The organism is Ottowia sp. (assembly GCF_035325765.1).
In the GTDB taxonomy this organism is placed as follows: domain Bacteria; phylum Pseudomonadota; class Gammaproteobacteria; order Burkholderiales; family Burkholderiaceae_C; genus Ottowia.
This window is the reverse complement of sequence record NZ_DAOKZG010000004.1, coordinates 1-113601: the sequence shown is the minus strand read 5'-3', so window position 1 is coordinate 113601 and position 113601 is coordinate 1. Positions and strand designations below refer to the sequence as shown.

The 113601-nt window shown below is 69.4% G+C and carries 102 protein-coding genes and 1 tRNA gene (1 of these 103 only partly in view); 61 read left to right on the top strand and 42 right to left on the bottom strand.

Translation table 11 applies throughout. The features are described 5' to 3' along the window. The 3 genes from lysA to PKA16_RS03005 form a co-directional block, all read right to left on the bottom strand. On the bottom strand, positions 1 to 380 hold the 5' end (the start) of the coding sequence (gene lysA / locus PKA16_RS03015) for a diaminopimelate decarboxylase (protein WP_324400254.1). 919 nt of this gene lie to the left of the window's left edge; the window shows 380 of its 1299 coding nt (coding positions 1-380); its start codon is at positions 378 to 380; its stop codon lies beyond the left edge, outside the window. After that, complete coding sequence (locus PKA16_RS03010) at positions 377 to 607, bottom strand: lipoprotein (protein ID WP_324400252.1); 231 nt, start codon at positions 605 to 607, stop codon at positions 377 to 379. Before PKA16_RS03010 ends, lysA begins: the two co-directional genes overlap by 4 nt. A 293-nt stretch (positions 608 to 900) precedes the next feature. Continuing rightward, the gene (locus PKA16_RS03005) at positions 901 to 3171 is read right to left on the bottom strand and encodes a penicillin-binding protein 1A (protein ID WP_324400325.1); all 2271 of its coding nucleotides are present in this window, start codon (positions 3169 to 3171) and stop codon (positions 901 to 903) included. A 473-nt stretch (positions 3172 to 3644) separates the two neighbouring features. Between PKA16_RS03005 and PKA16_RS03000 the strand changes: the two genes are divergently transcribed. From PKA16_RS03000 to PKA16_RS02945, 12 genes are all read left to right on the top strand, one after another. Continuing rightward, the gene (locus PKA16_RS03000; protein ID WP_324400250.1) at positions 3645 to 4715 is read left to right on the top strand and encodes a pilus assembly protein PilM; all 1071 of its coding nucleotides are present in this window, start codon (positions 3645 to 3647) and stop codon (positions 4713 to 4715) included. After that, entirely contained in the window at positions 4712 to 5335 is a 624-nt protein-coding gene (locus PKA16_RS02995; RefSeq protein WP_324400248.1) for a PilN domain-containing protein, read from the top strand. The genes PKA16_RS03000 and PKA16_RS02995 overlap by 4 nt, the downstream gene beginning before the upstream one ends. 67 nt (positions 5336 to 5402) lie before the next feature. Then, positions 5403 to 6059 (top strand): type 4a pilus biogenesis protein PilO, encoded by a 657-nt coding sequence (locus tag PKA16_RS02990; RefSeq protein ID WP_324400323.1) that lies wholly within the window; start codon positions 5403 to 5405, stop codon positions 6057 to 6059. Next, on the top strand, positions 6056 to 6601 hold the full coding sequence (locus PKA16_RS02985) for a pilus assembly protein PilP (protein WP_324400246.1): 546 nt from the start codon (positions 6056 to 6058) through the stop codon (positions 6599 to 6601). Before PKA16_RS02990 ends, PKA16_RS02985 begins: the two co-directional genes overlap by 4 nt. Beyond that, entirely contained in the window at positions 6598 to 8724 is a 2127-nt protein-coding gene (locus PKA16_RS02980; RefSeq protein ID WP_324400244.1) for a type IV pilus secretin PilQ, read from the top strand. The genes PKA16_RS02985 and PKA16_RS02980 overlap by 4 nt, the downstream gene beginning before the upstream one ends. Before the next feature lie 205 nt (positions 8725 to 8929). Beyond that, positions 8930 to 9460 (top strand): shikimate kinase, encoded by a 531-nt coding sequence (locus tag PKA16_RS02975; protein WP_324400242.1) that lies wholly within the window; start codon positions 8930 to 8932, stop codon positions 9458 to 9460. Positions 9461 to 9562: 102 nt separating this feature from the next. Then, positions 9563 to 10675 (top strand): 3-dehydroquinate synthase, encoded by a 1113-nt coding sequence (gene aroB, locus PKA16_RS02970; protein WP_324400240.1) that lies wholly within the window; start codon positions 9563 to 9565, stop codon positions 10673 to 10675. 368 nt (positions 10676 to 11043) lie between these two features. Continuing rightward, the gene (locus tag PKA16_RS02965; RefSeq protein ID WP_324400238.1) at positions 11044 to 12186 is read left to right on the top strand and encodes a deoxyguanosinetriphosphate triphosphohydrolase; all 1143 of its coding nucleotides are present in this window, start codon (positions 11044 to 11046) and stop codon (positions 12184 to 12186) included. After that, on the top strand, positions 12183 to 13397 hold the full coding sequence (locus tag PKA16_RS02960; RefSeq protein WP_324400236.1) for an MFS transporter: 1215 nt from the start codon (positions 12183 to 12185) through the stop codon (positions 13395 to 13397). The genes PKA16_RS02965 and PKA16_RS02960 overlap by 4 nt, the downstream gene beginning before the upstream one ends. A gap of 30 nt (positions 13398 to 13427) precedes the next feature. Next, positions 13428 to 14000, top strand: a complete 573-nt coding sequence (locus PKA16_RS02955) for a DUF1415 domain-containing protein (protein ID WP_324400234.1) — start codon at positions 13428 to 13430, stop codon at positions 13998 to 14000. Next, positions 13997 to 14926, top strand: a complete 930-nt coding sequence (locus PKA16_RS02950; RefSeq protein ID WP_324400232.1) for an SAM-dependent methyltransferase — start codon at positions 13997 to 13999, stop codon at positions 14924 to 14926. The genes PKA16_RS02955 and PKA16_RS02950 overlap by 4 nt, the downstream gene beginning before the upstream one ends. A 52-nt stretch (positions 14927 to 14978) precedes the next feature. Continuing rightward, positions 14979 to 17702 carry a UPF0149 family protein gene (locus PKA16_RS02945; RefSeq protein WP_324400231.1) on the top strand — a complete coding sequence of 908 codons (2724 nt, stop codon included), beginning with the start codon at positions 14979 to 14981 and terminating at the stop codon, positions 17700 to 17702. A gap of 347 nt (positions 17703 to 18049) precedes the next feature. Here PKA16_RS02945 and prmC read toward each other — a convergent pair whose 3' ends face one another. The 9 genes from prmC to hemA all read right to left on the bottom strand — a co-directional run bounded on the left by prmC (position 18050) and on the right by hemA (position 28681). Next, positions 18050 to 18898 (bottom strand): peptide chain release factor N(5)-glutamine methyltransferase, encoded by an 849-nt coding sequence (gene prmC, locus PKA16_RS02940; RefSeq protein WP_324400229.1) that lies wholly within the window; start codon positions 18896 to 18898, stop codon positions 18050 to 18052. Positions 18899 to 18952: 54 nt separating this feature from the next. Continuing rightward, positions 18953 to 20035, bottom strand: coding sequence for a peptide chain release factor 1 (gene prfA / locus PKA16_RS02935; protein WP_324400227.1), 1083 nt, complete (start codon positions 20033 to 20035; stop codon positions 18953 to 18955). Positions 20036 to 20104: 69 nt separating this feature from the next. Continuing rightward, positions 20105 to 20539, bottom strand: a complete 435-nt coding sequence (locus PKA16_RS02930; protein ID WP_324400225.1) for a type IV pilin protein — start codon at positions 20537 to 20539, stop codon at positions 20105 to 20107. 15 nt (positions 20540 to 20554) lie between these two features. Further along, positions 20555 to 24154 carry a PilC/PilY family type IV pilus protein gene (locus tag PKA16_RS02925; RefSeq protein WP_324400223.1) on the bottom strand — a complete coding sequence of 1200 codons (3600 nt, stop codon included), beginning with the start codon at positions 24152 to 24154 and terminating at the stop codon, positions 20555 to 20557. A 75-nt stretch (positions 24155 to 24229) separates the two neighbouring features. After that, positions 24230 to 24997, bottom strand: a complete 768-nt coding sequence (locus PKA16_RS02920; RefSeq protein WP_324400221.1) for a pilus assembly protein — start codon at positions 24995 to 24997, stop codon at positions 24230 to 24232. 125 nt (positions 24998 to 25122) lie between these two features. Further along, positions 25123 to 25992, bottom strand: a complete 870-nt coding sequence (locus PKA16_RS02915) for a PilW family protein (RefSeq protein WP_324400321.1) — start codon at positions 25990 to 25992, stop codon at positions 25123 to 25125. Positions 25993 to 26057: 65 nt separating this feature from the next. Further along, the gene (gene pilV, locus PKA16_RS02910) at positions 26058 to 26681 is read right to left on the bottom strand and encodes a type IV pilus modification protein PilV (RefSeq protein ID WP_324400219.1); all 624 of its coding nucleotides are present in this window, start codon (positions 26679 to 26681) and stop codon (positions 26058 to 26060) included. Between the two features lie 11 nt (positions 26682 to 26692). Then, positions 26693 to 27268 carry a GspH/FimT family pseudopilin gene (locus PKA16_RS02905; protein ID WP_324400319.1) on the bottom strand — a complete coding sequence of 192 codons (576 nt, stop codon included), beginning with the start codon at positions 27266 to 27268 and terminating at the stop codon, positions 26693 to 26695. Between the two features lie 138 nt (positions 27269 to 27406). Further along, positions 27407 to 28681, bottom strand: coding sequence for a glutamyl-tRNA reductase (hemA, locus tag PKA16_RS02900; RefSeq protein ID WP_324400217.1), 1275 nt, complete (start codon positions 28679 to 28681; stop codon positions 27407 to 27409). A gap of 72 nt (positions 28682 to 28753) precedes the next feature. Here hemA and PKA16_RS02895 point away from each other — a divergent pair, with 72 nt between their 5' ends. Further along, positions 28754 to 29026, top strand: coding sequence for a hypothetical protein (locus PKA16_RS02895; RefSeq protein ID WP_324400215.1), 273 nt, complete (start codon positions 28754 to 28756; stop codon positions 29024 to 29026). A gap of 17 nt (positions 29027 to 29043) precedes the next feature. Here the strand turns inward: PKA16_RS02895 and ugpQ are convergent, their stop codons facing one another. The 5 genes from ugpQ to ugpB all read right to left on the bottom strand — a co-directional run bounded on the left by ugpQ (position 29044) and on the right by ugpB (position 34837). After that, positions 29044 to 29784 (bottom strand): glycerophosphodiester phosphodiesterase, encoded by a 741-nt coding sequence (gene ugpQ, locus PKA16_RS02890; protein ID WP_324400213.1) that lies wholly within the window; start codon positions 29782 to 29784, stop codon positions 29044 to 29046. A gap of 144 nt (positions 29785 to 29928) precedes the next feature. Beyond that, positions 29929 to 30951, bottom strand: a complete 1023-nt coding sequence (gene ugpC / locus PKA16_RS02885; RefSeq protein WP_324400211.1) for a sn-glycerol-3-phosphate ABC transporter ATP-binding protein UgpC — start codon at positions 30949 to 30951, stop codon at positions 29929 to 29931. Between the two features lie 167 nt (positions 30952 to 31118). Further along, a complete protein-coding gene (gene ugpE / locus PKA16_RS02880) occupies positions 31119 to 31970 on the bottom strand; it encodes a sn-glycerol-3-phosphate ABC transporter permease UgpE (protein ID WP_324400210.1) in 852 nt (283 codons plus the stop codon). Between the two features lie 618 nt (positions 31971 to 32588). Further along, positions 32589 to 33470: a sn-glycerol-3-phosphate ABC transporter permease UgpA gene (gene ugpA / locus PKA16_RS02875; protein ID WP_324400208.1), complete on the bottom strand. Its 882-nt coding sequence runs from the start codon at positions 33468 to 33470 to the stop codon at positions 32589 to 32591. A 53-nt stretch (positions 33471 to 33523) separates the two neighbouring features. Further along, positions 33524 to 34837 (bottom strand): sn-glycerol-3-phosphate ABC transporter substrate-binding protein UgpB, encoded by a 1314-nt coding sequence (ugpB, locus tag PKA16_RS02870; protein WP_324400207.1) that lies wholly within the window; start codon positions 34835 to 34837, stop codon positions 33524 to 33526. A 256-nt stretch (positions 34838 to 35093) separates the two neighbouring features. Here ugpB and serA point away from each other — a divergent pair, with 256 nt between their 5' ends. The 20 genes from serA to PKA16_RS02770 all read left to right on the top strand — a co-directional run bounded on the left by serA (position 35094) and on the right by PKA16_RS02770 (position 60689). Continuing rightward, a complete protein-coding gene (gene serA / locus PKA16_RS02865) occupies positions 35094 to 36323 on the top strand; it encodes a phosphoglycerate dehydrogenase (protein ID WP_324400205.1) in 1230 nt (409 codons plus the stop codon). Positions 36324 to 37128: 805 nt separating this feature from the next. Then, positions 37129 to 39030, top strand: coding sequence for a phage tail sheath subtilisin-like domain-containing protein (locus PKA16_RS02860; protein WP_324400203.1), 1902 nt, complete (start codon positions 37129 to 37131; stop codon positions 39028 to 39030). A gap of 38 nt (positions 39031 to 39068) precedes the next feature. After that, positions 39069 to 39593 carry a phage tail protein gene (locus PKA16_RS02855; protein ID WP_324400201.1) on the top strand — a complete coding sequence of 175 codons (525 nt, stop codon included), beginning with the start codon at positions 39069 to 39071 and terminating at the stop codon, positions 39591 to 39593. Between the two features lie 22 nt (positions 39594 to 39615). Then, positions 39616 to 40368, top strand: a complete 753-nt coding sequence (locus PKA16_RS02850; RefSeq protein ID WP_324400199.1) for a hypothetical protein — start codon at positions 39616 to 39618, stop codon at positions 40366 to 40368. Next, positions 40368 to 41141 (top strand): hypothetical protein, encoded by a 774-nt coding sequence (locus PKA16_RS02845; protein ID WP_324400197.1) that lies wholly within the window; start codon positions 40368 to 40370, stop codon positions 41139 to 41141. The genes PKA16_RS02850 and PKA16_RS02845 overlap by 1 nt, the downstream gene beginning before the upstream one ends. After that, complete coding sequence (locus tag PKA16_RS02840) at positions 41138 to 42484, top strand: DUF4255 domain-containing protein (RefSeq protein WP_324400195.1); 1347 nt, start codon at positions 41138 to 41140, stop codon at positions 42482 to 42484. Before PKA16_RS02845 ends, PKA16_RS02840 begins: the two co-directional genes overlap by 4 nt. Next, positions 42484 to 44463 (top strand): ATP-binding protein, encoded by a 1980-nt coding sequence (locus tag PKA16_RS02835; protein WP_324400193.1) that lies wholly within the window; start codon positions 42484 to 42486, stop codon positions 44461 to 44463. The genes PKA16_RS02840 and PKA16_RS02835 overlap by 1 nt, the downstream gene beginning before the upstream one ends. Beyond that, positions 44460 to 44687: a hypothetical protein gene (locus PKA16_RS02830; protein WP_324400191.1), complete on the top strand. Its 228-nt coding sequence runs from the start codon at positions 44460 to 44462 to the stop codon at positions 44685 to 44687. The genes PKA16_RS02835 and PKA16_RS02830 overlap by 4 nt, the downstream gene beginning before the upstream one ends. Then, the gene (locus PKA16_RS02825; protein ID WP_324400189.1) at positions 44684 to 46198 is read left to right on the top strand and encodes a DUF4157 domain-containing protein; all 1515 of its coding nucleotides are present in this window, start codon (positions 44684 to 44686) and stop codon (positions 46196 to 46198) included. Before PKA16_RS02830 ends, PKA16_RS02825 begins: the two co-directional genes overlap by 4 nt. Further along, complete coding sequence (locus PKA16_RS02820) at positions 46195 to 46854, top strand: hypothetical protein (protein ID WP_324400187.1); 660 nt, start codon at positions 46195 to 46197, stop codon at positions 46852 to 46854. The genes PKA16_RS02825 and PKA16_RS02820 overlap by 4 nt, the downstream gene beginning before the upstream one ends. Before the next feature lie 13 nt (positions 46855 to 46867). Continuing rightward, complete coding sequence (locus PKA16_RS02815) at positions 46868 to 47218, top strand: Base plate wedge protein 53 (RefSeq protein ID WP_324400186.1); 351 nt, start codon at positions 46868 to 46870, stop codon at positions 47216 to 47218. Positions 47219 to 47229: 11 nt separating this feature from the next. Next, positions 47230 to 48363 carry a hypothetical protein gene (locus PKA16_RS02810; RefSeq protein WP_324400184.1) on the top strand — a complete coding sequence of 378 codons (1134 nt, stop codon included), beginning with the start codon at positions 47230 to 47232 and terminating at the stop codon, positions 48361 to 48363. Then, positions 48360 to 48872: a phage baseplate assembly protein V gene (locus tag PKA16_RS02805; RefSeq protein WP_324400182.1), complete on the top strand. Its 513-nt coding sequence runs from the start codon at positions 48360 to 48362 to the stop codon at positions 48870 to 48872. Before PKA16_RS02810 ends, PKA16_RS02805 begins: the two co-directional genes overlap by 4 nt. 10 nt (positions 48873 to 48882) lie before the next feature. Then, positions 48883 to 49200, top strand: a complete 318-nt coding sequence (locus PKA16_RS02800) for a hypothetical protein (protein ID WP_324400180.1) — start codon at positions 48883 to 48885, stop codon at positions 49198 to 49200. 21 nt (positions 49201 to 49221) lie between these two features. Then, the gene (locus PKA16_RS02795; RefSeq protein ID WP_324400178.1) at positions 49222 to 49593 is read left to right on the top strand and encodes a GPW/gp25 family protein; all 372 of its coding nucleotides are present in this window, start codon (positions 49222 to 49224) and stop codon (positions 49591 to 49593) included. Beyond that, positions 49590 to 52142, top strand: coding sequence for a putative baseplate assembly protein (locus PKA16_RS02790; protein WP_324400176.1), 2553 nt, complete (start codon positions 49590 to 49592; stop codon positions 52140 to 52142). The genes PKA16_RS02795 and PKA16_RS02790 overlap by 4 nt, the downstream gene beginning before the upstream one ends. Beyond that, positions 52139 to 54787 (top strand): putative baseplate assembly protein, encoded by a 2649-nt coding sequence (locus PKA16_RS02785; protein ID WP_324400174.1) that lies wholly within the window; start codon positions 52139 to 52141, stop codon positions 54785 to 54787. Before PKA16_RS02790 ends, PKA16_RS02785 begins: the two co-directional genes overlap by 4 nt. Next, positions 54784 to 56904 (top strand): hypothetical protein, encoded by a 2121-nt coding sequence (locus PKA16_RS02780; RefSeq protein WP_324400172.1) that lies wholly within the window; start codon positions 54784 to 54786, stop codon positions 56902 to 56904. Before PKA16_RS02785 ends, PKA16_RS02780 begins: the two co-directional genes overlap by 4 nt. Before the next feature lie 22 nt (positions 56905 to 56926). Then, on the top strand, positions 56927 to 60163 hold the full coding sequence (locus PKA16_RS02775; RefSeq protein WP_324400170.1) for a DUF6519 domain-containing protein: 3237 nt from the start codon (positions 56927 to 56929) through the stop codon (positions 60161 to 60163). A 16-nt stretch (positions 60164 to 60179) separates the two neighbouring features. After that, positions 60180 to 60689: a hypothetical protein gene (locus tag PKA16_RS02770; protein ID WP_324400168.1), complete on the top strand. Its 510-nt coding sequence runs from the start codon at positions 60180 to 60182 to the stop codon at positions 60687 to 60689. 377 nt (positions 60690 to 61066) lie between these two features. On the opposite strand, the gene PKA16_RS02765 is transcribed toward PKA16_RS02770, so the two are convergent. Then, complete coding sequence (locus PKA16_RS02765; RefSeq protein ID WP_324400166.1) at positions 61067 to 62185, bottom strand: AI-2E family transporter; 1119 nt, start codon at positions 62183 to 62185, stop codon at positions 61067 to 61069. A gap of 141 nt (positions 62186 to 62326) precedes the next feature. Here PKA16_RS02765 and PKA16_RS02760 point away from each other — a divergent pair, with 141 nt between their 5' ends. The 16 genes from PKA16_RS02760 to PKA16_RS02685 all read left to right on the top strand — a co-directional run bounded on the left by PKA16_RS02760 (position 62327) and on the right by PKA16_RS02685 (position 76501). After that, positions 62327 to 62749, top strand: coding sequence for a DUF971 domain-containing protein (locus PKA16_RS02760; protein WP_324400164.1), 423 nt, complete (start codon positions 62327 to 62329; stop codon positions 62747 to 62749). Positions 62750 to 62867: 118 nt separating this feature from the next. After that, positions 62868 to 63602 (top strand): bifunctional demethylmenaquinone methyltransferase/2-methoxy-6-polyprenyl-1,4-benzoquinol methylase UbiE, encoded by a 735-nt coding sequence (ubiE, locus tag PKA16_RS02755; RefSeq protein WP_324400162.1) that lies wholly within the window; start codon positions 62868 to 62870, stop codon positions 63600 to 63602. A gap of 71 nt (positions 63603 to 63673) precedes the next feature. Then, positions 63674 to 64636, top strand: coding sequence for a Tim44-like domain-containing protein (locus tag PKA16_RS02750; protein WP_324400160.1), 963 nt, complete (start codon positions 63674 to 63676; stop codon positions 64634 to 64636). 518 nt (positions 64637 to 65154) lie between these two features. Then, positions 65155 to 65697, top strand: coding sequence for a hypothetical protein (locus tag PKA16_RS02745; protein WP_324400158.1), 543 nt, complete (start codon positions 65155 to 65157; stop codon positions 65695 to 65697). Then, positions 65694 to 67262 (top strand): ubiquinone biosynthesis regulatory protein kinase UbiB, encoded by a 1569-nt coding sequence (gene ubiB, locus PKA16_RS02740; protein WP_324400156.1) that lies wholly within the window; start codon positions 65694 to 65696, stop codon positions 67260 to 67262. Before PKA16_RS02745 ends, ubiB begins: the two co-directional genes overlap by 4 nt. A gap of 188 nt (positions 67263 to 67450) precedes the next feature. Beyond that, positions 67451 to 68899, top strand: a complete 1449-nt coding sequence (locus PKA16_RS02735; RefSeq protein ID WP_324400154.1) for a sodium:solute symporter family protein — start codon at positions 67451 to 67453, stop codon at positions 68897 to 68899. Between the two features lie 286 nt (positions 68900 to 69185). Next, entirely contained in the window at positions 69186 to 69539 is a 354-nt protein-coding gene (locus PKA16_RS02730; protein ID WP_324400152.1) for an FmdB family zinc ribbon protein, read from the top strand. Between the two features lie 20 nt (positions 69540 to 69559). Further along, positions 69560 to 70255, top strand: a complete 696-nt coding sequence (locus tag PKA16_RS02725; RefSeq protein ID WP_324400150.1) for a DUF502 domain-containing protein — start codon at positions 69560 to 69562, stop codon at positions 70253 to 70255. A gap of 22 nt (positions 70256 to 70277) precedes the next feature. After that, positions 70278 to 72074, top strand: coding sequence for an aspartate--tRNA ligase (gene aspS / locus PKA16_RS02720; protein WP_324400149.1), 1797 nt, complete (start codon positions 70278 to 70280; stop codon positions 72072 to 72074). 58 nt (positions 72075 to 72132) lie between these two features. Continuing rightward, on the top strand, positions 72133 to 72462 hold the full coding sequence (locus PKA16_RS02715; RefSeq protein ID WP_324400147.1) for a DUF883 family protein: 330 nt from the start codon (positions 72133 to 72135) through the stop codon (positions 72460 to 72462). A gap of 14 nt (positions 72463 to 72476) precedes the next feature. Then, complete coding sequence (locus PKA16_RS02710; RefSeq protein WP_324400145.1) at positions 72477 to 72851, top strand: phage holin family protein; 375 nt, start codon at positions 72477 to 72479, stop codon at positions 72849 to 72851. Continuing rightward, on the top strand, positions 72848 to 73174 hold the full coding sequence (locus PKA16_RS02705; protein ID WP_324400143.1) for a YqjK family protein: 327 nt from the start codon (positions 72848 to 72850) through the stop codon (positions 73172 to 73174). The genes PKA16_RS02710 and PKA16_RS02705 overlap by 4 nt, the downstream gene beginning before the upstream one ends. Before the next feature lie 516 nt (positions 73175 to 73690). Then, positions 73691 to 74155, top strand: a complete 465-nt coding sequence (gene nudB, locus PKA16_RS02700; RefSeq protein WP_324400141.1) for a dihydroneopterin triphosphate diphosphatase — start codon at positions 73691 to 73693, stop codon at positions 74153 to 74155. Then, positions 74152 to 74985 carry an endonuclease/exonuclease/phosphatase family protein gene (locus PKA16_RS02695; protein ID WP_324400139.1) on the top strand — a complete coding sequence of 278 codons (834 nt, stop codon included), beginning with the start codon at positions 74152 to 74154 and terminating at the stop codon, positions 74983 to 74985. Before nudB ends, PKA16_RS02695 begins: the two co-directional genes overlap by 4 nt. Before the next feature lie 365 nt (positions 74986 to 75350). Then, positions 75351 to 76076, top strand: a complete 726-nt coding sequence (gene folE / locus PKA16_RS02690; RefSeq protein ID WP_324400317.1) for a GTP cyclohydrolase I — start codon at positions 75351 to 75353, stop codon at positions 76074 to 76076. Positions 76077 to 76078: 2 nt separating this feature from the next. Further along, positions 76079 to 76501, top strand: coding sequence for a BLUF domain-containing protein (locus PKA16_RS02685; protein ID WP_324400136.1), 423 nt, complete (start codon positions 76079 to 76081; stop codon positions 76499 to 76501). Positions 76502 to 76701: 200 nt separating this feature from the next. Here PKA16_RS02685 and PKA16_RS02680 read toward each other — a convergent pair whose 3' ends face one another. Beyond that, positions 76702 to 78372 (bottom strand): SulP family inorganic anion transporter, encoded by a 1671-nt coding sequence (locus tag PKA16_RS02680; protein WP_324400135.1) that lies wholly within the window; start codon positions 78370 to 78372, stop codon positions 76702 to 76704. A gap of 78 nt (positions 78373 to 78450) precedes the next feature. Here PKA16_RS02680 and PKA16_RS02675 point away from each other — a divergent pair, with 78 nt between their 5' ends. Further along, entirely contained in the window at positions 78451 to 79107 is a 657-nt protein-coding gene (locus tag PKA16_RS02675; protein ID WP_324400133.1) for a DUF4124 domain-containing protein, read from the top strand. Between the two features lie 332 nt (positions 79108 to 79439). Here the strand turns inward: PKA16_RS02675 and moeB are convergent, their stop codons facing one another. From moeB to gpmA, 3 genes are all read right to left on the bottom strand, one after another. Continuing rightward, positions 79440 to 80204 (bottom strand): molybdopterin-synthase adenylyltransferase MoeB, encoded by a 765-nt coding sequence (moeB, locus tag PKA16_RS02670; RefSeq protein ID WP_324400131.1) that lies wholly within the window; start codon positions 80202 to 80204, stop codon positions 79440 to 79442. Positions 80205 to 80232: 28 nt separating this feature from the next. Continuing rightward, positions 80233 to 81666 carry a S41 family peptidase gene (locus tag PKA16_RS02665; protein ID WP_324400129.1) on the bottom strand — a complete coding sequence of 478 codons (1434 nt, stop codon included), beginning with the start codon at positions 81664 to 81666 and terminating at the stop codon, positions 80233 to 80235. Positions 81667 to 81778: 112 nt separating this feature from the next. Then, complete coding sequence (gene gpmA / locus PKA16_RS02660; RefSeq protein WP_324400127.1) at positions 81779 to 82522, bottom strand: 2,3-diphosphoglycerate-dependent phosphoglycerate mutase; 744 nt, start codon at positions 82520 to 82522, stop codon at positions 81779 to 81781. A gap of 141 nt (positions 82523 to 82663) precedes the next feature. On the opposite strand from gpmA, the gene PKA16_RS02655 reads away from it, so the two are divergent. From PKA16_RS02655 to PKA16_RS02640, 4 genes are all read left to right on the top strand, one after another. Further along, positions 82664 to 83104 (top strand): rhodanese-like domain-containing protein, encoded by a 441-nt coding sequence (locus tag PKA16_RS02655; RefSeq protein WP_324400125.1) that lies wholly within the window; start codon positions 82664 to 82666, stop codon positions 83102 to 83104. Between the two features lie 16 nt (positions 83105 to 83120). After that, positions 83121 to 83378 carry a glutaredoxin 3 gene (grxC, locus tag PKA16_RS02650; protein ID WP_324400123.1) on the top strand — a complete coding sequence of 86 codons (258 nt, stop codon included), beginning with the start codon at positions 83121 to 83123 and terminating at the stop codon, positions 83376 to 83378. Between the two features lie 303 nt (positions 83379 to 83681). Next, positions 83682 to 84131: a protein-export chaperone SecB gene (gene secB, locus PKA16_RS02645; RefSeq protein WP_324400121.1), complete on the top strand. Its 450-nt coding sequence runs from the start codon at positions 83682 to 83684 to the stop codon at positions 84129 to 84131. A 53-nt stretch (positions 84132 to 84184) separates the two neighbouring features. Beyond that, positions 84185 to 85210 (top strand): NAD(P)H-dependent glycerol-3-phosphate dehydrogenase, encoded by a 1026-nt coding sequence (locus tag PKA16_RS02640; RefSeq protein ID WP_324400119.1) that lies wholly within the window; start codon positions 84185 to 84187, stop codon positions 85208 to 85210. A gap of 819 nt (positions 85211 to 86029) precedes the next feature. Here PKA16_RS02640 and panC read toward each other — a convergent pair. The 3 genes from panC to PKA16_RS02625 all read right to left on the bottom strand — a co-directional run bounded on the left by panC (position 86030) and on the right by PKA16_RS02625 (position 88342). Next, on the bottom strand, positions 86030 to 86887 hold the full coding sequence (panC, locus tag PKA16_RS02635; protein WP_324400117.1) for a pantoate--beta-alanine ligase: 858 nt from the start codon (positions 86885 to 86887) through the stop codon (positions 86030 to 86032). Positions 86888 to 87180: 293 nt separating this feature from the next. Then, entirely contained in the window at positions 87181 to 87972 is a 792-nt protein-coding gene (locus PKA16_RS02630; protein ID WP_324400315.1) for a ScpA family protein, read from the bottom strand. A gap of 139 nt (positions 87973 to 88111) precedes the next feature. Then, positions 88112 to 88342, bottom strand: a complete 231-nt coding sequence (locus PKA16_RS02625; RefSeq protein WP_324400115.1) for a DUF3460 family protein — start codon at positions 88340 to 88342, stop codon at positions 88112 to 88114. A gap of 104 nt (positions 88343 to 88446) precedes the next feature. Here PKA16_RS02625 and PKA16_RS02620 point away from each other — a divergent pair, with 104 nt between their 5' ends. The 3 genes from PKA16_RS02620 to PKA16_RS02610 all read left to right on the top strand — a co-directional run bounded on the left by PKA16_RS02620 (position 88447) and on the right by PKA16_RS02610 (position 91319). Then, positions 88447 to 88962, top strand: a complete 516-nt coding sequence (locus PKA16_RS02620; RefSeq protein WP_324400113.1) for an outer membrane protein assembly factor BamE — start codon at positions 88447 to 88449, stop codon at positions 88960 to 88962. Between the two features lie 290 nt (positions 88963 to 89252). Continuing rightward, on the top strand, positions 89253 to 89855 hold the full coding sequence (locus tag PKA16_RS02615) for an acyloxyacyl hydrolase (RefSeq protein WP_324400111.1): 603 nt from the start codon (positions 89253 to 89255) through the stop codon (positions 89853 to 89855). Positions 89856 to 89999: 144 nt separating this feature from the next. Then, entirely contained in the window at positions 90000 to 91319 is a 1320-nt protein-coding gene (locus tag PKA16_RS02610) for a DUF4010 domain-containing protein (protein ID WP_324400109.1), read from the top strand. 23 nt (positions 91320 to 91342) lie between these two features. Here PKA16_RS02610 and PKA16_RS02605 read toward each other — a convergent pair whose 3' ends face one another. From PKA16_RS02605 to PKA16_RS02590, 4 genes are all read right to left on the bottom strand, one after another. Next, positions 91343 to 91753, bottom strand: a complete 411-nt coding sequence (locus PKA16_RS02605; RefSeq protein ID WP_324400107.1) for an EF-hand domain-containing protein — start codon at positions 91751 to 91753, stop codon at positions 91343 to 91345. Next, positions 91750 to 92694 carry a 5'-nucleotidase gene (locus PKA16_RS02600; RefSeq protein ID WP_324400105.1) on the bottom strand — a complete coding sequence of 315 codons (945 nt, stop codon included), beginning with the start codon at positions 92692 to 92694 and terminating at the stop codon, positions 91750 to 91752. Before PKA16_RS02600 ends, PKA16_RS02605 begins: the two co-directional genes overlap by 4 nt. A gap of 181 nt (positions 92695 to 92875) precedes the next feature. Continuing rightward, positions 92876 to 94093 carry a type II secretion system inner membrane protein GspF gene (gene gspF, locus PKA16_RS02595; RefSeq protein WP_324400103.1) on the bottom strand — a complete coding sequence of 406 codons (1218 nt, stop codon included), beginning with the start codon at positions 94091 to 94093 and terminating at the stop codon, positions 92876 to 92878. A gap of 38 nt (positions 94094 to 94131) precedes the next feature. Beyond that, positions 94132 to 94206, bottom strand: a tRNA-Arg gene (locus tag PKA16_RS02590). Between the two features lie 132 nt (positions 94207 to 94338). On the opposite strand from PKA16_RS02590, the gene PKA16_RS02585 reads away from it, so the two are divergent. After that, entirely contained in the window at positions 94339 to 94845 is a 507-nt protein-coding gene (locus PKA16_RS02585; RefSeq protein WP_324400101.1) for an SRPBCC family protein, read from the top strand. 280 nt (positions 94846 to 95125) lie between these two features. On the opposite strand, the gene PKA16_RS02580 is transcribed toward PKA16_RS02585, so the two are convergent. The 6 genes from PKA16_RS02580 to PKA16_RS02555 form a co-directional block, all read right to left on the bottom strand. Beyond that, entirely contained in the window at positions 95126 to 99184 is a 4059-nt protein-coding gene (locus PKA16_RS02580) for a translocation/assembly module TamB domain-containing protein (RefSeq protein WP_324400099.1), read from the bottom strand. Continuing rightward, entirely contained in the window at positions 99184 to 101073 is a 1890-nt protein-coding gene (locus PKA16_RS02575; RefSeq protein WP_324400098.1) for a BamA/TamA family outer membrane protein, read from the bottom strand. Before PKA16_RS02575 ends, PKA16_RS02580 begins: the two co-directional genes overlap by 1 nt. Before the next feature lie 302 nt (positions 101074 to 101375). Then, positions 101376 to 102563, bottom strand: a complete 1188-nt coding sequence (locus tag PKA16_RS02570) for a VWA domain-containing protein (protein WP_324400096.1) — start codon at positions 102561 to 102563, stop codon at positions 101376 to 101378. A gap of 21 nt (positions 102564 to 102584) precedes the next feature. Next, positions 102585 to 103184: a GNAT family protein gene (locus PKA16_RS02565; RefSeq protein WP_324400094.1), complete on the bottom strand. Its 600-nt coding sequence runs from the start codon at positions 103182 to 103184 to the stop codon at positions 102585 to 102587. Between the two features lie 2 nt (positions 103185 to 103186). Further along, complete coding sequence (locus tag PKA16_RS02560) at positions 103187 to 103414, bottom strand: hypothetical protein (RefSeq protein WP_324400092.1); 228 nt, start codon at positions 103412 to 103414, stop codon at positions 103187 to 103189. A gap of 6 nt (positions 103415 to 103420) precedes the next feature. Further along, positions 103421 to 104263 (bottom strand): MoxR family ATPase, encoded by an 843-nt coding sequence (locus PKA16_RS02555; protein WP_324400091.1) that lies wholly within the window; start codon positions 104261 to 104263, stop codon positions 103421 to 103423. A 109-nt stretch (positions 104264 to 104372) separates the two neighbouring features. Here PKA16_RS02555 and PKA16_RS02550 point away from each other — a divergent pair, with 109 nt between their 5' ends. Beyond that, the gene (locus tag PKA16_RS02550) at positions 104373 to 105038 is read left to right on the top strand and encodes a c-type cytochrome (RefSeq protein WP_324400089.1); all 666 of its coding nucleotides are present in this window, start codon (positions 104373 to 104375) and stop codon (positions 105036 to 105038) included. Positions 105039 to 105441: 403 nt separating this feature from the next. On the opposite strand, the gene PKA16_RS02545 is transcribed toward PKA16_RS02550, so the two are convergent. The 5 genes from PKA16_RS02545 to PKA16_RS02525 form a co-directional block, all read right to left on the bottom strand. Beyond that, positions 105442 to 105873, bottom strand: a complete 432-nt coding sequence (locus PKA16_RS02545) for a DUF1841 family protein (protein ID WP_324400087.1) — start codon at positions 105871 to 105873, stop codon at positions 105442 to 105444. A 161-nt stretch (positions 105874 to 106034) separates the two neighbouring features. Further along, positions 106035 to 107126, bottom strand: a complete 1092-nt coding sequence (locus PKA16_RS02540) for a VWA domain-containing protein (protein WP_324400085.1) — start codon at positions 107124 to 107126, stop codon at positions 106035 to 106037. Between the two features lie 94 nt (positions 107127 to 107220). Next, positions 107221 to 108177, bottom strand: a complete 957-nt coding sequence (locus PKA16_RS02535; protein ID WP_324400083.1) for a DUF58 domain-containing protein — start codon at positions 108175 to 108177, stop codon at positions 107221 to 107223. A 263-nt stretch (positions 108178 to 108440) separates the two neighbouring features. Then, a complete protein-coding gene (locus tag PKA16_RS02530; protein ID WP_324400081.1) occupies positions 108441 to 109460 on the bottom strand; it encodes a MoxR family ATPase in 1020 nt (339 codons plus the stop codon). Between the two features lie 20 nt (positions 109461 to 109480). After that, complete coding sequence (locus PKA16_RS02525; protein WP_324400079.1) at positions 109481 to 110407, bottom strand: trypsin-like peptidase domain-containing protein; 927 nt, start codon at positions 110405 to 110407, stop codon at positions 109481 to 109483. Positions 110408 to 110484: 77 nt separating this feature from the next. Here PKA16_RS02525 and PKA16_RS02520 point away from each other — a divergent pair, with 77 nt between their 5' ends. Next, a complete protein-coding gene (locus tag PKA16_RS02520; RefSeq protein WP_324400077.1) occupies positions 110485 to 110730 on the top strand; it encodes a hypothetical protein in 246 nt (81 codons plus the stop codon). Between the two features lie 20 nt (positions 110731 to 110750). Beyond that, positions 110751 to 111602: a TatD family hydrolase gene (locus PKA16_RS02515; protein ID WP_324400075.1), complete on the top strand. Its 852-nt coding sequence runs from the start codon at positions 110751 to 110753 to the stop codon at positions 111600 to 111602. A 106-nt stretch (positions 111603 to 111708) separates the two neighbouring features. Here the strand turns inward: PKA16_RS02515 and PKA16_RS02510 are convergent, their stop codons facing one another. Together PKA16_RS02510 and PKA16_RS02505 are read right to left on the bottom strand one after the other, a co-directional pair. Beyond that, positions 111709 to 112662: an alpha/beta hydrolase gene (locus tag PKA16_RS02510; protein ID WP_324400073.1), complete on the bottom strand. Its 954-nt coding sequence runs from the start codon at positions 112660 to 112662 to the stop codon at positions 111709 to 111711. Between the two features lie 184 nt (positions 112663 to 112846). Further along, on the bottom strand, positions 112847 to 113601 hold a 755-nt coding region (locus PKA16_RS02505), incomplete at its 5' end, for an alpha-hydroxy acid oxidase (RefSeq protein ID WP_324400071.1).

Here is a 113601-nt window from a genome sequence, read left to right as displayed (position 1 = left end):
CGCATTTCGGCCGGTGTCTTGCCGATGCCGGAAAACACGATCTTGCCCGCCACGCCGCCCGCCGCCAGCACGCGCTCGAGTTCGCCGCCCGACACGATGTCGAAGCCGCAGCCGGCTTCGCCCAGCAGCTTGAGGATCGCGAGCGAGGAGTTGGCCTTGACCGCATAGCAGATCAGGGCATCGCGTCCGGCCAGGCCGCGCTGGTAGGCTGCCAGGGCCGCCAGGATGGCGGCACGCGAATAAACGAACAGCGGCGTGCCGTGGGTCGTGGCGAGCTGGTCGAGCGCCACGCCCTCCAGCTGCAGCTCGCCGCCTTGCCAGGCCAGGAAGGGCGCGCCAGGCAGGCGGGCGCGCGGAGGGTCGACGGTTTGTGGCTTCATTCAGCGTCCGGCAGGTCGGGCAGGGGCGGCGGGGCCGCGGGCGGCTGGCTCGTCGGCGTGGCGGGCGCGGCGGTGGCGCCGCCAAACACCGTTTGCGGCAGGGTGGCGCGCTGGGCTGCCGCCGGGGTGTTCGGGATGTACAGCGCCCCCTTCTGTCCGCAGGCCGTCAGCAACAGGATGGCAGCCAGCCCCGGTGCGGCAAGGCGCGGAATTCGGAGCAGCAGCATGAGGAAAATTCTAAGGCAACGCCGAGCAGGTCACCGTGATGATGCGCGCCGTGCATGGGGATGGCATGCAAGGCACGGCTCGAGTGCGGCGCGGGGTGATCGTGCGGCACCAACTTGCCGCGCCAACCGGAATTCGACCTGCAGCGACGCAGCAACCCGGACATGCCCTCGCCTGGCATCCCATCGGTTCGTCGGTCTCCGCGTCGTGTGCCACAACGGCTCTGCAAGGGCCGAGGCTCGGTCGTTTCCGGGTGCCGGCGGCCGGATCCCCGGATCACGGGGGAGCGGCCTTGTCAATCCTTGAACAGGTCCAGGATGCGATTGCGTTCGGTGGACGGCGCCGACGGTGCAAGGCCGCCCAGGCCTTCCCGTTCGAGCGGGTCGGGCTCGAGGCCGGCGCCGTCGAGGTTGCGGATGCCTTCGCCGCGTGCGGTCTCGTCGTAGACCCAGTCGTCGCCGAGTCGCGTCACGCCGGCCGGCGGGGTCAGCTGGGCGACGGGCACGCCCTTGAGCGCGGTCTGCATGAAGTTGATCCAGATCGGCAGGGCCAGGCCGCCGCCGGTCTCGCGGCTGCCCAGGTTGCGCGGCGTGTCATAGCCGATCCAGACCGAGGCCACCAGGGTCGGCTGGTAACCGGTGAACCAGGCATCCATGGAGTCGTTGGTGGTGCCGGTCTTGCCGCCCAGGTCCGGGCGCTTGAGCGTGCCCTGGGCGCGCGCCGCAGTGCCGCTGCGCGCCACTTCCTGCAGCATGGTGTTCATGATGAAGGCATTGCGTGCGTCGATCGCACGGCTGGCCTGCGCCGGCGCGGCGGGCTGGGTCTCGACCAGCACCTTGCCGGACTGGTCGGCGATGCGGGTGATCAGGTAGGGACTGACCCGATAGCCGCCGTTGGCGAACACGCCGAAGCCGGCCGCCATCTGCATCGGCGTCACCGAACCGGCGCCCAGCGCCATCGTGAGGTAGGGCGGGTGCTTGTCGGCGTCGAAGCCGAAGCGCGCCACCCAGTCCTGGGCCACCTGCGGCGTGATCGACTGCAGCACGCGGATCGAGATCATGTTGCGCGAACGCGCCAGGCCGCGTTTCAGCGTCATGGGGCCTTCGAAGCCGCCTTCGTAGTTCTTCGGCTCCCAGGGCTGGCCGCCGGTGACGCTGCTGTCGAAGAACAGCGGCGTGTCGTTGACGATGGTGACCGGCGAGAAACCCTGTTCCAGGGCCGCCGAGTAGATGAACGGCTTGAAACCCGAGCCCGGTTGGCGCCAGGCCTGGGTGACGTGGTTGAACTTGTTCTTGGCGAAATCAAAGCCGCCCACCAGGGCCTTGACCGCGCCGTTGCGCGGATCCAGCGCGACCAGCGCGCCTTCGACTTCCGGCAGCTGGGCCGTCTCCCAAGTGCCGGCATCCGTCTCGACCACGCGGATCACGGCGCCCGGGCGCACCTGGATCGCCGGCGCCGCGCGCGCCGCCAGCCCCGATTGCGCTGCCAGCAGGCCCTTGCCTGTGATCTCGATGGTCTCGCGGTTGTCGCGCTGCGCGACGATCTTGCGCGGACTGGCCTCCAGCACCACGGCCGCCTTCAGCTCGCCCATCTCGGGCGCCGCCGCCAGTGCGTCGTCGATGGCTTCGGCGCGGGCCGCCGCGTCCTTGGGCAGTTCGACGTATTTCTCCGGGCCCCGGTAGACCTGGCGGCGCTCGTAGTCGAGGATGCCCCGGCGCAGCGCGGCATAGGCCGCGGCCTGGTCAGCGGCCTGGATCGAGGTATACACGTTCAGTCCGCGCGTATAGGCCTCGTCGCCGTACTGGGCATGCACCAGCTGGCGCACCATCTCGGCCACGTACTCGGCATGCACGCCGTTGGATTCACCGGCCGGCCGGATGTGGAGCTCCTCGGTCTTGGCCTGCGCCGCCTGCTCGGCGCTGATGAAGCCGTTCTCGGCCATGCGATCGATGATGTAGAGCTGGCGCGAGCGCGCGCGCGCGAAGTTGGCGATCGGGTTGGCGGTGGACGGAAACTTCGGGATGCCGGCCAGCATCGCGGCCTCGGCCACCGAGAGCTGCTTGAGCGGCTTGCCGAAATAGGTTTCCGACGCGGCCGCGAAGCCGTAGGCACGGTTGCCCAGGAAGATCTGATTCATGTAGATCTCGAGGATCTGATCCTTGCTCAGCAGGTGCTCGAGCTTGAACGTCAGCAGCATCTCGTAGATCTTGCGCGTGTAGGTCTTCTCCGACGAGAGGTAGACGTTGCGCGCCACCTGCATGGTGATGGTGGAAGCGCCCTGGCTCTTTTCGCGCCCGAGGTTGGCCAGCGCCGCGCGCAGCACGCCCAGGTAATCGATGCCGCCGTGCTCGTAGAAGCGGGCGTCCTCCACCGCCAGCACGGCGTCCTTCATGACCTGGGGAATCTGCGCGATCGGCGTCAGGTTGCGTCGCTCCTCACCGAATTCGCCGATCAGGCGCCCTTCGGCCGTGTAGACGCGCAGCGGCAGCTTGGGCCGGTAGTTGGACAGCTCCGAAACATCGGGCAGGTTCGGGTAGGCGATCGCCAGCGCCATCAGGACGGCCATGGCCAGGGCGGCTGCGCCAGCCAGGGCCAGGCCGCCTGTCCACGCCACGGTCCTGACAAGCAGGAGCGCCCAGCGTGGGGGGCGCGATGGCTGCCGCTTCTTGCGGCGGGAGTCGGTCGAAGAGGGCATCTTGGGTTGGAGTCGGGGCCGGACGGCACGCGGGCGCGCGGGGCAGCGCCATCCGGCATCGTGCGGCGTTCCCGGCGCGCGCACGCCACGATCACAGACGCGCGCTGGTCCGGTGCGGCATTGTCGCGTGGATGCGGCCGGGGCAGGTGTAGCTCTGAGGTTGCGTGCGTATCCAGTTGCCAGGAAGTGTCATTCCGGGCTTATTCGTCGGTTTTTGACAACGCGCAACTCGAAATCCTGTGCACTTTTCCTTTTTTGATCTCAAAGCTTGCTGGTAGCATTCCGAGCACTTCTTAAGTGTGTTCTACTTGTGCAATAGAAAGTAACAGGATACGGTCTTCATCATGGGCTCGTTGTTCGATCGTCAGCCCGCCCCGATGGTGGGGCTGGACGTCAGTCCATCCAGCGTCAAGCTGGTGGAACTGACCAAGGACCGCTCCGGTGCATTGACACTGGAACGCTGCGCCATCGAGCCGATCGAGCGCGGCTGGATCACCGACGGCAACATCGAGAACTTCGATGAAATCGTCGAGGCGGCGCGCCGCCTGATCAAGCGCAGCGGCACCAAGGCCAGGGAGGTGGCGATGGCGCTGCCGACCTCGGTCGTGATCAGCAAGAAGATCATTTTACCGGGTGGCCTGTCCGAGCGTGAAATGGAAGTGCAGGTCGAGTCCGAGGCCAACCAGTACATCCCCTTCTCGCTGGACGAGGTGAGCCTTGACTTCTGCATCATCGGGCCGAGCAGCAGTTCGGTCGGCGACGTCGAGGTGATGCTTGCCGCCTCTCGCAAGGAGAAGGTCGAGGATCGCCAGGGGCTGGCGGAGGCGATCGGCCTGGCGCCCGTCATCATGGACGTCGAATCCTACGCCTCGCGCCTGGCGGCCAGCCGCGTGATCGAGCGCATGCCGGGCAGCGCCATGGACGCGGTGATCGCGCTGTTCGAGATCGGTGGCGTGTCGTCCACGCTGCAGGTGTTGCGGGGTGAGGAACTCCTGTATGAGCGCGAACAGGGCTTCGGCGGCGCCCAGCTGACCCAGATGCTGGTGCGCCAGTACGGCTTCACGCTGGAGGAGGCCGAGGCCAAGAAGCGCGCGGGCGAACTGCCGGAGGACTACGCCGAGGTGGTGCTGGCGCCCTTCGTCGAGCAACTGGCGCAGGAAGTCGAGCGGGCGCTCAAGTTCTTCTTCACCAGCACGCCGCACAACCGGATCGACTACATCCTGCTGGCCGGCGGCAGCGCCACCCTGCACGGCCTGACCGAGGCGATCACGGACCACACGTCCTATCCGTGCCAGGTCATCAACCCCTTTGACGGCATGGTCATTGGCCGTGGCGTGCGCGAGAAACGGCTGCTGCGCGAGGCACCGTCCTATCTCACCGCGTGCGGGCTGGCCATGCGGAGGTTTCTGCGATGATTCTGATCAACCTGCTGCCGCACCGAGAGATGGCGCGCCAGCGCGCGCGCCAGCTGTTCCACGTGTCGCTGGTGGCCTCGCTGGTGGTCGGCGCGCTGATTGCCGGGGGCGTCTACGTCTGGTATCAGAACGAGATCGAGCAGCAGCAAGGCCGCAACGCCTTCCTGACCGCCGAGATCGGCAAGCTCGACCAGCAGATCAAGGAGGTCGCCAGCCTGCAGGAGGAAATCGCGGCCCTGAAGGCGCGCCAGGAGGCGGTGGAGAACCTGCAGGCCGACCGCAACATGCCGGTGCACCTGCTCAACGAGGCGGTCAGCCAGCTGCCCGACGGGCTCTACCTGGACAAGATCAAGCAGGAAGGCCAGAACGTCCTGATCGAGGGCCTGGCGCAATCCAACGAACGCGTCTCGGAGCTGCTGCGCAACCTCTCGCGCAACAGCGAGTGGATGGCCAAGCCTGAACTGATCGAGATCGTGGCCAAGAACATCACGCTGACGCAGCGCGAGCAGCGCCGCGTCTACAACTTCAAGGTCCGGGTGCAACTGCTGCGGGCCAGCGACGTCAAGTCGGCGGCGCCCGAGCAGCCTGCCGGCGCGCGCCCGGCCAACGTCCCTGCCTGATCGGAGTGCCGGCATCATGGCTCGCAAATCCAAATCCTCTGCTGCAAGCGTCGACGTCAAGGTGGCCATGGGCCGGCTGTCGGCGCAGTTCCAGGGCCTCGACACGCGGGACCCGTCAAGCTGGCCGGCGCTGCCGCGCTACCTGCTGCTGCTGCTGGTCGCGGCCCTGGTGCTGGTCGGCTTGTGGTTTGCCTGGCTGAAGGGCGTGGACGAGGAACTCGAGGGCGTGCGCACGCGCGAGGTCCAGTTGCGCGCGGACTATCGCGATCGCCTGCAGAAGGCGATCAGCCTGGAGGCCCTCAAGCGCCAGCGCGCCCAGGTGCTGCAGTACGTGACGCTGCTGGAAAAGCAGTTGCCGAACAAGGCCGAGATGGACGCGCTGCTGTCCGACATCAACCAGGCCGGCCTGGGACGCAGCCTGCAGTTCGAACTGTTCCGACCCGGCCAGCTGGTGGTCAAGGACTACTACGCCGAACTGCCGATCGCGCTCAAGGTGACCGGCCAGTACCACGACATCGGCGCCTTCACCGCCGACATCGCCGACCTGTCGCGCATCGTCACGCTCAACAACCTGTCGGTCGGACCCAGCTCCGACAAGGACAAGTCGGGCCTGCTGGCGCTGGAGGCCACGGCCAAGACCTACCGCTACCTGGATCCCGAGGAGATCGCAGCGCAGCAGGCGGCTGCGGCCAAGAACGCCCAGAAACCGGGAGCCAAGAAATGAGGACGCGCCTGATCGGTCTTCTGTCCGTGCCGCTGGCGGCCGTGCTGCTGGGTGGTTGCACGCCCGGGCACGAGGACCTGCGTGAGTGGATGGCTCAGCAGCAGCGCCAGATGGTGCCCAAGGTGACGCCGATCTCCGAGCCCAAGCAGTTCGTGCCGCTGGCCTACACCCAGAGCGACGCCGCCGATCCGTTCAGCGCCGAGCGGCTGACCCAGGCCCTGCGTCGCGAGTCGGGCGTGGGCGGCTCCGGGGCGGCGCTGATCGCGCCCGAGCTGAACCGCCGCAAGGAGCCGCTGGAGGCCTATCCGCTCGACGTCATGGCCATGCTTGGCAGCCTGGATCGGGGCGGCCAGCGCGTGGCGCTGGTGCGGGTCGACAAGCTGCTCTACCAGGTTCGCGTGGGCGACTACCTGGGCCAGAACTATGGCAAGGTGATGCAGATTTCCGAGGCTGGGGTGGGTTTGCGCGAGATCGTGCAGGACGCCGCGGGTGAATGGATCGAGCGCAACGCGGAGTTGCAGTTGCAGGAGAAGAAACAATGAGCAAGTGGACCCCGATTTCGCGCGCGCTGCGTGTCGCCGCGCTCGGCCTCGCCGGCTGTGGCGCCGCGACCCTGGCCTGGGCCCAGGCCAGCATCGAGTCGCTCACCAGTTCGCTGCAGGGTGGCGCCGAGGTGGTGCGGATCCAGCTGAGCCAGCCGCTGACGGCCGCGCCCACCGGTTTCGTGGTGCAGTCGCCGGCGCGCATCGCCCTCGACTTTCCCGGGGTGACCAGCGGCCTCGCGCAGAACAACATCGAGATCAACCAGGGCAACCTGCGCAGCGCCCACGTGGCCCAGGCCGGTGATCGCACGCGCGTGGTGCTGAACCTCAACCAGCCCACCACCTACCGCACCGAGATCCAGGGGCAGGCGCTGCTGGTGACGCTGGATGGGCCGGCGGCCACGGCGATGCCGGCGCAGCCGAGCCGTGTCTTTGCCGAGAGCCAGGCCGAGACCACCCAGCCGCTGCGCGGCATCGACTTCCGCCGCAGCGTCGAGAACACGGGGCGCGTGGTGGTCGACCTGCCGAACAACCAGGTCGGTGTCGACATCCAGCCGCACGGCAAGAACCTGGTGGTCGAGTTCCTCAAGACCAGCCTGCCCGAGGGGCTGCGCCGCAAGCTGGACGTGTCCGACTTCGGCACGCCGGTGCAGACCATCACCACCGTGCAGTCGGGCGATCGCGTGCGCATGGTGATCGAACCCCGGGGCCTGTGGGAGCACAGCGCCTACCAGAGTGACCGCCAGCTCGTGGTCGAGGTGCGCCAGCAGAAGACCGACCCGCACAAGCTGACGCGCGGCCCGACCTACAGTGGCGAAAAGCTGTCGCTGAACTTCCAGGACATCGACGTGCGCTCCCTGCTGCAGGTGATCGCCGACTTCACCAACTTCAACATCGTCACCTCCGACACGGTGCAGGGCAACCTGACGCTGCGCCTGAAGGACGTGCCCTGGGACCAGGCGCTCGACATCATCCTGCAGGCGCGCGACCTCGGCATGAAGCGCGTCGGCAACGTGCTGCAGATCGCGCCCAAGGAAGAAATGGCGGCCAAGGAAAAGGCCGAGCTCGAGGCCGCCAAGGCGATTCGCGACCTGGAGCCGCTGCGCACCCAGTCGTTCCAGCTCAACTACACCAAGGCCGAGGACATCAAGCAGCAGCTCACGTCCACCAGCGGCTCCGGCGGCGGCTCGGGCAGCAGCAGCGACGGCCGCCTGCTCAGCTCGCGCGGCAGCGTGATCGCCGAGCCGCGCACCAACCAGCTGTTCGTCTCCGACATCCCGTCGCGTCTGGAGCAGATCGCCGAGATGATCGCCAAGCTCGACATCCCGGTGCGCCAGGTGCTGATCGAGGCGCGCATCGTCGAGGCCTCGGACACCTTCGGCAAGTCGCTCGGCGTGCGCCTGGGTGGTGGTGACCTGCGCCGGCATCCGCTGGGCAGTGGCAGCGACGCGCCCACCGTCGGCTGGGGTGCCAACTACAACCAGCTCAATCCGGTCGCTGGCAGCACGGCGAGCGGTTCGGGGGCGCAGTTCCTCAACCTGCCGGCGATGGCGCTCTCCGGCGTCACGCCAGCCAGCTTCGCGATCTCGCTGTTCAGCGCCTCGGCCAACCGCTTCCTGGGCCTGGAGCTGTCCGCCCTGGAGGCCGACGGCAAGGGCCGGGTGGTGTCCAGCCCCCGCGTCGTCACGGCCGACCAGACCAAGGCCTTGATCGAGCAGGGTACCGAGTTCGCCTACCAGGAGGCCACCTCCAGCGGCGCCACTGCGGTGCAGTTCCGCAAGGCCGTGCTGAAGCTCGAGGTCACGCCCCAGATCACGCCCGAGGGCAACATCATCCTCGACCTGGACGTGAACAAGGACAGCCCGGGGGGCGTGGTCGAGGGCGCCATGTCGATCAACACCAAGCGCATCAAGACCCAGGTGCTGGTGGAGAATGGCGGCACCGTGGTGATCGGCGGCATCTTCGAGCTGACCGAGACCGAGCAGGAGAACAAGGTGCCGTTCCTGGGCGATATCCCGGTGATGGGCAACCTGTTCAAGCAGCGCACGCGCCAGGCCGACAAGCAGGAGATGCTGGTCTTCATCACGCCGAAGATGATCTCCGACCGCGGCGCGGTGCGCTGAGCCGCGCGCCCTGCCGCTCGAGCGCCCGCAATACGCGGTGCCGAGCGGCGCCCACTTGCGGTGCACCAGGTGCCCGCGCCGGCAGAGAGGTGCCGGCACACGGGGCGGATCGCGCAACGGATGACAATGGCGGTCGGCGCCCCGGGATTCGGGGCGTGCGCGTTGGGGCACCGGTGCGCCCCTCCGCTTCCTGTCGTTCCCTGCCATGAACCAGACCATTGCCCTCGTCGGCCTGCCCGCCAGTGGCAAGTCCACCGTTGGACGCGCGCTGGCGCGTCGCCTGCAACTGCCGTTCCAGGATTCGGATGCGGTGCTCGAACAGCGCCTGGGCTGCTCGATCCGGATGTATTTCGAGCAGGCCGGGGAGGCCGCATTCCGCGACCACGAACAGGCCGTGATCGACGAACTGACGCGCGGCCCGCCCTGCGTGCTGGCCACCGGCGGGGGTGCCGTGCTGCGGCCGCGCAATCGCGAACACCTGCGCGCGCGTGGCACGGTGATCTACCTGCGTGCCTCGCCCGAGTACCTGTTTCGCCGGCTGCGGCGCGACACCAAGCGCCCGCTGCTGCAGGTCGCCGACCCCCTGCAGCGACTGCGCGACCTGTACGCCGAGCGCGATCCGCTGTACCGCGAGTGCGCGCATTTCGTGCTGGATGCGCACGGCTCCTCGCTTGCCATGCTGGTCAACCGCGTGCTGATGCAACTGGAACTGATGGCGCCGGACGGCCCCCCGTGACGAGAGGGCGTTTCCGGCACTGACGGCGACGCGGTGCGCCCATTGCTTTCCCTGCCGCGACAGCGGCCGCGGGCGCGGCGCGCTGCCACTACACTCGCTTCCATGCCAGTGATTTCCCAGGTGCAGCAGGTGCAGATCGCGCTCGGCGAGCGCAGCTACCCGATCCGCATCGGCGGTGGCCTGCTCGATGATCCCGCCAGCTACCGCGAGGCGCCGGCCGGCAGCGATGCGCTCATCGTCAGCAACGAGACCGTGGCGCCGCTGTACGCCGCGCGCCTGTCGCAGGCGCTGGCAGCCCGGCACCGCCAGGTGCACCGTCTCGACCTGCCCGATGGCGAGGAGCACAAGACCTGGCAGACGCTGAACCGCATCTTCGATGCCCTGCTCGGGCACGGTGCCGACCGCAAGACCGTGCTGTACGCGCTGGGCGGCGGCGTGGTCGGCGACATGACGGGCTTTGCCGCGGCCTGCTACATGCGCGGCGTGCCCTTCATTCAGGTGCCGACCACCCTGCTGGCCCAGGTGGACTCGTCGGTGGGCGGCAAGACCGCGATCAACCACCCGCTGGGCAAGAACATGATCGGCGCCTTCCACCAGCCCCTCGCGGTGGTGTGCGACCTGGACGTGCTGGACACGCTGCCCGCGCGCGAGCTTTCCGCCGGGCTGGCCGAGGTGATCAAGTACGGCCCGATCGCCGACCCGGACTTCCTCGACTGGATCGAGGTGCACATCGAGGCCTTGCGCGCGCGCGATCCGGCCGCGCTGGCGCACGCCGTGCGGCGCAGCTGCGAGATCAAGGCCGCGGTGGTGGGGCAGGACGAGCGCGAGGCCGGCCTGCGCGCGATCCTCAACTTCGGCCACACCTTCGGCCACGCGATCGAGGCCGGGCTGGGCTATGGCGCCTGGCTGCATGGCGAGGCGGTGGCCGCCGGCATGGTGATGGCGGCCGAGCTGTCGCACGCGCTCGGCCTGGTCGATGCCGGCTTCGCACCGCGACTGGCGGCCCTGCTGGAGCGCGCCGGCCTGCCCACGCGGGGCGCCGTGCTGGATGCGCAGGACAACCCGGGCCGCTACCTGGCCCTGATGCGCCACGACAAGAAGGCCGAGCAGGGCGAAATCCGTTTCGTCGTCATCGACCGCCCGGGCCACGCCGCCGTGCGCGCCGCGCCCGACGCGCTGGTGCGGGACGTGATCGAGCGCTGCTGCACGCGATGACCGCAGGCCGCTGAAGCGGCCTGCATGATCCTGGAAACGGCAGTTGACCGCTTGCAACCTTCTCCAAACCCTCATGGCCATGGACGTTGGTGGCTTCTCTCCCGTTCACCCCGTGGGTGAGCACGCTACACGCCCGCCAGCACCACGCTCGCCGCGCCATGCGTCGTTGCTCCGCCTCGCCCACAGCAGGGCGCGGCACGGCCAGAGACCGCACCCGTTCGCGCGATCCAAAGGCGCAAAGGCGCCCTTGGAGCTGCAGCACCCACCCGCGCCCGACGCGCCCACGGCAGCACTGACGGGCGCATCCAACTGCCGGATCTAGGTTGGAGCGCAGCGAGATCATTTCGTCATTCGTCATCCACGAGCGCATGAACCTGGCCCCCTACGCCTGCGACCCGGAGCACTCGCGCGGCCGGCGCCACCCGGTCGCGCCGGCGCCGACGCGCAACGCCTTCCAGCGCGACCGCGACCGCATCGTGCACTCGACCGCGTTCCGGCGCCTGGTCTACAAGACCCAGGTGTTCCTCAACCATGAGGGCGACCTGTTTCGCACGCGGCTCACGCATTCGCTCGAGGTCGCCAGCCTGGCGCGCTCGATCGCGCGCCCGCTCGGCCTGCACGAGGACCTGGTCGAGGCCATCGCCCTGGCGCACGACCTGGGGCACACACCGTTCGGCCACGCCGGGCAGGATGCGCTCGATGCCTGCATGGCCGGCGCCGGCGGCTTCGAGCACAACCTGCAGAGCCTGCGCGTGGTCGACCTGCTGGAGCACCGCTACCCGGACCACGACGGCCTGAACCTGACGTTCGAGACGCGCGAAGGCATCCTCAAGCATTGCTCGCTGGCCAACGCGCGACGGCTGGAGGCACAGGAGCCGGGCGGCGTCGGGCGCCGCTTCATCGAGCGCCTGCAGCCCGGACTGGAGGCGCAGCTGGCCAACCTGGCGGACGAGATCGCCTACAACGCGCACGACATCGACGACGGCGTGCGCTCGGGCCTGCTGACGCTGGACCAGCTCGACGCGGTGCCGCTGTTCGCGCGTCACTGCGCCGACGCCCAGCGCGCGCATCCGCGTCTGTCCGAGCCGGGTTCGGGGCGTCGCCTGCTGTACGAGGCGATCCGCCGCATGCTGTCGGCCCAGGTCTACGACGCGATCGACAGCACGCGCGCGGCGCTGGCCGCGGCGGCGCCGCGCGACGTGGAGGCCGTGCGCCGCGCCGCGCCGCTGGTGCGCTTCAGCACGACCATGCGCGCCGAGTCCACCGAACTCAAGCGCTTCCTGTACGAACACCTGTACCGTCACCCGCAGGTGGCCGACACCACCGAGCGCGGGCGCCAGGTGGTGCGCGCGCTGTTTGCCATCTACCTCGAACGCCCGGCCGAGATGCGCGAAAGCTTCGCGCGCCGGCCCGACCGCGAGCGCGCCGTGGCCGACTACATTGCCGGCATGACCGATCGCTTCGCCCTGCGCGAGCACGAGCGCCTGACGGGCCAGAGGCTGTTCACATGACGGCCGGGCGCTCGCGCCACGCGCCCTGGGTCATCGTGCTGGCCGGCGTCGCGGCGGCACTGCACGTGGGCAAGCTGCCGCCGGCCCTGCCGGCGCTGCAACTGGAGCTCGGCATCAGCCTGGTGCAGGCCGGCTTCCTGCTGGCGCTGGTGCAGATGGGCGCCATGACCCTGGGCCTGGTGGCCGGCCTGCTGGCCGACGGCGTCGGCCTGCGGCGCTGCATGCTGGCGGGGCTGGTCCTGATGACGCTGGCCGGCCTGGCGGGCGCCTGGGCGCGCGGCGCGAGCGACCTGCTCTGGCTGCGCGCGATCGAGGGCGTGGGCGTGATGCTGGCCACCGTGCCCGCGCCCAGCCTGCTGCGTCGCAGCGTCGCGCCCGCGCGCCTGACGCGCATGCTCGGCATCTGGAGCACCTTCATGCCGCTGGGCACGGCGCTCGCGCTGCTGGTCGGCCCGCTGGTGATCGCGCTGGCCGGCTGGCGTGCCTGGTGGGTACTGATCGCCGCCTGCAGCGGCGCCATGGCAGTCTGGGTAGCGCGCGTCGTGCCACCGGATGTGCGGGCCGCCGTGGCGCGCGTCGAGCAGCCGACGCGCGAGGCCTGGCACCGACGCCTGCTGGCCACGCTGCGCGTGCCCGGGCCCTGGCTCGCGGCGCTGAGCTTTTCCGTGTATGCCGCGCAGTGGATGGCGGTGATCGGCTTCCTGCCCACGCTCTACCAGATGTCGGGCTGGGGCGGTGCGCTCGGCGCCGTGCTCACGGCCACCGTGGCGGCGGTCAACATGATCGGCAACATTGCCGCCGGGCGCCTGCTGCACCGGGGCGTGGGCGCGCAGCGGCTGCTCTGGGTCGGCTTTGGCGCAATGGCGCTGGGCGGCTGGCTGGCCTTCGGCAGCGCCACCCTGGATGCGCCGGTGCTGCGCTATGGCGGCGCGCTGCTGTTCTCCACCGTGGGCGGCCTGATTCCCGGCACCCTGTTCGGCCTGGCGCCGCGGGTCGCGCCGGGCGAGCACACCATCGCCACCACCGTCGGCTGGATGCAGCAGTGGTCGGCGATCGGCCAGATGGCCGGGCCGCCGGTCGTCGCCTGGGTCGCCAGCACGGCCGGCAGCTGGGACTGGACCTGGGCCGTGACGGGAGCCTGCTGCGTCGCCGGCGCCGCGCTGGCCGGGTTGATCGCGCGCCAGCTCGCGCGCCCGCCGGCCGGAGCATGACGCCCAGGGGCAACGCCCGATAATGCAGGCATGACCGACCCTGAAACCGCCATCGCCGACACGCGCCGCTGGCTCGAGCGCGCGGTGATCGGGCTGAACCTGTGCCCGTTCGCGAAGGCGCCGCACGTCAAGGGCCAGATTCACTTTGCCGCCTGCACCGGTGGGACGCGGCGCGACCTGCTGGCACGGCTGCGCGCCGAATTGCTGGCCCTGGCCGCGGCCGACCCGGCCGAGCGCGAAACCACGCTGCTGGTCGTGCCCGACCAGTTTGCCGACTTCCTCGACTTCAACGACTTCCTGGACGAGGCCGAGGCCCTGCTGGATGCGCTGGACCTGCAGGGCGTGCTGCAGATCGCGCCGTTCCACCCGCGCTTCCAGTTCGAGGGCACGGCGCCCGAGGACATCGGCAACGCCAGCAACCGCTCTCCGTATCCCACCCTGCACCTGCTGCGCGAGGACAGCGTCGACCGTGCCGTGCAGGCCTTCCCCGAGGCCGAGGCGATCTGGCAGGCCAACGTCGAGACGCTGGAGCGGCTGGGTCCCGAGGGATGGGCGGCGCTGGGCGTTGCCGCCTCGGGCGAGAAGCCGCCCGAGCGGTCATGACGAAGCACCCCATGGCGCCGCCTACGCCGCCCCGTGCGCGCCGGGGCGCCACCGGCGGGCACGACCGCGGCCAGGCCGAGGCGCTGGCCGCGCTGCGCCCCGGCCAGTCGGTCGAACTGCTGCAGGAGCTGCACATCCTCACGCGCGAGGGCCGGCTGAACCAGGACTCGCGCCGCAAGCTCAAGCAGGTCGAGCATCTGGTGCGCTTCATCGAGCCGATCCTGGACGCCTTGGCGCCGGCTGACGGCCAGGCCCTGACCCTGGCCGACCACGGCGCCGGTAAGTCCTACCTCGGCTTCATCCTCTACGACCTGTGGTTCCAGCCGCGCGGCCAGGGCATGATCTGGGGCATCGAAACCCGGCCTGATCTGGTCGAGCGCTCGCGTGCGCTGGCCGAGCGCCTGGGCTTCGAGCGCATGCGCTTCCTCAATGTCAGCGCCGCCGACGCCGCCCACGCGGCCGGTCTGCCCGAACGCTTCGACGTCGTCACCGCGCTGCACGCCTGCGACACCGCTACCGACGACGCGATCGCCTTCGGCCTGGCCAAGCGTGCCCAGGCCATGGTGCTGGTGCCCTGCTGCCAGGCCGAGCTGGCCGCGCGACTGCGCATGAACAAGGCGTTCGCCCTCTCACGCACGCCGCTGGCCGAACTCTGGCGCCGCCCGCTGCACACGCGCGAAATGGGGAGCCAGCTCACCAACGTGCTGCGCTGCCTGTACCTCGAATCACAGGGTTACGCAGTGACCGTGACCGAGCTCGTGGGTTGGGAGCACAGCCTGAAGAACGAGCTGATCATCGCGCGCTGGACGGGCCAGAAAAAGCGCAGCGCCGGCGAGCGCCTGCGCGCGCTGCTGGACGAGTTCGGCCTGGGCGCGCTGCTGCCGCTGCGCTTTGCGGCGCTGGCCGACGAGGCGCCGCCGGCTTGACGCCCGACTCCGCTACACCAGGCCATGCTGCCGTATTTCTGAAAGGTTCCTGATGGACGAGTTCGATCATCCCGGCGCCGTGGGTGCGACCGGGAGACTGCTGGACGAGATGATGTCCCGGCTGATGCGCGGTGACGATCTGCAGGCATTCGGTGACTGGTTCGTCGCCGACTCGGGCGCGCTCGACAGCGATGCGCCGGACGGCGCGCGCGCCGCCCGTGCCATGGCACGCGCGATGTGGGCGGCGGTGCCCATGCCGTCCAACCACTGGCGCCCGCGCGGCCTGCCCAAGATCGAGCGCAACGACCCGTGCCACTGCGGATCGGGCCGCAAGTACAAGCACTGCTGCGCCGCGCTGGCCCACGTCACCGTGCCCTTCGACCGTGAGACGCTGGCCGCGCTCGCCATCCAGCATGCGCCGCCCGAGGCGCTCACGGTGGCTAGCCTGCGCCAGGTGCCCGCGCACGCGCTGGCGCAGGCGGCGCGATTCTGGCTGGAGGGCGGCCAGCCCGGGCAGGTCGCGCGCGTGCTCGGCCCGCTGTTCGAGCAGCCGCAGCGCCTGGACGGGCGCTACGAGCCGGCGTTCGACGCCTTGATGGACGCGCTGCTGGAGCTGGGCCAGCAGACTCACCGCTTCGAGCTGGCGCGCCAGATCGGCCAGCACCGCGACAAGGCCCTGGCCACCGCCGCGCGCGCCCGCCAGGTCACCATGCTGGCCGATCAGGGCGAGTACGCGCAGGCCTGGGCGCTGTTCAAGCAGGCGCAGCGTGACGCACCGGACGACCCGCAACTGCTGCACCTCGAGCTGGTGACCCTGCTGGCCGAGGGCCGTGCCGACGAGGCGCGCCTGCGTGGCCCGATGCTGGCGGCCAAGGCGCGCCGTCTCGGCCACGACGAGCTGGCGCCGGTGCTGGAGCAATTGGCCGAGCAGGGCTTGCACGGCATACACGCGCTGCCCGGCGAGGGCGTCGACGCCGAGGAAGCGGCCCTGATGCACGACTGGCTGGCCCTGTGCGCGCAGGTGCCCGCCGAGCTCGATGCCGAGGCCGCGCGTGCACGCTACCGCATCGAGGCGGGCGCCCCGGTGCCGGCCGTGCGCGGCCGCAAGGCCGATGTGCTGGCGTCGCTGGTGCGGGGCATGCGCTGGCTGCGCGTGCGCCCCGAGCGCGCCCTCGCCGCGCTCGAGCGGCGCTGGCAGCGGCGCTTTCCCGTCTCCAAGCCTGATCTGACCTGGGCCATCGGCAACGCCGACAGCGTGCTGGACGAGCCGGCCGCGGTGGCCCAATTCCTGCGCGACCACCCGGATGGCTGGCTCAGCGTGCAAGTGGTCGACGACCTGCTGCTGGCGGCGCAGGAGATGCTGCACCCGGGCGCGCCGCCGGCCGAGCAGCAGGCCGCATGGCGCCTGGCCGAGCACGCGCTGCGCCTGCTGCGCGCGCTGCTCGGCGAGGCGTCCGACGCCGCCGGTGCGCGCGCCCGCCACCTCGGCGTGGAGTGGGCGCACGAGCCCAGTCGCCCGCTGCTGCGCCTGCTGGCCCAGGCCATCGACATCGGCCGCCAGCAGCAGCGCGACGTGCTCGCCCTGCTCGAGTGGAGCCTGGCGCTCAACCCGATCGACAACCACGGCTGGCGCGCCCAGCTGGCCGACGCCTGGATCGCGCGCGGCCAGGCCGCCGATGCGCTGGCGCTGCTGGAGCGCTACCCGGACGACCTGCCGCCCGCCGAGCACCGCCGCGCCCTGGCCTTGTACATGCTCGATCGCCGCGACGAGGCGCAGGCCGTGCTGGCCGCCGCGCATGCCGAATACCCCGCCTACCTGGACGCCCTGTGGCCCGAGATGCTCGATGCGCCCGAGCCCGAGGATGGCCCGGGCCTGCGCCTGGGCAGCGCCGAAGCCGCGTTCAACCATCGCGCCGAAACCCGCGCCCACTGGGTGCGCAGCGGCGCGCTGGCCTGGGCGCGTGGGCTCGACCTGCCGGCCGCGCCGCCCGCGGGCGCTGGCCAGCCGCAGGCCGGCGCGCCGTCCGCGGCCACGTTGCCGTCGCCGATCACCGCCCGCACCAACCTGGCCGATCTGCGCCTGCCCGCCAAGGCGCGCCAGCACCTGCGGCGCCACTACGACTGGCCGCGCCTGCACGGCTTCATCACCGCCATCGCCTGGTCGCCCGAAATGGTGGCGCCGGGGCGCTGGATGACGCCCGTGATGGGCTGGCGCGCCACGGCGCTGCCCAAGACCGAGGCGGCGCAGCTGAAGGCGCTCAACGCCGACATGCAGGCCATCATGCAGCTCTACAACACGTTGACCGCGGCGCTGATCGTGGGGCCGCAGGGCGCGCCCATGCCGCTGGCGCTGGCGACCGAACTGGCGCCCGACGGCCAGGCCGACGCGGGCGAGGCCGAATTGCTGCGCTGGGCCGCCGGCTTCGTGCAGGGCGCCGAACTGGGCGCTGCCGGCTGGCGCAGCGCCGGCCGCCCGGTCCAGTCCAAGCCCGGCAAGGGCGGGGCGCCCAGCGCCTTCGCCGCGCTGTATACGCTGGCGGCGCGCGCGCCGCGCGAGCCGGGCGCCGCCGCCGGCGCCTGGCAGGCCGTGCACGACGACGGCCAACCGCTGCTGGTCGGGCTGGACGCGCCCGGCGCATGGCCCGTGGCCGAGCAGCTGAAGCTGGTGCTGACCGACCTGTGGCAGGTCGTGCTGCCGCTGCGCCTGGCGCGCATCGCCAGCGCCGCGCCGGGCGGCATCCAGCTCAGCAGCTACACGCTTGACCCGGACGATTGATCGTCCAAAGCGGGCTCACGTCGCGGGCCCTGCTGACGTGCGATGCATCATGAGGCCAGCAGTCAGCCCGCCGGCGTGCAGGGAGGCGCGGCGCTCGGCCCCCATCCCTGCCTTCCCCCAGCGGGGGAAGGTGCCACGCAGCACTCCGGCGACGTGCAGCGCGCAGAGGTGCGCCGCGTCTCACGCTCCCCCCGCTGGGGGGAGGATCAAGGCGGGGGCAAGCGGCTTGGGTTGATCCGGCAGTCGGCCCATCGGCGCCGCGAGCCCACCCCTCCCGCCTCCAGGAGAGGCGCCGCACGGCATCCCGTCAGCGGACCCCGTGCGCGCACCGCCTGCACGCGCCGCGTTCACGGCACCATCGGCGTCGCCGCGCCACCCCGGCATCCTCCCGAGCAACGCTCCAGCCCCGCCAGGTCGCGGCGCGATTGCATCTGGCCGAAGCCGGCATCCTGCAGCAGGGCGCGCACGGCGGCGGCCTGGTCCCAGCCGTGCTCCAGCAGCAGCCAGCCGGCCGGCACCAGGTGCGCCGGCGCGCCCGCCACGATGCGGCGGATGTCGGCCAGGCCATCCGCCCCGCTGACCAGCGCCTGGCGCGGTTCGTGCGCAAGAGCTGGCAGGTGGGGGTCGCCCTCGGCGATGTAGGGCGGGTTGCTGACGATCAGGTCGAAGCACTCGCCCGCGACCGGGGCCAGCCAGTCGCCCAGTCGCAGTTCCACCGGCAGGCCCAGGTGCTCGGCGTTGGCGCGGGCCAGCGCCAGGGCGTCGGCACTGGCATCCACCGCGATTACGTGCGCCGCCGGACGCGCTTGCGCGATCGCCAGCGCGATGGCGCCGCTGCCGGTGCCCAGGTCGAGCACCTTGCGCGGCGCGCCCGCGGGGAGCAGTTCGAGCGCCCAGTCGACGAGCGTCTCGGTATCGGGGCGCGGGTCCAGCGCGCGTCGGTCCACCTGCAGCGCGAGGCCGTGGAACTCCTTCTGCCCCGTCAGGTAGGCCACCGGCTCGCCAGCGAGCCGGCGTTCGCACAGGGCTTCGAAGCGCGCCGACGCGGCGGGCGGCAGAGGTTCGTCCCCATGCGCGATCAGCCAGGCACGCTCGCGTGGCGAGCGGCCCAGGGCGTGCAGCAGCAGCATCTGGGTCTCCAGGTGCACCAGCCCGCGCGCCCTGGCAGCCGACAGGGCCTGGGTCAGCGAGGTCATCGCCGCCAGCCGGCGCGGCGGCCCTTGCAGCATCCGGGCCCGGCCGTCACCGACTTACCCATGCGCCTGCAGCTCGGCCATCTGCTCGGCTTCGTGCGTCGCGCGCAGCGCGTCCAGGATCTCCTGCAGCTCGCCGTCCATTACCTGGGGCAGCTTGTGCAGCGTCAGGTTGATGCGATGGTCGGTGACGCGGCCCTGCGGGAAGTTGTAGGTGCGAATGCGGTCGCTGCGGTCGCCCGAGCCGACCAGGCCCTTGCGCGTCGCCGCCTCGCGTGCCGCGCGTTCGCTGCGCTCCTTCTCCTGCAGGCGCGCCTGCAGCACGCGCAGCGCCTGGGCCTTGTTGGCATGCTGGCTGCGCCCGTCCTGGCATTCGGCCACCAGGCCGGTGGGCAGGTGCACCACGCGCACGGCCGAGTCGGTGCGGTTCACGTGCTGGCCGCCGGCGCCCGAGGCGCGAAAGGTGTCGATGCGCAGGTCGGCCGGATCCAGCGTGATGGCCTCGGTCTCGTCTGGCTCGGGCATGACCGCCACCGTGGCGGCGCTGGTGTGGATGCGGCCCTGGGTTTCGGTCACCGGCACGCGCTGCACGCGGTGGCCGCCGGACTCGAAGCGCAGCGTGCCGTAGGCGCCGTCGCCCACCACGCGCAGCACCACCTCCTTGTAGCCGCCCAGCTCGGCCGGCGATTCGCTCGGCAGCTCGACGCGCCAGCCGTGACCCTGAGCGTAGCGTGTGTACATGCGCGCCAGGTCGCCGGCAAACAGCGCCGACTCGTCGCCGCCGGTGCCGGCGCGAATCTCGACGAAGGCATTGCGCGCGTCATCGGGGTCGCGTGGCAGCAGCAGGCGCTCCATTTCCGCCTCCAGCTCGGCCAGTTCGGTCTCGCAGGCGGCGATTTCCTCGTGCGCCAGCTCGGCCATGTCGGCGTCCTGCAGCAGCTCGCGCGCCGCCGCCAGGTCGCGCTCGCGCTGCTGGTAGCGCGCCCAGCGCCCGGCCACGGCCGCGACCTCGGTGTGCTCGCGCGACAGCGCCATGAACTGCCCCATGTCGGCCATGACGTCGGGCTGGGCGAGCAGGAAGTCGAGCTCGGCGAGGCGGTCTGACTGGCGAATCAGTTGATCACGAATGGCAGGATGCATGGGCGCAGCGAAAGCAAGGATTTTCGCTGCTTTCTGGACCGCTCTGAGCGGCGGGCCGGCATGGCCGGCTTACTTGCCCCAGCATTCGGTCACGATGTCGCCCGAAGTGGCTCCATTGGCACCGCGCAGCCCACCTTGGTTGAGCGTGTAGTTGCCGCACTTGTCGCCCGCTTGGCCACCCTTGGGGGTGGCGGTCAGCGTATAGGTGTTTCCATCCGCCGACACGATCGAAATGTCATAACGATCCGACGGAACCGTCATCAAGCTGGCTGGAAATGCGGCGGCCAGCGGGTAGGTTCCAGTTGCCGTGGCAGCGCGTTCCAGCCATTGGGCGGCCTGCAGCAGGCCGGCACGCGCTTCCGCCCGGTGCCCGCGGCGAATGTATTCGTTGTAGCTGGGTAGCGCGACCGCCGCCAGGATGGCCACGATCGCGACGACGATCATGACCTCGATCAGCGTGAAGCCTCGCGCTGAGGTGGGTTTTCGAATTGCGGTCGCCTGCATGTCCGGCTCCTTCCCTTACTTGATCTGCCGCCAGCTGGGGCGTGTGGACTGCTCGGGCATGCGGGCCAGCGTGTCTCGCTCGCCGCCGCCGCCGGTCATGTCGACGATGCGATCCGGCTTGGTGATCAGAATCGGTGTGCCTGTCTTGACAGCCATCCGCGCAACGTACAGATCCCCACTGTCGTAGACACCATTGCCGTCGAAGTCGACCAGTTGCACCGATGGTCGCTTGCCGTCCATGATGTTGATCAGGGTGCGAAACTGACTACCGGAACTAGTATCCACCTTAACAGGAACGCAACTTTCATTAATATTATCGCTCTCGCTGTTCTTCGTGCCTGGAGGGGTCTCAGTATAGACTGCAAGAATGTTGCTGCCGTCATAGAATTGCATCGGCTTGAGTAACCGCTCACCTGTGGCTGGTAAGTCGAGATACCAGCCCTTGTAGTTGGCCCACGTATCCTTCTTTAATTCCTGTGTGGCAATCACAGTCGCGAAGTCGCCTTGCACGGCGGTGATGGTCTGCTTGGCCAGAGGCTTACCATCATTGGCCATGGTGCCTACAGGAACAGGGATCGGTACGCCAGTGACAGGGTCGCCTTTGCAGTCGTTCTCCCCCGGGTGGACTTGAAGCGAGGAATTGTCAGATTTCATGCAGTAGCGCGTGTTGTCGAGTACCGAATACAAGGTCTGCACGCTTTGCGTAATGTCAGTACGGCGGTCTTCCTCGGTTAGATTTCGTCCAGTGCCAAAGGCCACCATCACGCCGCCCACGGGAACAGTTTTTGCGTCATTGCCCGTCCCCACGATCATCTGGCGATCGTTGGCGCGCACGATCGGCGGGGCGGTGATCGGTTGCACCTGGTCGCGCGTGGTGCTGTTCAGCGTCACGGGGCCACGGGCCGTGAACAGAGGTTTGTTATTGCCAAAGGCCACCTTCCAGTCGCTGTCGCTGGTGCTGGTCAAATCAAACTTCCAGAGATTGCCCAAATTGTCGCCAGCGTATACGACGTCGGTTTTGCCGTCGCCATCAAGGTCTACCAGCGCGGGCGAAGCCAAGCCATTGTCCTTGGCGTTGCCGCTGCCCGTATCATCGGTGGTGGCCTGGATAAGCTTGAGTGCCTTGTCCCCATCGAGGTACTGAATCAAAAGCACTGGCCTTCTATTGACGCTGTTGTAGCCGTTACCCATGACGACTGCCCAGCGACCGTTGTTCAGGCGCGTGATCTGGGTCGCCTCTTGCAAGTTGGTGGGGTTGCGTCCTGGGTGGGCGGTGATGTTTCCGATATCTTTGGCGTCGGTTTCTGCAACCGCCTCGTTGTTGCCGCGCGTCCGATCCATGAGCACGAGACTGGAAGCGTTACCTTCAGTGAAGCTCGACGGGTTAGTAACATCCAGTATGAAGTAACCTTTGCCACCAGCACCCAACGTGCCGACGAGCAGAGTCTTCCAATTGCTGCCATCTTTGATATCGCCCGTCATCGGCGAGCCATCGACATAGTATCGGTGTTCATACTCTGGATCGGTCAGTGCCTTCAGCCCTCCAACCACACCCCGTGGGACGTAGGCGATCAATTCTTTCCCGTTTTTAGCCGAGAAACCATGCAACATGCCGTCGTTTCCGCCCACGTACAAGATCGGCGTACGAAACTTGTGTGTGCTGGCGAAATCCGAATAACCCATCCCGTAATTGCTGATGGGGCCGCCGGTGTACCAGATCTCCGAGTTGACGATGTCGCCGTGTCGGCTCACGCGCGCACGGAACGGCTTATCGAGCGTCGTGCCTTCCAGTGAATGATCGCCCCGGATGTAGTTAACAATATTTTTCGCTTGAACCTTCAATTCTGGTGTAAGCGCGTCGTTTGCTCCGATGCCGAGAAGGGACTTTTTCTGGGCTGTGCTGTAACTAATCTCCCCGTTTGTGGGCCATTTGAATGGGACCCCTGAACTGTCGTCGCTCCAACTCAGGATCACCCGGTTATCTACGGATGCAAGTTCATCCAGTCGGTTCGCCGTGGTCTTGCCATCCCATTCCGAGATCACGTCAGGAAAGCGAATGCACATGGCCTCCGGATCTTCGGCAGAGGGGCATTCGTACTCTTCCGGATCGACTGCACGAGTTGCCGTGATGTAACCAGTCCAACCATCTTTGGGGCTGTAGACTGAGGCGAAAATGCCGGCATTATTCTGGGAAACATTGTAGCCAGTGGTGCTGCCACCACCAGCGATTTCATCTGGCAGCGGTGCAGTCTCTTCGTTGATCTTACCAATGATCTCGCGGAATGCCTGTTCTAATTCGGCGCCCTCTTCGATAGCGTAAAATCGTCCACGCCCATTTAGCGCAGCGTGCCATAAATCGAGAGCGTTGTTTTTCTCTGTACTTGCGGTCAAATTTGGCCAAGTTGTTGTTCCCTTTGCCAGGGAAGCGAAACTGCCATCATAACCGAATGGGGATTTATCGCTAGGTGCGATAATGGTATTTGTATCCCATGTATATGCAGATTCGCTGAATCCAATCGTATAAGTAACCAAGTGCGGCCAATTTGCGGGATTATATTTTGGATTCCAGAATTTCTTTAGCGTTACTTTATTGCTTCCTGTGCCGAAATCCTCTGTTGCCGGTGCTTCGTCATAGAGTTTCGAAGGTTTGAGCATATTGGCATCTTTCAGAGCGCTGTTTGCTTGCAACGGTACAGCCCAACTATAAAATGCCCAATCTGCTAATGTTGTTCCGGATGAGGTGTCTCGATATAGTTGTGAATCGGCGCCAGTATATTTTGTGATCCCATCTCCGAGAGTCAGATTGGTGGCGTTATCTCTTTTATTGGTGTCGGGTACTTGGGTTGCTGTGCCGTTCCAGCGCCCATCTGTCATCATAATGTGATAATTGCGGCGGCATCCTAAATATTCATTTTTCTTGTCGGAGCTTGTACCGCCAGGGTCAGTAGACCACGGACCATTATTATTTAGTTTGGCCCTCAAATAGGCATCCGCTTGGCTGAACATCTTGTGAGATGGGGTTCCTCCGTTCGCAGAGAAATTTTGCACGAAGGTTAAGAAATTCTCTCGATGCGTTTTTTGATCTTTCCCGGTCCCTATTTTTTTGTCAATGGGACGCATTGAGTTCGTTTGTATTTGACTGGCATTGAATCCGCTTGCGGTGCTCGAATTCATGGCTTGCCAAGCAATCCGGATCTTATTTTCCGGAATTAGATCGTCATCATTGAATACGTTCTTCAGCGCATATTTGAGAACATTGATTCGACGAGCAGTTTTTGGCCAGACGCCGTTAATCGGCTCTTGTTCCTCGGTTATCTTGACTATTATGTCTTTGCCTTTGTCGTTCTTGCCGATCCAGCAATTATTCTGTCGTTTGGCGACAGAATCCATATCCTTATTATCTTCATGTCCTTCGGAGTTGGTTAGGCAATATCTCATACTTCCCGAATCATCTAGGGAAATGATTACATTGGGAGCAACAAAAGCTGATTTGGAGGTGGGCAGCGGCGGCTCCTGAACCAGCTGAAGCGCCCAGCCAGTCGAAGGCGCCAATGCCGCGCTGATGGCAAGTGCGAGAAGATTCTTCCGGTAGGGAGTTTGGGATTTGCGGGGCATGGCGTGCTCCTTCGATCAAATTCAACAATCAATCTGAAATGGTCTGAGGCTCTGATGGCTTCCTTCTGCGGGCGCTCAGTCCTTCATCCGTTGCCGGGCGTAGGTCTCCTGCAGCACGACCTGGGTGCCGGGCTTGCGCCCGAATGCAACTGCCGTGATGCGGAAGACGACGTAAACGTCCAGGTTGAGGGGCAGCTGACTGGTGGTGGAATCCACGATCACACTGGCGCTCTTTGCCTTGTCGCTGTAGCGCATGATCTCGATCCAGTACCAGCCGCCTCGGCCAACAGCGGTTTCAGTCAGGATCGGATTGAGCGCCCCAGCGACGGTGGTGTTGGCGGCTCCGGTGTATTGGCCATAGCGTGCGCCGTCCCATACGAGAGCGGGCTCGACGGGCTCTTCGGAGAAGAGTGGTTGTTCGCCGAAGGTTGGCCTGGCCGCAGGTTTCACCGAAGTGCTTGCTGTGGCGTAATTCCAGAAATCCTGACGCCCAATGCGGCGCGTGCACAGGGCATCCCGGCAGCGTGTCGGCTGGAGTTCCAGCGTGGTGAGCAGGGGGTTGATTTCCTTGGTGTCGGCCGGAATCTGCAGGCTGCTGGTGTAGGCACGGCATGGGGGGCCAACGCACAGCGCACCGCTGGCGGTCTCGCCGCGGATGTCCAGTTCGGCGTCTTGCAGCAGGGCCTGGGCCGCCTCGAACGCGCGCTGGTAGTCGGCATCGTTGCCGACTACCAGTTCGTTGAACAGCGAGGTGCGCGATGCCCAGAGCGCCAGCAGCATCGAGAGCATGACGAAGACGATGACCACGAACAAGGCCACGCCGCGTTCGCGCTTGGCATGCATTGGACCGGACTGTCTCGCCAGGATGCGAGCAGCGCAGCGGGGATTTGCAGGGCGTTTCTTGTGGGGCATGGCTACGGGCTCGCGATGTCCTGGGGCAGTGTGCATGGCGATCGGTCGGCGTCGGTTCAGAGCAGCCCCTGGCTGCGCAACTGGAAGGTGTTGCGGAACAACAGGTGCATGCGGTTGTTGCGCTCGCCGGCAAGCGTCGTCATGTCCACGCTCTCATCCTCGCAGTCGGTGTAACTGCTGCCGGCAGGCATGGCGATCGGCTCGCTGCCGTACAGCACCAGGCAGACCTGCACGCCCTGGACGCGCCGCCATTCCGGGTCGCCAGCGGCGGGCATGTCGCTTCCCTTGCGGTATTGCAGGGAGGTGCCAACGCCACCGGCTACGGATTGCACGAGGTAGGTGACCTGAAACTGCGCGACGTTTTGCGCGATTGCCTGTCCAGTGGCGCCATTGCCTCCGCACCTCAGGTCGCCACCGGACAACGTGAAGATGCTCTCGATCCGTTCGTCGGTCTTCGCATTTGCGGGCAGGCCCACGCAATTGCGCATCAGGAAATCGGTGCCGATGGTGGACGCGGTGGCGTTGTCTGCAACGTAAACCTCGTCTTGATATCGTCGAAATCCGGTGGTCACGCTCGCTTCGTCGCCAAAGATGGCGTCTTTCTGCTCGAAGCTGTTGCCCCCGTCGTGTGCGTCCGCCTTGATCTCGAACACCACGGCGCCGAGCACATCGGTATTGGTGCCGCCAGTCGGACTGGGATTCAGGTAGAGCGAGCCGGCCTGGCGCAGTTGCTGGCCGACGACCCGCAGGATGTAGGCGCCTTGCTGCTGGATCGCACTGGCGTCGCTCACGGTGCCCGAAATGCCGCGCGAGACCATGACGGCGCCCATGGCCACTGCAACGACCAGCAGGCCGATCGCGATGCCGACCATCAGTTCGATCAGCGTCACGCCGCGTTGCCTCGACGCGTGCCGAAAGGTGCGCATGGAGAGATGGCTGTTTTGGGACACGGACGTTGGCTCCGAGGGTAGTGCCGCCAGGGTTCGCGCGGTCATGAGCAATACACCGTCATGGCGCCGCCGCTCGCATAAGGCGCGCAGCGTGCGGAAACGGGCACGTATTGAAGGTGGCAGGTGAACCCTTCGGGGCAGGTGTTTTCCTCATTGGTGTCGCCGCCGGTGGGCACGGCGTCAATGGCGCTCTTGTAGTCTTCGTCAGCGTCGTGCCGCTCGTTTTCACGCCAGGCGACGATCACGCCAAGCATTCGGCGATTGGCGCTGACGGTTTCGCCAGGTGCGAGAAAGATGCTGGCCTGTCCGGCCGGAAGGGTTTGCTGAACAGTGGTCTTCCACTGCTTGACGTCATAGGCAGCCTGTTCTGCCGCGGAGCAGTTCGAGCTGGCGCAATCGCTGGCGCTCAGGTCGGCCCCCTTCTGGTCGTATCCGGACGCGTAAGCTGCCATGCCCAGCAATGCATTGGGGCTGACTTTCATGCGTTCACCCAGGTCCTCGATCAACCGGATCGCCTGTGCGCGGCGCACGGTGGTCGTGGTGTCGGTCAGGGTGCGCATTTGCACGCCCAGAATGCCCAGGATGCCGAGGGCGGTCACCAGCATGGCGACCAAGGACTCGATCAAGGTGATGCCGCGTTGGCGCTGGCGGGTTGTGGATTGCATGGAATTGCCCCTCAACTGCACGAGGTTCCGGAAACAGTCTTCAGGCGCCCGCCCGAGCTGATGCAGATGGTCTTTGCCACCGTGGTGTCGGAAGACTTGCCTTGCGGTGCAAAGCTGATGCCGACGAAGGAACCCGAAACCATGCCCCAGCGGTCCAGTCTGATCGTGGCGCTGTTGGTCGAACGGGCGACTTCCATTCGGGCTGGCGTGTCGAAACGCTGCAAGATCGGGTCGGTCGCATCGCAACTGCCATCGTTGGCCACGTCTTCGCAGACGAACCAGCCGCAGCCCCACTTCGCATCGCCGTTGGCAGTAGTACAGCCGTTGGTGTCGTTGGGCAGCTTCTGGATGACGGTGTAACCGCCGCGCTTGATCGCTTCGGAGCGCGCGAAGAAATAAGTGGACTGGAAGCCTTCTGTCGCCTGCCGCACGCGCCAGCGCTCCAGGATCGGCGTGAAGCTGGGCGCGGCCAGTGTCGCCAGGATGGCCACGATGGCCACGACCACCATCAGTTCGATGGCCGTGAACCCGCGTGCGGTACCTGGACTGAGCGCACGCCTGGCAGACGGAATGGGCGGATGATGCATGGACATCATCCTAGGAATCCTCGCAGACGGTTGCAGCCCCCGACCGACGATCGGCCGCTCGCGGCTGACGAGTGGTACCACTGCCAGCGTCAGGCGCCGGAATTCGTGAAATCCGTCACGTCCGGCGCGGACGCCGGATTACGGGCGTGCTCCGCGCAGGAACAGCCGCTCCACCGTCTGCGCCGTCTGCTCGCGCTGGGCCGGGTCGCTGGCGCGCAGCTCGGCCATGGCGCCGTGCAGCATCTTCTGCGTCAGGCCGCGGCTGAGGGATTCGAGCACGGCGTCGATGTCCTCGCCCTGGGCCAGGCGCTTGCGCGCGCGCGCGAGCTCCAGCGCGCGCCATTCGTCGGCCTGGGCGTTGAGCTCGCGGATCAGGGGCACGACGCCGGCGGCCGGGTCGCGCTGGCCGAGCCAGTGCATGAAGCTCTGGACGCCGGCGTCGATGATGACCTCGGCCTGGGCCACGGCGGCCTGGCGGCTGGCCTGGCCGGTCTGCACCACCTGGGCCAGGTCGTCGACGGTGTAGACGTAGACGTCGCCGAGCTCCTTGACCTCGGGCTCGATGTCGCGCGGCACCGCCAGGTCGACCATGAACATGGGGCGGCGGCGGCGCTTCCTGAGCGCGCGCTCGACCGCGCCCAGGCCGATGATCGGCACCTGGGCCGCGGTGCAGCTCACCACGATGTCGAACTCGTGCAGGCGCTCGGGCAGGTCGGCGATGCGCATGGCCTCGCCGCCGAAGCGGTGTGCCAGCTTCTCGCCGCGCTCGAGCGTGCGGTTGGCGATGGCCACGTGGCGCGGGCTGCGCGCGGCGAAGTGGGTGGCCGTGAGCTCGATCATCTCGCCGGCGCCGACGTAGAGCACCTTGACCTGACTCAAGTCTTCAAAGAGCTGGCTGGCCAGGCGCACGGCGGCCGCGGCCATGCTGATCGAGTGGGCGCCGATGTCGGTCGAGCTGCGCACTTCCTTGGCGACGGCAAAGCTGCGCTGGAACAACTGGTTCAGCGTGGTGCCCAGGGCACCGGCGTCCTGCGCGGCGCGCACGGCGCTCTTCATTTGGCCCAGGATCTGCGGCTCGCCCAGGACCATGCTGTCCAGGCCGCTGGCGACGCGGAAGGCGTGGCGCGCGGCCTGGCCTCCCTGCAGCACGTAGGTGTGCTGGTGCAGGGCGTCGATCGGCACCTGGCCGGCCTGGGCCAGCCAGCCCAGCGTGTGGTCGATCTGCACCTGGTCGGAGGCGCAATAGACCTCGGTGCGGTTGCAGGTGGAGAGCAGGGCCGCTTCGGGGTGGCGCGCGTGCATCTGGCGCAGACGGGCCAGCGCCGGCGCCACCTGATCGAGCGCGAACGCAAAGCGACCGCGCAGGTCCAGCGGCGCGGTGGTGTGATTCAGCCCCAGGGCCCAGACCGCCATGGGGTCGGATTATAAAATCCGGCGCGGGTTTTGACACGAGTCTGCTTTGTTGTCTTGACCCCTATCAAATTCATGGGCGTTCTCGATCTGTTCTGGCATCTGGCGGGCTTCATGGCGCCGGCCCTGGTGCTGGCGCCGGCGGTGGTGCTGGTGTCCCGTCTGCCGGGCTGGCGGTCGGCGCGCGCCGGAGCGTGGCGCCGGGAGCTTGCGTTCAACCTCGGGGCCTGCCTGCTGGTGCTTGTCGCCGGGCTGTTGCTGAGCGGGCACGACGGGCGCATGGCCACCTATGCCGCCCTGGTGCTGGCGAGTGCCGGGTGCCAGGCCTGGCTTCTGCGGCGTCGCTGAGGGAGCGGTGGCCGGCTTCAGCCGCTGGCGGCACCGAGGCGGTCGACGCTGTCGGTGAAGATTCCGTCGGTGCCCAGCGCGGTCAGGCGCTGCGCGGCGGCTTCGTCGTTGACCGTGTAGCTGAGGACGCGCAGGCCGGCGTCTTGCGCCCGGGCCACGGTGTCGGGCGTCCACTGCGGGTGATCGGCGGTCACGGCGCGACACGCGAGCGCGCGCGCCGTGTCCAGCCAGCCGTCCCGCAGGGTTTCGAGCAGCAGGCCGCGTGGCAGTTCGGGGGCCGCTTGCTGGGCGGCGCGCAGGGACGCGGCCTGGAATGAACTGAGCAGCGGCGGCGTGGCGGCACCCGCCCACAGGCGCGCGGCCAACTGCGCCACGGCGCAGCCGGTGGCTTCCTCGCAACCCGGGGTCGGCTTGATCTCGATGTTGAGCAGCAGGTCGTTGGCCAGACAGTAGCGCGCCAGGTTTTCCAGCGTCGGGATGGGCTCGCCCGCGTAGGCGGGCGAATGCCAGCTGCCGGCGTCGAGCTGCGCCAGCTCGGCCCAGCACAGGCGGCCGGCCACGCCGCGGCCGTTGGTGGTGCGCTCCAGCGTGTCGTCGTGCAGCAGGAACAGCACGCCGTCGGACGACAGCTTGGCGTCGCACTCGAACATGCGATGGCCATGGCGCGCTCCCAGGCGAAACGCGGCCAGGGTGTTCTCGGGCGCGAGCTTGCCGGCGCCGCGGTGGGCGATCCAGAACGGGTAGGGCCAGTCGGACATGGGTCAAGGGACACCGGCTGGCGCCGGCAGGAGGAACGATCTCGCTGTGTCTCGATGACGGCTGCTGCGCCGCCGTGACGGCGAACGCCGGCCCGGCACCGCGGTCATCTGGTGATCGAGCCGTTCCATGGCGGAGTCATTTCGTCATGCTTCGATGCGCAGCCCGGTGGCGGCGTCGAAGCCGTGGATGCGGTCTTCCAGCGGCAACAGGTGCAGGGTCTGGCCGGCTGCCGGCGGCGCTTCGGTCTCGGCCATGCGCACGATCGTCCAGGGGCCCTGGGGGCCGCCCAGGTGGCCGTAGACCAGGCGTTCGGCACCCAGCATTTCCACGGTTTGCACCACCAGTTGCCAGCCACCGGAGGCGACCACGCGCAGGTGCTCGGGCCGGATGCCGAGGATGGCGCCGTCGCGCACGCCCTCGATGCCGGCAAGCAGGTTCATCGGCGGCGCGCCGATGAAGCTGGCGACGAAGGTGGTGGCGGGGCGGTGATACACCTCCTCGGGCGTGCCGAACTGCTCCATGCGGCCGGCGTTCATGACGATCATGCGTTCGGCCAGCGTCATGGCCTCGACCTGGTCGTGCGTGACGAACAGGCTGGTGATGCCGAGATCACGGTGCAGCTTCTCGATCTCCAGCCGTGTCTGCGCGCGCAACTTGGCGTCGAGGTTGGACAGCGGCTCGTCGAACAGGAACACCTGGGGCTGGCGCACGATGGCGCGCCCCATGGCGACGCGCTGGCGCTGGCCGCCGGAGAGCTCGCGCGGCTTGCGCTGCAGCAGGCCGCCCAGCTCCAGGATCTGCGCCGCCTTGTCCACGCGCTGGCGGATTTCGTCGATGGGTACCTTCTTGATCTTCAGGCCGTAGGCCATGTTGTCGAACACGCTCATGTGGGGGTAGAGCGCATAGTTCTGGAACACCATCGCGATGTCGCGCTCGGCCGGCTCGAGGTCGTTGACCACGCGCTCGCCGATGCGGATGGTGCCGCCGGTGACTTCCTCCAGCCCGGCCACCATGCGCAGCAGGGTCGATTTGCCGCAACCGGAAGGCCCGACGATGACGACGAACTCGCCGTCATTCACCTCGGCGCTGACGCCGTGGATGACCTGGTTGGCCCTGGGCCCGGTGCCGTAGCGCTTGATGACGTTGTCGAATTGGATGGCGGCCATGTTCTATGACGGAACGAGGGTGGGCGCTGCTGGCGACAGCATGCCGAACTGGAGCTGACAAGCGGCCGCGGAGCGGGCCATGCCAGCGAACGCCGTGGCCGGACCTGCGCCGGCTACTGGCGTTGTCCCCCTTCGGGGGGAAGGCGCGGAGCGACTCAGGGGGGGCTTCATTTTTCAGTGTCCACCAGGCCCTTGACGAACCATTTTTGCATCAGGATCACGACCAGCGCCGGCGGGATCATGGCCAGCAGCGCCGTGGCCATGACGACGTTCCACTGGTTGGCGGCGTCGCCGCCGGCGATCATGCGCTTGATGCCGATCACGACCGGGTACATGTCCTCGCTGGTGGTGGCCAGCAGCGGCCACAGGTACTGGTTCCAGCCGTAGATGAACTGGATCACGAACAGCGCGGCGATGCTGGTGCGCGACAGCGGCACCAGCACGTCCCGGAAGAAGCGCATCGGACCGGCGCCATCGATGCGCGCCGCCTCGACCAGCTCGTCGGGCACGGTGAGGAAGAACTGGCGGAACAGGAAGGTGGCGGTGGCCGAGGCGATCAGCGGCACCGTCAGCCCGGCGTAGGTGTTGAGCATGCCCAGGTCGGCGACCACCTTGTAGGTCGGCATGATGCGCACCTCCACGGGCAGCATCAGCGTGATGAAGATGGCCCAGAAGAAGAAGCCCTTGAGCCGGAAGCGGAAGTAGACGATGGCGAACGCCGACAGCAGCGAGATGGCGATCTTGCCGAAGGTGATGACCAGCGCCGTCACCAGGCTCACCCACATCATGCGCGCCACCGGCGCGGTGGAGCCGGCGCCGTCGCCGCCGCCCAGCAGCGCGGTCTTCCACGTGTCCCACAGGTGGTTGCCGGGCAGCATCGGCATCGGCGCCTGCACGATGTCCTGCGCCGTGTGCGAGGAGGCGACGAAGGCGAGATACAGCGGGAAGGCCACCGTCAGCACGCCCAGCACCATCACCAGGTGCGTGAGCACGGTCAGCCCGGGTTTGCGCTCGATCATCGCCGATCGTCCTCATGATCGCGCGCCCTCGATGCCACGCGGGTCGGGATGGCGCGCGCCGTGTCGGTCTGGTGCCGCAGCCGTTTTGGGGCTGGTCTCATTTCAACGTCTCGCGGTGCGCCGCGCCATCAGCGGCGCGTAGATTCGGGGGGATCCCAAGGCCGCGGAGCAGGCCACCCCAGTGGCAGCCATGGTCAGGGTTTCCCTGGCCTTGGGCCGCGCCCCCTTGAGGGGGGAGGCGCAACATCGCGCAGCGAGTGGAGCCACGAGGGGGTTCCAGTTTCCATGGCGGCATGCATCGCCCGCAGCGCCTGAACCCAAAAGCCCGAAGGCCGCGGAGCAGGCCATCCCAGTGGCAGCCATGGTCAGGGAAACCCTGACCATGGGCCGCGCCCCCTTGAGGGGGGAGGCGCAACATCGCGCAGCGAGTGGAGCCACGAGGGGGTTCCAGTTTCCATGGCGGCATGCATCGCCCGCAGCGCCTGAACCCAAAAGCCCGAAGGCCGCGGAGCAGGCCACCCCAGTGGCAGCCATGGTCAGGGTTTCCCTGACCATAGGCCGCGCCCCCTTGAGGGGGGAGGCGCAACATCGCGCAGCGAGTGGAGCCACGGGGGTGGTTCAATATTGCACCTTCTTCTCGACGTAGCGGAACTGGATCACCGTCAGCGCGATGACGATCGCCATCAGCACCGCCGACTGCGCCGCCGAGCCGCCCAGGTCGCCGTTCTTGAAGCCGTCGTTGTAGACCTTGTAGACCAGGATCATGGTGTCCTGGCCCGGGCCGCCCTGGGTGGTGGCGTCGATGATGGCGAAGGTGTCGAAGAAGGCGTACACCATGTTGATCACCAGCAGGAAGAAGGTGGTGGGCGAGAGCAGCGGAAACTGGATCGACCAGAAGCGCCGCCATGGCCCGGCGCCGTCGATGGCGGCAGCCTCGATCAGCGACTTCGGGATCGACTGCAGGCCCGCCAGAAAGAACAGGAAGTTGTAGGAAATCTGCTTCCACACCGCGATCAGGATGATCAGGGTGACGGCCTGGCCCGAGTTGAGCACGTAGTTCCAGTCGATGCCGAGCAGGCGCAGCGCGTACGACACCACGCCCAGCGCCGGCGAGAACATGAAGATCCACAGCACGCCGGCCACCGCGGGCGCCACCGCGTAGGGCACGATCAGGAAGGTCTTGTAGGCCATCGCGCCGCGCACCACGCGGTCGGCGAACACCGCCAGCGCCAGCGACAGGCCGATGCCGAGCACCGCGACCACGACCGAGAAGAACGCGGTGATGCGAAACGAGCGCAGATAGGCGTCGTCGCTGAACAGCTCGCGGAAGTTCTCGAGCCCGACCCAGGTGGTCGACAGGCCAAAGGCGTCCTGCGTCTGGAACGACTGGACCATGGTCTGGGCGGCCGGCCAGTAGAAGAAGATGGCGATGACCGCGGCCTGGGGCGCGAGCAGCACCCAGGGCAGCCAGGCGGATCGGAACTGGACGCGCTTTTCCATGAAATGCCGGCCGGCCCGCGACGCGAGCCGGCATCAACAGGCCGAGTGCGAGTTTACTGGTTGGCCTTCTGGAAGCGCACGAGCTGCTCGTTGCCGCGCGCCACCGCCGCGTCCAGCGCCTGCTTGGGTGACTTGCCGCCGGTCCAGATCTGCTCGGTCTCCTCGTCGATGACGGTACGGATCTGGTTGAAGTTGCCCAGGCGGATGCCGCGCGACTTGTCGGTGGTCTTGCGGATCATCTGCGTCACCGCCACGTCGGTGCCCGGATGTTCCTTGTAGAAGCCGGACTTGTCGGTCAGCTCGTAGGCGGCCATGGTGATCGGCAGGTAGCCGGTGCGCTTGTGGCTGGCCGACTGCACCTCGGGCTGCGACAGATAGGTGAAGAAGGCGGCCACGCCCTTGTAGGTCTCGGGCTTCTTGCCGGCCATCACCCACAGGCTGGCGCCGCCGATGATGGTGTTCTGCGGCGCGCCCGGCACGTCGGGGTAGTAGGGCAGGGTCGAGATGCCGTACTTGAACTTGGCCTCCTTGCTGACGCGCGCGTACAGGCCCGACGAGCCGGTCATCATGGCGCATTCGCCCGAGGGGAAGGAGACGTCGGCCTTGTTGTCCCGCCCGTGGTAGACGAACAGGCCCTGCTTGGACATGTTGGCCAGGTTATCGAAGTGGCGCAGGTGCAGCGGCGAGTTGAACACGAGACGTGTGGCCGTGCCGCCGAAACCGTTGTTCAGCGTGGCGAACAGCACGTTGTGCCAGGTCGAGAAGCTCTCCAGCTGGGTCCAGCTGATCCAGCTCGTGGTGAACGGACATTTGTGGCCGGCTGCCTTGAGCTTGCCGGCCGCCAGCACCACCTCGGGCCAGGTCCTGGGCGCCTGCTCGGGGTCCATGCCTGCGGCCTGGAAGGCATCCTTGTTGTAGTAGAAGACCGTGGTCGAGCTGTTGAACGGCAGGCTCAGCATCTGGCCGTTGGGCGCCGTGTAATAGCCGGCGACGGCGGGGATGTAGGCGCTCGGATCGAACTTGGCGCTACCCATCTTCATGACCTCGGCGACCGGCTTGATCGCGCCCTTGGCGGCCATCATGGTGGCGGTGCCGACCTCGTAGACCTGCAGGATGTCGGGCTGGTTGCCGGCGCGAAACGCCGCCATCGCGGCCGTGAGCGTCTCGCCGTAGGTGCCCTTGTAGGTGGGCACCACCTTGTAGTCCTTCTGGCTGGCATTGAAGTCCTTGGCCAGGTCGTTTACCCATTCCCCGAGCGGCCCGCTCATGGCGTGCCACCACTGGATTTCAGTCTGGGCGTGCGCGGGCACGGTCAGGCCCAGGGACAGGACGGCGGCGCCCGCCAGCGCCAGGTGCTTCAATTGCATGGATGCTCCTCAGGTCGGTCGGTTCGGGATCATGGCGTGCACGCCAGGCGCACACGCGAATCCTGCGGTTTTCGCACAGCTTGGGCCGGATGGGCACTCGGGATAACCCGTTCACGCGGCGGCAGGCCGGGCGGCGCGGCGAGCGTGCCCAGGCGCTCGCGGTTGTTGCAGTGCAAAATACGGGGTTTTTCGGCGTTTGCTGCGCACTGCAGCCCGGTGCCGCGGGTGCGCGCCGGGTCACTTCCCACCCATCACCATGCCCAAGACTTCGCTGGACAAGAGCAAGATCAAGTTCCTGCTGCTCGAGAACATCCACCCCCATGCGCAGGAGGTGCTGCGCGCCGCCGGCTACGAGCAGATCGAGTCGATCGCCACGGCGCTGGAGGGCGAGGAACTCAAGAAGAAGCTGGCCGACGTGCATTTCGTCGGCATCCGCTCGCGCACCCAGCTCACGGCCGAGGTGCTGGCGCACGCCCCCAAGCTGGCGGCGATCGGGGCGTTCTGCATCGGCACCAACCAGATCGACCTGGACGCGGCGCGCGCACGCGGTGTCGCCGTCTTCAACGCGCCGTATTCCAACACCCGTTCGGTGGCGGAGCTGGTGCTGGCCGAGGCGATCCTGCTGCTGCGCGGCATTCCGGCGCGCAATGCGGCGGCGCACCGGGGGGGCTGGCTCAAGAGCGCCGATGGCGCGCACGAGGCGCGCGGCAAGACGCTGGGCATCGTCGGCTACGGCGCCATCGGCAGCCAGCTCTCGGTGCTGGCCGAAAGCCTGGGCATGCACGTGATCTTCTATGACGTGGTGAGCAAGCTGCCGCTGGGCAATGCACACCAGGTGCACAGCCTGCAGCAACTGCTGCGCGAGGCCGACGTGGTGAGCCTGCACGTGCCCCAACTGCCGTCGACGCAGTGGATGATCGGCGCGCAGGAGATTGCCGCGCTCAAGCCCGGCGCGATCCTGATCAACGCCTCGCGCGGCACCGTGGTCGAGATCGATCCGCTGGCCGAGGCCGTGCGCAGCGGTCGGCTGGCGGGCGCCGCGGTCGACGTGTTCCCGGTCGAGCCCAAGAGCAACAAGGATGAGTTCGTCTCGCCGCTGCGCGGCCTGGACAACGTCATCCTGACGCCGCACATCGGCGGTTCGACCATGGAGGCGCAGGCCAACATCGGACTGGAAGTGGCGGAGAAGCTGGTCAAGTACAGCGACAACGGCAGTTCGATCACCTCGGTCAATTTTCCCGAGGTGGCGCTGCCGGCGCACCCGGGCAAGCACCGCATCCTGCACGTGCACCAGAACGTGCCGGGCGTGATGTCGGCCATCAACCACGTGTTCTCGGAAAATCACATCAACGTGGCGGCCCAGCACCTGCAGACCAACGAGGCGATCGGCTACGTGGTGATCGATCTCGACGCCGCCTCGTCCGACCTCGCGCTCGAGCGCCTGTCGCAGATCCCGGGCACGATCCGCTGCCGGGTGCTGTTTTAGCAGAGCGACGCGGGGCCAGTCCCTCGCACGCTGCGCATCCCTGCCTGGGGCGGCCTGCGGCGCTGCAGATGCGCGCAATGGCTGCGGCTGTTGTGGTGCACTGCCGTTGCGGGGCGCGGGCCCGCCAGAGTCAGGCCCTCGTCGTGTCGTCCGGCGCTGCGCAGGCTGCGTTGGCGCTGCGGCACGCAGCCTTGCGTCCCATCCCCATGTGCGGCGCGCCGCAGCACGAGAACTTGTGCTGCGTTGCCTCGGGGCGCACCAGCGTCCCAGGCACCGGTCCCTTCTTGCCTCGCCTCCACCCGGGGGCTGGCGGGATGGTTGCCCCGGACCTGAAGGCCGGCCGATTCAGGTTCCGGCGGATGTGAGTCGCTGTTGCGGATTGCCGCGGCTCGTCCGGCGGCTGCCACGGCGGGCCATCAGACAATCAAGCCTACGAAAATTACGTTACATCGATGTTTCGGTGTAATGATGTTTTACTAATTAATCCGACACGGCCGAATCCACTCTGGCTACTATTTTGTCGTTCAGGCGACAATTTTCGGGGCCGGCGCGAGACACACGGCGTTTGGGAACTGGCCCTGGTTCTGGTGGGCCCAGCAACTGTCAGCGGCCGCGTACGGAAGCTGGATGGGGCGAAATCCAGCCACGGCGGTGCGTCGAGAACTGGCGGCACCGGACACTGCAGAAACAAGTCCGCGTCCGATTGGGCGGCAGGCGCAACAAGACCAACGGAGTCGACGACCCGAGCGATCCATTCACTGTCCGATTCATCAACGTGCGCCACACGCACAGCAAGGAGCGAACCATGCCCGTGGCTTTGGACTACCCCGGCGTCTACATTGAAGAAATGGCCAGTGGCGTGCGCACGATCGTCGGGGTGGCGACGTCGGTGGCCGCGTTCGTGGGTTTCACGCGCAAGGGCGTGCCCGACAAGGCGGCGCCGGTCACCAGCTTCGGTGATTTCGAGCGCGGCTACGGTGGGCTCGACCGCGACAGTCCGGTCTCCTATGCGGTGCGGCAATTCTTTGCCAACGGCGGCACGCAGGCCATCGTCGTGCGCGTCGCCACCGGTTACGCCTCGGCCGCGTGGACGCTGCAGGACAGCGCGCCGGCCGCGGTGCTGGACGTCAGGGCGGCAAGCCCGGGAGCCTGGGGCAATGACCTGCGCGTCAGCGTGGATCGCACGGGCGCGCGCAATCCCGATGCCGAGTTCAATCTCGTCATCCTGCAGTTGCAGGCCGATGGCGTGACGCTGGCGCCGGTGGAGACGCACCGCAACCTGAACCTGAACCCGGCGTCGCCGCGGTACGTCGAGTCGGTGGTGAACAGTGCGTCGCAGCGGGTCACCGTACAGCGCAGGGCGGGGCTCACGTTCAACCAGCCGGGGTTTGCGGTCAGCACCTCGGTGGTGTTCCCGCTCACCGCCACCGACATGGTGATCGCGGGCGTTGCCAACGGCAACACGCCGTTCAGGCTGACGCTGACCGGGTCGGCGCCCAACAACATCGCCGCCCTGGTGGCCGCGGTGAACGCGGCGATCGGCGTGGCGGGGCTGGGCGCCGTCCTGCAGGCATCCGATTCGGGCGCCGACGGCGGCGCGGGCAGCGGCTTTCTCCGGCTTGGCTCGCTGGTCAATGGCGAGGCGTCGAGCGTGGTGGTGGCCGGCGGCGCGTTCGGCGGCTTGTCGGCCAGCATCCACCTGGGCCTGGCCAACGGTGGACGCGAGTTCACCGGCAACGCCCAGCACCGCCCGGCCAACGTGAGCAACGCGGTGCCGGACACCAAGGGCGTCGATGGCTCCCGCGCTGGCCCCGGCGAGATCGTGGGCAGCCCCGCGGCCAAGAGCGGCATGTACGCGCTGCTCGACGTGGACCTCTTCAACATCCTGTGTATTCCCGAAACCTTCGACATGACGGACCTCCAGGCCGCCGCCGTCATTCCCGCGGCGATTGACCTGTGCGAGAAGCGTCGTGCCTTCTACATCGTCGACGCGCCATCGACCAAGACGCTCGGCAACATCGTCACCTGGGTCAACGGCCCGAACGGCGTGACGCGATCGCGCAATGCGGCGGTGTACTTCCCGGCTCTTTCGCTGGCCGACCCGCTCGACGAACTGCGCCCGCGCGTCATGGCGCCCTCCGGCACTGTTGCTGGCATATACGCACGCACAGACGCCAACCGTGGCGTGTGGAAGGCGCCTGCGGGGACCGATGCGACGCTCAACGGCGTGCTCGACCTGACGCTGCCGATCAGCGATGCCGAAAATGGCCAGATCAACCCCCAGGGCGTGAACGCGCTGCGCAGCTTTCCTGCCTACGGGCGCGTGGTCTGGGGCGCGCGCACGCTCAAGGGTTCGGATGCGCAGGTTGACGAATACAAGTACGTGCCGGTGCGCCGCCTCGCGCTGTTCCTGGAAGAAAGCCTGTACCGCAGCACGCAGTGGGTGGTGTTCGAGCCCAACGACGAGCCCCTGTGGGCGCAGATCCGCCTGAACATCGGCGCCTTCCTGCAGGGGCTGTTCCGCCAGGGTGCGTTCCAGGGCCGCTCGCCGCGCGAAGCGTACTTCGTCAAGTGCGATCGCGAGACCACGACGCAAAACGACATCAACCTGGGCATCGTCAACATCCTGGTCGGCTTCGCGCCGCTCAAGCCGGCCGAATTCGTGGTGCTCAAGCTGCAGCAGATCGCGGGCGACATCCCGACCTGACCAGCAGATGACCGAAACCCGATCGAAGGAGACCGCTCATGGCCCAGTTTTCCGTCAATCCGCAGCGCTTCGACCCCTACAAGAATTTCAAGTTTCGGGTCAAGTGGGATGGTCGCTTTGTCGCCGGCGTGAGCAAGGTGTCGGCGCTCAAGCGCAGCACCGAGGTGGTGGAGCACCGCGAGGGCGGCGATCCTTCCACCGGCCGCAAGTCGCCGGGGCGCACCAAGTACGAGGCCATCACGCTGGAGCGCGGCGTCACGCACGACACCGAATTCGAGAAGTGGGCCAACAAGGTGTGGAACTTCGGCTCCGGCCTGGGCGCCGAGACTTCGCTCCAGGATTTTCGCAAGGACCTGATGCTGGAGGTCTACAACGAGGCCGGACAACTGGTGCTGGCCTACAAGATCTTTCGCTGCTGGGTGTCCGAGTTCCAGGCCCTGCCTGATCTCGACGCCAACGCCAACGCGATCGCGATCCAGCACGTCAAGCTGGAAAACGAGGGCTGGGAGCGTGACTACGACGTGACGGAACCCACCGAGCCCAGCTTCACCGAGCCGGCCTGAATCACGCGAGGGGCGAGCGGCCATGAACGACGCCTTCGCGGTCACCGGCGCGGCAGGCGTATTGCTCGCGCTGTGGGAGCGCGCCGCCGGCGTGGCGCCCGCCGATCGCGATGATGCCCTGCTGGCCGCGGCCGCGGCCGAGGGCGATCCGCCCACCTCGCTGGGCGCGCGCAACGCTGCGCTGATGGGCTTGCGCTCGCGCCTGTTCGGCCGGGTGCAGCCGCTGCGCTGCAATTGCCCGCATTGTGGTGCCGTGTCGGAGTTCCCGATCGACTGTGACGCGCTGGCGCAAGCCCTGCAACCCGCGTCCGAGGCGGCGCGCATGCACCAGATGGAGGCCGCGGGCTGGCGCGTCGAATTCCGCCTGCCGAACGCCACCGACGTGCGAGTGGTGTCGGAGCACGCACGCGACGAAGAGGAATTCGTGCTGGCACTGCTGCAGCGGTGTGTGTCGCGCTGCGAGCGCGACGATGGCGCGACCTGCGCACCGCAGGAATTGCCGGCAGCCGTGGCCGAAGCGCTGTCCCGGCGCATGGAGGCGCTCGAGGGCGGCGCCAGCGTGAGCTTCGAGCTTCACTGCCCGGAATGCGCGCTGTCGTGGGCGGCGTTCATGGACGTGGGCGCCGTGTTGTGGAGCGAGCTGCAGTCGCGCGCCGAGCGCCTGCTGCTCGATGTCGACGTGCTGGCGCGCGCCTATGGCTGGAGCGAAGCGCAGGTGCTGGCGCTGAGCCCGACGCGGCGCGCGGCCTACCTGCAACTCGTGGGAGCCGGGTGATGGAGCGACCGGTCTGTTCCGCCGCATCGTTGCCGTTCCTGGCGCGGCTGGCGCCGAGCGCGCGTGCCGCGGCGCCCGGCGTGCATGCCGCGTTGCCATCGCGCTTCGCGGCCAGCGGGGCACCGGAACCCTTGGTCGAACAGGTGTCGGAGATTCCGGCCGACACGCAGTCCCGGACATCGCGGCAGCGCCCGGATGCTGCCACGCCGCGAACGACGATGCACTTGGCCGGCGTTCCCTCCAGTCCGCTGGTCCGGCGCTCCGCGGTGGACGCGCGAGAACGCCCATTCCGGCCCGCTGTTCCAGGGGCGGCAGGGGCCCCGGGGGCGGTCCCGGAGGCGGCCGCGCAGCGCCAGACGAGCAGTGCGGCGCGCGGCGCCGTGGGCGCCATCGGCTCCCCGTCACTCGAACCACCGCGCCACATGGCCGAATCGGTCGGGTCCACGCAGCATGGGTCTCCGCGGCCCGCGTTTCGGCCGGTCGCGGAGGCGAGCCCGCCGGTCCATCGGGTGCTGCCTCCCGCCGAGGCGCGTGCCGATCCCGGCGTCCGCGCGCCGCTGCGTGAAACCGTGGTGGCGCAACGTATCGCCCCACAGCGCGCTGCCGATGCGCCAACCGTGGTGCACGTCACGATCGACCGGGTCGACGTGCGCGTGCCGTCGCCGCAGCCGGTCGAGCCGCGCGTCGAATCCCGGCGCCGCAGCCCGTCCACCGTATCGCTCGGTGACTATCTGCGCCAGCGTGAACGATCGTCGGGCGGAGGCACGCCATGAGCTCACCGCTGGCCATCGGCGCCGTCAGCGCGGTGCTGCGCAACCTGCTCGACAACGGACTGGTCGAAGCCGGTGCGGCCATCGGCACCACCGTCAACGTGAGCGCGGTCGCGCCCGACACGATCAATCTCGACAACGCGGAGGAACCGCCCCGGCTCAACCTGTTTCTCCACCAGGTCACGCCCAACCCAGGCTGGCGCAACGTCGAATTGCCCTCGCGCAGCGCCGTCTCGGGCGAGCGGCTCACCAACGCGCCGCTCGCGCTCGACCTGCATTACCTGCTCACCGCTTACGCGCGCGCCGACTTCCAGGCCGAAATCCTGCTCGGCTACGCCATGCACCTGCTGCACGAACGGCCGGTGCTCGATCGCGCGGCGATCCGCCGCGCGCTCAACCCCAGTCCGCTGGACGTGAGCATGCTGCCGCCGGCGTTCCAGGCGGTCGCGGCCAGCGATCTGGCCGACCAGGTGGAACTGCTCAAGGTGACGCCCGCGGCCATGACCAGCGACGAAATGTCCAGACTGTGGTCGGCCATCCAGACCCACTACCGGCCCTCGACCGCGTACTCCGTGTCGGTGGTGCTGATCGAGGGCCGCAAGCCCGGTGTCAGGGCGCTGCCGGTGCTCTCGCGCGGACCGATCGATCCGCTCACCCACCGCGACCGTGGCGTGGTGGTCAACGCCGACCTGCTGCCGCCGTTGCCGACGCTGTTCACGGCCGAACCGCAGCACCAGCAAAGCGGTGCGCGGCTGGGCGAGCCGGTCACGATCACGGGCGTGCGCCTGGCCGGCAGTGGCCATCGGGTGCGGCTCACGCACCGGCTCGTCACCACGCCGATGGAAATCGTGCCGTCCAGCCCCGACGCCGCGGGCACGACGCTGGATTTCACGCTGCCGGACGACGTTGCCGCGCAGTCTGCCTACCCTGCCGGCCAATGGTCGCTCACCGTGCGCTTCACGCCGGCCGGCGAGACCGACCCGCGCGAAACCAACGCGGTTCCCCTGCTGCTGGCGCCGGCGCCGGTGATCACCGCCGACGCACCCTTGGGCCTGCCGGCGGCCAGCATCGTGCGCGGCGGCGTGCCGCCGCGGGTGACGGTGACGCTCTTCGCGCGGCCGCAGGTGCGGCCGCAGCAGCGCGCGACGCTGATGCTCGATGGCACCGAATCGGTTGCCGGGCCGCGCCTGGCGGCGACCGACCCGATGGTGTTCGAGTTCCCGAACAGTGTCGCGAGCGGCCCGCATTGGCTGCGCCTGCGCGTGGATGGCACCGACAGCGTGCTGCTCGACCGCAGCGGCGCGGCGCCAGTGTTCGATCCGACGCAGCAAGTGACGGTGCCCTGATGAACGCCCGTGCCGATGCTTCCCTGTCCGTGCCTTCCTGGGCCGAGCGCAACCGCCAATGGCTGGCGGATGCGTTCGCGCGCCTGCGCCTGCGTCTTGCATCGTCAGCGCTGGATTTGCCGGTGCCCGACACGCTCGAAGACCAGGAGCCGTCGGATTTCAGCCCTGCGCTGTTGCATTGCGCGCGAGTCTTCGCCCTCACGCCCTTTGAACGCGAGTTGCTGTTGCTCGCAGCGGGTGTCGAGCTCGACGCCGGTGTGCGCGAGGCCTGGCTCCAGCGCAGTGGCAGCCGCAGTCCGCGCCCCAACTTCGAGCTGGCATTGGAGTTGCTGACCCAGCCGCACTGGGACGCCCTGTCGCCACGCGCGCCACTGCGTCACTGGCGCTTGCTGGAGCCAGAGGCCGGAGCGCTCCCGACGCAGGCGGCCTTGCGCATCGATGAGCGGATGCTGCATTTCATCATCGGTGTCGCGGCCGACGATGTGCGCCTGCTGGGCGTGGCGCGCCGCATCGACCTGGTTCCTCCGCGGGCCGTGGATGCGACCGACCAGGCGCTGCTCGAGCGCATCGTCCTGGCGCTGAGCTGCGCCGATCTGCGCCGGCCTCTGGTCGCGTTGCACAGCGAAACCGGGGATGCGGCCGCACAGCGCGAATTTGCACTTGCCGCCGCCGCACGCTTCGGTACGACTATCCTGTGGATCCAGGCGCGCGACCTGCCGGCCGACTCTGCTGTGCTGGCCGCGACAGCCCGCCGCGTCGACCGCGAGCTCGCGCTGATTGGTGCGCTGCCGGTTCTGGCGCCCGACAGCCCGAACGCCGACGCCACCGCACGCGCCTTCGTCGGACATCTGCAGAGCGCGCTGCTGTGGCTCGGCCCGCCGGACCCGGCGCTGGCCGGCCAGCCGGATCCGCGCCGCGTCCTGCGTTTTGACCTGCCGGCCCCTGATGCCGTGCGGACCCGCGCCGCCCTGGTGGCCCACTGGCGCAACCGGGCCGGCCACGATGCTGTGGATGACGGGCAACTGGAGGCGGCGCTGGCGTGCGCGGCCACGCAGTTTCGGCTCAGCCCCGCCGCCGCTGACAGCCTGATCGCACGTCTCGATGCCATGGACCCGGCGCAGCGCGCACCGGCCGTGTGGGGGGCTGCGCGCGAGGCGGCGCGCGGCGGGCTGGACGCGCTTGCCCTGCGCCTGCCCACGGTCGCCTGCTTCGATGACCTCGTGCTGCCCGAGGCGCTACTCGTCACCCTGCGAGGCATCGCCGGCGAGTTGCGCCACCGTGAGCTCGTGTACCGTGAATGGGGCTTCGGCGAGCGGCATCCGCGCGGCCAGGGCCTGACCGCCCTGTTCGCTGGTGAGTCCGGCACCGGCAAGACCATGGCGGCCGAGGCCATCGCCGCCGAGGCCGGGCTGGATCTCTATCAGGTGGACCTGGCCACGCTGGTCAGCAAGTACATCGGCGAGACCGAGAAGAACCTGAAGAAGCTGTTCAACGCCGCAGAAAGCAGCGGCGCGGTGCTGCTGTTCGACGAGGCTGACGCGCTGTTTGGCAAGCGCAGTGAGGTGCGCGATAGCCACGACCGCTACGGCAACATCGAGGTTTCCTACCTGCTGCAGCGGGTGGAAGCCTATCGCGGCCTGGCGATCCTCACCACCAACATGAAGAGCGCGCTGGACCGGGCGTTCCTGCGCCGCATCCGCTTCGTGCTGCAGTTCCCCTTTCCCGACGCGATGGCGCGCGCCCGGATCTGGCGCCAGGTCTTTCCACTCGCCGCCCCGTTGGCGACACTGGACTTCGAGCGCCTCGGGCGCCTGCCGCTGGCTGGCGGCAGCATTCGCAGCATCGCGCTGGGTGCGGCCTTTATCGCGGCGGCCGGCAGCGGCCGCATTGACGCCGTGGCGGTCGCGCAGGCTGTGCGCGCCGAATTCGCCAAGCTCGAGCGCCAGCCGGGCGACGCGCTGCTGGAGGCGCTGGGATGAAACCGCCAACGATCCGCGTGCACATCGGCCGCGTGGTCTGGAAAGGCGGCGCCCGGCCGCCCGCGGGCCGGCTTGAACAAGCCATCGAAGCCGCGATCGTGCAGCGCTGCAGCGACAGGCCGGCGTTCCGGCCGAGCGGTGCGAACGCCATCGAGGCCGCCGCGCAGGCCATCGCGCAGGCCGTCCACGAGCGGTGGATCCGTGATGGAGGAGGTGCTCGATGAAGCACGCCACTGTCGTCCCACCAGCCACGACGGACAGCGCCCAGGCTTACGTACGCCTGCAGCGCCGCTGCGCCTGCGGGTCCGGTGCGAAAGAAAATCAATGCGAGGAGTGCCATGCCAAGGCCGCGGGATTGCAGGCCAAGCTCGCCATCGGAGCCGCCGACGACGCTTTCGAACGCGAGGCCGATGCGATCGCGGCGCGCGTGATGTCCGGCGGCACGGGTGCGGCCTCCACGGCCCCGTTGGCCGTGCAGCGCGTTGCGCGTCGGCCGTCAGCCGCCGGTCCGGTGGAGATGGCGCCAGCGCAAGTCGAGCAGGTGATTGCCTCGGCTGGCCAGCCGCTGGACGATCGCACGCGCGCCTTCTTCGAGCCGCGCTTCGGCCACGACTTCCGCCGGGTGCGCATTCATGGCGATTCGGCCGCCGCCCGCTCGGCGGCGCAGGTGCGCGCGCGCGCCTACACCGTGGGCGAGCACGTGGTCTTCGGCAGTGGCCAGTACGCGCCGAACTCCGTGGCTGGCCGTGCATTGCTGGCTCATGAGCTGACGCACGTGCTGCAGCAACGCTCGGTGGTGCAGCGCCGCTCGATCATGGGCGAGCCGAGAGCGGAGGGCCTCCGAAAGGGAGAAGATGAGGACGCGCGGGAACATGCGGCCGCCACGGTCCAGCGCAGTCGGTTGTGGTTGCAGCGCCTCGATTGGGACGATTTTCCGGGAGGGTGGCCGGAGAAGGACGAGGCCGAGGCCATCCGCACGCAGGACCGTCTGGTGCGCGAATGCCTGAAGAGCGCGCCGGCGGACAAGGCCGAATGCGATCCTGACCGTGCACTGGACTGGACCGATTTCGCCGACCGCAACGTTCGCAGCGGCTTCAGCGCCCAGACTAGTTCGGACCTGCGCGAGCGGGAGATCAACATCGCCGACCGGCGCTGCAAGCCGCCGTGGGCGCCGGCCGACCAGCCGGCCCGCGGTGTGCAGGCGTTCTTCGATCCCGCTGGCTCGTGGGTGCGCAGGGAAGCGGGTCGCCAGGCGGGGGACCCTGCGGTGAACGGCTGCGCGACCATCGCGAGCGATTGCCGCGCGGACTTTGCGCGCGGCAACACCGGCTTTCGCATGGACCCCGGGCCAGTTCCTGGATGTGCGGCCAGCGTGCGCGCCGCCGGGACGCGCGCGACGACCGCGGACGAGTGCACTACCGTGGTCGGCGCCGACTGCAACGCCACTCGCCTCGCGGAGTCGGCGCGGCTGCTGAACCACGAGCAATGGCATTTCAAGCTGACCTGCGAGATGGCGAAGAAGGCCAACGCGATGCTCGCCACCACGCCCGATTTCGACGCGCTGCTTGCAGCCGCACGGCGCACGCTCAACGCACAACAGCGTCTCTACGACAACCAGACCAATCACGGCTGCAACGCCGGGGCGCAGTCGAGGTGGCAGGCCGACATCTCCGCCGGCCTGCCGGCCGTCACCATCACCGTTCAGGCTCCAGCAGCACCTCGGAGGCGCCGATGACTCTCGCGAATTCTCCCCCGCTGATCAAGGGCGGCCTCGTCGTGCTGGCCCCCGGCGGCGGCCCGGTGCGGCGCACCATCGCGCTGCAGTACAACCCCGAGACGCTGTCGCGCAGCTACCAGGTGCAGGGCGTGGGCGGCGATGGCGGCGGCGAGCGCGCGCAGCCGTTTCGCCTCAAGGGCCCGGCGATCGAGACCTTCAAGCTCGAGGCCGAGATCGACGCCGCCGACCAGCTCGAGTTTCCCGGCGACCATCCGCAGGTGGTGGCGCACGGCATCGCGCCGCAGCTCGCGATCCTGGAAACGCTGGTCAACCCGAGCGTCGACGAAATGCTCCAGGTGGCGGCGCGAAGCGAGGGAGGCACGCTGGAAATCCTGCCGCCCGAGGCGCCGCTGGTGCTGTTCGTGTGGGGCAAGGATCGCGTGGTGCCGGTGCGGGTGACGGATTTCTCGATCACCGAAGAAGCGTTCGACCCGGCGCTCAATCCGCTGCGCGCCAAGGTATCGCTGGGGCTGCGCGCGATGAGCACCGACGACCTCGGCTTTCGCCACAAGGGCGGGACGATGTTCATCAGCCACCTGCGCACGCGGGAGGCACTTGCGGGCAAGGCCGGCGGCGCCACGCTGGCGGCGCTGGGCGTGGGCAACCTGCCATGACCGGAGCACGAACATGACCACCGACCCGGTGCAACTGCTGATCGACGCCGGTGCGATCCCCTCCAGCCCCTTCGGCCCCGACAGCCGCTACCACGGCGTGCCGCTGGGGCGCCATCTGCGCGGCCCCGGCGATCCCGGCGTGGCCTACGTGCTGCGGCGCTTCGTTCCGCGGCGGCGCGACATCGCCATCGTCGCCGAGCACATTGTCGCCGGCGGCGAGCGGCCCGAGCTGCTGGCGGCACAGACGCTGGGCGATGCCGAGCTGTACTGGCGACTTGCCGACGCCAACGCGGTGATCGACCCGTTCGAGCTGACCGACACGCTGGGGCGGCGGGTGGCGATCCCGCTGCCGCCGGGAGCCTGAAAGGCCGAGCCATGGCGACCATCCAGGGCGGAGTCCAGCTATCGCTTCACATCGGCCCGGTGCCGATGGCGGCGCCGCGCGAGCTGGTCGAGTCGCTGGTGCACGCCAGGGTGGAAAGCGGCTCGGGTGACGTGCAAAGCGGCTTCGAGCTCACGTTCGAGCTGCCCGCGCGCTCGCCGCTGCGCACGCTGTTCCTGGTCACCGGTGGCGGCGCGGTGCCGCTGATCCGCGTGGTGCTGGTGGTCACGATCAATGGCCGCGCCGACTCGATCATCGACGGCGTCGCCACCCACGTCGAAACCCGGCCGGGCCAGGGGGGCGTGGCCAGGCTGGTGGTCAAGGGCAAGGACTTGTCGGCGCTGATGGACATCATCGAACTGCCGGGCATCCCGTATCCGGCGATGCCGCCATCGGGGCGCGTGCTGCTGTGCCTGGCCAAGTACGCGGCGCTGGGCGTGATCCCGATGGTGATCCCGAGCATCCTCGACATCCCGCCGCTGCCGATGCAGCAGGTTCCGCAGCAGCGCGGCAGCGACTATGCCTACATCAAACGCCTGGCCGGGGAGGCAGGCTACGTGTTTTATCTGGAGCCGGGACCGACGCCCGGCACCTCCAGGGCGTACTGGGGCCCCGAGATCCGCGTCGGTGCGGCGCAGCCGGCGCTGACCATGAACATGGACGCGCAGAGCAACGTGGAGCAGCTTTCGTTCAGCTTCGACAAGGAAGCCAGGGCGATGCCGATCGTCTTCTTCCAGGAGAGCGTGAGCAAGGCACCGATCCCGGTCCCGATCCCCGACGTCACGCCGCTGAACCCGCCGCTGGGCCTCGTGCCACCGCTGCCGCAGCACCTCGTGAAGCTCGCCGACACCGCGCACCTGGGGGCGGCGCAGGCCTTGATGAAGGGCCTGGCCTACGCCGGCCAGCACAGCGACTCGGTGTTCGGCCAGGGCTCGCTCGACGTCGCCCGCTACGGGCGCCTGCTCAAGTCACGCCAACTGGTCGGCGTGCGCGGGGCGGGACTGCCGTTCGACGGCCTGTATTACGTCAAGAGCGTGACGCACGAGATCGAGCGCGGCTCCTACAGGCAGGATTTTTCGCTGGTGCGCAACGGCCTGATTTCAACGCTTCCTTCGGTTCCGACATGAGCAGCGCACCCTTGTTTGGCAAGTACCGTGGCACGGTGGTCAACAACGTCGACCCGCTGCAGATCGGGCGCGTCCAGGTCATCGTTCCGGATGCCGCCGGCTTCGTGCCCGGCACCTGGGCCATGCCGTGCGTGCCGCTGGCCGGAATCAACAACGGCGTGTTCACGGTGCCGATCCCGGGCTCGGGCGTGTGGGTCGAGTTCGAGCGCGGCGACATCGACTACCCGATCTGGGTCGGCGGCTTCTGGGGCAGCGCGGCCGAGGTGCCGGTGCTGGCGCACCTCGTGCCTCCCGCCGTGCCCGGCATCACGCTGCAGACGCCGCTGAAGAACGGCCTGGTCATCAGCGATGTGCCAGGACCCACGGGCGGCATCCTGATCCAGACCGCCACCGGGGCCATGATTTCGGTCAGCGACGTCGGCATCGTCATCTCCAACGGCAAGGGCGCGGTGATCAACATGACCGGGCCGACCGTGGACGTCAACCTCGGCGCCTTGACGGTGATCTAGGAGGGATGAAATGCCTGGCCCTGTCCTTCATTTCGGCGCCACGGTGCTGTGCTCGCACGCCGGCCAGGCCACGCCGTCGGCGCCGTTTGCGCGCGTGCTGCTGTCGGGCCAGCCGGCGGTCACGCTGACCAGCCCCTATGCCATCGCCGGCTGCGCGCTCGCTGGCACGTCCACGCCACCCTGCGTCACCGGCCAATGGCTCACCGGATCAGCGCGCGTGCTGGCGGGCGGCGCGCCGCTGGCCACGATGGCCGGATCGTCCACCTGCGTGCCCACCGGCACGCCGATGGTTCCGGTGGCGGCGCAGACGCGGGTGCTGGCGACCTGAGCCGATGCGAGCGAATCCGCCATGGCCGACTTCCTCGACTTCCCCTACCGCTTCGACGGCCGCGGCCGCACCGGCGCGACCGATCGCGACGACCACATTCGCGACCTGATCGAACAGGTGCTGTTCACGACGCCGGGCGAACGCGTGATGCGCCCGGATTTCGGCAGCGGCCTGCTGGCGCTGGTGTTCGAGCCCAACAGCAGCGCGCTGGCCGCGACCACGCAGATGCTGGTGCAGGCGGCGCTGCAGCAGCATCTCGGCCATCTGATCGCCGTGCACGGCGTGGAGACTCTCGACGACGACGGAGCGCTGCGCGTGAACGTCCGCTACACGGTGCTGCTTGATCACAGCACGCAGAGCGCGAGCTTCACCGCGCGGGGGGGCAACCCATGAGCACGCGCTTTCAATGTTGCGACGCGCGCCGCCTGGAGGTGATCCGACAAGGCGGCAGCGACAATGCGATCGAGTTCATCGAGGTGCTGGACCAGGCGTCGCCACCCGGAGCGCCGCGCCAGCAGACGCTGTTCGTGCGCCTGCTGCGCAGCGGTTTCGCTCTCACACCGGACAATCTCAGGATCGATGGTGGCGAGCGCATTCCCACCGTCGGCGTGGCGTGGTGCGCGGCGGCCACCGCGCTGCCATCGCTGGCCGAGCCCGGCCTGGTCGATACCGTGGACGATCTGGCGCGCACCCTGGTGGTTCGCACCGACGGCAGCGGAGATCATTCGACCTACCGACTCTCGATTGTCGCCAACTCCGGCAGCGCCGAGCCGCCGGCAGGCTTCGATCCCAGGCTATCGAGCATCGCGTTTTCGTTCAAGGTCGAGTGCCGGTCGGACTTCGACTGCGCCCAGGCGCCGACTTGTCCGCCCGCCCCGAGCGTCCGGCCCGAGATCGATTACCTGGCCAAGGACTACCAGGGCCTGCGTCGTCTGATGCTCGACCGCATGAGCCTGCTGGTGCCCGGCTGGCAGGAGCGTTCTGCGGCCGACCTGGGCGTGGCGCTGGTCGAACTGCTGGCCTACGCCGCCGACAACCTCTCGTACCGCCAGGACGCCATCGCCAACGAAGCCTATCTCGGCACCGCGCGCCGGCGCATCTCGGTGCGTCGCCACGCACGGCTGGTCGACTACCGGATGCATGAAGGCTGCAACGCGCGCGCTTTCGTGCACTTCGACGTCTCGGGCCACGCCGTGGCGCTGCCCAGGGGCACGCGGCTGCTGACGCGCATCCCGGGGCTGGCCGTGGTGATCCCGCCCGCGAGCCCCGCGTTGCGCGGCGCCCTTGCCGCCGGCGCCCTGGTGTTCGAGACCGCGCACGACGCCACGCTCGATGAGGATCGCAACCAATTGCGCTTTTACACCTGGGGCGACCAGGGCTGCTGCCTGCCGCGCGGCAGCACCCGTGCGACGCTGCACACCCACGTGACGGGCCTGCAAGCGGGTGACTTCCTGCTGTTCGAGGAGGTGGCCAGCCCGACGACCTTCGCGGCCGAGGACGCCGACCACACCCATCGCTGGGCGGTGCGGCTGACGCAGGTGTACTTTGCCAGCGATCCGGCGGGCGGCCTGTTCGAGCAGCCGCCGGTCAACGCGGCGCGCGACGTGACCGAGATCGCCTGGGACGCCGCCGACGCGTTGCCGTTCCCGCTGTGCCTGTCAGTCACCGCACGGCCCGGCCTGGCGATCAGCGTCGCACGCGGCAACGTCGTGCTCGCCGACCACGGCCTGAGCATCGCGGATGAAGCGCTTGGCAGCGTGCCGCAGGCCACGCTGCAACTGGCCCCGACCGTTCCCAGCGGCAGTTGCGACCAATCCGAGCCCGAGCCGGTGCCGCCGCGCTATCGCCCGACGCTGGCGCAGGCGCCGCTCACGCACGGGTTTGCGCTGGACGAACTGCTGGCGGTGCCGATCGCGGACGATGAAGCCTGGTGGCCCGCGAGCGCGCTGCTCGCCATCGCCGCGCGCGAAGCCACGCCGCGCATCGCTTCGCTTGTCGGCACGCTGGGCGCGGTGGTTGAAGCCTGGACGCCGCGGCGCGACCTGCTGGAAAGCACCGGCGACGCAGCCGATTTCGTGGTCGAGGTCGATGACGATGGTATTGCCCGCCTGCGCTTTGGCGACGACGCCAATGGCAAGCGGCCCGATTCCGGTACCCGCTTCGTGGCCAGCTACCGCGTCGGCAACGGCGTTGCCGGCAACGTCGGCGCCGAGGCCATCGCCCACGTCGTGACACCGATGGTCGGCGCCTTCGACGCCGTGCGCAACCCCTTGGCGGCCGCCGGCGGCGTTGATCCGGAGGACGTCGAAGCGGTGCGCCGCGATGCGCCGCAGGCCTTTCTCACCCAGGAGCGGGCGGTCACGCCCGAGGACTACGCGGCCGCCGCCGAGCGCCGGCCCGAGGTGCAGCGCGCGGCGGCGAGCTTTCGCTGGACCGGCAGCTGGCATACCGTGTTCGTCACCGCGGACCGCTTCGGCGGCGGTGCGGTCGATGCGGGTTTCGCGGCCCGGCTGCGCCGGCACCTGGAGCGCTTTCGCATGGCGGGCTACGACCTCGAGGTGGACGGGCCGCGCTACGTGCCGCTCGAAGTGGCGCTGCACGTCTGCGTGAAACCCGGCTACTTCCGCGCCCAGGTGCTGCAGGCGGTGCAGCAGGTGCTGTCCAGCGACGTGCTGCCCGATGGCCGTCTGGGCGTGTTCCACCCGGACAACTTCAGCTTCGGCCAGCCGGTGTACCTGAGCCGCATCGTCGCAGCGGCGCAGGCGGTGGAAGGTGTCGAGGCGGTGCGACCCGAGGTGTTCCAGCGCATGGTCGACCCCGACCCGACCACGCTCGCGAGCGGCGTCATTGCCGTCGACCGGCTCGAGATCGCGCAACTGGCCAACAACCCCAACTTCCGCGATCGCGGAACCATGCAGCTCCGCGCAGGAGGTGGCCAATGAGCCCGCCCGTCCCGGACCTGAAGCCGCAGCTGGCGCCGCAACCGCCCGGCAGCGAGGCCTGCGGCTGCTGCGATGGCATCGCCGCGCAAACGCCTCGGGGCGTGGCCAATCGTGGCGGGCTGTCGGCGATTGCGTACCGCATCGGCGACTGGGCGCAGTTTCGCGCCAGCCTGCACGCGGCGCTGTCCTCGTCGCGCTTTGCGCCGCTGGCGCGTCTGCGCACGCGCGAAGATGACGATTTCACGATGGCGCTGATCGATGCGTTCGCCTGCACGGCCGACGTGCTGACGTTCTATCAGGAGCGCATCGCCAGCGAGTCGTACCTGCGCAGCGCGCTCGAACGCGTATCGGTGCAGGAGCTGGGCAAGCTGATCGGCTACCGCCTGCGTCCCGGCGTCGCGGCCGAAACCTGGCTGGCGTTCGCGCTTGAAACACCTCCGACGGCGCCGCCAGCGCTGCCGCCCGAGCCCGGCAACTTCGTCACCGGCGTGCCCGAGCGCCTGAGCCTCGACGCCGGGCTCAAGGTGCAAAGCGTCCCAGGTCCGGGCGAAAAGCCGCAGACCTTCGAGACCGTCGAGGCGCTGGCCGAGGCACGCCCGGCGTGGAACAGCATGCGGCCGTGGCTGACCGAAGCCATCAAGCCCCGCCGGGGCGACACCTTCACCTATGTCGCCGGCGTGCGCAGCAACCTCAAGCCTGGCGACGCACTGCTGATCCTGGGCGATGAATACCTCGCCGACCCGAACAACGACAACTGGGACTTGCGCATCGTCGAACGCATCGAACTGCAGCCCGAAGCTGACCGTACCCGGGTGCAGTGGCAGCGCGGGCTGGGCTCGATCAGCCCGTTCGGTCACCCCAGCACGCAGAATCCGCAGATCCACGTCCTGCGCAAGCGCGCCGCCGCCTTCGGCCACAACGCGCCGATGTGGGGCAGCATGTCGACCGACTTCCGCGGGAACTACCCTGGCGGGAAAGACTCGAGCGGCCATCTGGTCGGCGAATGGCCGAACTTCGTGCTTTCGCCCGCGGGCGCGACGGCGGATGGCGGTTACCTGGATACCGACGTGGCCTATCCCGAGGTGGGCAACGGCAGCTACGTGGTGCTCGCCAAGGGCGGATTCAACTATCCCGCCGAGCCGGCGCCGCGCGGCACCTGCGTCGAGCTGTATCGGGTGGCCAATGTGGCCGAGGTGTCGCGCGCGGAGTTTGCGCTGTCGGGCAAGGTGAGCCGCCTGCGGCTGCGCGGCGAGAACTACGCGGCGCAGTTCCAGAAGCGTGTGCGCGAGACCGTGGTGTTTGCGCAATCCGAAGCGCTCGCCTTTGCCGACTATCCCGTTGCCACCGAGATCGGCGGCAATCGCGTCCCGGTTGCGGTCGGTGCGGATGGCCTGCTCGCTGGCCGCCGCCTGATCGTGCGTGGTGCGCGCGCCAGCGACGGGCAGGCCGTGGTGGTGCAGGCGACGCTGGTCCAGGCGCACGCGCTGGGCACCATGCGCTGCGAGCTCGAAATCGCACCACCGCTGCCGGCACCGCTGGCGCGCGCCAGCGTGGTCGTGCATGCCAACGTGGTGCTGGCTTCGCACGGCGAGTCGGTGGCCCAGGTGCTCGGGAGCGGCGACGCGAGCCAGGCGTTCCAGCGCTTCGAGCTCAAGCAGTTGCCGCTGAGCTTTCGCAGCGCCGACAACGCGCTCGGCGCCGCGGCCGAGCTCACGGTGCGCGTGGGCGACATCGCCTGGCACGAACGCGCGACGATGCACGGCGCCGCGGCCACCGAACGCGCCTACACGGTCGAAACCGACGAGCAGGGCCGTCGGTTCGTGATGTTCGGCGATGGCAGGAGCGGCGCGCGCCCGATCACCGGGACCCATAACGTACGCGCCAGCTATCGCAAGGGACTGGGCGTCGAGGGCAACGTTCGCGCCGACCAGCTGACGCAGCTGATGAGCCGGCCGCTCGGGCTCAAGAGCGTGAGCAATCCGTTGGCGGCGCAGGGCGGCACCGACCCCGACACGCCGGGGGCTGCGCGCCGTGCCATGCCGCTGTTCACGCGCACCTTGGGCCGGGCGGTGTCGCTGCTCGACTACGAAGACTTCGCGCGCGCCTTCAGCGGCGTCGCCAAGGCGCAGGCGCAGGTGCTCGACCTGCCCGCGGGCAAGACGGTGGCGATCACCATCGCGGGGCCGGGCGGCCAGGCGCTGACCGCGGCCAGTCCGGTGTGGCAGCACCTGCTGGACGCGCTGAAAACCCACGGCGACCCCTTAGTGGCGGTGCGACTGCTGGCGTATCAGGCCAGCCTCTTCCGTGTCGGGCTCAGGGTCCGGCGCGACCCGGACTACGCCCTCGACACCGTGCTCGGCGCGGTCGAAGCCGCGCTGCGAACGCGCTTTGCCTTCGACGCGCGCGAGCTGGCGCAGCCGGTGCAGCAGTCCGAAGTGATCGCCGTGGCGCAGGCCGTGCCCGGCGTGATCGCGGTCGAGCTGACACGGCTTTACGGCGGCACCCGGCCGCCGGCGCAGACGCAGGTGTCCAGGCAGTTGCGGCTGCTGGCATCGCGCATGCGGGTCCAGGGTGACGCGGCCTGGCCGGCCGAGCTGCTCACGCTCGATCCCGGTCCGTTCGACCGGCTGGAGGAAATGACATGAGCAGCCTCACCGCCGATCGACTCTACGCGTTGCTGCCTGCCGTCTATCGCCAGCGCGACGCCGAGCGGGGCGGGCCGCTGCGCGCGCTGCTGGCCGCGTTCGCGCAGGAGTTCGCCGCGCTGGAAGAAAACCTCGAACAACTCTACGACGATCAGTTCATCGAGACCTGCGCCCCCTGGGTCGCCCCCTACATCGGCGACCTCATCGGCTACCGGCCGCTGCACGGCGTGTCGCCACGCGTTGCGTCGCCGCGCGCCGAGATCGGACACACGATCGCGTTCCGGCGCCGCAAGGGCACGGCACTGATGCTCGAGGAACTGGCGCAGGACCTGACCGACTGGCCTGCGCGCGCGGTGGAGTTCTTCGAGCAGCTCGCGACCACGCAGTACATGAAGCACCTGCGCCTGCATGCGCCGGCGACGGCTGATCTGCGTCGCCCGCGCGCGCTGCTGGAGCGGGGCGGCGCGTTCAACCGGCTCGCGCACACGGCCGAGATGCGTCGGTCCGAAGCCGGATCGGGCAGGTACAACATCCCGAACGTCGGCATTTTCCTGTGGCGGCTGCTGGCGCTGCGGCTGAGCCTCGTGCCGCTCACGCCCGACGCCGGCGATGCCAGCGGTCGCAAGTTCCGGGTCAACCCGCTGGGCGCCGACCTGCGACTGTTTCGCCGCGCGCGGACCGAGGATGACATCAGCCACCTGGCCGAGCCGGTCAACGTGCCACAGCCGCTCACGGTGCGGCTGATGGCGCTGGCCGTGCGCGCCGCGCAGGCCAGCGCAGTGCCCGCGCCCGACGCGCGGCTGGACGACGACTACGGTCCGGGCGAAAGCATCGCCCTGTTCAAGCCCGGCAACCCGCCAACGCCGTTGTCGGTGACCCAGGTGCGCGTGTGCGACCTGCGCGACCTCGTCGATGCCGGCGGCAACGTGATCGGCTGGAATCACGAAGATGGCGTGCCCGCCGGCACCATCGGCATCGACCCCGAGCGCGGGCGCGTCCTTCTGGGGGCGGCCGCCGACGGCCCGCTGCTGGCCACCTTCCACCATGGCCAGGCGCGTGCGATCGGCGGCGGCGAGTACCAGCGCATGTTCGAAGGTGCCGATCTGGCCGCGCAGCGCGCGGTGGAACAGGGCAACCCCCTGCAGCCGCAGCTCGACGCCATTGCCGGCGGAGGGCGGCTGGTGATCCAGGACAGCCGCACCTATGCACAGACGCCCGTGTTCAAGGTCGACGCGGTGCTCACGCCGGGCGCGCCGGGGCTCACGGTGGTGGTGGCGGCGGCCAATCCGGCCCGGCCGCTCGTGGCGGCCAGCGCGACGGTGATGCTGGCCATCGGCGCGCGCGGCCGGCTGGTGATCGACGGGTTGGTGTTCAGCGGAGGCCTGCTGCACCTGCCCGCCGCGGCCGACGACGAGCCGCGCGAACTGGTGTTGCGTGACTGCACCCTGGTGCCGGGACGCACGCTCCAGTCCAGCGGCGACGCCGCGGCGCCCGGCGCGACGAGCCTGCTGATCGAGCACCCATTCGCCCGCGTGACGCTGGAGCGCTGCATCACCGGCCCGATCCGTGCCGTCCCTGGCGCCACATTGACGTTGAAGGACAGCGTCGTCGACGCCGGCGCGCCCGAGAACGTCGCCTTGGCCGCCGATGCAGCGGGCAGCGCCGGCGCCGAGCTCACGGTGAGCGAGTGCACGTTGATCGGCAAGGTCCATACCCGGCTGATGCGGCTGGCCTCCGACAGCGTGTTCTTTGCCCGGCGTGGGCCGGCGCCGGGGGAAACCTGGCTGGCGCCCGTGCTGGTGCAGCGCCGGCAGCAAGGCTGCATGCGCTTTTGCTTCGTGCCCGCTGGGTCGATCACGCCGCGGCGCTTCAAGTGCCAGCCCGACGCGCTGCACCCGGGCGTGCTGCCGCATTTCACCTCGCTGCGCTACGGCGACCCGGGCTACGCCCAGCTGCGCCACGCCACCGACGCGGCGATCCGCGCCGGCGCCAGCGACGGCAGCGAGATGGGCGTGCTGCACGCCCTGTTCCAACCGCTGCGCGAGACCAACCTGCGTATCCGCCTGGACGAGTACCTGCGCTTCGGCCTGCACGCCGGCATCTTTTACGAGACCTAGTACCGCACCCCGGAGAACCGCCATGGCCGCCGATTTCTCACGCGTTCGCCTCGACCCGCTGCGCAACTATGCCGGCGTGGAACTCAAGCAGGGCGGCGTGCTGCTCGACGCCGACGCCAACGAGCTGGTCGCCATCCTTGATCGCCGGTTGCGCGCGCTGGCCAGCGACACGCTGGGTCGCGCCACCGTGTCCGCGACGACGCCCGACGCGTTCAAGATCAGCATGGTGGCCGGCGCGCTGCAGATCGGCCGCGGTCGCTTGTACGTCGATGGCCTGCTGGCCGAAAACCATGGTGCTGCCAGCAGCGACCCCGCGCAGCACGCGTTCGACGACCTGCTGGCCGAGCCGAGGTTCATGGTCCCGATCGACTACGCGCGTCAGCCCTTCCTGCCCAGCCCGCCAGCGTTGCCCACCGGCGGCCGGCACCTGATCTACCTCGACGTCTGGAGCCGAGAGCTGACGCACCTCGAGCAGCCCGATCTGGTGGAGAGCGCGGTCGCCGTGGAAACCAGCTCGCGCCTGCAGACCGTGTGGCAGGTGCGCGTGCTGGCGGACGATGCCGGCAACGCCAGCTGCGCCACGCCCGATGGCGAGCTGCCCGGCTGGGCCGGCGTGATCGCGCCTTCGACCGGTGTGCTGACCACCGGCACCTTCGAGGTGGCGGCCACCGACGACCCCTGCGAGCTGCCGCCAACCGGGGGCTACCGCGGCCTCGAGAACCAGCTGTACCGGGTCGAGATCCACGACCCGGGGCAGCCCGGGGGCGGCGCCACCTTCAAGTGGTCACGCGAGAACGCCAGCGTCGGCAGCCGCGTGAGCAGCATCATTTCGGCAACCGAGCTCGAGCTCGAGACGCTGGGCCGCGACGAGGTGCTGCGCATCAACACCGGCGACTGGGTGGAGATCATCGACGACGCGCGCGAGTTCGCGCAGGCCGGTGGCGAGATGCGCAAGGTCATGGTGGACGACGCCACCCGGCGCATGGCCTTCAGCCCGGCGCTGCCCGCCGCCATGCTGCCCGTGAGCTTCCCCGACAGCAGTCTCCCCGCCGTGCGCAAGCTGCGCGTGCGTCGCTGGGACCAGAAGGGCAGGATCTTTCGCACTGACGCCAGTGGCACGCCCGTGCAGGTACAGGATCTGGACGCGCCCGGTTCCACCGGCCTGATTCAGGTGCCGGCGGCCGGCACCACGCTGCTGCTGGAAAACGGCGTCACGGTGCGCTTCGACAGCACCGGCGGTGCGGCCGGCAAGGGCTTCCGGGCCGGCGACTGGTGGGCGTTCGCCGCGCGCACGGCCGATGCGTCGGTCGAGTTGCTCGATCGCGCGCCGCCGCGCGGCATCCACCACCATTACGCGCGCCTGGGCCTGTGGGATGTGGCCGCCGGCATGGTGACCGACTGCCGCCACCCCTGGCCGCCCCGGGGCGGCGGCGCGGACTGCGGCTGCGGCGAATGCGTCACGCCTGAATCGCACGCCAGCGGCCAGCTCACCATCCAGGCGGCGGTGGACCGGCTGCGCGACAGTGGCGGCACGGTATGCCTGCACGCCGGCCAGTACCTGCTGCAGGAGCCGGTGCGCATTGCCGCGGCGCGCTCGCTGCGCATCACCGGCCAGGGACCCGCGACCGTCATCGGCTGCGCCGGCACCGCCTTCATCGTCGAGCGCAGCCTGGCGATTGCGATCGACGCGCTGGCGATCATCTCGCTCGGCCGGACATCGGCCATCAGCGTGCGCACGGTGCTCGGCCTGGCCTTGCGCCGGCTGACGGTGGCGCTGTTGGGTGGCGCCGACGCGCGGGGTGCGGCGATCGCGCTCGGCGGCGTGGTGATGGGCGCGGCCATCGGCGAGAACTTGCTACTCGCACCCGATGGCGTGCGCGCGCTCGAGCCCGAGGACGAGAAGGCGCCCAGGGCGCTGCTGACGGCGCTGCTGGGCATCGACGACAACGTCCTCGCCTGCCGCGACAGCGCGGTCAAGCTGGACGGCCTGGTGGGCCACGCGTTCGAGACGCGCCTCAGCGGCAATCAGGTGCTGGGCACCCACGAAGTGGGGTTTTCGGCGCTGGGCCTGGCGCTGCCCGGCGCCAGCCTGCGGGTGGTGGAGAACAGCCTGCAGGTGCGCGGCCCGGGCATCCGCTGTGCGCTGGACGGCGTCTGGATCGAGGCCAACAAGCTGCGCGCGACATACGACGGCGAGCGCGCGCCCAGCGGCTCCGGCATCGCGTTGACCACCGGCCTGGACAAGGGCGGCAGCGATCAGTCCCAGGCACTGGCCAACCAGATCGAGGGCTTCGTCGATGCCGGCATCATCATCAATGCCCCGGTGCAGGACCTTATCGTCAAGCTCAACGTCGTCACGCGCTGCGGCCACGGCATCATCATGACCGACGGCGCCCGCGCCGGGTCGGTGTCGATCGAGAACAACCACCTGCGTGACATCGGCCTGGCGACCAGCGCCACCGTCGGCCCGCCGGGCGAGATCCTCGGCATTGCGGTTGTGCGCACCGACGCGGCCACCGTCAGCGGCAACATCCTGCGCCAGATTGGCCAGGGTGCGGCGCCAGGCAGGCAACTCATCGCCGGCATCGCCGCGCTGGCGGTGCGGCGTGCGCGCATCGGCGGCAACGAGATCACCGAAGTGGCGCCGCAGGAGGACTTCGGAGGCACGGCGGCCGGCATCACGCTGCGCGCGCCCTACGAGCAGGCCGAGGTGCACCACAATCACGTCGAGCGCGACGCCCAGTTCACCAGCGTGCCCAGCGGCACCGCGTGGTACGCCCTCGACATCAACGAGCCGGGCGTGGGTGGCGGCACGCTGTCGCGCCTGTCGCGCTACTCCGCCGTGCGCGTCGACGAGCAGCGCACGCTGGTGCTGCTGGGTCAGCGTGCCTTCGTCAGCCCTGGTCCCGCTGCCGGGGTCGATCCAGCCACCGGCGCTGCGGTGGCGCCGCCCGGTTCGAGTGCCTCGATTCTCGGCAACGTGCTGGTTGCACGCGGGCGCGTGCCGGCCGTCGACGCTGCTGCCGCCGGCGACCTGCTGTTCAGCGACAACCGCTGCGAGTTGCGTGCCAACGCCAGCACGGCGGCGGTGCGCCTGAAGGCCACGGCCGCGGTGATCGGCACCAACCGCGTGCGCGGCGGCGAAGTCTCGATCGCGGTGGTCAACGCCAAGGCCGTCACCGCCATCGGCAACATCACCAGCGGCGCCATCAACGCACCACTCAAGCCCGAGATGGTGCCGCTCAACCTGATCGCCTGAGGAAAGGACCGTCATCATGCGCGTCATCGTCATCCGGCAGCCGCTGGATCCGCAGGGGCTGGCCAGGGACCTGTTCGGTCTCGCGGCCGACGCCTCGGCCATGTTCGAGCGCGTGAAGGCGCTCAACCCCCATGTCGATTTCGACCGGATCCCGGCCGGCACCGTGCTGCTCGTGCCCGACGCGCCCGAGTCGAGGGCCGGTGGCGAGGCCGTGCGCTCGCCCGGCAGCGACGGGTTCGAGGCCGTGGCGCAGGACGCGCTCGCGGGTCTGAAGGCAGCTTCCGAGCGCGCCGCCAGCGCCGGTGAGGCGTCGGCCGCCGACCGTGCTGCGTTCACCGCCGTGCTGAAGACGGCCGCCGTCAAGCGCCTGATCGAAAGCGACCCGCTCCTGAAGGCGCAGGTCGAACAGGCCACCAGGACCTTCGACGCCGATCGCGGCGCTGTCCAGGAGGCTGCCCGGCAGATCGAATTGATGGCGAAGACTGCCAGTGAAGAATTGGCGGCACTGAAGAAGCTGCTTGACTGATCCCAGAAACGGCAGTTGACCGCTTGCCTTCTTCACGAGAGCCGCATGAACCTTGACTTGCGCGGCTTCGATCACCTCCACCTGTTGGGCGAGAGCGCTACGCGTTCGCCAGCACCGCGCAGGTCGCGCCCTGGCGCGCGGCTCGCCCTGGCGCACGGGAACGCGCGGCTCCCCCACCCTTGCAGGGCGCGCTCCGGCCGGAGGTCGCAGCCGTTCGCGCTGTCCAGAGGCGCGCAGGCGCCCTTGGAGCCGCGGTGCTCCCCCCTTGCCTGGCGCGCTCATCACGTCACTGACGGGCGCATCATCAAGCGGGCGCCGGCGTCGGATCCCTCGCTTCGATCGCGTTCGACACTGGACGGACAGGCGCTGAAAGGCCTTCAACCTTCGTCCGGGCCCGACCTCGCGTGCGCTCGGGGTGGCGGCGATGGGGCGGCGGGGTCGCCCCGTCTCTCGTCCTCGGCCACGCTGAACAGCGCCCAGGCGGCCACGAACAGGGCCGCGATGGCGGGGCCGATGACGAAACCGTTGACGCCGAAGATCGAGATGCCGCCGATGGTGGAGAGCAGCACCAGGAAGTCGGGCAGCTTGGTTTCCTTGCCCACCAGGATCGGGCGCAGGATGTTGTCCACCATGCCCATCACGCCGGCGCCCCAGACTGCCAGGCCGATGCCGGCGGCGGGCGCGCCGCTGGCCAGCAGGTAGATCGCCACCGGCGCCCAGATCAGGGCCGCGCCCACTGCCGGCAGCAGCGACAGAACGGCCATCGCCGTGCCCCACAGCACGGCACCGCGAATGCCGAGCACGGCAAATGCCAGGCCGCCCAGCACGCCCTGCACCAGCGCCACGACCACCGTGCCCTTGATGGTGGCGCGCACGACGGTGGCGAACTTGTGCAACAGGTAGCTGGTGTGCTCGGCCTGCATCGGGATGGCGCGCCTGATCTGCAGCGCCAGCTCGCGTCCGTCGCGCAGGAAGAAGAACAGCAGGTAGAGCATGATGCCCAGGTTGACCAGCAGCAGCAGCGTGTTCTGGCCGATTTCCAGGGCGTGCCCCGCGAGCGCCTGCCCGCCCTGCGCCAGTGCGGTCGACAACTTGGCGGCCACGTCCGTCAGGCTGGCCAGGCCAAAGCGCCCCAGCAGGCCGTGCAGCCAGGCCGGCAGCGCATCGATGACCTGCTGGAAGTAGGCGCGCAGGTCGAGTTCGCCCGAGCGCACGCGCTGGCTGAAGCTGGCCGCCTCGTCCACCATCGAGCCGACGATGAAGCCCAGCGGCACCAGCACGATCAGCAGGCAGATCAGCAGGGTGGCCAGCGCCGCCAGGGTGTCGCGTCCACGCAGCCACAGGCGCAGGCGCCGCTGCAGCGGCATGAACATCAGCGCCAGCACCATGGCCCAGAACACGGCACCGAAGAACGGCGCGACGATCCAGCAGAAGGCCGCCGTCACCCCGGCCAGCAGCAGCAGGAAGACGGCGCGTTGCAGGGCAGGGCTGTTCATGGCGTGCTCGGGGGCCGGGAGCGCGCAGTATAAGGAGATGGGAAGTGTCGCGACAGGGACTTGCGGGCAGGATGGGGTCGTGGGCGCAGGCGCCGGGCACAATGGGCATTTCGCATCGCCAACCTGTATTCCGATTTCGCCATGACCACCGCGCCGACTGCCCCGCCCGAATCGATCGTCCTGCACGCCAAGTCCCGGGTACTCGAACTGACCTGGCCCGGTGGCGTGGTGCATCGGCTGCCCTTCGAGCTGCTGCGGGTGTATTCGCCCTCGGCCGAGGTGCAGGGCCATGGGCCCGGCCAGGAGGTGCTGCAGACCGGCAAGCGCGAGGTGCAGATCACCGCGCTGGCCTCGGTCGGCACCTATGCCGTGCAGCCGACCTTCTCGGATGGCCACGACAGCGGCATCTACACGTGGGAATACCTGTACTACCTGGGGTCGCAGCAGGACCAGCTGTGGCGTGAATACGAGGCGCGGCTGGCGGCCGCCGGGGTCGACCGCGACAAGCCGTCGGGCCGTTCGGTGCCGCCGCCCAAGGCTTTCACGGCACGCAAGCAGCGCTGATGAAAACTATTGATTTCATAGCAAAATACCCAGTTTCGGCGGCCCCGGCATTCGTCTGAGCCGGTAGAATCGGGTGGACATCGCGGGCGTCCGCGCAAGTCGTTCCCCACTCCCACCCATGGCCACCACCCATTTCGGCTACGAATCGGTCGACGAGCACGACAAGGCGCGGCGCGTCCGCGGCGTGTTCGACTCGGTGGCCGCGCGCTACGACCTGATGAACGACCTGATGTCAGGCGGCCTGCATCGGCTCTGGAAGCGTTACGCCGTGATGGTGGCCAATGTCCAGCCCGGCCAGCGGGTGCTGGACATCGCCGCCGGCACGGGCGATCTGGCGCGGGCGTTCGCGCGCCGGGTGGGGCCGGCCGGCCAGGTGGTGCACACCGACATCAACGAGGCCATGCTGCGCACCGGGCGCGACCGCCTGCTGGATGCCGGCGTGATCCTGCCGACGGTGGTGTGCGATGCCGAGCGGCTGCCGTTCCCGGATGGCCATTTCGACCTCGTCAGCGTCGCCTTCGGCCTGCGCAACATGACGCACAAGGACATGGCGCTGCGCGAGATGGCACGGGTGCTGAAGCCCGGCGGCCGCCTGCTGGTGCTCGAGTTCTCCCAGGTCGCGCGCCCGCTGCGCCGCGCCTACGACCTGTACTCGTTCCAGGTGCTGCCGCGACTGGGCCGCCTGGTGGCCGGCGATGCCGACAGTTACCGTTATCTGGCCGAATCGATCCGCATGCACCCCGGGCAGGAGGAACTCCGTGCCCTGATGAAGCTCAATGGTTTCGGGCACGTGGATTTCCACAACCTGGCGGGTGGCGTGGTGGCGCTGCATGTCGGCGTCAAGTGCACATAGCCCCGGTTCCGGTTTGCAGTTACATTTATCCTGTCTTGTTCCATCCATCTGACCCTGGGAGATCACCTCGGATGAAATCGAGTCGCCTGGCTTCGGCCTTCTTCACTTTCCTGCTGGCGCTGCTGCTGGTGGGTGTTACCAGCTTCGAAGCCGAGGCCAGGCGCCTGGGCGGCGGTAAATCATTCGGCCGCCAGTCGAGCAACGTCACGCAGCGCCAGGCCACGCCGCCGGCAGCACCCGCGCAGCCGGCAAACGCGGCTGCGGCCGCTGGCGCGAAGGGCGCTGCGGCCGGCGCCGCACGCAAGCCCTGGGCCGGCATGCTCGGCGGTCTGGCGGCCGGCCTGGGCCTGGCCTGGCTGGCCAATGCCCTGGGCCTTGGCGCGGAGTTCGCTAACTTGCTGCTGATCGGCCTGCTGGTGCTCGCGGGGCTGGCGGTGGTGCGCATGCTGCGACGCCCGCGTGCCGGCGGCGCCATGGCCTATCAGGGCGCGGGCGCCAGCGTCGGCGATTCCCTGCTGCCACGCCAGTACAACCCGACCAAGGTCGGCAACGACGCCTCGGCGCGTCCCTGGGAGGCCCAGGGGGCCGCGTTCGACGGCGGTGGCTCGCTCATCGGATCGGCCCTGCAGGGCGCGCAAGGCTGGGGCATCCCGGCCGGTTTCGACGTGGTCGGTTTCACCGAGGCGGCCAAGCGCAACTTCGTGAGCCTGCAAAAGGCCTGGGACCAGGGCGACATCCCGACCCTGCGCGCCATGATGACCGACGAGATGCTGGGCGAGATCCAGGCACAACTGGCCGAACGCGAGCGCGATGCACCGGGCCAGGCCAACGAGACCGAGGTCATGGTGCTGGACGCCCAGTTGCTCGGCATCGAGGAGCTGGACGACCTGTACATGGCCAGCGTCGAGTTCAGCGGCATGATGCGCGAGGACGTCTCGGCCGGGCCGAACCCCTTCCGCGAGGTCTGGAACATGACCAAGCCCAGGTCCAGCCGTGGTGGCTGGCTGGTCGCCGGGGTGCAGTCGCTGCAATGACGCCATGCGCCGGCTGGCGCCGGCACGGCGACACGACGGGCGCCCCGTCGAGGCGCGGCAGGTTCGGCTCGTCATTCGCCCGATTCGACGGCTGCTCAGCGCAGCCCCAGGGCCGTGGAGCAGGCCGCCGCGGCGCGCGCCAGACCCGCGCTTGTGACGTGCGTCGGCGTCGCCCCCTTCAAGGGAGAAGGGGGTGAGGCACCTCACGCGGGTTCGCTTTCAAAATGACGAAGGGACTTCGCTGCGCTCGAATGACAGTGAAAGTCATTCCGTCATGCCGGCGTCAGCTTTCATCTTCTTGAGCGCGAACGGCATCAGCGCCCCACCGCGTCTTGCGCCAACCGCGGCGCGTGAAACGAGCCTGCGCCGATGGCCACGGAGCAGGCCAGGCGGGGCACCCGGCGCCAGGGTCTCCCTGGCCACTGGGTGCTCGCCCTTGAGGGTGGAGGTGAAACATCGCGCAGCGAGTGCAGTCACGGGGGCGGTTCGCTCCAGGCGGTGACTCATAATCCGGGGACATGGCAACACAGTCCCCGTTTTCCTTTCTGGGCGACGCCCTCGACAAGCTGGCCGACAGCCTGAAGCCGCCAGCCTGGCTGACCGACGAATTGCAGCATCGGCTGGTGCTGTTCCTCAATCACGTGCTGATGCAGGAGCCCGAGGCGCAGGCTCGCCTGGCGCGCCAGCAGGGCCAGGTGGTGCGGGTGCAATGGGGCGCTGCGGCGCTGCAGCTCGCGATCACGCCGGCCGGGCTGTGCGAGCGGGCGCCGGTGGCCGAACACGACCTGCTGCTGACCGTGACCGACGCCTCGCCGCTCGCGCTGGCGCAGGATGCACTGCGTGGCGAGCGGCCCGCCGTGCGCATCGAAGGCGACGGGCAGCTCGCCGCCGAGGTCAACTGGCTGATCGACAACGTGCGCTGGGACGCCGAGGAGGACCTGGCACGACTGGTGGGGGATGCGCCCGCGCATGCGCTGGCCGAGCTGGGTCGCACGCTGGCGCGCGGCCTGCGCCAGTTTGTCGGCAGGCTGCCGACGCGCGATCGGCCCGCGCCCCGATGAAGCGCCTGTTGCGCGCCACCACCATCGCCTGGGTGGCCTTGCGCCACGGGCTGGACGAGCTGGTGCTGAACAGCTTCCAGAAGCCCTGGCTGCGCGCGCTGGCGCGCATCGCCTCGATCGGGCGCGATCTGTCGGCGCCGCGCGGCCAGCGCCTGCGCGAGGCGCTGCAGCAACTCGGCCCGATCTTCGTCAAGTTCGGCCAGGTGCTGTCGACGCGGCGCGACCTGCTGCCGCCGGACATCGCCGACGAGCTGGCGCTGCTGCAGGACCGCGTGCCGCCGTTCCCGGGCGAGATCGCGATCGCGACCATCGAGCGCGCCTTCCGCAAGCCAGTGAGCGAGCTGTTCACCCACTTCGAGCGCGAGCCGGTGGCCAGCGCCTCGATCGCCCAGGTGCATTTCGCCACCCTGGTGGACGAGCAGGGGCGCGAGCGCGAGGTCGCGGTGAAGGTGCTGCGCCCCGGCATGCTGCGCGTGATCGAGAAGGACCTGGAGCTGATCCGCATGATGGCGCGCTGGGTCGAGCGCCTGTCGGCCGATGGCAAGCGCCTGAAGCCGCGCGAGGTCGTGGCCGAATTCGACAAGTACCTGCACGACGAGCTGGATCTGGTGCGCGAGGCGGCCAGCGCGGCGCAGCTGCGGCGCAACATGACGGGGCTGGGGCTGGTGCTGATCCCGGAGATGTTCTGGGACCTGTGCCGCCCCGACGTGATCGTGATGGAGCGCATGCGTGGCATTCCGATCGGCCAGGTCGAACGCCTGCGCGAGGCCGGCATCGACATTCCGAAGCTGGCGCGCGATGGCGTCACGATCTTCTTCACCCAGGTGTTTCGCGACGGCTTCTTCCACGCCGACATGCACCCGGGCAACATCATGGTGAGCGTCGAGCCGGAAACCTTCGGGCGCTACATCTCGCTGGACTTCGGCATCGTCGGCACGCTCACCAGCTCCGACAAGGAGTATCTGGCGCAGAACTTCACCGCCTTCTTCCGGCGCGACTACAAGCGCGTGGCCGAGCTGCACCTGGAGAGTGGCTGGGTGCCGCCGGGCACGCGCGTCGACGAGCTGGAGTCGGCGATCCGCAGCGTCTGCGAGCCCTATTTCGACCGACCGCTCAAGCAGATCTCGCTGGGCATGGTGCTGATGCGGCTGTTCCAGACCTCGCGTCGCTTCAATGTCGAGATCCAGCCGCAGCTGGTGCTGCTGCAGAAGACGCTGCTGAACATCGAGGGTCTGGGGCGGCAGCTCGACCCCGAGCTCGATCTCTGGAGCACGGCCAAGCCGTTCCTCGAGCAGTGGATGCTCGAGCAGGTCGGGCCCAGGCGCCTGTGGCACGAGATGAAGACCCAGGCGCCGTACTACGCGCGCATGCTGCCCGAGCTGCCGCGCCTGCTGCACGAATACCTGCGCCGCGACGGCGGCGACGAGGCGCAGCGCCAGATGCTGCAGCTGCTGGCCGAGCAGCGGCGCACGAATCGCCTGCTGCAGGCGCTGATCTGGGGCGGCGTCGGCTTCCTGCTCGGCCTGCTGGTGATGCAGGTGATCGTGCGCGTCCGCGTGTTCTGACCCTCCTCCCGCGCGCCGGTGCGCGCCAGCCGGCCGTCGCGCGTCATTCCGTGCGAGGCGCGGGAGATCGAGCCGGCGCAGTTCGCATCGCCCGGACGGGCGAACGCTGCCGCGTGAAAAAGGCGCCCGGAACCAGCGACAATCGCGCGTTTGTTTTTTCTGATTTCAGCCCGGCTGGGGGAGGGTTCATGCTGGTCAGCTTCATCGCCTTGTACCTGCTGGCGTCGATCGCCATCGGCCTGTACGCGGCCACGCGGGTGCGCAACACCGCCGACTACGCTGTGGCGGGGCGCAGCCTGCCGCTGGCGGTGGTGGTGGCAACCACGTTTGCCACCTGGTTCGGCTCGGAATCGGTGCTGGGCGCGCCCGGCCAGTTCGTGAAGGAGGGCCTGGGCGGCACGGTGGAGGATCCGTTCGGCGCCGGCATGTGCCTGGTGCTGGTCGGCCTGTTCTTCGCGCGCAAGCTGTATGCGATGAACATCATCACCATCGGCGACTACTACCGCCGGCGCTTCGGTCGCGCCATCGAGGTGCTGTGCTCGAGCATCATCATCTTCAGCTACCTGGGCTGGGTCGGGGCCCAGGTGACGGCGCTGGGCCTGGTGTTCAACCTGCTCAGCCAGGGCGCCATCCCGGTGGCCTGGGGCATGGTGATCGGCACCGTGATCGTGCTGGTCTACACGCTGTATGGCGGCATGTGGTCGGTGGCGCTCACGGATTTCGTGCAGATGATCGTGATCGTCGCCGGCCTGCTGCTGATCGCGTGGTACGCGGCCGGCATGGCGGGCGGCGCCGGGCACGTGATCGAGGTTGCCTCGCGCGAGGGACGCTTCAACTTCTTTCCTTCCGGCGGGGTGAAGGACTGGACCTTCTTTTTCGCTGCGGCCATCACCATGATGCTGGGTTCGATCCCGCAGCAGGACGTGTTCCAGCGCGTGATGTCGTCGAACAATGCCGATACCGCGCGCAAGGGGCCGGTGATCGGGGGCCTGCTCTACATCGGCTTCGCCTTCGTGCCGATGTTCATCGTGATTGCCGGACTGATCATCATGCCGGGCACGTCCGAGCTGCTGGCTGACGATCCGCAGAAGGTGCTGCCGCGGCTGGTGCTGGACCACATGCCGGTGGCGCTGCAGGTGGCCTTCTTCGGCGCGCTGCTGTCGGCCATCATGTCCACCGCCTCGGCCACCATGCTGGCGCCGTCGACCACCTTCGTCGAGAACATCCTGCGCAACCTGCGCCCCGGCATGAGCGACGCCGAGACGCTCAAGGCGATGCGCGTCAGCGTGCTGGTGTTCACCCTGTGCGTGCTGGTGTATTCGATCACGATGGAAGGTTCGTCCATCTACGAACTGGTGTCGGGCGCCTACCAGGTACCGCTGGTGGGCGCCTTCGTGCCGCTCGCCTTCGGTGTCTACTGGAAGCGCGCCACCACCCAGGGCGCCTTGCTGGCGGTGGCGCTGGGCATCGGCGTCTGGCTCTGGTTCGCGGCCAGCCCGGTGCTGAACGAGGCGTTCCCGCAGCAGCTCGCCGGCGTGCTGGCCGCCATCGCCGGCATGGTGTTCGGCTCGCTGGCACCGCAGTGGCTGCCCGATCACAAGGGACACCCGATGCATTACGCGGGCGCGGCGCGCTGAGAAGGCGCGTGCCCGCGAATCCCTCATGCCAGGCCCCCTGCGCCGCGCATTCCTGCCCGGTTGCAAATGCGCGCGCCCAGGCTGTTGCGGTGCCTTGTGCCGCGCTTGCCCCCCTGCGGGGCGCGGCCAGCGGCTGCACCCGATGGCGCAGCCCGGAGGACCGCGGGCACCCCTGGCGTCGCGGTGTTTGCCCTGCCCGGCGCGTCGATGGCGACCCTGATACGCGCATCCGGCTGTCGAATCCAGGATAATTGCAAGTTTTGCGTCAGTTTCGGATCGTGTGGCCATGCCCATTTATGCATACAAGTGCGCGTCTTGCGGATTTGCCAAGGATGTCCTGCAGAAGTTGTCCGACGCTCCACTCTCGGTCTGCCCGTCCTGCGGCGAACCGGCGTTCCACAAGCAGGTGACCGCGGCGAGCTTCCAGCTCAAGGGCACGGGCTGGTACGTCACCGATTTCCGCAACGAGGGCACTGGGAGCCCGAGCGCGGGGGAGTCGGCAGCGGGCGCTGACGGCGGTGCCGCCGCGCCCGCGGCACCGTCCACGGCAGCTGCCGCCAGTCCGTCCCCCGCGCCCGCGCCAGCCAGTGCGGCCCCCGCGGCGCCGCCGGCGCACAGCGGCGGTTCCACTGGCCACTGATCGTCGCCGCTTGCGCGCCCATGATGTCCCGCTTGCGCCAGTACTTCATCACCGGCCTGCTGGTGTGGTTGCCGGTGGGCGTGACGGTGTGGGTGCTGCTGTGGCTGATCGGGATCCTGGACGGCATCTTCCTGGGCGTGCTGGCGGCCTTCGAGGCGATGGCGCCGCCGCTGCAGCCGCTGGCCAATTCGCTGCGCCACATTCCCGGCCTGGGCGTGATCCTGGTGGTGTTCGTGCTGCTCGGCACCGGCCTGTTCGTGGCCAACATGTTCGGCCAGTGGTCGCTGCGCCAGTGGGACCGGCTCATGACGCGCATCCCGGTGGTGCGCAGCATCTATTCGAGCGTCAAGCAGGTTTCCGACACGCTGTTTTCCGGCAACGGCCAGGCGTTCTCGCAGGCCGTGCTGATTCAGTACCCGCGCCAGGGTGCCTGGACGATTGCCTTCCTGACCGGCAAGCCGAGCGGCGAGGTGGCCGCCCACCTCAGCGGCGACTTCATCAGCGTCTACGTGCCGACGACGCCCAACCCGACGTCCGGCTTCTTCCTGATGGTGCCGCGCGGCGACGTGGTGCCGCTCGCGATGAGCGTCGACGAGGCGCTCAAGTACGTGATTTCTATGGGCGTGGTGGCGCCGCCCGAGCGCCCGTCCGGGGCCCGTCTGGGTGAGGCCGAAAGCCGCGCCGGGGCCGGCGCGCCGGCGCTGCCCGAATCCTGACGAACCGAAAGCGAATCTCCACATGTCTTCCCTGCGTTCCCATTACTGCGGTCTGGTGACCGAGGCCCTGATCGGTCAGTCCGTGAGCCTGTGCGGATGGGTCAATCGGCGACGCGACCATGGGGGCGTGATCTTCGTCGACCTGCGCGACCGCGAGGGTTACGTGCAGGTGGTCTGCGATCCCGACCGGCCGGAGATGTTCAAGCTGGCCGAGGAGCTGCGCGGCGAGTTCTGCATCCAGGTCAAGGGCCTGGTGCGTGCGCGGCCCGAGGGCACGGCCAACGATCAGCTCACCAGCGGCCAGGTGGAGGTGCTGTGCCAGGAGCTGGTGGTCCTCAACCCGTCGGTCACGCCGCCGTTCCAGCTCGATGACGACAACCTGTCGGAGACCACGCGCCTGACGCACCGGGTGCTCGACCTGCGCCGCCCGGTGATGCAGCGCAACCTGCGGCTGCGCTACCAGGTCGCGATGGCGGTGCGGCGCTTCCTGGACGGCGAGGGCTTCATCGACATCGAGACGCCGATGCTGACGCGCAGCACGCCCGAGGGAGCGCGCGACTACCTGGTGCCCAGCCGCGTCCACGATGGCCTGTTCTTCGCGCTGCCGCAGTCGCCGCAGCTGTTCAAGCAGCTCCTGATGGTGTCGGGCTTCGACCGTTACTACCAGATCACCAAGTGCTTTCGCGACGAAGACCTGCGCGCCGACCGCCAGCCCGAGTTCACCCAGATCGACTGCGAGACCTCGTTCATGAGCGAGGAGGAGATCCGCGCGCTGTTCGAGCGCATGATCCGTGAGGTGTTCCAGCAGGCCCTGGGGGTGGATCTGGGCGCGTTTCCGGTGATGGCGCACGCCGAGGCGATGTACCGTTTCGGTTCGGACAAGCCGGACCTGCGCGTCAGGCTCGAGCTGACCGAGCTGACCGACGTGATGACGGACGTGGATTTCAAGGTCTTCAGCGCTCCGGCCACCAGCCCGGGCGGTCGCGTGGTGGCGCTGCGCGTGCCTGGCGGCGGGGCCATCAGCCGTGGCGAGATCGACGGCTACACCGATTTCGTCAAGATCTACGGTGCCAAGGGCCTGGCCTGGATCAAGGTCAACGAAGTCGGGAAGGGGCGCGAGGGCCTGCAGTCGCCGATCGTCAAGAACCTGCACGATGCAGCCATTGCCGCCATCCTCGAGCGCAGCGGCGCGCAGGATGGCGACATCCTGTTCTTCGGCGCGGACAAGGCGCGCGTGGTGAACGACGCCATCGGCGCGCTGCGCCTGAAGATCGGTCTGAGCGAGTTCGGCCGCAAGACGGGGCTGTTCGAGGAGCGCTGGGCGCCGCTGTGGGTGGTCGACTTCCCGATGTTCGAGTGGGACGACGGCGAGCAACGCTGGAGCGCCGTGCACCACCCGTTCACCGCGCCCAAGGACGGGCACGAGGACTACATGGACTCCGACCCCGGGCGCTGCCTGGCCAAGGCCTACGACATGGTGCTCAACGGCTGGGAACTGGGCGGCGGCTCGGTGCGCATCCACCGCGCCGAGGTGCAGTCCAAGGTGTTCGCGGCGCTGCGCATCACGCCCGAGGACGCGCGCGCCAAGTTCGGCTTCCTGCTCGATGCCCTGCAGTACGGCGCGCCGCCCCATGGCGGCCTGGCCTTCGGCCTGGACCGGCTGGTCACCCTGATGACCGGAGCCGAGTCGATCCGCGACGTGATCGCCTTCCCGAAGACGCAACGCGCGCAGGACCTGCTGACCCAGGCACCCAGCGCGGTCGATGAGAAGCAGCTGCGCGAGCTGCACATTCGCCTGCGCAATCCGCAGCCGGCTTGAAGGCGGCCGTGTCGGCCCGGGCTCTGCTACGATGGATTTTTGTCAAGGAGATGCGCTGATGCCAACGATTTCCGAAATGGCCGAGACGGCCCTCGAGAGCAAGGATGAACTGGTGGCCAACCTGCGCCGCGTGATCTCGGATGCGGAGGATCTGCTGGCGGCGACGGCGGGCGAAACCGACAGCCGGATCGCCGACCTGCGTGCGCGCGCCCGCAAGAACCTGGCGGTGGCGCGCGACAAGCTGGCCGATGCCGACGCCGCGCTGCGCGCCAGTGCCCGACGCGCCGCCAATGCCACCGACGACTACGTGCACGAGAATCCCTGGTCGTCGATCGGCGCGGCCGCAGCGGTGGGCATGCTGATCGGCGTGCTGCTCGGCCGCCGCTGAGCCGCGCGGGCAATGTGAAACCGGCCGCCGAAGGCAGCGCCGCGCGCCTGCGCGGCTTGCTGGCCGACCTGCTGGAGCTGGTTCAGGTCCGGCTCGAACTGCTGGCGATCGAGGCGCGCGAGGACATCGCGCGTCTGGCGACGCTGGCACTGCAGGGCGTGCTGGCGGCGGTGCTGCTGGGCTTCGGCCTGGTGTTCCTGGCGGTGTTCTGCACCGTGCTGCTGTGGGATTCCGAGCGCCTGTTGGTACTGGGGGTGTTCACGGCACTGTTCCTGGGGGGCGGCACGGTGCTGGCGCTGCTCGTCTGGCGTGGCCTGCAGCGCGGCGTGCGCCTGTTTCGCTCGAGCGTCGACGAATTGCGGCGCGACCAGGAGCGCCTGCGCTCATGAACCGACCCGATCCCTCATCGGCCGCCGAGCTGGCGGCGCGGCGCGAGCAATTGCTGCTGCGTTCGGCACAGCTGCGCGAGCAGTTGCGGGTGCGCACCCAGGTGTTGAATCCGGCCCTGCGTGCGGCCGACCGCGTGCGCGGCGGCGTGGATCGGGTGCGCGAGCACCCGGGCGTCTGGCTGGTGCTGGCGGCTGCCCTGGCTGGCGCCGCTGTGGTGCGTCCGCGCCTGGTGATGGGCCTGGGCCTGCGCGCGTGGTCGGGCTGGCTGATGGTTCGGCGTGCGCGGCCGCTGCTGCGTGCCGTGTTGCGCCAGCTGCTTTGAGCCTAAAAACGGCAGTTGACCGCTTGCCTTTTTCACGAGAGCCGCATGAACCTCGACTTCCGCTGCTTCGATCACCTCCACCTGTTGGGTGAGAGCGCGTCCAACTGCCGCTTTTGGGTTGATAGAGGTGTGAACGAGTCCGGCATGCCCGCCTTGACCGCCAGGATCCCTCCGCGCTGCGTTGCAGATGCTCGCCGCTGCCCGATCCACGGTTGTGCCTTGCGTCTTCACCGGACAGGTCCTGTCGGCCCTTCCGGCCAGGCCGGACCCATTCGCACCGACTGAGCAAAACGGTTTTGGGTGCACGCACCTGCCGTGGCGCCCGCATGGGGCTCTTGATCTTGGTCGCCTGGGACGCATGTACATGATGGCGGCGCCAGCGGCGCGGCTTCTGGCGTCGCATGGCGCGCCGTAGCGGTCGCGGCCTTGCCTGGAGTATGCCAAGCGGGGCAATGAGCCATTGAGGGGAACCCGCGGTCGCCCGCATCCATCCAGCCAAGGCGTCGGAGGTCCAACGTGAAATTCAAGATCCCGGAGTCGGTTCTGGTGGTGATCCACAACCCTGCGCTCGAGGTGCTGCTGTTGCGGCGCGCCGACGTGCAGGGCGAGTACTGGCAGTCGGTGACCGGCAGCCGCAAGGCGCTGGACGAACCGCTGGCGCACACCGCTGCGCGCGAGGTGCGCGAGGAGACCGGTTTCGATGCGGACGCGCCCGGCTTTGACCTGCGTGACTGGGGGCTGACCAATGAATTCGACATCTACCCGCACTGGCGGGCCCGCTATGCGCCGGGCGTGACACGCAACATCGAGCATGTGTACGGCCTGCGCGTGCCCCGTGGAGCGGTGGCACAGCTCAATCCACGCGAGCACAGCGCCTGTGTCTGGCTGCCCTGGCGCGAGGCGGCCGACCGCTGCTTTTCGCCGTCCAACGCCGAGGCCTGCCTGCTGCTGCCGCGCTTCGCGGCCGGAGTGACGGCATGAGCGCGGGTTCCGCGGTGCACGCCGCGGCGGCACATCCAGGGGGCGAGGGCGGCATCTGGCTGCCCGACAGTTCGATCCTGCGCGTCGCCACCTACAACATCCACAAGGGCGTGCAGGGCATCGGCCCGGCCCGGCGACTGGAGATCCACAACCTGGCGCTGGCGGTGGAGACGCTGGACGCCGACATCGTCTGCCTGCAGGAGGTGCGCGCCGAGAACCGACGCGAGGCGGCGTACTTCACGCGCTGGCCGGCGCTGCCGCAGGCCGACTTCCTGGCGCCGGAAGGCTACGAGGCCGTCTATCACACCAATGCCTTCACCCGCTACGGGGAACACGGCAATGCGCTGCTGTCGCGTTGGCCGATCATCAGCTACCGGCATCAGGACATGTCGGACCACCGCTTCGAGCAGCGCGGCCTGCTGCACGTGCAGTTGCAGGCACTGGGCATGGTGGTGCACGTCATCGTGGTGCACTTCGGGCTGATTCCGGCGAGCCGCTTTCGCCAGGCGATCCAGCTGCGCCGCTACATCCGGCGCGAGGTGCCGCGCACGGCGCCGCTGCTGGTGGCCGGCGATTTCAATGACTGGGGCACGCGCGTGCGCAGCCTGCTGCGCCGCGACGCCCTGCAGACCTGGGAGGGACCGCGCGCGCTCACTTATCCGTCGCGCTTTCCGGTGGCCCAGCTGGACCAGATCTATGCGCGGGGCCTGCAGCCGATCAGCCTGGCGGCGCCGCGCGGCCGCGTGTGGCGGCGCATGTCGGACCACCTGCCCCTGATCGCCGAATTCCAGCTCGGGTCGGCGGTCGATCTGTCCTATCTGGCCGGGTAGACGGGCCGCCCCGACACCGGGGCGACGCGGCACCAAGTCGCCGGCGTGGCGACGCTTGCCAGTGTCTGCAATGCCCGGCTGCCGGGCCGGCCCGGGCGCGGGTGCGTGGTGCGTGCCGCCCAAGGACAGGGAACTGCGGGAGATGCCGATGAAATGCTCGCGACTGCGCGGCACCCCCAGCATCCGGCCGTCGCTCGCCAGCAGACTGAACCCGAAAACGGCAGTTGACCGCTTGCCGTCTTCACGAAAGCCGCATGGACCTTGAGTCTGGCCGCTTCGATCGCGCCCAGCGCTCACGGCGTCGGCGGCGCACCGCAGGGGCGCGAGCGCGGCTGCGGGCATGCTGCTACCATGCGCCACGCATGATGAAAATCCAGCCCGACACCGCCACGCCCGTCGTCGCCAGCGACGAGGGCACGCCCGTTTCGGTGAAGATCCGCGAGCGCATCCGCGCCGCCGGCCAGCGCTTCAACGCCAATGACAACATTGCCGACTTCATCGAGCCGGGCGAGCTTGACCAGTTGCTGACCGAGGTCACCGGCAAGATGCAGGGCGTGCTCGACAGCCTGGTGATCGACACGCGCGCGGATCACAACACCGCCAATACCGCACGGCGCGTGGCCCGGATGTACCTGAACGAGGTGTTCAAGGGACGCTACCACAAGCCGCCGGCGATCACCGAGTTTCCGAACGCCGAGCACCTCAACGAGCTGATGATCGTCGGCCCGATCACCGTGCGCTCGGCCTGCAGCCACCACCTGGTGCCGATCATGGGCCAGCTCTGGATCGGCATCATGCCCAACGAGCACACCAACGTGATCGGCCTGTCCAAGTACGCGCGCCTGGCCGAGTGGATCATGAGCCGGCCGCAGATCCAGGAGGAGGCGGTGGTGCAACTGGCCGACCTGATCCAGCACAAGACCAAGCCCGACGGGCTGGCGCTGGTGATGCAGGCCTCGCACTTCTGCATGGCCTGGCGCGGCGTCAAGGACACCGGCAGCAAGATGATGAACTCGGTGATGCGTGGCGTGTTCCTCAAGGACGCCAACCTGCGGCGCGAATTCCTGTCCCTCATTCCTCGGAAATCCTGACCATGCTGGTCCGACTGCTTTACGCCAGCCGCGCGGTCGACACCTCGCCCGCCGCCATCCAGGCCATCCTGGAGACCGCCCGCCGGCACAATCACGAACACGGCGTGACCGGCATCCTGGTCTACGGCGGCGGCATCTTCATGCAGGCCATCGAGGGTGGTCGGCAGGTCATCAGCGACCTCTACGGGACGATTGGGCGCGACCCGAGGCACACCGACCTGCTGCTGCTGCACTACGAGGAAATCCTGGAGCGCCGCTTTGGCGGCTGGACCATGGGCCTGGTCGACGTCGGCCGCATCAACGCCAGCGTGCTGCTCAAGTACTCCGAGCGCGCGGAGCTCGACCCCTACAGCGTCTCGGGCCAGGTGTCGATGGCGTTGCTGGAAGAGCTGATGGCCACGGCCAACATCCTCGGCCACGCCTAGGATGAAACACCCCCTATGTCGCTGCGCTCCATCCCCCTGCAAGGGGGACGCACCCAGTGTCCAGGGAGACCCCGGCCACGGGTGCCCCTGCCTGGCCTGCTCCGCGGCCCTTGGAGGTGTGGCGTTTCATGCGACGCGGGTGGCGCGAAGCGCGGTGGAGCAGCTGAAGTGAAACACGCCCCCTTCTGCCGCCCAAGCTCCTAGGGTTCGTCCGCCGCGCGCAGCAGCGCCAGCACCTCGGCGTCCGTCCGGTACAGGCGCGGGCTGTCGTCTTCGGCCGTCAGCAGGCTGGCGGCGTGCAGGGCGTGTTCCACCGGCAGCTTCAGGCCACTGATCAGCAGGGGGATGCCGCGCGACTGCAACTGCGCCAGCACGCGGGCGAACACTTCGACGCCGGTGGCGTCGATGCGATTGATGGGCTGGGCGATCAGGCACACCTGGCGTGTTTGCGGATGCTCGGCCAGGTATTCGACCACCGCGCGCTCGAACGCCGCGGCGCTGGCGAAATCGAGTTCGGCGTCCATGCGCAGCGCCAGCGTGTCGGCTGCCAGCACCGGCAGCTGCCAGCGCCGGCGGTCGCGCAGGGTGCCGTCGGGGTGCAGGCCGACCTCGATGATGCGCGGGTGCAGGCGCTGGTAGAGGAAGTGCGACAAGGCCATCAGCATGCCCGAGAGCACGCCCCAGTAGAGCTGCGGCGCGGTGACGATGGTGATGGCGAAGGTCAGGATCGCGATCACCGCCTCGACGCGCGAGATGCGCCACAGGCGCGTGAACTCACGCGGCTTGATCAGGTTCAGCACCGCCACAACGACGATGGCCGCGAGCACGGCCTGCGGCACCTGCTGCAGCAGCGGCAGGAAGAACAGCAGCGCCAGCCACACGACCACGACCGAGAAGATGGTGGCCCAGCCGGTCTGGGCGCCGGCGTAGAGGTTGAGCGCCGAACGCGAAAACGAGGAACTGGTGGCGAAGGCGCCGGACAGGCCCGAGACGATCTTGGCCAGCCCCTGGCCGATCAGATCCTGGTCCTGGTCCCAGCGTTCGCCCTTGCGTTCGTTGTCGACCTTGGCGCTGGCCGCGGTCTCCAGGAAGCTGACCAGCGTGATCACCAGCACCGGCAGCACCAGCTGGCCGAGCGCGTGCAGGCCGGGCCAGCCGGGCCAGTAAAGGCTGGGCATGCCGGCCGGCAAGGCCCCGACGACGCGCCCACCTGACTGCTCGAAGCCGAGCAGCCAGCTCAGGCCGGAGCTGGCCAGCACCACCACCAGGATGGTCGGCAGGTCGGGGCGCCAGCGCCGCGCCAGCCACAACAGCACCAGGGCGACGAGCCCGAACGCGCAGGCCCCCCAATGCAACGCGGGCGCTGCCAGCAGCGCAGGCCAGTCGCCCTGGATGCCCAGCAGGGCACGCAGCTGCGACAGGATGATCAGCACCGCCGCGCCCTGCGTGAAGGCCATCAGCACCGGCGCGTTGACCAGGTTCATCAGCCAGCCGAAGCGCGCCAGGCCCAGCACCACCTGCAGGGCGCCCGACAGCAGCGCCAGCCAGACCGCCAGCATCACCCATTCGGCGCTGCCCGGTTCGGCCAGTGGCAGCAGCGAGGCGCCGATCAGCAGGCTGGTGAGCGCCACCGGACCCACCGACAGGCGCGCCGAGGCCGAGAACAGCACCGCCGCCAGCGCCGGCAGGAAGGAGGCGTAGATGCCGGTGACCAGCGGCATGCCGGCGAGCTGGGCGTAGGCCACGCCCTGCGGGATCACCATCAGGCCCACCGTCAGTCCGGCCATGGCCTCGCTGCGCAGCAGGCCGGCCGACGGTCGCGGCCAGCGCAGGAAGGGCAGCAGGCGCAGCAGATAGGACGGAATCCGCATGGCGCGATCCTACGTCAGCACGCGCGCGCCTGATTGGGCATGATGGCGTCCTGCCGCCACCTTCACCCGCCTGCCCTCATGAACCGAATAGCCATTGTCCTGATGCTGGGCCTGCCGCTGGGAGCTTGGGCGCAGGCCTTCAAGTGCCCCGATCCGGCCACCGGCCGCGTGCTCTATACCGACCAGCCCTGCAAGGGCGGCGAGGCCGTGGTGCCGGCCCGCACGCCCGAGCAGATCGAGGCGGACGCGCGGCGCGCCGACGCCGCGCGCGAACGTGCCCTGCAGCAGCGCGAGCAGGCGCTGGAGCGCGAACGCCTGCGGCTGGAGGAGGAGCGCTATGCCGAAGCGCTGCGCCCGCCGCCGTCGCCCGTCGAATCCGATGCCTGTCGCGCAGCACGCCAGGAAGCGACTTTTCGCGCTGCCAGCCGGACGGCGAGCGAGGAGGAGATCCGCACCGCGCGCGCCAACGCGGCGCTGGCCTGCGGGCAGGCGCCGCCGCCCGAAATCGTCGTCGTGCGCCCGCCGATCGTGCGACGCTGGGATCCGCCACGCCCCTGGGACCACGGGCAGGTGCGCCCGCCCATGGTGCGTCCTCCGATCGTGCGGCCGCCGATCGTGCGGCCACCCGTCGTGCAGCCGTTTCCGGGGCTGCCCCGCTTCTCGCAGCCGCTCCCGGCGCCGGCCACCGGCTCCTGGCCGCAAGGGCAGGCGCCGACCATCCAGGACCCACGCTAAGGCAATGCGGAACAGAACCCCTCGCGCGCCGCGCCAGGAGCACCTGGCAGCGTGAAGCACTGGCCCTGGTCAGGCCCATCGCGCACCAAGGTTCGCGCATCGGGGAAGCCGCGCAGGCGGCAGGGGTCATGCGCCGTCATCCGCGCAGAGCGCGTGGATTCGCCCTTCTTGCCGGGCACGGCGCGCCACCTGCGGCGCATCAGGCGCAGCGCGTGCAAGGGCCGCGGAGCACGCCCGTCGGAAAGCTCGCGGCCAGGGTCATCCTGCGGCCCACTGGGTGCGCCCCCTCTTTCCAGGGCCTCGCACGCCACCGGCGCCTGGCCCACGCCTGTTCAGGCTGGGGTGACGTGCGCTCGGGCGCACACCGGACAGGCCGGGTCGCGTGCCAGTCGCACCGTGCTGAAGTCGCCATGCAGGCCGTCGATCAGCAGCAGGCGCCCCACCAGCGGCTGGCCGATCCCGCACAGCAGCTTGATGGCTTCCATCGCCTGCAGCGAGCCGACCAGGCCCACCAGCGGCGCCAGCACGCCCATGGTCGCGCAGGCCACGTCCTCCACCGCCTGTTCGGGCGGAAACACGCAGGCATAGCAGGGTGAGTCGGCGCGGCGCGGGTCGTACACCGAGACCTGGCCGTCGAAGCGCAGTGCCGCACCCGACACCAGCGGCACGCGGTGGCGCACGCAGGCTGCGTTGAGGGCGTGGCGGCTCGTGTAGTTGTCGCCGCAGTCGAGCACCACGTCGGCGCCGGGCACCAGCGTGTCGAGCAGCGTGGCGTCCCCGCGCCGCGCCACGGCGTGGATGCGCACCTCCGGATTCAGCGCCACCAGCGCCTGGCGCGCCGACTCGACCTTGGGCTGGCCGACGCGTGCCTCGGTGTGCGCGATCTGGCGCTGCAGGTTGGTGAGGTCGACCGCGTCATCGTCGACCAGGGTCAGCTGCCCCACGCCGGCCGCCGCCAGGTAGAGCGCGGCCGGCGAGCCCAGGCCGCCAGCGCCCAGGATCAGGGCGTGCGCGGCCAGCAGGCGCTGCTGGCCTTCGATGCCGATCTCCTCCAGCAGCACATGGCGCGAGTAGCGCAGCAGTTGCCGGTCGTCCATGGCCAGACTGCACCGCTCGCCGCGGCGCTCACTCCGCCTTCGCGTCGTCCTTGCGCGCGGTCAGGGTCTTGCTGACCTTGACGGGCTCGCCCTTGAGCTGGGCCAGCGCCTGCTGCAGCGGGAAGTCCTGCTCGCTGCCAAGTTCCGGCGGGCGGCGCTCCGAAGCCGGCTTGCGCGATTCCTCTTCCAGGCGCTTGAGTGCCTCTTCGCGCTCCTGCTCCAGCGCCGGGTTCTTGGCGTCGGGCTCGCTGCCACCCAGGTGGTGGTCGAGGTCGGCCTCGCGCATGCGCAGCACCGCGAATGGGCTGCCGTTGGCCGTGTCGTCGATCATGATGTCGGGCACGATCCCCTTGGCCTGGATGGTCTTGCCACTGGGCGTGTAGTAGCGCGCGGTGGTGATCTTCAGCGCGGTGTCGGGGCCGAGCGGACGCACGGTCTGCACCGAGCCCTTGCCGAAGGTCTGGCTGCCCATGACGACGGCGCGCTTGTGGTCCTGCAGCGCGCCCGCGACGATCTCGCTGGCCGAGGCCGAACCGCCGTTGACCAGCACCACCAGCGGCACCTTCTTGACCGCCGCCGGCAGGGCCTTGAGCGGGTCGCTGCCGCGCCGGCGCATGTAGTCTTCGGGCACGGCCCGGTATTCGGCCTTGCTGTCCTCGATCTGGCCGTTGGTGGAGACCACCATCGCGCCTTCGGGCAGGAAGGCGGCGGACACCGCGACGGCGGCGTCCAGCAGGCCGCCCGGGTCGTTGCGCAGGTCCAGCACCAGACCCTTCAGGTGGGGCTCCCGCTGGTAGATTTCGTCCAGCTTGCGCACGAAGTCGGCCACCGTGTTTTCCTGGAACTGGGTCAGGCGCAGCCAGGCGTAGCCGGGCTCGACCACCTTGCCCTTGACCGACTGGGTGCGGATTTCCTCGCGCGTGATGGTGACCGGGAAGGTGCGGTCCTCGTCGCGGCGCCAGACCGTGAACAGCACCTTGGTGCCGGGCTCGCCGCGGATGCGCTTGACGGCCTCGTTCAGCGACAGGCCCTTCACGGCGGTGTCGTCGACCTTGGTGATCAGGTCGCCCGACTTCAGGCCGGCGCGGTCGGCGGGCGAGCCCTCGATCGGCGAGACCACCTTGATCAGGCCGTCTTCCTGCGTAATCTCGATGCCGACGCCGACGAAGCGCCCGGTCGTGCCCTCGCGAAACTCCTTGAAGCTCTTCTTGTCGAAGTACTGCGAATGCGGGTCGAGACCGGCGACCATGCCGGAGATGGCGTCGGTGAGCAGCTTCTTCTCGTCCACCGGCTCGACGTAGTCGCTCTTGATCATGCCGAACACGGCGGCGAGTTGCTGCAGCTCTTCCAGCGGCAGCGGTGCGAGCGTGCCGCGCGCCACCGTCTGCAGCGACACCGTGGTGAGGGCCCCGGCAAGCGCGCCCACGGCGATCCAGCCGGCGATTCGGGTTTTCTGGCTCATGGTGCGGCTCGTCGCGGGTTCAGGCATGCGTCAATACAATATACAGGGTCGCGCGCATTCGTGGCACGTGCTGGCTTGGGGTCGCGCGCGCGCCCGGAAGTTCCGTGAACGATCACGCGCGGGCCTGGTCGGCCACGGCGGCGGCGGCACGCTCGGCGGCATAGGCGTCGCCCAGGTACTCGTGGCGGATCGGACGCAGCTCGGCATCGAGCTCGTACACGAGCGGGATGCCGTTGGGGATGTTCAGGCCGACGATGTCGGCGTCCGAGATGCCGTCCAGGTACTTGACGAGCGCGCGGATCGAGTTGCCGTGCGCCACCACCAGCAGGCGCTGGCCGGCCCGGATGGCTGGCGCCATGGTGTCGTTCCAGAACGGCAGCACGCGCTCGACGGTGTCCTTCAGGCATTCGGTGAGCGGCACCTCGCCGGCCTGCAGCCGCGCGTAGCGTGGGTCGCTGCGCTCGCAGCGCGGGTCGTCCGGGTCGAGCGCCGGCGGCGGCGTGTCGTAGCTGCGGCGCCAGGTCAGCACCTGCTGGTCGCCGAACTTGCGCGCTGTCTCGGCCTTGTTGAGGCCCTGCAGCGCACCATAGTGGCGCTCGTTCAGGCGCCAGTGCTTGACCGAGGGCAGCCACAGGCGGTCCATTTCCTCCAGCGCCATGTGCAGGGTGCGGATCGCGCGCTTGAGCACGCTGGTGCAGGTCAGGTCGAACTCGTAGCCCTCGGCGCGCAGCGCGCGGCCGGCCTGGCGCGCCTGCACCTGGCCCGTGGGCGTCAGGTCGACGTCGGTCCAGCCGGTGAAGCGGTTCTCGAAATTCCAGGTGGATTCGCCGTGGCGGATCAGGACAAGCTTGTGCATGAGGCGGTGGGGCGGGTGGCGGCCGGCAAGACCACGGGCCACGCAGACAAAAAACCAGCCATTTTAGAATAGCGTGTCCGGTGCACCCGCCGCCTCGCGGATCGGCGGTAGGCACCGGGTGGCAAGCAAAGGATTCTGAACGTGGATTTCGTCATCGATAACTGGTCGCTGGTGCTGCTCGCACTGGTGTCGGGCAGCCTGCTGCTGTGGCCCGCGCTGCGCGGCGGCGCTGGCATCGGCGGGCTGTCGGCGGCGGCGGCGGTGCAGCGCATCAACCGCGAGAAGGCGGTGCTGATCGATGTCTGCGAGGCCAGCGAATACGCCGCCGAGCACGCCGCCGGGGCACGCAGCATCCCGCTGGGCGAGCTGGAGGCCAAGCTCCCCGGCGCCGTGAAGAACAAGGCGACGCCGCTGGTGATGGTCTGTGCCTCGGGCATGCGGGCGCGCCGCGCGGTCGCGATCGCGCGCAAGCTCGGCTTCGAGCAGGCCGAGATCCTGACCGGCGGCATGAAGAGCTGGCGCGAGGCGAATCTCCCGATCGAGCGCGCCAAGACCGAGCCGGCCAAGCCGGCGCGCGGCTGAAGCCGAGGTGTCCCCCATGCCCCACATCACCATCTACACCACCGCCACCTGCTCGTACTGCATCCGGGCCAAGCAATTGCTGGCCGAGCGCGGCGTGACCCAGCTTGATGAGATCCGGGTCGACCTGGCGCCGGACCAGCGTGCCGTCATGATGCAGCGCACCGGTCGTCGCACCGTGCCGCAGATCTTCATCGGCGACACCCATGTCGGCGGCTGCGACGACCTGATGGCGCTCGATCGCAGCGGCGCGCTGCAGCGCCTGCTGGCCGGTTGACCACATCGCCCCCCGTGGCGCTGCGCGCCATGTCCACGTCGCCAGAGGCGGCGGCTTCCCGGCTTGCCCGGCGTCTGCGGTACACGGTCGGTTGCTCCGCTTCGCCGGGCCTGCGTCCAGGGAGACCCTTGGCCGTGGGTGCCCCGACTGGCCTGCTCTGCGGCCACCGGAGCGGTGTCGTTTCGCGTGGCGCACGTGGCGCGAAGCGCCCGAGATAGCCTGAGATAATCGGGCACCCCATCGCGCCGCGGCCGCTCCGGCGGGCGACGCGAATGCTTTTTTCCCCCTAACCGAGAACCCCCCATGGCCGACCAGGATCCCGTGTTCAACATCCAGCGCGTCTACCTCAAGGAGGCATCGCTGGAACAGCCCAATTCGCCCGCCATCCTGCTCGAGCAGGAACAGCCGGCGCTGGAGATCAACCTGGGCGTCAATGCCGAGAACATCGCCGAGGGCCTGTTCGAGGTTTCCGTCACGGCCACGGTGCAGACCAGGATCGGCGAGCGCACGGTGTTCCTGGCCGAGTGCCGGCAGGCCGGCATCTTCGAGATCCGCAACGTCGCCGACGAGCAGATGGGCCAGGTGATCGGCGTCGCCTGTCCGCAGATCGTCTATCCCTACCTGCGCAGCAACGTGGCGGACCTGATCCAGCGCGCCGGCTTCCCGCCCGTGCATCTGGCCGAGATCAATTTCCAGGCCATGTACGAGCAGCAGCAGGCGAATCAGGCCGAGGCGCCGGCGGCGACGCAGTAGGCGCCGGAGCGCAGCGGCGTGCAACCCGGCCGGTCGGCTGACGACGGAGCGCCATGAGGATCGCCGTGATCGGCGCCGGCGCCTGGGGCACGGCGGTCGCGATTGCCGCCGCGCGCCATCCGGCCGGCCATGCGGTGACGCTGTGGGCGCGCGATGGCGACCAGGCGCGGGCCATGCAGGCGCAGCGCGAGAACGCCCGCTACCTGCCCGGCCTGGCCTTGCCGCCCTCGCTGAAGGTGCGCGGCGGTGGCGCGCGCCAGGCGCTGGACGCGAGCCCCGGTGCCGACCTGCTGGTGATCGCGACCCCGGTTGCCGGCCTGCGTGCGGCGCTCGAGGCACTGCGCGACGCGGTGGCCCCGGTGGCCTGGCTGTGCAAGGGCTTCGAGCGCGTGCCCGAGGGTGCCGCCACCGATGCCTATGGTCTGCTGCCGCACGAGGTGCAACGCCAGGTGGCGCCGCGGCTGCGCGGCGGTGTCCTGAGCGGCCCGAGCTTCGCGCAGGAGGTGGCGCGGGGCCTGCCGGCGGCACTGGTGGCGGCCAGCGCGAGCCCGGCCGTGGTGCAGGCGCTGGTCGCGGCCCTGCACGGGCCAGCGCTGCGCGTCTATGGGAACGATGACCTGGTGGGCGTCGAGGTCGGTGGCGCGGTGAAGAACGTGCTGGCGATTGCCGCGGGCCTGGCCGATGGCCTGCAGCTCGGGCTGAACGCGCGCGCCGCCCTGATCACGCGCGGCCTGGCCGAGATGGCGCGCCTGGGTGTGGCGCTGGGTGCCCAGCACGACACCTTCATGGGTCTGTCGGGGCTGGGTGACCTGGTGCTCACGGCCACCGGCGACCTGAGCCGCAATCGCCGCGTCGGCCTGCTGCTGGCCGAGGGGCGCGGGCTCGAGGACGTGGTGCACTCGCTCGGCCACGTGGCCGAGGGCGTGTACTGCGCGCGCACGGTGCTGCAGCGCGCGTGCCGCCTGGGCGTCGAGATGCCGATCACCGAAAGCGTGGTCGCGCTGCTGGACGGCCGGCTCGGGCCGGCCGAGGCCGTTGCGGCGCTGATGGGGCGCGACCCGAAGGATGAAATCAGGTAGCCGCGGCGGGCGGAAGTGAAGCATCCCCGTGGCTCCACTGGCGGCGCAATGGTGCGCCTCCCCCTTGGGCGCCGCGCGGCCGCCCGACGATGCGAAGGCCGCCTGCGGGGGGCAGCGCAGCGCGGGGGTGTTGTCCTGGGGGCGCAGCCTGCGACCAGGGAGACCCCGGCCACGGCGGCCCTGACTCGCCGGCTCGGCGGTCAACGGACTCCTGTCGCTTCATGCGTCGCGGGTGGCGTGAAGCGCGGTGGAGTCACTGATCCTGGAAACGGCAGTTGACCGCTCGCAAAGTTCTTCAAACCCGCATGGCCATGGACGTTGGTGGCTTCCCTCCCGTTCACCACACATCGGTGAGCACGCCACACGCCCGCCAGCACCACTCTCGCCGCGCCATGCGTCGTTGATCGTCCTTGCAGGCACGAGCCTGCCGCGTCCTCTCCCTTGCAGGGCGCGCCCCGGCCAGAGGCCAGGGCCGTTCGCGCCGTCCAAAGGCGCGCAGGCGCCTGTGGAGCCGCGGCGCTCACCCTCGCCTGCCACGCCGAGAGCGGCACTGGCGGACGCGTCCAACTGCCGTTTCCAGGCTGATGCCGCTTCGAACCCCGGCAGATGGCCGACGACACCGGCGGGTGCCGGAATGACGCAGGACGATCGTGTCATGGGACCTGGATCCGGCAGCGCCGGAAGGCGCATCCGGCTGCCGGATTCAGGTTGAAGCACAGCCAGGTCACCGGTCGCCTGCCATTCGAACGCAAGCTCGCATGGTTCACCCGCCGCCGGGCGGTTCGTGCTACCCAGGCGATCGTTCGGGCTGCCGGAGGCTCAGATTTCCAGGTTGTCGATCAGGCGCGTGGCGCCGAGCCGGGCCGCGCCCAGCACCACCAGCGCGCCGCTGGCGTCGCCCGATACGGGCGGCTGCAGGTCGGTGCGGCGGCGTACCGTCAGGTAGTCCGGCTGCCAGCCGCGTCGGGCCAGCATGGCCATGGCGGCGGCTTCCAGCTCGGCGCGCCGTGCCGGCAGGGCGTGCGCCGCGGCCAGGGCGTCGCGTCCGAGCGCGCGCAGCGCCAGCGGCAGCTGCAGCGCCTCGGCGCGCTCGGCGGGGGCAAGGTAGCGATTGCGCGAAGACAGCGCCAGGCCGTCGGCATCGCGGCAGGTGTCGACGGCGACGATGTCGATCGGCAGCGCAAACTGGCGCACCATCTGGCGGATCACCAGCAGTTGCTGGTAGTCCTTCTTGCCGAATACCGCCATGCCGTGCGCCTTGCCGGCGAATACCGCCACGAACAGCTTGAGCACCACGGTGCAGACGCCGGTGAAGAAACCGGGCCGGAACTCGCCTTCCAGCAGGTCGGCCAGCGCCGGATCGGGCGCGAGGCGGAAGGTCTGCGGCTCGGGGTAGAGATCGGCTTCGCGTGGCGCGAACAGCAGGTCGCAGCCGGCTTGCCGCAACGCCGCGCAGTCGGCGTCGAATGTGCGCGGATAGCGGTCGAAGTCCTCATGCGGCAGGAATTGCAGCCGGTTGACGAAGATGCTGGCGACGGTGGCATCGCCTTGCCGTTGCGCGCTCGCCAGCAAGGCCAGGTGGCCGGCGTGCAGGTTGCCCATGGTGGGCACGAAGGCCGGGCGCTCGGCGCCTGCCAGGGCCTGGCGCAGCTCCGCGATGGTGTGGACGATTCGCATGGCGTGATTCATGTCGCGGCACGGAAGGTGCCTTTGGCTGGGGTGTGACTTGCCGTCTCATGGTGCTGCGCGCCTTTCGGGGGTGCGCCCGCTGGCCTGTTCCGCGGCTGCCGCAAGGGCGTCGTTGCGTGCGTCGCGGCGGATCCAGTGCACCCTGAAAGGCTCATGCCGTTGCGCGTTCAAGAGCATGCCAGACGACACGCGCCGACCGCGGCATGAGGCTTGACGGCCCTGTCGTTGAAGCGCGGCGGAGTCATCCGTCATCGGACCGCGAGGTCGCGCCGGGAAGTGCGTCATGCGGTTGGCGTGAACGCCAGCCGCACATAGATCGGCGCATAGGCTTCCGCCTGGGTGACCTCGACCAGGTTTTCCTTGGCCAGCTCGAGCAGCGCGATCAGGGTGACGACCAGCACCGGCACGCCGCCGCCCAGGTCGAACAGGTCCTCGAAGGGTGCGAAGCGCCGGCCCTGCAGCTTCTTCAGCACGATCGACATGTGTTCGCGCACGCTGAGCTGCTCGCGCGTGATCTTGTGGCTTTGCACCAGCTTGGCGCGCCCCAGGATGTCGGCCCAGGCCGCCTGCAGATCGGCCAGCTCGACGTCCGGGAAGCGTGGCGCCAGGGCCTGCTCGACGTGCACCTGCGCGCGCAGGAAGTCGCGCCCGTACTGCGGCAGCTCGGCCAGCTGGGCGGCCGCCAGCTTCATGCGTTCGTACTCGAGCAGGCGGCGCACCAGCTCGGCGCGCGGGTCTTCGGCTTCCTCGCCCGCAGCCACCTTGCGCGGCGGCAGCAGCATGCGCGACTTGATCTCGATCAACATGGCAGCCATCAGCAGATACTCGGCCGCCAGTTCCAGGTTGCGCCCGCGAATCTCGTCGACATAGCTCAGGTACTGGCGCGTCACGGCCGCCATCGGGATGTCGAGGATGTTGAAGTTCTGCTTGCGGATCAGGTAGAGCAGCAGGTCCAGCGGCCCCTCGAAGGCCTCCAGGAACACCTCCAGCGCGTCGGGCGGGATGTACAGGTCCTGTGGCAGGGCGAACAGGGGTTCGCCGTACAGGCGCGCCACCGCGACGTGGTCGACCATCTCCGGCAGCGGGGCCGGCGCGGCCTCGGCCAGCAGGATTTCCGGGTCGGCAGCAGTCACGGGATGAGCTTGCCCGCGGCGCGCCGCGGCCCGGGCGCTCGCGATCGGTGCGGCGCGCGCACGCGCCAACGGCGGGCCGTCACTGGGTGTCCGGGTCCAGCGCGTAGTGGTAGTAAACGTAGCCTTGCTGGGCCACGCGGCCGGCCTGGAACTCGGCCTGCAGCTCGCGGTCAACGCGCTTGTCCCAGAGCCGGGCGCGCCCTTCGCGCTGCCGCTGCTCCAGGTCGGGGCGCTCGCGCTTGAGCTGCTCGAGGAAGTCGGTCGCCTCGGACGTGTAGTGCGGGCGGTTGAACAAGTTGGCAATGGACATGGCGAAAAGGGCCTGGGCGTGCGCTCGAGGCTGGCGCGTGCACCGGCCATGCGTTACAAACCGGGGTGCCGGCATTTTACCGGGCTTGAGGACATCCAACGAACATGAAATCCCTGGCGATCCGATATGGACGCGCGGCACTGCTGGGCCTGGCCGCATGGCTGCTGGCAGGCTGTGACCCGCAGGCGATCAGCGAGCTGGAGGAGGGCCTGTCGACCGAGGCCGACGTGCTGCAGCGCTTCGGCCAGCCCGCGCGCGTGTGGGACGAACCCGGCGGTGCGCGCACCTTCGAGTACAACCGCCAGCCCGAGGGCTTGCGCAACTACATGATCACGATCGGCGCCGATGGCCGGATGAGTGCGCTGCGCCAGGTGCTGACGCCGGAGAACTTCGCGCGTGTGCAGGCCGGCATGGACGCCCAGCAGGTGCGCCGCATGCTGGGCCAGCCGGCACGCCAAGTGCGCTACGAGTTGCAGAACGAGGTGGACTGGACCTGGAAATTCCTCGATCCGCCCAGCGATACCAAGGCCTTTCATGTCGTGTTCGGGCCGGACTGGCGCGTGCGGCGCACCGAGATCGGCCCCGACCCGGACGGGCCGGACATGCGCGGCGGCGGTTGAGCCGCGGCACCGGCACGGGCTCGCTCGATTCCCGGGTCATGGGCGTGCATGGAGCGCGGGCACTATCATCGGCAACTCGGCAGTTGATCGCTCGTGAACGTTTCGAAGCCTGCGCGGACATGGACCCTGGCTGTTTCGATCGCGCTTGCCCGTTCTTGCTGTCCAAGGGTGCGCAGGCGCCTCTGGAGCCGCAGCGCTCACCCTTGCCTGGCACGCCGAGGCCGGCACTGACCGGCGTATTCAACTGGCGGATTTGGGTTCAAGCCGAGTGAATCAGGATATCGTGCAGCATGGATGATGGAACAAATCGGTGGCACGGGAGATCCGGCGGCCGGACGATGCAGGCGCGCGGGCGGCTGCCGGCGGCGGATCCGGGCCGGGCGCTGCTGTGCGGCGTGGCGCTCGCGATCGGGACCAGCGCCTGGGCGGCAGGCCCGGACCTGGCGCTCACTGCGGCGTTGGGACAGAACGAGCACGTTCGCAAGGCCGGCGTGGTGCTCGGTTTCACGCGCGCCGAGCCGTTGTGGCAGGGTGCGCAGTGGCGGCTGGGGCTGCGCCATGAGCTCGAGCTGGCGGCCTGGCGCGTGCCGCATGCGCGCAATATCCTGGAGCTGGGTTATTCGCCGGTGCTGCGCCTGGAGCGGCCGGACGCGACCGGCGATGGCGTGTTCTTCGTCGAAGGCTCGATCGGCGTGCGGCTGCTGTCGCACACGCGTCTGTCGCCAACGCGCAGCCTGAGCACGGCGTTTCAGTTTGCCGACATGCTCGGGCTGGGCTGGCAGTGGGGGCGCTCGACGCTCGGCCTGCGCCTGCAGCACATTTCCAACGGCGATATCAAGAAGCCCAACCCGGGCATCAACTTCGCGCAGGTCTATTACCGCTATCGCTTCTGAGGTGCGGCGCCGGTTCGCGCTGCCGGTGGCCGCCTGGGGCGGCGTTGGCGCGTGCGCCGCATCCGTGTGGCGTCCTGCCGGTTTTCGGTTTGTGCCGGGCGCGCGCCGCTTGCGCGGCCCTGCGCGGCACGGCAAGATCACGCGATGTTCGACAACGCCACTCCGCTGCCCGCCAATGACTGGCCCTATACCCTGGTCCTGACGCGCCTGGCGCTGGGCCTGGTGCTGGGCCTGCTGATCGGGCTGGAGCGCGAGCGGCGAGGCAAGGAGGCGGGGGTGCGCACCTTCGGCTTCATCGGCCTGCTGGGCGCCATCGGCGGCATGATCGGCGTGGCCTATGGCTTGGCGGCGATCGTCTTCACCATCGTGCTGACGCTGCTGCTCAACGCTTCCTCGCTGCGTGCCGGCCAGGGCACCGAGCTGACGACCTCGGCTGCCATGGGGGTGACGGTGATGGCCGGCCTGATGAGCGGCCTGGGCCACACCATTGCGCCGGCGGCGGTGATGGTGATCTCGACCGCCCTGCTGGCCTGGAAGGAGCGCCTGGCCGGATTCTCGATGGGCATTTCCGAGCGCGAGATCCGCTCGGCCCTGCTGCTGGCGATCCTGGCGATCGTGATCTACCCGGCGCTGCCGATGGGCGCCGTCGGGCCCTATGGCCTGATCCAGCCGCGCACTGCCTGGATCGCGGTGATCCTGATCGCCGGCATCGGTTTCTTCAACTATGTGCTGTGGAAGATCTACGGCACCCGCGGGGCCGAGCTGTCAAGCTTCTTCGGCGGCCTGATTAACAGCAACTTCACCGTCATCAGCCTGGCGCAGCGCGTGCGCGAGGTGGGCGAACCCTTCGTCGGCGTGGCCTACCGCGGCGTGCTGCTGGCCATGGTGGCGATGCTGGCGCGCAATGCCACGCTGCTGCTGCTGCTGGCGCCGATCGCACTGGCCGGATCGTTCGCGGCCTTCGGCCTGATGCTGGCGATGGCCGGTGCCTTGATGGGCTGGAGCATGCACCAGCGGGCCGCCGGCGGCGAGCCGCCCGAAATCGACCTGCAACTGCCGTTTTCGCTGTCGCAGGCGCTCAAGTACGGCGCCATCTTCCTGTTGCTGCACGTGCTGGGCGCGGTCACGCAGCGGCAGTTCGGCGACGCCGGTTTCTACGTCGTCAGCGTGATCGGCGGCTTTCTCTCCAGCGCCAGTTCGGTGGCCGCGGCAGCAGCGCTCGCGGCCGCGGGCGATGTCAGCCCGGCCACCGCCGGCACTGGCGCCGTGCTGGCCTCGTTCACCAGCATGGCCTTCAGCCTGGCCTTCGTGCTGCACACGCGCCGGCAATCGCTGGTGCGCGGCCTGGCAGGGGCGATGCTGGCGATCGGCGTGGCGGGCCTGGTCGGCATCCTGGTCAGCCACTGGACCGAGCCCTGGATGACCGAACTGCTCCAGACGTTCGAGGCCAAGCGCGTGTCCTGACGCTTTTCCATCCACGCGTCCGGTCATTTCGCCGGCGCGCGCTGGGCAGTTGCGGCTTCAGCAGCGCGGCGGCGCTGGCGTTCGGCGCGGCGCCGGTCCGCCGCAGCGCGGATTTCGTCCTCGGTCAGGTAACCGTCGCCGTTGCGGTCGGCATCGTCGAACAACTGCCGCAGCGACGGCCTGATGCGAAAACCCAGGCGCGCTTCGCGGCGCGAGATGCGGCCATCGCCGTCGGTGTCGAGCATGTGGAACCACTTGAGTGCCTGCTGCTCGCCCGGGCTGGCCTGCTTCGCGGGCGCGGGCGTCGGCCTGGAGGTCGGGGCACTGGCTGCAGGCGCCACCGCTGCGGCTGCCGGAGGGATCGCCTGGGCTTGCGCCCAGGGCAGCAGGATGGCCTGCACGAGCATCAGCAGCGCCGTTCGAAAGATTCTCATGCCCGCTTGGAGCGCGTCCGGCGCCCCGGAGTTTCCCCGCCGGCTGCGACATTGGTCACGCCCGCTGCCACATGACCGGCCGGCACGTGGCGTGCGGCCTGGCTGATGTGGCCGGTCTGGTCGTCGAAGAAGAAGTCGGGTTCGAACTCGCGCAGGAACTCGCCCTTGGGCAGGCCGCCCAGGAACATCGCTTCATCGACGCGAATGTTCCAGCGCATCAGGGTCTGGATGGCGCGGCGGTGCGCCGGCGCGCCGCGTGCCGTGACCAGGACGGTGCGGATGCGCATGTGGGGCGAGCCCGATTGCTGCAGGCGGTTCAGCGCCACTAGGAAGGGCTTGAATGGGCCTTCCGGCAGGGGCAGGTCGGCCTTGCGCTGCTCGTGGCGCTGGAACGCGGCCAGTCCCCTTTTCTGGAACACCTGCTCGGCCTCGTCGGAAAATAGCACGGCGTCGCCGTCGAAGGCGATGCGCACCTCGTCCGGATAGCGGTTGCCCGCCGGGCGCGCGTCCACCATCACGTGCGCGGCCGGAAAGCCGGCGGCCAGCGCCTCGCGCACATCGTCCGCGTTGGCCGACAGGAAGATGTCGGCGCGCAGCGGGCGCAGATAGCCGAACGGCGGGCGGCCCTGCGTGAACACGCCGCGCTCGAGCTGCAGCGCGGTGGCCGCGCCCGAGCTGAAGATGCGCATGCCGCTGACCGGGTCGTTGCGCGACAGGATTACCACCTCGACGCGATCCTGGCCGTCCTCGTTGAACCGCAGCAGCTTGCGCACCATCGAGTACGCGATGCCCGGCTGTGCCGGCACGTCCAGGCGCTCCAGCTGCAGCCGCATGTAGCCCTCGGGGTCGCCGCTCTCGAACAGGCGGTTTTCCTCCTCCAGGTTGAACAGCGCGCGCGAGGAAATGGCGACGACCAGCTTGTCGTCCAGGGCCGAGGTCATGTCGGGAAGGCGAGTGGGGTTTGGATGACGGTCATGGTGCTCGGCGCTGCAAGCGGCAGCGGGACGCAAAGAGCGCGAAGAGAACGCGAAGGACGCGAAACAGGCGTGAATGTTTTTTGCGTCCTTCGCGGAACTTTCGCGGCTTTCGCGTCCGGTTGTCCGGTGATCGCCCCGCGCTGCCTCATCGCACCCACTGGTTCAACTGGATGATCGGCAGCATCACCGCCAGCACGATCAGCAGCACGACCACGCCCATGACGACGATCAGCAGGGGCTCCAGCACGGTGGCGAGCTGCATGGCGCGTCGCTGCACCTCGGTGGAGAGCTGCTGGCTGGCGCGCTCGAGCATGCGTGGCAGCTCGCCGGTCTGTTCACCCAGGCGCGCGAACATCGCGAGCAGGCCCGGGAAGCGCTTTTTCTGCGCCAGCGCGGCGGCCAACGGCGCGCCTTCGCGCACCATCACCAGGGCATCCTCGGCGTCGGCGCGCATGGCGGTGTTGTGCAGCGTCTCCGCCGCTGCCTGCAGCGCACGCAGGATCGGCACGCCGGCGCCCGCGAGCATGGCCAGGGTGGCGCCAAAGCGTGCCGCGTTGTAACCGCGCGCCAGGCGCCCGACCAGGGGCAGGCGCAGCCACGCGGCGTCGAACTGCTGGCGGACCGTGGCGCTGCGCAGGGCCAGATGCACGCCAACCGCCATCAATGCAATCGCGCCGACCAGCCACCAGCCCCAGCTGCGCACAAAGGCGCTCAGCGCCAGCATGACCACCGTGAGCGTCGGCAGCGCCTGCTTGGTGCCAGCGAACACGTTCGCCACCTGCGGCACCACGTAGCTGACCAGGAAAACCACGATGACGATGGCCACCACGGTGACGATGGCCGGGTAGAGCGCGGCGCCGATGAGCCGCCCCTTGAGCGCCTGGCGTTCTTCCAGGTCGTCGGCCAGGCGCTCCAGCACCGCGCCCAGGTGGCCGCCCTGTTCGCCTGCGGCGATGACGGCGGTGTAGACGGGCGAGAACTCTCGTGGGTGCTGGGCCATGGCACGCGCCAGCGGCGCGCCGGCGTTGACCTCGGCGCGCAGGCTGGCCACGAGCTGGCGCTGGCGCTCGGTTTCAGCCTCGTCGGCCAGGGCGGTGAGTGCGCGCTCCAGTGGCAGGCCGGAGCCGACCAGGCCGGCCAGCTGGCGTGTCCAGATCGCCCGCTGGGTGGCATTGAAGGCGTGACCGCCGCCCAGGGGGCGTGTCAGCAGGGTGTCGGGGCCGGCAGCGACCGGTTCGACCGACAGCGGCACCAGTGCCTGGCCGCGCAGCTGCGCACGCGCCAGCCGTACGGTGTCGGCCTCGATCACGCCCTTGCGGGTCTGGCCATCGGCTTGCAGGGCTTCGAAGGTGTAGGCAGGCACGGGCTCTGGAAGATGCGGACGGGCGGTGCGGGCCGGGATGGCACCACCGACAGGAATCGAACCTGTATCTAGCGCTTAGGAGGCGCTCGTTCTATCCATTGAACTACGGCGGTGCGGCTCGGGCATTGTATCGACGGCGCCTGGCGCAGCAGTGCCACGGCGGCGCGCGCTATCTTGTCGCGCGCGACCTGCGTGCGGCCTGTGCTTGGGGCAAGATCGGCTTCTGCAAGTTCCTGGAGAGACCGATGCAAGAAGACCCGAACCCGTGGGGGACGATCCGGACGCTGCCCGAGGGCGGCTGCGAAGGCACGCTGCAGCGCACCTACGAGGGCCATGGACGCGCCGAGTTGTGGCGCATGCTGACCGAGCCGGTCGAGTTCGCCAAGTGGATTGCTCCCGGCACGATCGAACTGCGTCCCGGCGGCGCGGTACGGATCGACTTCCAGGACAGCGGCACGGCGATCGCCAGCACCGTGCTGGCGCTCGAGCCCGAACGGCTGCTGAGCTATTCCTGGAGCAGCGCCGGCGAGCCGGAACGCCCGCTGCGCTGGCAGCTGGACGAGGTGCCGGGCGGCACCCGCCTGACGCTCACCGTGCGCACGCCGGCGGGCGAAGACGCGGCCAAGGCCTGCGCCGGCTTCGAGGGGCATCTGGACATGCTGGCCGGCGCGCTCGAGGGCGTGCCGATCAAGTTTCCGTTCCAGCGCTTCCTGGACGCGCGCGCGGCCTACAACCAGCAGCTGGGCAAGTAGTGCAGTGTTTCGCGCTGTCAGGCACTTATAAAAGCCAGAAAAAGGCTTGCGGCAAGGCGCGGTTCGCCGCCAATGCTGGCGGCCTTGGCAAGAATCGCAACGCCGCCGCGAGCCTTTTTCTGGCTTCCCGCAGGGCGAGCCGCCAAGGGGCCATCTGCCTTGTTGCGCGGCCTTGACATGGGGCCACCATGCCTGCGGCCACGCGCCGCGCAGCTGGCCCCTTGGCGACTCGTTATAAGTACCTGACAGCGCGAAACACTGCACTGGTCGGGATTCCGCCTCAATCGAACGACAGCCGGAAGATCAGGTCCACCGCCGAGTCGACGCCGGCCTGGCCGCGCAGCGACCAGCGGCGCGACAGCTCGTAGAAGATCAGCAGGGTGCCGCTGGCGCCCGCGACGCTGTGCTCGTAGGCGGCGTAGAGCCGGTCCGACAGGCGCTTGCCCAGCGTTACGCTGGCGCTGCCGACCTCGCCGTCGCCGCTGCTGAAGCTCAGCTCGTCAAGGCCGAAGGTGGCGGCCAGTCCGCGCCCCTCGCGTCCGCCGAGCAAGGCCAGCGCGGCGGTCTGCAACATGGCGGACTCGGCGCCGGTCTCGGGCGCCTCGCGCCCCAGCAGCAGCCAGGCCAGCGCCTGGCTGTCGGGCAGCTGCGGCTGTGAATAGAGGCGCACGCGCGGCAGCAGGGCGCTGCCGGCGACCTCGACGCCGACGCGCTGGTCGCTGGTGTAGTTGGGGCGCAGGGCGATGATCTCCAGCGTCGGGTTGGCGGGATCGCCGCGGAACACGATTTCGCCGTGCTCGATCGCCAGCTGCTGGCCATAGGCGTGGAAGCTGCCGCCCACCGTGCGCACCGTGCCCTTGAGCTCGGGCATGCGGCCCAGCGGTCCGTCGGCGCTCAGCGCCAGCTTGCCGGCCAGGCGCGTGGCTATGCCCATGCCGCTGAGCTGGAAGTCCGGGCCGAGGTCGATGCCGACCCGCGCCCGCACCGTCAGGGGCTCGTCCCGCCGCGCGCGCGCGGCGCTGCTGCGCTCCTGTTGCGCGGCCAGCTGCTGGCCGGCCTCGCTGGTCGGGGTGGCGACGGCGCCGGGGCCTTCGCGGCCGTACATCACGCGCCCGTCGGGGCCGCGCACGATCACGTCGTCGTCCATGCGCGGGGCGTTCTCGTCCGGCAGCACGATGCGCGCGTGGTCCACCTGCAGCTGGCCGTCGACCTCGACGGCGCGGCCGTCCAGCCGCGCCTGCACCTGTCCGGAAACGTCGACTTCGCGGTCGCTGCGGGCGCTGACACGCATTCGCTCCAGCCGGGCATCCAGGCTTGCCTGCGCGCGGCCGTCGATCCAGCCGGCCTCGCCGCTGGCCCGCAGCCGGCCGCCGCTGCCCTGCGGGCCGGCGCCTTCCAGCGTGAGCTCGTCGACCAGCAGGCGCGTGCCGTCCAGGCGCGCGCGCAGGCGGCCGTGCTCGAGCGCGATGCCATCCACCACCGAGCGCAGTGCCAGGTTGTCGGCTCCCAGCGTCCCGTCCAGCAGCGGCGCGGCGCGCGTGCCGCCCAGGCGCACGTCGGCACCGAGCGAGCCGCGCAGTCGCCAGCCCGGTGGCGCCAGCACCGACCAGGCCGAGATCTGCGGCAGCTGCGCCTGCAGCCGGCCTTGCAGTGGCGCCGTTTCGGGCCAGTCCCAGTGCGTGGCGCCGTCGGCGTTGTGCGTGGCGTGCAGCTGGGTGCGCAGGCTGCCGTTGGCGCTGCCGGCCTGGGCGCTGTCCCAGGCCAGGCGCAGCGCGAGTTCAGGGCCGTTGCCGGCGAGTTCCAGCCGCGCTTCGCGCAGCCCGGCGGGGACGCGCGACTGCACGCCGGTGTCGCCGTCGGTGGCGAGCAGGGTCAGGTCGCCACGGGTGCGTTCCAGTTGGGCGCGCACCTGCAGCGAGCTGCCCAGGGCGAGGTCCCAGGCGCCATCGAACACCACGTCGCCGGTCACGCCGGCCTCGCGCAGCGTGTCGCCGCCCAGGCGCTCGGCCCACTGCAGCGGCAGGCCGGTGAGGCGGCCGCGGCTGTGCAGTTCGCCGGCGCGCCAGCGCAGCGGCTCCCAGGCCACGCGCGCCTGCGACACGGGCGCGGGGGAGGTGATGGCCAGCGCGCCGGCGCCGGCTTCGAAGCGGCCGCCTTCGGCCGGCGACCAGGCCAGCGGCACGGGCCCGCCCTCGGTGGCCAGGCGCCAGCGGCCCTGGCCGAGCTCGGGAGCGGCGACCTCGGCCTGCAGGCGGGCGATGCGCGCTCCCCAGCCGGCCTGGGCCAGCGGGGTACTGGCAGGGCCGGTGCGGCCGCCGTCGGCCTGCAGCTGGAACTGCAGCGTGCGTTCGCCTTGCGCGAGCTCGCCGCTGGCGTCGAGCCGGGCCGCATCCAGGCGGCCATCGAGATCCAGCGCCAGGGCGCGCACCCGGATCGGCGCCTGTGGCTCGTCGCCGGCGGGCAGCTGCAGTTCCAGGCCGGGAGACGCCAGGCGGGCCTGCAGCCGGGGGTTGCGCCAGCCGTCGCGCCAGTGCGCGTCCAGCGTGGCGCGGCCGCTGGCCTCGGCACTGGCCAGGATCGCATCCAGGCCCGGCATGCGCCGCGCCCAGGCCAGCACCTGGCGCGCGTCGCTCAGCGCCAGGCGCAGCGTGCCGGCGCCGCGGTCCGGCTGGGCTTCGCCCTGCACCGCCAGTTCGGCACCCGGGAGCTTCAGCTTCAGGTCGGCCGTGCCGCCGGGCCCGGCAAGCTGCAGCGCGGCCGTCCCGGCCAGTTCGGCATCGTCGGTGCGCACGCGCAGCTGCTGCAGCTCCAGCTGCCGGTCGTGCCAGCGGCCGCGCGCGCTGGCGTGGCGCAGGCGCAGTGCCCGCAGGTCGATCGCGGACTCGCCCGCGGGTGCCTGGCGCGGTGCTGGCGCGGCAGCCGGCGCGCGCGCCTGCAGTTCAAGTTCGAAGTCGATCGCCTCGCCCTGGCCCCCCAGCTGCGCCGTGCCGTCGATCGGGTCGGCCTGCAGCTGCGTGTGCAGTCGATCGGGCTCGATGCCGTGCAGCCGCGCGTCCAGCCGCCAGGGCGGCGTCGCTGCCGTGCCGGCGTCGTCGGTGGCGGATGTCGACTCGGATGGCGGTGCGACCCAGCGGCCGCTGGCTTCGAGCGTTCCGCCCGCCAGCAGCGCCTGCAGCGTGCGGACCGTGGCGGTGCCATCCTGCCAGTCGAGGTCGGCGGTCATCTGCTCCAGCGGCAGCTGGCGCTGGTCCCAGGGGCCGGGCTGCCGGTTCTCGAGCGCGGCGTGCAGCGTCCAGCCGCCGCCGGCCGCGTCCGCGGCGGCCAGCGGCGCCAGGTCGAGCGTGCCGCCCAGGTGGGTGGCGGGCGCCTGGGCCCAGAGGGCGCCCAGGTCCAGGGCGCGCAGGTGCAGCCGCGCTTCGGGCAGGGGTTGTGCTGCCCAGGGCGTGATGCGGGCACTGGCACGGGCCTGGGCGCCCGCGTCGGCATCGGCTTCGGCCGTCGGGGTCGCTGCCAGCTGCGCGAATTCCGGCAGGGGTGGCAGCGCTGGCGCCCCCGCGTCGGTCGGCAGGGAAAGCTGCTGCAGATCGGCACGCGCCTGCAGGTCGGCCAGCGGCCCCTGCACGCCGGCGCGCAGGGCGAAGGCGGCGGCTTCGTCGCTGCCCGGAACCGCCGTGGTGAGCGCGCCCGCCAGGGCCAGGTCGAGGGTGACAGGGTGCCGGTCCGTGAGCTGCAGGCGCGCGTGGTAGTCGCCGTTCTCGAAGTGTGCGTGTTCCAGTGCCAGTGCGTGGCGCCGGCCGTCGTAGTCGTAGCGCGCCGTCAGGTCGCGCACCGCCTGGGGCGGCGGGCCGGCCCACTGCAGCTCGTCCACGCGCAGTGCGTCCACGCGCAGCTTCAGTGGCAGCGCGATGGCATCGGGCGGTGCGGTCGTCGGCTCGCCCGCCGGGCGCTGGTCGTCGATCACGATGCGCCTGGCGGCCAGCTGCTCGACCTGCAGGGTGCGCGCCAGCAGGGCACGCGGCGTCCAGTGCAGCACCAGTTCCTCAACCTCGACGTGCAGGCCGTTGCCGTCGTTCCAGGCGAGGCGCCCGATCGTGCCGCCGCCGAGCACACTGCCGCTCACCGCCTCGGCCTGCAGCGGCAGCTGCGTGCCGACCCAGCGCAGGACCGTGGCCAGCGAGCCGGCGCTGCCGGCCCAGATCCAGAGCCCGGCGAGCACGAGCGCCAGCAACGCCAGCAGCGCCGCCAGCGCGCGTCCGGCCCAGCGCAGCGCGCCGGCGCGCCGGCGCGGGGCGGCCGCGGCGTGCGCCTGAGGCTCCACGGGTGCGGTCGGTTCGGTCATCAGAACACGAACCCCACGTTCATGTGCAGTCGCACCTCGCGGGTCTTCAGGCCGTAGGCGAGGTCGAGCTGCATCGGCCCTACCGGGGTCAGCAGGCGCAGGCCGGTGCCCACGCCCCAGTGCGGGCGCAGGTTGCGTGCGTGGTTGGCAACGCTGCCGACGTCGATGAACAGCGTGTGTTCGAGCAGGCCGGGAAAACGCTCCTGCAGGATCGGGCGCTGCCACTCGACGCTGCCCACGCCCATGTAGCGCCCGGGCCCGACCAGGCCGCCGCCGACCGGGATGCCGATGCGGCGGTAGGCGTAGCCGCGCACCGTGGCGTCGCCACCGGTGCGGAACATCATCGTCGCCGGCAGCCGCGCCGCGTCGCTGGCCAGGATGGCGGCGCCCTCGGCACGCAGCGCGAGCCGGCTGTCGCCCTGGCCCAGCGACACGAAGCCGAGCCAGCGTCCGCTCATGCGCGCAAACGGCTTGCGCGGGCTCAGCGTGGTCATGCCGGCGCCGACGTCGAAGCCCAGGCCCCAGCCGCGCCGGGGCGTCAGCAGGCTGTCGAAATAACGGCCGGTCCAGGCGTAGTTGGCGCTCAGTGCGGCGCCGTCCCCGAGCAGGGCGTCCGGCACCGCGGTGGACCCCGAGCCGGTGACGGTGGCGTGCTCGTACTGCAGGTAGAACTGGCGGTCGTACCGTTCGGCGTTCTTGATCCGGCCCACGCGCAGCGTGCGCGACAGCGTGTTCAGCGTGCCGTCGTCCTGCCGCATGTAGCGGCCCATGCCGGTCCAGCGCCAGCCGCCGGCATTGGGCAGCGAGCTCAGCTCGGCCTGCAGCAGCGGCGTCTTGCGGTCCAGCTGCAGCCTGGTGTCGGCGCGCCAGCTGCTGCCCAGGAAGCGATTGTGGCGGTGCTCCAGCGTCAGGCGCGGGCCAGCGTCGGTGCTGTAGCCGATGCCCAGCTGCAGCTTCTGGCGCCTGGCTTCGGTCAGCGTGTAGAGCACCGGCACGGCGTCCGGGCCGCCATCGGGCTCGATGCTGATGTAGGCCGAGTCGTAGTAGCCACTGCCGGTGAGGCGCTGCTGGGCGTCGACCAGGCGCTTCTGGTCGTAGACCTCGCCGGGCTCGAGCCAGGACAGGATGCCGGGCAGCCAGGCCGGATAGCGCTGGGCGCCCTGCACCACGCTCGGCCCGAGGTGGTACGGCGCGCCCGAGTCCAGCCGCAGCGTGAGGTCGACGCGCGCCGCGGCCGCGTCCACGTCGGCCAGGCTGTAGCGGATGCGCCCGCGCGGGTAGCGCTGCTGCACCAGCTGGCGCAGGGCCTCGGTCTTGGCGTCCGACCAGCGTTCCTGGGTGAAGCGGCGACCCTTGTCCAGCGCCCAGTCGTGCTCGATCGCCGTGCGCTGCCGGAGGGCAGCGGCATCGGTCGTCGTGGCGATGTCGCCCTCGAATTCGATCTGCACGCGTCGCACCGTGGTGGGCGTGCCGGGGTCGATCTCGATCACCACGACGGGGCGCGGATCGCCGCGCTCGCGCCGGATCCTGACCTCGGGCAGGAAGTAGCCCTCGGTGCCCAGCAGGTTGCGCACGTCGCGCTCGGCCAGCGCCATCAGGCGTGCGAATTCGGCGTCATCCAGGTCATGCAGTGCGCGGTAGCGCCGCAGTTCGTTGTGGCGTTGCACCAGGGTGCGCAGCTTCGCGTCCGCGCTCTCGACCCGGATGTCGAAGGCGGGTTGGGCCGGCTCCAGGCCCGCATCCCCGTCAGCCGTCGTGGGCGCCGGCCTGGCCGGCTCCGCGTCCGCGCCGGGCAGCAGCCCGCAGCCGGGCAGCAGCAGGGCCAGGCCGAGCAGCAGGGCAGCGGGCAGGCCAGGCCGGCCAACCCGGTGGACGGAGGGACGCTTCACCAGCCGGAGTCTAGTGTGGTGCGCCGTTATTCCTTGTACTTGCAGCGAGTCGTTCAGCGGCTCGATGCAAGGCGCGCACGCGCAGGAATGCCGTGCGCCTTTCAAGCGGGCGCAACGCCGCAGCGGGCTGCTGAGCGGCTCGCCCGAAGGGAGCCCCCAGAAAGCGTCCATGCCGCGTTGCAGCCCTTGCCAAGGGAATCACCATTGGCTGCGGGCTGCGGGCTGCGCCTTGCCTGGACGCTTTCTGGGAGCTCTGAAAGTGCAAGGAATAGCGGCGCACCACACCAGGCGCGACGGCCGGGCTATTTCGACAGCATGCGCATCGCGTCTTCCAGTCCCTTGAGCGTGAGCGGATACATGCGCCCGCCCATCAGCTGCTGGATGATGGCGATGCTCTGGCGATACTGCCAGACGCCCTGCGGCTCGGGATTGATCCAGGCGTACCGGGGGAAGGCGTGCGTCAGGCGCTGCAGCCACTCGGCCCCGGGCTCCTCGTTGTTGTACTCGACGCTGCCGCCGGGCTGCAGGATCTCGTAGGGGCTCATCGTCGCGTCGCCGACGAAGATCAGCTTGTAGTCCTTGTTGTACTTGCGGATGATGTCCCAGGTCGGGAACTTCTCGGCAAAGCGGCGGCGGTTGTTCTTCCACATGAAGTCGTAGACGCAGTTGTGGAAGTAGTAGAACTCCAGGTGCTTGAGTTCGCTCTTGGCCGCCGAAAACAGCTCCTCGACCCGCTGGATGTGCTCGTCCATGGTGCCGCCCACGTCCATCAGCAGCAGCACCTTCACCGTGTTGTGGCGCTCGGGCACCATCCTGATGTCGAGCCAGCCGGCGTTGGCGGCGGTCGAACGGATGGTGTCGGGCAGGTCCAGCTCCAGCTCGCTGCCCTCGCGTGCGAAGCGGCGCAGGCGCCGCAGCGCCACCTTGATGTTGCGCGTGCCCAGTTCCTGGCTGTCGTCGTAGTCGCGATATGCCCGCTGGTCCCAGACCTTGACCGCGCTGCGGTTCCTGCCCTTGCCGCCGATGCGCACGCCCTGCGGGTTGTAGCCACCGTGGCCGAACGGGCTGGTGCCGCCCGTGCCGATCCACTTGCTGCCGCCTTCGTGGCGTCCCTTCTGCTCTTCCAGGCGCTTCTTCAGGGTCTCCATCAGCTCGTCCCAGCCCATCGCCTCGATCGCGGCCTTCTCCTCGGGCGAGAGCTCGCGTTCCAGCACCTGGCGCAGCCAGTCGGCCGGGATCTCCTTCGTGAAGTCGGTCAGCAGCTCGACGCCCTTGAAATAGGCGGCAAAGGCGCGATCGAACTTGTCGAAGTGCTTCTCGTCCTTCACCAGCGCGGTGCGCGCGAGGTAGTAGAAATCGTCGATCGTGCAGGCCTCGGGCTGGTTCGGGCCGACCACGTTTGCCCGCAGCGCCTCCAGCAGCGTCAGGAACTCCTTGACCGAGACCGGGAGCTTCGCCGCGCGCAGGGTGTAGAAGAAGTCGATCAGCAAGGTTGTGCCCTCCAGCGCCTGTCAGTCGTGCGCATGGCGCTGCAGCAGGTCCAGCAGCTGGGCGCGCGCCTCGGGCCATTCGCCGGCCGTCATGCTGTACATCACGGTGTCGCGCACGGTACCGTCGCGGCGCAGCGCGTGGTGGCGGATCACGCCGTCCTTGCGCGCGCCCAGGCGCTCGATGGCGCGTTGTGACGCGAAGTTGTAGTTGTCGGTGCGCCAGCCGACCACGGCGCAGCCCAGGGTATCGAAGGCGTGTTCCAGCATGAGCAGCTTGCAGCTGGTGTTGACGTGGCTGCGCTGCACACTCTTCGCATACCACGTGTAGCCGATCTCCAGCCGGCGCACTGCCGGCAGGATGTCGTGGTAGCTGGTGCTGCCCAGCACGCGACTGCTCGCTGCGTCCAGCACGGCGAAGGCCAGGCGGCTTCCGGCCTCGCGCATCTGCAGCGCGGCCTCGATGTAGGCGCGGGTCTGCTCGGGCTCGGGTACGCTGGTGACGCGGATGCGCCACAGTTCGCCGTCCGCTGCGGCGGCGCGCAGCCCCGCCTCATGCGCCGGGGCGAGCGGCTCCAGGCGCAGGCCGCGGCCCTGCAGGATGACCGGCTCGACCCACGTCATGCTCAGCCCCGGCGCCGCTGCGTGCCCTCGGCCCAGCGCCGTCCGGCGCCGATGCCGATGCCGCCGCACAGGCCCACGGCGGCAATCGCCAGCACGCTCGCGTTGCTGCTCCAGTCGCCGTGCACGAGGTCGAAACCGAGCAGGCGCGCCAGCCCGTAGCCGGCCAGCGCGCCGGCGACGAAGCCGAGCGCCTGCGCGGCGAGCGGGCGGATGCGCGGTGGCACGGACATGGGGCGTCAGCGATTGCGCTGGTTCATGAACACCAGCTTCTCGAACAGCGTCGTGTCCTGCTCGTTCTTCAGCAGGGCGCCGACCAGCGGCGGCACCGCCACCTTGTCGTCCTGGCTGTGCAGGGCGGTGGCCGGGATGTCCTCGGCCACCAGAAGCTTGAGCCAGTCGAGCAGCTCGCTGGTCGAGGGCTTCTTCTTCAGGCCCGGCAGGCCGCGCACGTCGTAGAACACCTTCATGGCCGCCGACAGCAGGTCCTTCTTGAGGTCGGGGAAGTGCACGTCGACGATCTGCTTCATCGTCTCCGGCTCGGGGAAGCGGATGTAGTGGAAGAAGCAGCGGCGCAGGAAGGCGTCGGGCAATTCCTTCTCGTTGTTGGAGGTGATGAACACCACCGGCCGGTTGCGCGCGACGATGGTCTCGCGCGTCTCGTAGCAGTGGAACTCCATGCGGTCCAGCTCGCGCAGCAGGTCGTTCGGGAATTCGATGTCCGCCTTGTCGATCTCGTCGATCAGCAGGGCCACCGGCTGTTCGGCCGTGAAGGCCTGCCACAGCACGCCCTTGACGATGTAGTTGTGGATGTCCTTGACCCGGTCGTCGCCCAGCTGGCTGTCGCGCAGGCGGCTCACGGCGTCGTACTCGTACAGTCCCTGCTGTGCCTTGGTGGTGCTCTTGATGTGCCACTGCAGCAGCGGCATGCCCAGGGCGCGCGCCACTTCCTCGGCCAGCATGGTCTTGCCGGTGCCGGGCTCGCCCTTGACCAGCAGTGGTCGCTTGAGCGTGATGGCGGCGTTCACCGCCAGCATCAGGTCTTGCGTGGCGACGTAGGAATCGGTGCCTTGGAATTTCATGTCGGGCGGAATCGGAGACAGCGGGGAAACCCAGGGTTCGGACAGTTGGATGGCATGATTACAATCTGGCTCTGACCTGGATCAAACAACCTTGGATTGTGCGCGCAAAATGAAACCGACCCTGTCCCCGATGTTCGCGGCACTCGTCGCCGGCCTGCTTGCCGCACTGCCTGCCCAGGCCGAGGTCACGGGCAACGCCCAGGCCGGTGCGGGCAAGATTGCCATGTGCATCGGCTGCCATGGCATCAAGGGCTACAAGTCGAGCTTCCCCGAGGTCTACCACGTCCCCAAGATCGCCGGCCAGAACGCCAGGTACATCGCCACCGTGCTCGAGGAATACCGCAAGGGTGACCGCAAGCACCCGAGCATGCGTGGCATTGCCGGCTCGATGAGCGACCAGGACATCGCCGACGTCGCTGCCTACTACGAGAACCTGGGCAAGGATGCCAGCGCGGCCGCCCTGCCCGCGCCGCGCCAGCCCAGCACCGAGGTCGCCAGCCTGCTGCAGAAGGGCGCCTGCGTTTCCTGCCACGGCGAGAACTACTCGGCGCCGATCGACCCGAGCTACCCCAAGCTGGCCGGGCAGCATTCCGACTACCTGTACGCCGCACTCAAGGCCTATCGTGACGACACCCATGCCACCTGGGGCCGTGGCAATCCGATCATGGCCGGCATGGCCAAGCAGTTCTCCAACGCCGAGTTGAAGGCGATCGCGCAGTACATCGGATCGTTGCCGGGCGAGGTCAAGACGGTGCCGCAGTCGCGCTTCCGCTGAACCGCGCCGACACCCTCCGTCTCCGACCGGCCCTCCGCGCGAGGGCCTTTTCAGGCCCGCCGCGGCCGGCGCCACCGGTCCGGGCAAGCACCCGCCCTGGCCTTCGCGAGCCGCACGCACCACGGGCCGCCTGTGCCGCGACAGCACCGGCTGTGCCATGGCCTCGTGCTGGCGTCCCGGATCTGTATGGCCAGCGGCCAGCCAGCGCGCTGCCCCCAGCCGTGCGTCGCCAGCGGCTGGCCGCTGGCGGCGGCATGAAGCTCGTCATGGCCGGGCCCCGGGCGTGCGACCGACACCACGCAGCGCCCCGGCGCGCCGGGTCCCCGGCTCCCGTGCCACTCCTGCCCGCAAACGCATCGAGGCAGGACGGCCGCAGGATATCTTGATTCAGGTCAAGTCAAAATCACCGGGTGGCGCGCCGGCGCACGCAGGCGAGGTAAGCCTCGCCATCGGGCGTGCCTCCGCGCTGCTGCGCATCGGCCAGCATCTGGCCCAGGCAGTCCATCACCGCGTGGTGCGCAGCGTGCAGGTCGCCCAGGCGTGCCGCCAGCAGTTCCACCGCCTGCCGGATGCCGCGTGGCTGGTCGATGCTGCACTGTTCGCTGATCGACAGGTGCATCGACAGGTGCAGGAACGGATTGCCGCCGACCGCGCCCGTGCCGTAGTCGCGCGCCGCGGCGGCGTCCGCGTCCGCCAGTTCGCCATGCCACTCCGGGTGTTCGGCCACCCAGTCCGCGGCGAGCTGCTCGATGGCCTGCATCGGCTGCCCGGCCTGCGACCTGGCCCAGGCCTCGCAGAAGAAGCGCCGCACTTGTTCCTGCGTCGGGGCAAACATGATGTGGCAAGAGTAGCACGTCGCCCGAAAGTCGGTCGGTCGTCTCGGGCGTCGGCTGCGAAACTGCCGCAACGGCCCATTTCGGACCGGCCTTCGGGTCATGCGGGCACGGTGTCCGGGACGTGCGCAGGCGGGCGTCTTGCCGGGGCATCGCAGGCAGGCTACAACACCCGCCCGAACCACAGCAGCGACAGGCCGCCCGCCAGCAGCGCCAGCAGCGCGCCGGCCAGGGCGAACAGGGCCGTGATCTCGGTTTCCTTCTTTTCCAGGGTGAGGCGGCTTGAGAGGCTCTGGTAGACCTTCTTCAGGTCTTCGGCCGTGCCGGCGTAGAAGTATTCGCCGGCGGTCTTCATGGCGATGTCCTTGAGGGTTTCCTCGTCCAGGCGCACGCGCATCGACCAGCCCTCGAAGCCGATGATTTCGCCGTCGACGGTGCCGATGCCGACGGTGTAGACCTTGACGCCGCGGTCGGCGGCCATCCGGGCGGCGTCCAGCGGATCGACGCCGGTGGTGCGCTGGCCGTCGGTCAGCATGATGATGGCGGCCGAGGTATAGGAGCCGGGCGGCACCGGGATGAATTCGTTCTGCCGGGGGGGCGGCTGGTCCAGCGAGCGGCCCATGCCGCGCATGCGCTCGAAGCTGAGCTGCTGCAGCTCGATGCCGGCGTCGGGGAACAGCGCCGCCAGCGAGATCACGATGGCGTTGCCGGTGGCGGTGGCGCGCTGCAGCTGGAAGCGGTCGATGGCGGTGAGCAGGTCCTCGCGGTTCAGCGTCGGCAGCTGCGCCACCTGGGCCGAGCCGGCAAAGGCGACCACGCCGACCTTGATGTCGCGCGGCAGCTCCTTGAGGAAGGTGCGCGCCGCTTCCTGCGCTGCCACGAGGCGGTTGGGCTCGACGTCGGTGGCGCGCATGCTGGCCGACACGTCCATCGCCAGGATGATGGTCTGCTGGTTGGAGGGCAGGGCGATCACGGCCACCGGGCGCGCGCTGGCCAGCACCAGCAGGGCGAGCGCGAGCAGCAGCAGCAGCGGCGGCAGGTGGCGGCGCCAGCCGCGCCCGCTGCCTATGGCCTGGCGCACGATCGACAGGCTGGCGTAGCGCACGGCCAGCTGCCGGCGCCGGCGCAGCAGCCACAGGTAGAGCAGCACCAGCAGCGGCAGCGCCAGCAGGCCCCACAGGAACTGCGGCCACAGGAAACCGGGCTGCGGGATCGCCGCGGGCCAGTGCAGGAAGGCGGGCCAGCTCAGGTCCATGCGCATACTCGGGTCAGCCCCATTTTGACCCCATCATGGCCCGGGAATCAATCGATCGCGCCCGAACTCGTGCATCGCGCTGGGTCACGGCCGTTCAGCCGGCCTGGCGCAGGTGGGCGGGCAGGCCGCCGCCGGCGGCCAGGCGCGTGCGGTGCTTGCGCAGTTCGGTGAAGCGCACGACGGCATCAACCAGGTCGTCGGCGGTCGAGAGTTCCAGCGCATCGACGCCGGCGTGCGCCAGCGTTTCGCGCAGGGCGTGCTCGCGCTCGGCCGCCAGCCGTGCGAAGCGGGCGCGAAAGCCCGCGTCGTGCGTGTCGACCAGCAGCTGTTCGCCGCTTTCGGCATCGCGCAGGGTGAGCAGGCCGAGATCGGGCAATTCACGCTCCAGCGGGTCGAACAGGCGCACCGCCAGCACCTCGTGGCGCAGGGCGAGCTGGCCCAGCGGCCGCTCCCAGCCGGGCGCGCTGATGAAGTCGGACACCACGAACAGCGTCGAGCGCCGTCGGATCAGCCGCCCCGCCGTCGCCAGCAGGTCGGCCAGGCGCGTGGTGGTTGGCGGTCCGGCGGCCGGAGCCTGCGCGCGCTGGCCGATGGCGTGCAACAGGCGCAGCACGTGGGCGCGACTGGCGCCGGGCGGGATCACGCGCTCGACCCCGGTGCCATAGAGCAGGGCGCCGACGCGATTGCCGTGGCGCGTCAGCAGGCGCGCGAGCACGGCGACGAATTCGGCCAGCACCTCGCGCTTGCGCCGCTGGCCCGAGCCGAAGTCCACCGAGGCGCTCAGATCCAGCAGGAACCAGGCGCTCATCTCGCGGTCCTCGGTGAACACGCGCACATGCGGCGCGTCGAGCCGCGCCGTGACGTTCCAGTCGATGTGGCGCACATCGTCGTGCACCTGGTATTCGCGCAGGTCGGCCAGGTCCAGGCCGCTGCCGCGCATCAGGGTGCGCACATTGCCCTGCAGCATGCCGTCGAGGCGACGCAGCACGGTCCACTCCAGGCGGCGCAGCAAGGCGTCGGCATCACCCGGCGCGCTCGCGGCAGCCGCCACGCGTGGCGCATTGGGCACGGCATGCGGGCGGGGACGGCGACGAAGCAGGGCCATCAGTCGCCCGTGGCGCGACGCGCCATCCCCCATGCCTGGTCCTGTCGGCCCTTCACGGCGACTCTGCCCCCATCCTGACCTTCCCCCAACGAGGGAAGGATAAAGGGCCGCAGAGCAGGCCAGGCGAGGCGCCCGTGGACGGGGTTCCTCTGGCCACTGGGTGCGCCCCCCTTGGGAGGGAAGGCGCGCAGCGCCATGGGGAGATCATTTCAAGCCGCCTTCTTCTCGTGCGCCAGCGGCTTGGGCGGCGGCGGTACCCTGGCCATGATGCGCAGCACGATCTGATCGGCCGACAGGCCTTCCGACAGCGCCTGGTAGGACAGCACCAGGCGGTGGCGCAGCACGTCGGGCACCAGGTCGCTCATGTCCTCGGGCAGGGCGTAGGCGCGGCCACGCATGAGCGCGAGCGCACGCGCGCCCTCGATCAGGCCGATGGTGGCGCGCGGGCTGGCGCCGAAGCTCAGCATCGGCGCCAGCTCGGGCAGCTGCACGTCGGCGGGCACGCGCGTGGCCGTCACCAGGCGCACGGCGTATTGCACCAGGGACGGGTCCACGTAGACCTGGCGGCACGCCTGCTGCAGGGCAGCGAGCTGCTCCATGCTGGCAACGGGCTGGACGTCCACGCGCGGGCCGGTGACGCGCTGGGCGATGACGAATTCCTCCTCGTCGCTCGGGTAGTCGACCAGCACCTTCATCAGGAAGCGGTCGACCTGGGCCTCGGGCAGGGGATAGGTGCCCTCGGTCTCGATCGGGTTCTGCGTCGCCATCACGAGGAAGGGCTCGGGCACGTGGTGCGTCTGCCCGGCAATCGTCACCTGGCGTTCCTGCATCACCTCCAGCAGCGCGCTCTGCACCTTGGCCGGCGCGCGGTTGATCTCGTCGGCCAGCAGCAGGTGGGTGAACACGGGGCCCAGCGCGGTGCTGAAGTCGCCCGTCTTCTGGTTGTAGATGCGCGTGCCGATCAGATCGGCCGGCACCAGGTCGGGCGTGAACTGGATGCGCTTGAACTGGCCCTGCAGCACGCCGGCCAGGGTCTTGATGGTGAGCGTCTTGGCCAGGCCCGGCACGCCCTCGACCAGCAGGTGGCCGCCCGCCAGCAGGGCCACCATCACGCGTTCGAGGAAGCGGTCCTGGCCGACCACGATGCGCTTGACCTCGTAGAGGATGCGCTCCATCAGTTCGGCGGTCTGCGGATCGGCCTGGGGGCGCTGCGGGTCCTGGTCGTTCATGTCGGGTGGCTGCGAAGGGGTCAGAAGGGAACCTGGCCGGCGCCGGCCGCGGCGTTCTCGATCGGCACGGCAAAGCCGATGCCCAGGAAGGTGCGTGCCGGCGTCGGGTTGAGGATGGCCGTCACGATGCCCACCACCTGGCCGTCCATGGTGACCAGCGGGCCACCGGAATTGCCGGGATTGGCGGCGGCGTCGAACTGGATCAGGTTCTTCATCAGCTGGCCGCCCTCGGGCGAGCGAAAGCCGCGTCCCAGGCCCGACACCACGCCGGACGACACCGAGGGCCCGATGCCGAACGGAAAGCCGATCGCCACCACTTCATCGCCTTCGGCCAGGTCGCCGGTGGAGCGCATGGTGGCGGCCAGCAGGTCGTCCGGGATCTTCAGCGCGCGCAGTACCGCCAGGTCGTTCTCCGGCATGATGTTGACGATGCCGGCCGGGCTTTCCGTGCCGTCGAAGAAGGTCACGGTGATGTGCTCGGCGCCTTGCACCACATGCAGGTTGGTGAGGATGGTGCCGTTGTCGATGATGACCACGCCTGTGCCGATGCCGCGGTCCAGTTCGGTCGGGCCCTTCCTGCTCTTCTTGCCTTCGGTCGTGCCTTCCACGCGCACCACGGACGGTGCCACGGTGGCCGCGGCGCGCGCGGCCTGCGAGGGCAGTACCTTGTGCAGGGCGGTGTGCAGGACCGCGGCGTCGATGTCCTTCTGCGTGAGCTGGCGCGCGACCGGGGCGCGCCAGGGGCCCTGGCTCAGGGCGAGGGCGAGCGCGAGGGCCACGATGGCGCCCCACAGCGCACCCGGGTGGTGCCAGACAAGACGCGTGCGCGACGGCCGGGGCGGGGTGGCCGGCGCTGGCGACGCCGGTTCTGGGTCGCCCGCCTGCGCGGCCATCCCGGCGGGCGGGGCCGGCGGCGTCGATCGGCTGTAGAGTGCGGTGCGGCGCATGATGCATCCCGGACAGCGGAAGGGTGATGGGATGCACGGTAGCATGCTTTGGTCCGCAACGCGACCCACACGACACCATGGACCCAACTGCCAGCCTGAACGAGACGGCGGAGACCCTCTGGGTACTCGACTGGAGTGAAGCACAGGCGGGCTGGAACTGGGCGGCGCAGGACGGCGATGGCAAGTGGTACTGGTACCGCACGCGGCCGATCCTCGGACTGGCCGGCCAGATCTGGCGCGCCAACTCGCGCAATCAGCGCTTTGCGGGGCAGGGCGCGCCCAACCCCGACTGGGACCTGTCGCTGCAGCACCGGCCCGCCTGAGCCTGCGCTAAGCTGGCCGGATGCCCGGCTGGATCGACACCCACTGCCATCTCGACGCGCCCGAATTCGCGCGCGACATCGCCGCCGTGCGGGCGCGCGCTGCCGAGGCCGGCGTGCGCGCCTGCGTGATTCCGGCGATCGGCGTGGACGGCTTTGCGCGCGCGCGCGCGCTGGCGCGCCGCCTGGGCGATGCCTACGCGCTGGGCATTCACCCGATGTACGTGGCGCAGGCGCCGGATGACGGCCTGGAGCGCCTGGACGCGGCCCTCGCCGAGTCGGCGCATGACCCGCACCTCGTGGCCGTGGGTGAAATCGGCCTCGATCTGTTCGTGCCCGAATTGATCTCGGGCGCGCTGCGCGAACGGCAGGAATGGCTGTTGCGAGGCCAGCTTCGACTGGCACGCCGCCACGGCCTGCCGGTGTTGCTGCACGTGCGCCGCTCGGTCGACGCGGTGTTGCGGGCGTTGCGCGAAGTGGGCGCGGTGGGTGGCATCGCGCACGCCTTCAGCGGCAGCCGCCAGCAGGCCGATCAATTGCTGGACCTGGGGTTTCGGCTCGGCTTCGGTGGTGCCGTGACGTTTGAGCGCGCCACGCGCCTGCGCGCGCTGGCCCGGGCATTGCCGGCGCACGCCATCGTGATGGAGACCGACGCCCCCGATATCCCGCCCCAGTGGCTGTACGCCACGGCACGCGAGCGCGCCGCGGGCCGGCCGCAGGGACGCAACGAACCGGGCGAATTGCCACGCATCGGCGCCGTGATCGCTGCATTGCGCGGGGTGTCGCCCGAGGACTGGGCCGCCACCACCCGCGCCAACTCCTGCGCCGTGCTGCCGCGGCTGGCGGCGCTGATCGGGTTCGGGGCTGAGAAATGACGAATGAGGAAATGACCGCGCTGCGCTTCAAGGACGCGCCTGGCGGCGCATGAAGACGGGGCCGGTCATCGGCCATGCCGGCGGGCATGCGCCGTCCGCCGCGACGTCACGGCTGCAGCGCCCGCCGCAACTCGGCGGCGCACAGGCTGACGGCGGTGTTGGCCTCGTCCAGCACCTTGCCCATGGTGATGAAGCCGTGGATCTGGCGGCCGAAGCAGATGTAGCTGGCGCACCCGCCGCCCTCCGTCAGGGCGCGCGCATAGTCCAGGCCCTCGTCCACCAGCGGGTCGTAGCCGGCCGTGAGCACCAGGGCCGGCGGCAGCCCGACGTGGCTGGCGGCCAGCAGAGGGGATGCGCGCCAGTCGGTGAGCGGCGCGCCGGCCGGCAGGTAGTGGCCGACGAAGTAGTCGATGGTCTCGCGCGTGAGGATGTAGCCCTCGCCGTTGCTGCGGTGCGAACCGTGGCCGCGGCGCATGTCGGTGGCCGGATAAACCAGCAACTGGAAGGCGAGCGGCAGCGGACCCTGCCCGTCGGCCTGGTCGCGCGCCGCCAGCGTGACGGCCGCTGCCAGGTTGCCGCCGGCGCTGTCGCCACCCACCGCCAGGCGCGTGGCATCGGCGCCCAGTTCCGCGGCGTGGCGGGCGACCCAGCGCGTGGCGGTCAGTGCATCGTCGTAGGCCGCCGGGAAGCGGTGCTCCGGCGCCAGCCGGTAGTCGACGGCGATCACCGCGCAGCCGCTGCCATTGGCCAGCTCGCGGCACAGGGTGTCGTGCGTGTCCAGGTCGCCGATGACCCAGCCACCGCCGTGGAAGTAGACCAGCGCGGGCAGCACGGCGTCCGGATGGGCGCCCAGCGGGCGGTAGGCGCGCAGCGCGATGTCGCCACTGGCGCCGGGAATGCGCAGCTCGCGCACCTCGGCCACGGGCGGCGGCGTCGGCTGGGTGAGCGCGCGACGGTCGCGGTAGAAGCTGCGTGCCTCGCTGGGCGTCAGCGTGTGCGTCGGTGGCAGGCCGTGGGCCACCAGCAGGTCGATCAGGGCCTGGGCTTGCGGGTGCAGCATGGCGGGTTCCTCGGGTGGGACGTCAGAGGCTGGAAGTCTTCTGAACGTACCCGAAAGGTGCGTCGAGACGCCCGGGATCGCGGCGCAAGGCGCAACCATGGCTCGGGCCATGGCGAGCATATGCAACGATGAGCCGGGGCGTCTTGGCGTGCAAGGCGGGCATGGGCAAACGACTCCCAGCCTCTCAGGCAGTCGGGAAGGTGCCAGGCCGCAGGATGGCGGCATCCACGCCTTCCAGCTGCGTGTGGCCGCAAAACGCCATCGTGAGATCCAGCTCGCGGTGGATCAACTGCAGCGCCTTGGCCACGCCGGCTTCGCCCGCCGCGCCCAGGCCCCACAGGAAGGCGCGGCCGATGTAGGTGCCGCGCGCGCCCAGGGCCCAGGCCTTGAGCACGTCCTGGCCGCTGCGGATGCCGGAGTCGAAGTGCACCTCGATGTCCCGGCCCACGGCGTCGACGATGGCGGGCAGGGCGGTGATGGTCGAGGGCGCGCCATCGAGCTGGCGCCCGCCGTGGTTGCTGACGATCAGTGCATCGGCGCCGCTGTCGACGGCCAGGCGCGCGTCCTCGGGCTCCATGATGCCCTTGATGATGATCTTGCCGCCCCAGCGTTTCTTGATCCATTCGACGTCGCCCCAGTTCAGGCGCGGGTCGAACTGGTCGGCCGTCCAGGCGCCCAGGTTGCTCATGTCGGTGACGCCCTTGACGTGGCCGTGGATGTTGCCGAACTTGCGCCGGGGGGTGCCCAGCATGCCCATGATCCAGCGCGGCTTGGTCGCCAGGTTGACGAGGTTGGCCAGGGTGGGCTTGGGCGGGGTGGACAGGCCGTTCTTGATGTCCTTGTGGCGCTGGCCCAGGATCTGCAGGTCCAGCGTGATCACCAGGGCGCCGCAGCCGGCGGCCTTGGCGCGGTCGATCAGGCGCTCGATGAAGTCGCGGT

Bases quoted from the DNA above. Each gene is read 5' to 3' on its own strand.
- PKA16_RS02950 (WP_324400232.1), top strand. From the start codon at position 13,997: ATGACGAAGCACCCCATGGCGCCGCCTACGCCGCCCCGTGCGCGCCGG.
- PKA16_RS02600 (WP_324400105.1), bottom strand. From the start codon at position 92,694: ATGACCTCGGCCCTGGACGACAAGCTGGTCGTCGCCATTTCCTCGCGC.
- PKA16_RS02850 (WP_324400199.1), top strand. From the start codon at position 39,616: ATGAACGACGCCTTCGCGGTCACCGGCGCGGCAGGCGTATTGCTCGCG.
- ugpA (WP_324400208.1), bottom strand. From the start codon at position 33,470: ATGGAAAAGCGCGTCCAGTTCCGATCCGCCTGGCTGCCCTGGGTGCTG.
- PKA16_RS03005 (WP_324400325.1), bottom strand. From the start codon at position 3,171: ATGGCCGTCCTGATGGCGCTGGCGATCGCCTACCCGAACCTGCCCGAT.
- grxC (WP_324400123.1), top strand. From the start codon at position 83,121: ATGCCCCACATCACCATCTACACCACCGCCACCTGCTCGTACTGCATC.
- PKA16_RS02525 (WP_324400079.1), bottom strand. From the start codon at position 110,407: ATGCGCCGCACCGCACTCTACAGCCGATCGACGCCGCCGGCCCCGCCC.
- PKA16_RS02620 (WP_324400113.1), top strand. From the start codon at position 88,447: ATGAAATCCCTGGCGATCCGATATGGACGCGCGGCACTGCTGGGCCTG.
- ugpC (WP_324400211.1), bottom strand. From the start codon at position 30,951: ATGGCCGCCATCCAATTCGACAACGTCATCAAGCGCTACGGCACCGGG.
- PKA16_RS02605 (WP_324400107.1), bottom strand. From the start codon at position 91,753: ATGAGAATCTTTCGAACGGCGCTGCTGATGCTCGTGCAGGCCATCCTG.
- PKA16_RS02925 (WP_324400223.1), bottom strand. From the start codon at position 24,154: ATGCCCCGCAAATCCCAAACTCCCTACCGGAAGAATCTTCTCGCACTT.
- PKA16_RS02795 (WP_324400178.1), top strand. From the start codon at position 49,222: ATGGCCGACTTCCTCGACTTCCCCTACCGCTTCGACGGCCGCGGCCGC.
- panC (WP_324400117.1), bottom strand. From the start codon at position 86,887: ATGCGAATCGTCCACACCATCGCGGAGCTGCGCCAGGCCCTGGCAGGC.
- PKA16_RS02545 (WP_324400087.1), bottom strand. From the start codon at position 105,873: ATGTTTGCCCCGACGCAGGAACAAGTGCGGCGCTTCTTCTGCGAGGCC.
- PKA16_RS02560 (WP_324400092.1), bottom strand. From the start codon at position 103,414: ATGTCCGTGCCACCGCGCATCCGCCCGCTCGCCGCGCAGGCGCTCGGC.
- PKA16_RS02515 (WP_324400075.1), top strand. From the start codon at position 110,751: ATGCCCGGCTGGATCGACACCCACTGCCATCTCGACGCGCCCGAATTC.
- PKA16_RS02895 (WP_324400215.1), top strand. From the start codon at position 28,754: ATGGGCGTTCTCGATCTGTTCTGGCATCTGGCGGGCTTCATGGCGCCG.
- aroB (WP_324400240.1), top strand. From the start codon at position 9,563: ATGCCAGTGATTTCCCAGGTGCAGCAGGTGCAGATCGCGCTCGGCGAG.
- PKA16_RS02630 (WP_324400315.1), bottom strand. From the start codon at position 87,972: ATGGTCGACCACGTCGCGGTGGCGCGCCTGTACGGCGAACCCCTGTTC.
- PKA16_RS02930 (WP_324400225.1), bottom strand. From the start codon at position 20,539: ATGCAGGCGACCGCAATTCGAAAACCCACCTCAGCGCGAGGCTTCACG.
- PKA16_RS02830 (WP_324400191.1), top strand. From the start codon at position 44,460: ATGAAACCGCCAACGATCCGCGTGCACATCGGCCGCGTGGTCTGGAAA.
- PKA16_RS02835 (WP_324400193.1), top strand. From the start codon at position 42,484: ATGAACGCCCGTGCCGATGCTTCCCTGTCCGTGCCTTCCTGGGCCGAG.
- PKA16_RS02555 (WP_324400091.1), bottom strand. From the start codon at position 104,263: ATGAAATTCCAAGGCACCGATTCCTACGTCGCCACGCAAGACCTGATG.
- PKA16_RS02580 (WP_324400099.1), bottom strand. From the start codon at position 99,184: ATGACCGAACCGACCGCACCCGTGGAGCCTCAGGCGCACGCCGCGGCC.
- ubiE (WP_324400162.1), top strand. From the start codon at position 62,868: ATGGCCACCACCCATTTCGGCTACGAATCGGTCGACGAGCACGACAAG.
- PKA16_RS02585 (WP_324400101.1), top strand. From the start codon at position 94,339: ATGCAAGAAGACCCGAACCCGTGGGGGACGATCCGGACGCTGCCCGAG.
- PKA16_RS02610 (WP_324400109.1), top strand. From the start codon at position 90,000: ATGTTCGACAACGCCACTCCGCTGCCCGCCAATGACTGGCCCTATACC.
- PKA16_RS02520 (WP_324400077.1), top strand. From the start codon at position 110,485: ATGGACCCAACTGCCAGCCTGAACGAGACGGCGGAGACCCTCTGGGTA.
- PKA16_RS02975 (WP_324400242.1), top strand. From the start codon at position 8,930: ATGAACCAGACCATTGCCCTCGTCGGCCTGCCCGCCAGTGGCAAGTCC.
- PKA16_RS02770 (WP_324400168.1), top strand. From the start codon at position 60,180: ATGCGCGTCATCGTCATCCGGCAGCCGCTGGATCCGCAGGGGCTGGCC.
- PKA16_RS02990 (WP_324400323.1), top strand. From the start codon at position 5,403: ATGGGCCGGCTGTCGGCGCAGTTCCAGGGCCTCGACACGCGGGACCCG.
- PKA16_RS02780 (WP_324400172.1), top strand. From the start codon at position 54,784: ATGAGCAGCCTCACCGCCGATCGACTCTACGCGTTGCTGCCTGCCGTC.
- ugpB (WP_324400207.1), bottom strand. From the start codon at position 34,837: ATGCAATTGAAGCACCTGGCGCTGGCGGGCGCCGCCGTCCTGTCCCTG.
- PKA16_RS02640 (WP_324400119.1), top strand. From the start codon at position 84,185: ATGAGGATCGCCGTGATCGGCGCCGGCGCCTGGGGCACGGCGGTCGCG.
- PKA16_RS02625 (WP_324400115.1), bottom strand. From the start codon at position 88,342: ATGTCCATTGCCAACTTGTTCAACCGCCCGCACTACACGTCCGAGGCG.
- PKA16_RS02855 (WP_324400201.1), top strand. From the start codon at position 39,069: ATGGCCCAGTTTTCCGTCAATCCGCAGCGCTTCGACCCCTACAAGAAT.
- PKA16_RS02675 (WP_324400133.1), top strand. From the start codon at position 78,451: ATGAACCGAATAGCCATTGTCCTGATGCTGGGCCTGCCGCTGGGAGCT.
- pilV (WP_324400219.1), bottom strand. From the start codon at position 26,681: ATGCAATCCACAACCCGCCAGCGCCAACGCGGCATCACCTTGATCGAG.
- PKA16_RS02915 (WP_324400321.1), bottom strand. From the start codon at position 25,992: ATGCGCACCTTTCGGCACGCGTCGAGGCAACGCGGCGTGACGCTGATC.
- PKA16_RS02775 (WP_324400170.1), top strand. From the start codon at position 56,927: ATGGCCGCCGATTTCTCACGCGTTCGCCTCGACCCGCTGCGCAACTAT.
- PKA16_RS02725 (WP_324400150.1), top strand. From the start codon at position 69,560: ATGATGTCCCGCTTGCGCCAGTACTTCATCACCGGCCTGCTGGTGTGG.
- PKA16_RS02845 (WP_324400197.1), top strand. From the start codon at position 40,368: ATGGAGCGACCGGTCTGTTCCGCCGCATCGTTGCCGTTCCTGGCGCGG.
- PKA16_RS02840 (WP_324400195.1), top strand. From the start codon at position 41,138: ATGAGCTCACCGCTGGCCATCGGCGCCGTCAGCGCGGTGCTGCGCAAC.
- ubiB (WP_324400156.1), top strand. From the start codon at position 65,694: ATGAAGCGCCTGTTGCGCGCCACCACCATCGCCTGGGTGGCCTTGCGC.
- PKA16_RS02745 (WP_324400158.1), top strand. From the start codon at position 65,155: ATGGCAACACAGTCCCCGTTTTCCTTTCTGGGCGACGCCCTCGACAAG.
- PKA16_RS02695 (WP_324400139.1), top strand. From the start codon at position 74,152: ATGAGCGCGGGTTCCGCGGTGCACGCCGCGGCGGCACATCCAGGGGGC.
- ugpQ (WP_324400213.1), bottom strand. From the start codon at position 29,784: ATGTCCGACTGGCCCTACCCGTTCTGGATCGCCCACCGCGGCGCCGGC.
- PKA16_RS02955 (WP_324400234.1), top strand. From the start codon at position 13,428: ATGACCGACCCTGAAACCGCCATCGCCGACACGCGCCGCTGGCTCGAG.
- PKA16_RS02810 (WP_324400184.1), top strand. From the start codon at position 47,230: ATGGCGACCATCCAGGGCGGAGTCCAGCTATCGCTTCACATCGGCCCG.
- PKA16_RS02860 (WP_324400203.1), top strand. From the start codon at position 37,129: ATGCCCGTGGCTTTGGACTACCCCGGCGTCTACATTGAAGAAATGGCC.
- PKA16_RS02730 (WP_324400152.1), top strand. From the start codon at position 69,186: ATGCCCATTTATGCATACAAGTGCGCGTCTTGCGGATTTGCCAAGGAT.
- serA (WP_324400205.1), top strand. From the start codon at position 35,094: ATGCCCAAGACTTCGCTGGACAAGAGCAAGATCAAGTTCCTGCTGCTC.
- PKA16_RS02805 (WP_324400182.1), top strand. From the start codon at position 48,360: ATGAGCAGCGCACCCTTGTTTGGCAAGTACCGTGGCACGGTGGTCAAC.
- moeB (WP_324400131.1), bottom strand. From the start codon at position 80,204: ATGGACGACCGGCAACTGCTGCGCTACTCGCGCCATGTGCTGCTGGAG.
- secB (WP_324400121.1), top strand. From the start codon at position 83,682: ATGGCCGACCAGGATCCCGTGTTCAACATCCAGCGCGTCTACCTCAAG.
- PKA16_RS02905 (WP_324400319.1), bottom strand. From the start codon at position 27,268: ATGCATCATCCGCCCATTCCGTCTGCCAGGCGTGCGCTCAGTCCAGGT.
- prmC (WP_324400229.1), bottom strand. From the start codon at position 18,898: ATGACCTCGCTGACCCAGGCCCTGTCGGCTGCCAGGGCGCGCGGGCTG.
- PKA16_RS02685 (WP_324400136.1), top strand. From the start codon at position 76,079: ATGCTGGTCCGACTGCTTTACGCCAGCCGCGCGGTCGACACCTCGCCC.
- PKA16_RS02985 (WP_324400246.1), top strand. From the start codon at position 6,056: ATGAGGACGCGCCTGATCGGTCTTCTGTCCGTGCCGCTGGCGGCCGTG.
- PKA16_RS02945 (WP_324400231.1), top strand. From the start codon at position 14,979: ATGGACGAGTTCGATCATCCCGGCGCCGTGGGTGCGACCGGGAGACTG.
- PKA16_RS02800 (WP_324400180.1), top strand. From the start codon at position 48,883: ATGCCTGGCCCTGTCCTTCATTTCGGCGCCACGGTGCTGTGCTCGCAC.
- PKA16_RS02825 (WP_324400189.1), top strand. From the start codon at position 44,684: ATGAAGCACGCCACTGTCGTCCCACCAGCCACGACGGACAGCGCCCAG.
- gpmA (WP_324400127.1), bottom strand. From the start codon at position 82,522: ATGCACAAGCTTGTCCTGATCCGCCACGGCGAATCCACCTGGAATTTC.
- PKA16_RS02540 (WP_324400085.1), bottom strand. From the start codon at position 107,126: ATGGACCTGAGCTGGCCCGCCTTCCTGCACTGGCCCGCGGCGATCCCG.
- PKA16_RS02815 (WP_324400186.1), top strand. From the start codon at position 46,868: ATGACCACCGACCCGGTGCAACTGCTGATCGACGCCGGTGCGATCCCC.
- PKA16_RS03000 (WP_324400250.1), top strand. From the start codon at position 3,645: ATGGGCTCGTTGTTCGATCGTCAGCCCGCCCCGATGGTGGGGCTGGAC.
- PKA16_RS02530 (WP_324400081.1), bottom strand. From the start codon at position 109,460: ATGAACGACCAGGACCCGCAGCGCCCCCAGGCCGATCCGCAGACCGCC.
- PKA16_RS02995 (WP_324400248.1), top strand. From the start codon at position 4,712: ATGATTCTGATCAACCTGCTGCCGCACCGAGAGATGGCGCGCCAGCGC.
- PKA16_RS02615 (WP_324400111.1), top strand. From the start codon at position 89,253: ATGGATGATGGAACAAATCGGTGGCACGGGAGATCCGGCGGCCGGACG.
- PKA16_RS02790 (WP_324400176.1), top strand. From the start codon at position 49,590: ATGAGCACGCGCTTTCAATGTTGCGACGCGCGCCGCCTGGAGGTGATC.
- PKA16_RS02750 (WP_324400160.1), top strand. From the start codon at position 63,674: ATGAAATCGAGTCGCCTGGCTTCGGCCTTCTTCACTTTCCTGCTGGCG.
- PKA16_RS02765 (WP_324400166.1), bottom strand. From the start codon at position 62,185: ATGAACAGCCCTGCCCTGCAACGCGCCGTCTTCCTGCTGCTGCTGGCC.
- PKA16_RS02735 (WP_324400154.1), top strand. From the start codon at position 67,451: ATGCTGGTCAGCTTCATCGCCTTGTACCTGCTGGCGTCGATCGCCATC.
- PKA16_RS02960 (WP_324400236.1), top strand. From the start codon at position 12,183: ATGACGGCCGGGCGCTCGCGCCACGCGCCCTGGGTCATCGTGCTGGCC.
- PKA16_RS02920 (WP_324400221.1), bottom strand. From the start codon at position 24,997: ATGCATGCCAAGCGCGAACGCGGCGTGGCCTTGTTCGTGGTCATCGTC.
- PKA16_RS02965 (WP_324400238.1), top strand. From the start codon at position 11,044: ATGAACCTGGCCCCCTACGCCTGCGACCCGGAGCACTCGCGCGGCCGG.
- PKA16_RS02680 (WP_324400135.1), bottom strand. From the start codon at position 78,372: ATGCGGATTCCGTCCTATCTGCTGCGCCTGCTGCCCTTCCTGCGCTGG.
- PKA16_RS02715 (WP_324400147.1), top strand. From the start codon at position 72,133: ATGCCAACGATTTCCGAAATGGCCGAGACGGCCCTCGAGAGCAAGGAT.
- PKA16_RS02565 (WP_324400094.1), bottom strand. From the start codon at position 103,184: ATGACGTGGGTCGAGCCGGTCATCCTGCAGGGCCGCGGCCTGCGCCTG.
- ugpE (WP_324400210.1), bottom strand. From the start codon at position 31,970: ATGATCGAGCGCAAACCCGGGCTGACCGTGCTCACGCACCTGGTGATG.
- PKA16_RS02665 (WP_324400129.1), bottom strand. From the start codon at position 81,666: ATGAGCCAGAAAACCCGAATCGCCGGCTGGATCGCCGTGGGCGCGCTT.
- PKA16_RS02550 (WP_324400089.1), top strand. From the start codon at position 104,373: ATGAAACCGACCCTGTCCCCGATGTTCGCGGCACTCGTCGCCGGCCTG.
- aspS (WP_324400149.1), top strand. From the start codon at position 70,278: ATGTCTTCCCTGCGTTCCCATTACTGCGGTCTGGTGACCGAGGCCCTG.
- PKA16_RS02705 (WP_324400143.1), top strand. From the start codon at position 72,848: ATGAACCGACCCGATCCCTCATCGGCCGCCGAGCTGGCGGCGCGGCGC.
- PKA16_RS02785 (WP_324400174.1), top strand. From the start codon at position 52,139: ATGAGCCCGCCCGTCCCGGACCTGAAGCCGCAGCTGGCGCCGCAACCG.
- PKA16_RS02510 (WP_324400073.1), bottom strand. From the start codon at position 112,662: ATGCTGCACCCGCAAGCCCAGGCCCTGATCGACCTGCTGGTGGCCCAC.
- folE (WP_324400317.1), top strand. From the start codon at position 75,351: ATGAAAATCCAGCCCGACACCGCCACGCCCGTCGTCGCCAGCGACGAG.
- PKA16_RS03010 (WP_324400252.1), bottom strand. From the start codon at position 607: ATGCTGCTGCTCCGAATTCCGCGCCTTGCCGCACCGGGGCTGGCTGCC.
- PKA16_RS02820 (WP_324400187.1), top strand. From the start codon at position 46,195: ATGACTCTCGCGAATTCTCCCCCGCTGATCAAGGGCGGCCTCGTCGTG.
- PKA16_RS02760 (WP_324400164.1), top strand. From the start codon at position 62,327: ATGACCACCGCGCCGACTGCCCCGCCCGAATCGATCGTCCTGCACGCC.
- PKA16_RS02980 (WP_324400244.1), top strand. From the start codon at position 6,598: ATGAGCAAGTGGACCCCGATTTCGCGCGCGCTGCGTGTCGCCGCGCTC.
- hemA (WP_324400217.1), bottom strand. From the start codon at position 28,681: ATGGCGGTCTGGGCCCTGGGGCTGAATCACACCACCGCGCCGCTGGAC.
- prfA (WP_324400227.1), bottom strand. From the start codon at position 20,035: ATGCATCCTGCCATTCGTGATCAACTGATTCGCCAGTCAGACCGCCTC.